92 protein-coding genes and 4 tRNA genes (2 of these 96 running past the window's edge) are annotated in these 115,343 nt (G+C 71.1%); 32 read left to right on the top strand and 64 right to left on the bottom strand.

All coding sequences use genetic code 11. The annotated features are described in order from the left end of the window. From H4O22_RS08955 to pgsA (H4O22_RS08940), 4 genes are all read right to left on the bottom strand, one after another. On the bottom strand, positions 1–65 hold the beginning of the coding sequence (locus H4O22_RS08955; RefSeq protein ID WP_182526644.1) for a signal peptidase I. Its footprint begins 562 nt before the window's first position; only the first 65 of its 627 coding nucleotides appear in the window; it begins with the start codon at positions 63–65; the stop codon falls past the left edge of the window. Positions 66–94: 29 nt separating this feature from the next. Next, positions 95–637, bottom strand: a complete 543-nt coding sequence (locus tag H4O22_RS08950) for an alternate-type signal peptide domain-containing protein (protein WP_182526643.1) — start codon at positions 635–637, stop codon at positions 95–97. A 201-nt stretch (positions 638–838) separates the two neighbouring features. Continuing rightward, the gene (gene pdxS / locus H4O22_RS08945) at positions 839–1,747 is read right to left on the bottom strand and encodes a pyridoxal 5'-phosphate synthase lyase subunit PdxS (RefSeq protein ID WP_182526642.1); all 909 of its coding nucleotides are present in this window, start codon (positions 1,745–1,747) and stop codon (positions 839–841) included. A gap of 63 nt (positions 1,748–1,810) precedes the next feature. Then, positions 1,811–2,434, bottom strand: coding sequence for a phosphatidylinositol phosphate synthase (gene pgsA, locus H4O22_RS08940; RefSeq protein WP_182526641.1), 624 nt, complete (start codon positions 2,432–2,434; stop codon positions 1,811–1,813). A gap of 118 nt (positions 2,435–2,552) precedes the next feature. On the opposite strand from pgsA (H4O22_RS08940), the gene H4O22_RS08935 reads away from it, so the two are divergent. Continuing rightward, the gene (locus H4O22_RS08935; protein ID WP_182526640.1) at positions 2,553–2,693 is read left to right on the top strand and encodes a hypothetical protein; all 141 of its coding nucleotides are present in this window, start codon (positions 2,553–2,555) and stop codon (positions 2,691–2,693) included. Here the strand turns inward: H4O22_RS08935 and H4O22_RS08930 are convergent. Then, the gene (locus H4O22_RS08930) at positions 2,690–3,244 is read right to left on the bottom strand and encodes an HIT family protein (RefSeq protein WP_182526639.1); all 555 of its coding nucleotides are present in this window, start codon (positions 3,242–3,244) and stop codon (positions 2,690–2,692) included. The two genes, H4O22_RS08935 and H4O22_RS08930, sit on opposite strands and share 4 nt — an antisense overlap. A 23-nt stretch (positions 3,245–3,267) precedes the next feature. On the opposite strand from H4O22_RS08930, the gene H4O22_RS08925 reads away from it, so the two are divergent. Next, a complete protein-coding gene (locus tag H4O22_RS08925; protein WP_182526638.1) occupies positions 3,268–3,750 on the top strand; it encodes a GNAT family N-acetyltransferase in 483 nt (160 codons plus the stop codon). Here the strand turns inward: H4O22_RS08925 and H4O22_RS08920 are convergent. The 6 genes from H4O22_RS08920 to lon form a co-directional block, all read right to left on the bottom strand. Beyond that, positions 3,747–4,847, bottom strand: coding sequence for a DNA glycosylase AlkZ-like family protein (locus H4O22_RS08920; RefSeq protein WP_182526637.1), 1,101 nt, complete (start codon positions 4,845–4,847; stop codon positions 3,747–3,749). The two genes, H4O22_RS08925 and H4O22_RS08920, sit on opposite strands and share 4 nt — an antisense overlap. A gap of 8 nt (positions 4,848–4,855) precedes the next feature. Continuing rightward, positions 4,856–5,320: a PPOX class F420-dependent oxidoreductase gene (locus H4O22_RS08915; RefSeq protein ID WP_182526636.1), complete on the bottom strand. Its 465-nt coding sequence runs from the start codon at positions 5,318–5,320 to the stop codon at positions 4,856–4,858. A 527-nt stretch (positions 5,321–5,847) separates the two neighbouring features. Next, complete coding sequence (locus H4O22_RS08910; protein ID WP_244963169.1) at positions 5,848–6,687, bottom strand: glycoside hydrolase family 25 domain-containing protein; 840 nt, start codon at positions 6,685–6,687, stop codon at positions 5,848–5,850. 128 nt (positions 6,688–6,815) lie between these two features. Continuing rightward, positions 6,816–8,810, bottom strand: a complete 1,995-nt coding sequence (thrS, locus tag H4O22_RS08905) for a threonine--tRNA ligase (RefSeq protein WP_182526635.1) — start codon at positions 8,808–8,810, stop codon at positions 6,816–6,818. Between the two features lie 232 nt (positions 8,811–9,042). Beyond that, the gene (locus tag H4O22_RS08900; protein ID WP_182526634.1) at positions 9,043–11,220 is read right to left on the bottom strand and encodes a glutamine synthetase III family protein; all 2,178 of its coding nucleotides are present in this window, start codon (positions 11,218–11,220) and stop codon (positions 9,043–9,045) included. A gap of 150 nt (positions 11,221–11,370) precedes the next feature. Beyond that, a complete protein-coding gene (gene lon, locus H4O22_RS08895) occupies positions 11,371–13,713 on the bottom strand; it encodes an endopeptidase La (protein WP_182526633.1) in 2,343 nt (780 codons plus the stop codon). Positions 13,714–13,871: 158 nt separating this feature from the next. Here lon and H4O22_RS08890 point away from each other — a divergent pair, with 158 nt between their 5' ends. Together H4O22_RS08890 and H4O22_RS08885 are read left to right on the top strand one after the other, a co-directional pair. Next, positions 13,872–14,582, top strand: a complete 711-nt coding sequence (locus H4O22_RS08890) for a thermonuclease family protein (RefSeq protein WP_182526632.1) — start codon at positions 13,872–13,874, stop codon at positions 14,580–14,582. A gap of 495 nt (positions 14,583–15,077) precedes the next feature. Further along, the gene (locus H4O22_RS08885; RefSeq protein ID WP_182526631.1) at positions 15,078–16,262 is read left to right on the top strand and encodes a tyrosine-type recombinase/integrase; all 1,185 of its coding nucleotides are present in this window, start codon (positions 15,078–15,080) and stop codon (positions 16,260–16,262) included. Positions 16,263–16,384: 122 nt separating this feature from the next. Here H4O22_RS08885 and H4O22_RS08880 read toward each other — a convergent pair whose 3' ends face one another. Both H4O22_RS08880 and H4O22_RS08875 read right to left on the bottom strand, forming a co-directional pair. Beyond that, positions 16,385–18,784: a hypothetical protein gene (locus H4O22_RS08880; RefSeq protein WP_182526630.1), complete on the bottom strand. Its 2,400-nt coding sequence runs from the start codon at positions 18,782–18,784 to the stop codon at positions 16,385–16,387. Positions 18,785–19,031: 247 nt separating this feature from the next. Continuing rightward, complete coding sequence (locus tag H4O22_RS08875) at positions 19,032–20,387, bottom strand: hypothetical protein (RefSeq protein WP_182526629.1); 1,356 nt, start codon at positions 20,385–20,387, stop codon at positions 19,032–19,034. Between the two features lie 197 nt (positions 20,388–20,584). Here H4O22_RS08875 and H4O22_RS08870 point away from each other — a divergent pair, with 197 nt between their 5' ends. Together H4O22_RS08870 and H4O22_RS20550 are read left to right on the top strand one after the other, a co-directional pair. Beyond that, complete coding sequence (locus H4O22_RS08870) at positions 20,585–21,175, top strand: nucleotidyltransferase domain-containing protein (RefSeq protein WP_182526628.1); 591 nt, start codon at positions 20,585–20,587, stop codon at positions 21,173–21,175. Positions 21,176–21,343: 168 nt separating this feature from the next. Further along, positions 21,344–21,586, top strand: a complete 243-nt coding sequence (locus H4O22_RS20550; protein ID WP_244963168.1) for a hypothetical protein — start codon at positions 21,344–21,346, stop codon at positions 21,584–21,586. Positions 21,587–21,713: 127 nt separating this feature from the next. Here the strand turns inward: H4O22_RS20550 and H4O22_RS08860 are convergent, their stop codons facing one another. The 3 genes from H4O22_RS08860 to mobF form a co-directional block, all read right to left on the bottom strand. Beyond that, a complete protein-coding gene (locus H4O22_RS08860) occupies positions 21,714–21,911 on the bottom strand; it encodes a helix-turn-helix transcriptional regulator (protein WP_228387443.1) in 198 nt (65 codons plus the stop codon). Continuing rightward, positions 21,904–22,158, bottom strand: a complete 255-nt coding sequence (locus H4O22_RS08855) for a PLC family EF-hand domain-containing protein (protein WP_182526627.1) — start codon at positions 22,156–22,158, stop codon at positions 21,904–21,906. The genes H4O22_RS08860 and H4O22_RS08855 overlap by 8 nt, the downstream gene beginning before the upstream one ends. A 223-nt stretch (positions 22,159–22,381) precedes the next feature. Further along, the gene (mobF, locus tag H4O22_RS08850; protein ID WP_244963167.1) at positions 22,382–25,135 is read right to left on the bottom strand and encodes a MobF family relaxase; all 2,754 of its coding nucleotides are present in this window, start codon (positions 25,133–25,135) and stop codon (positions 22,382–22,384) included. A 660-nt stretch (positions 25,136–25,795) separates the two neighbouring features. On the opposite strand from mobF, the gene H4O22_RS08845 reads away from it, so the two are divergent. Then, complete coding sequence (locus H4O22_RS08845) at positions 25,796–26,110, top strand: hypothetical protein (protein WP_182526626.1); 315 nt, start codon at positions 25,796–25,798, stop codon at positions 26,108–26,110. A 486-nt stretch (positions 26,111–26,596) separates the two neighbouring features. On the opposite strand, the gene H4O22_RS08840 is transcribed toward H4O22_RS08845, so the two are convergent. The 8 genes from H4O22_RS08840 to H4O22_RS08805 form a co-directional block, all read right to left on the bottom strand. Continuing rightward, on the bottom strand, positions 26,597–27,337 hold the full coding sequence (locus tag H4O22_RS08840) for a hypothetical protein (protein WP_182526625.1): 741 nt from the start codon (positions 27,335–27,337) through the stop codon (positions 26,597–26,599). Then, the gene (locus tag H4O22_RS08835) at positions 27,337–29,085 is read right to left on the bottom strand and encodes a PglZ domain-containing protein (protein ID WP_182526624.1); all 1,749 of its coding nucleotides are present in this window, start codon (positions 29,083–29,085) and stop codon (positions 27,337–27,339) included. The genes H4O22_RS08840 and H4O22_RS08835 overlap by 1 nt, the downstream gene beginning before the upstream one ends. Before the next feature lie 32 nt (positions 29,086–29,117). Continuing rightward, positions 29,118–31,445, bottom strand: a complete 2,328-nt coding sequence (locus H4O22_RS08830; RefSeq protein ID WP_182526623.1) for a DEAD/DEAH box helicase — start codon at positions 31,443–31,445, stop codon at positions 29,118–29,120. Between the two features lie 50 nt (positions 31,446–31,495). Next, on the bottom strand, positions 31,496–33,961 hold the full coding sequence (locus H4O22_RS08825; RefSeq protein WP_182526622.1) for a DNA methyltransferase: 2,466 nt from the start codon (positions 33,959–33,961) through the stop codon (positions 31,496–31,498). Between the two features lie 137 nt (positions 33,962–34,098). Beyond that, positions 34,099–37,788, bottom strand: a complete 3,690-nt coding sequence (locus H4O22_RS08820) for a DUF6079 family protein (protein ID WP_182526621.1) — start codon at positions 37,786–37,788, stop codon at positions 34,099–34,101. Beyond that, positions 37,785–38,258, bottom strand: a complete 474-nt coding sequence (locus H4O22_RS08815) for a hypothetical protein (RefSeq protein WP_182526620.1) — start codon at positions 38,256–38,258, stop codon at positions 37,785–37,787. The genes H4O22_RS08820 and H4O22_RS08815 overlap by 4 nt, the downstream gene beginning before the upstream one ends. A 587-nt stretch (positions 38,259–38,845) precedes the next feature. After that, a tRNA-Val gene (locus H4O22_RS08810) sits at positions 38,846–38,917 on the bottom strand. A gap of 68 nt (positions 38,918–38,985) precedes the next feature. Continuing rightward, entirely contained in the window at positions 38,986–39,807 is an 822-nt protein-coding gene (locus H4O22_RS08805; protein WP_182526619.1) for an aminotransferase class IV, read from the bottom strand. Positions 39,808–39,944: 137 nt separating this feature from the next. Here H4O22_RS08805 and H4O22_RS08800 point away from each other — a divergent pair. The 3 genes from H4O22_RS08800 (at position 39,945) to H4O22_RS08790 (ending at position 40,196) form a co-directional block, all read left to right on the top strand. Then, positions 39,945–40,017: transfer RNA gene (locus H4O22_RS08800), tRNA-Gly, on the top strand. Positions 40,018–40,049: 32 nt separating this feature from the next. Beyond that, positions 40,050–40,120 (top strand) — tRNA-Cys (locus tag H4O22_RS08795). A 1-nt stretch (position 40,121) separates the two neighbouring features. After that, positions 40,122–40,196, top strand: a tRNA-Val gene (locus H4O22_RS08790). A gap of 366 nt (positions 40,197–40,562) precedes the next feature. On the opposite strand, the gene H4O22_RS08785 is transcribed toward H4O22_RS08790, so the two are convergent. Both H4O22_RS08785 and H4O22_RS08780 read right to left on the bottom strand, forming a co-directional pair. Further along, positions 40,563–41,657 carry an acetate/propionate family kinase gene (locus tag H4O22_RS08785; protein ID WP_182526618.1) on the bottom strand — a complete coding sequence of 365 codons (1,095 nt, stop codon included), beginning with the start codon at positions 41,655–41,657 and terminating at the stop codon, positions 40,563–40,565. A gap of 4 nt (positions 41,658–41,661) precedes the next feature. Continuing rightward, positions 41,662–44,109 (bottom strand): phosphoketolase family protein, encoded by a 2,448-nt coding sequence (locus H4O22_RS08780; protein WP_182526617.1) that lies wholly within the window; start codon positions 44,107–44,109, stop codon positions 41,662–41,664. 69 nt (positions 44,110–44,178) lie between these two features. On the opposite strand from H4O22_RS08780, the gene H4O22_RS08775 reads away from it, so the two are divergent. The 5 genes from H4O22_RS08775 to H4O22_RS08755 all read left to right on the top strand — a co-directional run bounded on the left by H4O22_RS08775 (position 44,179) and on the right by H4O22_RS08755 (position 50,225). Then, positions 44,179–47,016 (top strand): cation-translocating P-type ATPase, encoded by a 2,838-nt coding sequence (locus H4O22_RS08775; protein WP_182526616.1) that lies wholly within the window; start codon positions 44,179–44,181, stop codon positions 47,014–47,016. Positions 47,017–47,089: 73 nt separating this feature from the next. Continuing rightward, complete coding sequence (locus H4O22_RS08770; protein ID WP_182526615.1) at positions 47,090–48,775, top strand: ribonuclease J; 1,686 nt, start codon at positions 47,090–47,092, stop codon at positions 48,773–48,775. A gap of 166 nt (positions 48,776–48,941) precedes the next feature. Next, on the top strand, positions 48,942–49,367 hold the full coding sequence (locus tag H4O22_RS08765; RefSeq protein WP_182526614.1) for a BLUF domain-containing protein: 426 nt from the start codon (positions 48,942–48,944) through the stop codon (positions 49,365–49,367). Positions 49,368–49,522: 155 nt separating this feature from the next. Next, positions 49,523–49,747, top strand: a complete 225-nt coding sequence (locus H4O22_RS08760) for a hypothetical protein (protein ID WP_182526613.1) — start codon at positions 49,523–49,525, stop codon at positions 49,745–49,747. 145 nt (positions 49,748–49,892) lie between these two features. Further along, positions 49,893–50,225 (top strand): STAS domain-containing protein, encoded by a 333-nt coding sequence (locus H4O22_RS08755; protein WP_182526612.1) that lies wholly within the window; start codon positions 49,893–49,895, stop codon positions 50,223–50,225. Between the two features lie 22 nt (positions 50,226–50,247). On the opposite strand, the gene H4O22_RS08750 is transcribed toward H4O22_RS08755, so the two are convergent. Both H4O22_RS08750 and H4O22_RS08745 read right to left on the bottom strand, forming a co-directional pair. Beyond that, entirely contained in the window at positions 50,248–51,345 is a 1,098-nt protein-coding gene (locus H4O22_RS08750; protein ID WP_182526611.1) for a potassium channel family protein, read from the bottom strand. 10 nt (positions 51,346–51,355) lie between these two features. Continuing rightward, the gene (locus H4O22_RS08745; RefSeq protein WP_182526610.1) at positions 51,356–52,318 is read right to left on the bottom strand and encodes a YihY/virulence factor BrkB family protein; all 963 of its coding nucleotides are present in this window, start codon (positions 52,316–52,318) and stop codon (positions 51,356–51,358) included. 17 nt (positions 52,319–52,335) lie between these two features. Between H4O22_RS08745 and H4O22_RS08740 the strand changes: the two genes are divergently transcribed. After that, positions 52,336–54,000: an acyl-CoA dehydrogenase family protein gene (locus H4O22_RS08740; protein WP_182526609.1), complete on the top strand. Its 1,665-nt coding sequence runs from the start codon at positions 52,336–52,338 to the stop codon at positions 53,998–54,000. 114 nt (positions 54,001–54,114) lie between these two features. After that, positions 54,115–55,722 (top strand): SLC13 family permease, encoded by a 1,608-nt coding sequence (locus tag H4O22_RS08735; RefSeq protein WP_182526608.1) that lies wholly within the window; start codon positions 54,115–54,117, stop codon positions 55,720–55,722. Positions 55,723–55,730: 8 nt separating this feature from the next. Here the strand turns inward: H4O22_RS08735 and H4O22_RS08730 are convergent, their stop codons facing one another. Next, positions 55,731–57,173, bottom strand: coding sequence for a glycine hydroxymethyltransferase (locus H4O22_RS08730; RefSeq protein WP_182526607.1), 1,443 nt, complete (start codon positions 57,171–57,173; stop codon positions 55,731–55,733). A 360-nt stretch (positions 57,174–57,533) separates the two neighbouring features. Here H4O22_RS08730 and H4O22_RS08725 point away from each other — a divergent pair, with 360 nt between their 5' ends. The 4 genes from H4O22_RS08725 to H4O22_RS08710 all read left to right on the top strand — a co-directional run bounded on the left by H4O22_RS08725 (position 57,534) and on the right by H4O22_RS08710 (position 61,009). Continuing rightward, positions 57,534–59,255, top strand: coding sequence for a nitrite/sulfite reductase (locus H4O22_RS08725; protein WP_182526606.1), 1,722 nt, complete (start codon positions 57,534–57,536; stop codon positions 59,253–59,255). After that, the gene (locus H4O22_RS08720) at positions 59,252–59,446 is read left to right on the top strand and encodes an eL43 family ribosomal protein (protein WP_182526605.1); all 195 of its coding nucleotides are present in this window, start codon (positions 59,252–59,254) and stop codon (positions 59,444–59,446) included. The genes H4O22_RS08725 and H4O22_RS08720 overlap by 4 nt, the downstream gene beginning before the upstream one ends. Further along, on the top strand, positions 59,443–60,189 hold the full coding sequence (locus tag H4O22_RS08715; protein WP_182526604.1) for a phosphoadenylyl-sulfate reductase: 747 nt from the start codon (positions 59,443–59,445) through the stop codon (positions 60,187–60,189). The genes H4O22_RS08720 and H4O22_RS08715 overlap by 4 nt, the downstream gene beginning before the upstream one ends. Before the next feature lie 76 nt (positions 60,190–60,265). After that, positions 60,266–61,009 carry a sirohydrochlorin chelatase gene (locus H4O22_RS08710; protein WP_182526603.1) on the top strand — a complete coding sequence of 248 codons (744 nt, stop codon included), beginning with the start codon at positions 60,266–60,268 and terminating at the stop codon, positions 61,007–61,009. A gap of 134 nt (positions 61,010–61,143) precedes the next feature. Here H4O22_RS08710 and H4O22_RS08705 read toward each other — a convergent pair whose 3' ends face one another. Next, the gene (locus H4O22_RS08705) at positions 61,144–61,524 is read right to left on the bottom strand and encodes a DUF3037 domain-containing protein (RefSeq protein ID WP_182526602.1); all 381 of its coding nucleotides are present in this window, start codon (positions 61,522–61,524) and stop codon (positions 61,144–61,146) included. Continuing rightward, positions 61,524–62,297 (bottom strand): HipA family kinase, encoded by a 774-nt coding sequence (locus tag H4O22_RS08700; RefSeq protein WP_182526601.1) that lies wholly within the window; start codon positions 62,295–62,297, stop codon positions 61,524–61,526. The genes H4O22_RS08705 and H4O22_RS08700 overlap by 1 nt, the downstream gene beginning before the upstream one ends. Positions 62,298–62,411: 114 nt before the next feature. On the opposite strand from H4O22_RS08700, the gene H4O22_RS08695 reads away from it, so the two are divergent. After that, positions 62,412–63,086, top strand: a complete 675-nt coding sequence (locus tag H4O22_RS08695; RefSeq protein ID WP_182526600.1) for a hypothetical protein — start codon at positions 62,412–62,414, stop codon at positions 63,084–63,086. A 34-nt stretch (positions 63,087–63,120) separates the two neighbouring features. On the opposite strand, the gene H4O22_RS08690 is transcribed toward H4O22_RS08695, so the two are convergent. The 9 genes from H4O22_RS08690 to H4O22_RS08650 all read right to left on the bottom strand — a co-directional run bounded on the left by H4O22_RS08690 (position 63,121) and on the right by H4O22_RS08650 (position 70,357). Further along, positions 63,121–63,987 (bottom strand): PPK2 family polyphosphate kinase, encoded by an 867-nt coding sequence (locus H4O22_RS08690; RefSeq protein ID WP_182526599.1) that lies wholly within the window; start codon positions 63,985–63,987, stop codon positions 63,121–63,123. Then, the gene (locus tag H4O22_RS08685) at positions 63,987–64,481 is read right to left on the bottom strand and encodes a phosphoribosyltransferase (RefSeq protein WP_182526598.1); all 495 of its coding nucleotides are present in this window, start codon (positions 64,479–64,481) and stop codon (positions 63,987–63,989) included. The genes H4O22_RS08690 and H4O22_RS08685 overlap by 1 nt, the downstream gene beginning before the upstream one ends. Positions 64,482–64,507: 26 nt before the next feature. Then, entirely contained in the window at positions 64,508–65,155 is a 648-nt protein-coding gene (locus tag H4O22_RS08680; protein ID WP_244963166.1) for a regulatory protein RecX, read from the bottom strand. Between the two features lie 10 nt (positions 65,156–65,165). Then, positions 65,166–66,218 (bottom strand): recombinase RecA, encoded by a 1,053-nt coding sequence (recA, locus tag H4O22_RS08675; RefSeq protein WP_182526596.1) that lies wholly within the window; start codon positions 66,216–66,218, stop codon positions 65,166–65,168. Positions 66,219–66,414: 196 nt separating this feature from the next. Then, a complete protein-coding gene (locus H4O22_RS08670) occupies positions 66,415–66,609 on the bottom strand; it encodes a DUF3046 domain-containing protein (RefSeq protein ID WP_182526595.1) in 195 nt (64 codons plus the stop codon). Positions 66,610–66,637: 28 nt separating this feature from the next. Continuing rightward, the gene (locus tag H4O22_RS08665; protein ID WP_182526594.1) at positions 66,638–67,717 is read right to left on the bottom strand and encodes a methyltransferase domain-containing protein; all 1,080 of its coding nucleotides are present in this window, start codon (positions 67,715–67,717) and stop codon (positions 66,638–66,640) included. A 95-nt stretch (positions 67,718–67,812) separates the two neighbouring features. Further along, entirely contained in the window at positions 67,813–68,601 is a 789-nt protein-coding gene (locus tag H4O22_RS08660) for an ABC transporter permease (RefSeq protein WP_244963165.1), read from the bottom strand. Further along, complete coding sequence (locus H4O22_RS08655) at positions 68,598–69,389, bottom strand: ABC transporter permease (RefSeq protein WP_182526593.1); 792 nt, start codon at positions 69,387–69,389, stop codon at positions 68,598–68,600. Before H4O22_RS08655 ends, H4O22_RS08660 begins: the two co-directional genes overlap by 4 nt. After that, a complete protein-coding gene (locus tag H4O22_RS08650) occupies positions 69,389–70,357 on the bottom strand; it encodes an ABC transporter ATP-binding protein (protein WP_342356060.1) in 969 nt (322 codons plus the stop codon). The genes H4O22_RS08655 and H4O22_RS08650 overlap by 1 nt, the downstream gene beginning before the upstream one ends. Before the next feature lie 89 nt (positions 70,358–70,446). On the opposite strand from H4O22_RS08650, the gene H4O22_RS08645 reads away from it, so the two are divergent. Next, positions 70,447–71,532, top strand: coding sequence for a hypothetical protein (locus tag H4O22_RS08645; protein WP_182526592.1), 1,086 nt, complete (start codon positions 70,447–70,449; stop codon positions 71,530–71,532). 7 nt (positions 71,533–71,539) lie between these two features. On the opposite strand, the gene H4O22_RS08640 is transcribed toward H4O22_RS08645, so the two are convergent. Next, the gene (locus H4O22_RS08640; RefSeq protein ID WP_182526591.1) at positions 71,540–72,115 is read right to left on the bottom strand and encodes an AAA family ATPase; all 576 of its coding nucleotides are present in this window, start codon (positions 72,113–72,115) and stop codon (positions 71,540–71,542) included. A gap of 71 nt (positions 72,116–72,186) precedes the next feature. Between H4O22_RS08640 and H4O22_RS08635 the strand changes: the two genes are divergently transcribed. Further along, positions 72,187–76,734 (top strand): ATP-dependent helicase, encoded by a 4,548-nt coding sequence (locus H4O22_RS08635; protein WP_182526590.1) that lies wholly within the window; start codon positions 72,187–72,189, stop codon positions 76,732–76,734. Positions 76,735–76,738: 4 nt separating this feature from the next. After that, positions 76,739–77,545, top strand: a complete 807-nt coding sequence (locus H4O22_RS08630; protein WP_182526589.1) for a DNA-formamidopyrimidine glycosylase family protein — start codon at positions 76,739–76,741, stop codon at positions 77,543–77,545. A 14-nt stretch (positions 77,546–77,559) separates the two neighbouring features. On the opposite strand, the gene H4O22_RS08625 is transcribed toward H4O22_RS08630, so the two are convergent. The 10 genes from H4O22_RS08625 to H4O22_RS08580 form a co-directional block, all read right to left on the bottom strand. Further along, a complete protein-coding gene (locus tag H4O22_RS08625; protein ID WP_182526588.1) occupies positions 77,560–77,868 on the bottom strand; it encodes a helix-turn-helix domain-containing protein in 309 nt (102 codons plus the stop codon). A gap of 34 nt (positions 77,869–77,902) precedes the next feature. After that, the gene (locus tag H4O22_RS08620; protein WP_182526587.1) at positions 77,903–78,406 is read right to left on the bottom strand and encodes a CinA family protein; all 504 of its coding nucleotides are present in this window, start codon (positions 78,404–78,406) and stop codon (positions 77,903–77,905) included. Positions 78,407–78,719: 313 nt separating this feature from the next. Continuing rightward, positions 78,720–81,590, bottom strand: a complete 2,871-nt coding sequence (locus H4O22_RS08615) for an ExeM/NucH family extracellular endonuclease (RefSeq protein WP_182526586.1) — start codon at positions 81,588–81,590, stop codon at positions 78,720–78,722. A gap of 94 nt (positions 81,591–81,684) precedes the next feature. Then, the gene (locus tag H4O22_RS08610; protein ID WP_182526585.1) at positions 81,685–84,309 is read right to left on the bottom strand and encodes a bifunctional metallophosphatase/5'-nucleotidase; all 2,625 of its coding nucleotides are present in this window, start codon (positions 84,307–84,309) and stop codon (positions 81,685–81,687) included. A 227-nt stretch (positions 84,310–84,536) separates the two neighbouring features. Further along, positions 84,537–85,142, bottom strand: a complete 606-nt coding sequence (gene pgsA / locus H4O22_RS08605) for a CDP-diacylglycerol--glycerol-3-phosphate 3-phosphatidyltransferase (protein ID WP_182526584.1) — start codon at positions 85,140–85,142, stop codon at positions 84,537–84,539. Next, on the bottom strand, positions 85,139–86,557 hold the full coding sequence (gene rimO / locus H4O22_RS08600) for a 30S ribosomal protein S12 methylthiotransferase RimO (protein ID WP_220451388.1): 1,419 nt from the start codon (positions 86,555–86,557) through the stop codon (positions 85,139–85,141). The genes pgsA (H4O22_RS08605) and rimO overlap by 4 nt, the downstream gene beginning before the upstream one ends. 110 nt (positions 86,558–86,667) lie before the next feature. Beyond that, positions 86,668–87,066, bottom strand: a complete 399-nt coding sequence (locus H4O22_RS08595) for a universal stress protein (RefSeq protein WP_182526582.1) — start codon at positions 87,064–87,066, stop codon at positions 86,668–86,670. Next, positions 87,066–88,577: a tripartite tricarboxylate transporter permease gene (locus H4O22_RS08590; protein ID WP_182526581.1), complete on the bottom strand. Its 1,512-nt coding sequence runs from the start codon at positions 88,575–88,577 to the stop codon at positions 87,066–87,068. Before H4O22_RS08590 ends, H4O22_RS08595 begins: the two co-directional genes overlap by 1 nt. After that, positions 88,577–89,107 carry a tripartite tricarboxylate transporter TctB family protein gene (locus H4O22_RS08585; RefSeq protein WP_182526580.1) on the bottom strand — a complete coding sequence of 177 codons (531 nt, stop codon included), beginning with the start codon at positions 89,105–89,107 and terminating at the stop codon, positions 88,577–88,579. The genes H4O22_RS08590 and H4O22_RS08585 overlap by 1 nt, the downstream gene beginning before the upstream one ends. Then, the gene (locus H4O22_RS08580) at positions 89,100–90,107 is read right to left on the bottom strand and encodes a Bug family tripartite tricarboxylate transporter substrate binding protein (protein WP_182526579.1); all 1,008 of its coding nucleotides are present in this window, start codon (positions 90,105–90,107) and stop codon (positions 89,100–89,102) included. Before H4O22_RS08580 ends, H4O22_RS08585 begins: the two co-directional genes overlap by 8 nt. Before the next feature lie 90 nt (positions 90,108–90,197). Between H4O22_RS08580 and H4O22_RS08575 the strand changes: the two genes are divergently transcribed. Continuing rightward, complete coding sequence (locus H4O22_RS08575) at positions 90,198–91,883, top strand: sensor histidine kinase (protein ID WP_220451325.1); 1,686 nt, start codon at positions 90,198–90,200, stop codon at positions 91,881–91,883. Between the two features lie 5 nt (positions 91,884–91,888). Then, positions 91,889–92,605 (top strand): response regulator, encoded by a 717-nt coding sequence (locus H4O22_RS08570; protein ID WP_182526577.1) that lies wholly within the window; start codon positions 91,889–91,891, stop codon positions 92,603–92,605. On the opposite strand, the gene H4O22_RS08565 is transcribed toward H4O22_RS08570, so the two are convergent. Together H4O22_RS08565 and H4O22_RS08560 are read right to left on the bottom strand one after the other, a co-directional pair. Next, positions 92,590–94,242 (bottom strand): helix-turn-helix domain-containing protein, encoded by a 1,653-nt coding sequence (locus H4O22_RS08565; protein ID WP_182526576.1) that lies wholly within the window; start codon positions 94,240–94,242, stop codon positions 92,590–92,592. The genes H4O22_RS08570 and H4O22_RS08565 overlap by 16 nt on opposite strands. A 20-nt stretch (positions 94,243–94,262) precedes the next feature. Further along, a complete protein-coding gene (locus H4O22_RS08560) occupies positions 94,263–96,938 on the bottom strand; it encodes an FtsK/SpoIIIE family DNA translocase (protein WP_182526575.1) in 2,676 nt (891 codons plus the stop codon). 350 nt (positions 96,939–97,288) lie between these two features. Between H4O22_RS08560 and H4O22_RS08555 the strand changes: the two genes are divergently transcribed. Next, positions 97,289–100,366 (top strand): M4 family metallopeptidase, encoded by a 3,078-nt coding sequence (locus H4O22_RS08555; RefSeq protein ID WP_182526574.1) that lies wholly within the window; start codon positions 97,289–97,291, stop codon positions 100,364–100,366. Positions 100,367–100,442: 76 nt separating this feature from the next. Here H4O22_RS08555 and H4O22_RS08550 read toward each other — a convergent pair whose 3' ends face one another. Next, a complete protein-coding gene (locus H4O22_RS08550) occupies positions 100,443–102,128 on the bottom strand; it encodes a ribonuclease J (protein WP_182526573.1) in 1,686 nt (561 codons plus the stop codon). Between the two features lie 9 nt (positions 102,129–102,137). Next, positions 102,138–103,034: a 4-hydroxy-tetrahydrodipicolinate synthase gene (gene dapA, locus H4O22_RS08545; protein ID WP_182526572.1), complete on the bottom strand. Its 897-nt coding sequence runs from the start codon at positions 103,032–103,034 to the stop codon at positions 102,138–102,140. A 305-nt stretch (positions 103,035–103,339) separates the two neighbouring features. On the opposite strand from dapA, the gene H4O22_RS08540 reads away from it, so the two are divergent. Then, positions 103,340–104,659, top strand: a complete 1,320-nt coding sequence (locus tag H4O22_RS08540) for an HNH endonuclease (protein WP_182526571.1) — start codon at positions 103,340–103,342, stop codon at positions 104,657–104,659. 203 nt (positions 104,660–104,862) lie between these two features. Here H4O22_RS08540 and H4O22_RS08535 read toward each other — a convergent pair whose 3' ends face one another. Genes H4O22_RS08535 through gcvT form a run of 8 tightly spaced genes read right to left on the bottom strand, consistent with a single transcriptional unit; the run spans position 104,863 to position 111,347 of the window. Then, positions 104,863–105,291 (bottom strand): GNAT family N-acetyltransferase, encoded by a 429-nt coding sequence (locus H4O22_RS08535; protein ID WP_182526570.1) that lies wholly within the window; start codon positions 105,289–105,291, stop codon positions 104,863–104,865. A 9-nt stretch (positions 105,292–105,300) separates the two neighbouring features. After that, the gene (locus H4O22_RS08530) at positions 105,301–106,233 is read right to left on the bottom strand and encodes an LLM class F420-dependent oxidoreductase (protein ID WP_182526569.1); all 933 of its coding nucleotides are present in this window, start codon (positions 106,231–106,233) and stop codon (positions 105,301–105,303) included. A 12-nt stretch (positions 106,234–106,245) separates the two neighbouring features. Beyond that, positions 106,246–106,740, bottom strand: a complete 495-nt coding sequence (locus H4O22_RS08525) for a dihydrofolate reductase (protein WP_182526568.1) — start codon at positions 106,738–106,740, stop codon at positions 106,246–106,248. Continuing rightward, on the bottom strand, positions 106,737–107,546 hold the full coding sequence (locus tag H4O22_RS08520) for a thymidylate synthase (protein WP_182526567.1): 810 nt from the start codon (positions 107,544–107,546) through the stop codon (positions 106,737–106,739). The genes H4O22_RS08525 and H4O22_RS08520 overlap by 4 nt, the downstream gene beginning before the upstream one ends. Before the next feature lie 28 nt (positions 107,547–107,574). Then, positions 107,575–108,420: a PhzF family phenazine biosynthesis protein gene (locus H4O22_RS08515; RefSeq protein ID WP_182526566.1), complete on the bottom strand. Its 846-nt coding sequence runs from the start codon at positions 108,418–108,420 to the stop codon at positions 107,575–107,577. 22 nt (positions 108,421–108,442) lie between these two features. Continuing rightward, a complete protein-coding gene (locus H4O22_RS08510; RefSeq protein ID WP_182526565.1) occupies positions 108,443–109,951 on the bottom strand; it encodes a sigma factor-like helix-turn-helix DNA-binding protein in 1,509 nt (502 codons plus the stop codon). Positions 109,952–109,961: 10 nt separating this feature from the next. Next, positions 109,962–110,219: a hypothetical protein gene (locus tag H4O22_RS08505; RefSeq protein ID WP_182526564.1), complete on the bottom strand. Its 258-nt coding sequence runs from the start codon at positions 110,217–110,219 to the stop codon at positions 109,962–109,964. 3 nt (positions 110,220–110,222) lie between these two features. Beyond that, entirely contained in the window at positions 110,223–111,347 is a 1,125-nt protein-coding gene (gcvT, locus tag H4O22_RS08500) for a glycine cleavage system aminomethyltransferase GcvT (protein WP_182526563.1), read from the bottom strand. 39 nt (positions 111,348–111,386) lie between these two features. Between gcvT and H4O22_RS08495 the strand changes: the two genes are divergently transcribed. Further along, positions 111,387–112,892, top strand: a complete 1,506-nt coding sequence (locus H4O22_RS08495; RefSeq protein ID WP_182526562.1) for a leucyl aminopeptidase — start codon at positions 111,387–111,389, stop codon at positions 112,890–112,892. Between the two features lie 90 nt (positions 112,893–112,982). On the opposite strand, the gene H4O22_RS08490 is transcribed toward H4O22_RS08495, so the two are convergent. Further along, positions 112,983–113,360 (bottom strand): hypothetical protein, encoded by a 378-nt coding sequence (locus H4O22_RS08490; RefSeq protein WP_244963164.1) that lies wholly within the window; start codon positions 113,358–113,360, stop codon positions 112,983–112,985. 134 nt (positions 113,361–113,494) lie between these two features. Between H4O22_RS08490 and lpdA the strand changes: the two genes are divergently transcribed. Both lpdA and sucB read left to right on the top strand, forming a co-directional pair. After that, positions 113,495–114,892 (top strand): dihydrolipoyl dehydrogenase, encoded by a 1,398-nt coding sequence (lpdA, locus tag H4O22_RS08485; RefSeq protein ID WP_244963163.1) that lies wholly within the window; start codon positions 113,495–113,497, stop codon positions 114,890–114,892. A 27-nt stretch (positions 114,893–114,919) separates the two neighbouring features. Beyond that, positions 114,920–115,343 carry the start of a 2-oxoglutarate dehydrogenase, E2 component, dihydrolipoamide succinyltransferase gene (gene sucB, locus H4O22_RS08480; RefSeq protein ID WP_182526560.1) on the top strand. It continues 1,442 nt past the right edge of the window, so 424 of the gene's 1,866 nt are visible here — the first part of the coding sequence; it begins with the start codon at positions 114,920–114,922; the stop codon falls past the right edge of the window.

Below are 115,343 nucleotides of genomic sequence, written 5' to 3'. Positions count from 1 at the left end.
ACGTCCTGCGCCTGCGGGCTCGGCGCGACGCGCAGCAGGGCGGCGTCCCAGGCGAGGCTGCTCATCGGAAACTACCTGTGCTCTCGGACCGGACTCAGCTGGCGGCCGCGAGCTTGTCGGTCTGGGTCAGGGTGACTGTGTAGTCGGTCAGGTTCAGCTTCTTGCCCTGCGAGGCGTTGTCGCCCTCGGCGCCCCAGGCGAAGTCGACCTCGATGCCGACCGCGAGGGTCTTGCCGTTGTCGGCGGCGGTGATCTGCTGCGAGGCGCCCAGGGGCGTCGTGCCGAGCGTGAAGGTCGGGGTGACCGTCACGGCGTCGGGCGCGAAGGTGCCCGACACAGCACCCTCGGTGATGTCGAGGTCGGCCTGGAGGTCCGTGCCGGTAGCGCCGATCGTGTAGGTGCCGGAGTAGAGGAACTCGTCGCCGGGGACCGCGACGACGTCCACCGGGTTCGTGACCGGGCGGCCGTTGTGGGTCCAGGTGCCGGTCGTGGCGGGCACGATCGAGAGCTTGCCGGAGGAGCCGGTCCCGGCGCCGCCCGTGACCGAGTCGGTCCAGTAGGCCAGCGAGCCGGCGCCACCCATCAGCAGGACGGCGGCGGTACCGGCGGCGAGTGCACCCTTGGCGGTCTTGTTCATGGTCGTGTCCTCCGAGTGAGTGGATCCTGGCCCCGTCGTGGGGCGATGTCCTCATTCCACTCGGTCAAGATCAAGGGACCCCCGAGCCAGCCACCGGCCTTCCTCAAGAAGAACTCAAGTCCCTTGAGGCCCGGACCCGCCCGATGTGACCCACCCCACGACGGCGCCTCGGAGCGCCCCCGGGGGTGCCCGAGATCGGACCTACCAGCCGCGCTCGGACAGCCGGTGCGGCTGCGCGAGCTCCTCGACGTTGATGCCGACCATCGCCTCGCCGAGGCCGCGCGAGACCTTGGCGACCACGTCGGCGTCGTCGTGGAACGTGGTGGCCTTGACGATCGCCTCGGCCCGCTGGGCGGGGTTGCCGGCCTTGAAGATGCCCGAGCCCACGAAGACGCCCTCGGCGCCGAGCTGCATCATCATCGCCGCGTCCGCCGGGGTCGCGATGCCGCCGGCGGTGAACAGGACGACCGGCAGCTTGCCGAGCTCCGCGACCTCCTTGACCAGGTCGTACGGCGCCTGCAGGTCCTTGGCGGCGACGTACAGCTCGTCGTCCTCGAGCGTGGTGAGCCGGCCGATCTCGCGGCGGATGGTGCGCATGTGCGTCACGGCGTTGGAGACGTCGCCGGTGCCGGCCTCGCCCTTGGAGCGGATCATCGCCGCGCCCTCGCTGATGCGGCGCAGCGCCTCGCCGAGGTTGGTCGCGCCGCAGACGAACGGCACCTGGAAGGACCACTTGTCGATGTGGTTGGCGTAGTCGGCCGGGGTCAGCACCTCGGACTCGTCGACGTAGTCGACACCCAGGCTCTGCAGCACCTGTGCCTCGGCGAAGTGGCCGATGCGCGCCTTGGCCATCACCGGGATCGAGACGGCCGCGATGATGCCGTCGATCATGTCGGGGTCGGACATGCGGGAGACGCCGCCCTGGGCCCGGATGTCGGCGGGCACCCGCTCGAGCGCCATCACCGCGACCGCGCCGGCGTCCTCGGCGATCTTCGCCTGCTCGGCGGTGACGACGTCCATGATCACGCCGCCCTTCAGCATCTCGGCCATGCCTCGCTTGACGCGCGTGGTGCCGGTGCCGGACGGGGTCGTGTCGGGGTGCTCAGCCATGTGACCGATCGTACGGCGGATCGCCAGCGCCCCCGATTCGGCGAAGGGCGGGTGAGGGGTCCCCTAGACCGGTCGGTCGGCGACCTCGGCGAGCGCCTGGCGGCGTACCACCCAGATCCGCTGGACCACCGTGATGGTGCTGGCAGCGGCAAGCGCCCAGAGCACCACGTGCAGCAGGATCGGCAGGTCGAAGATCGCGCTCAGCCCGGTCATCACCAAGATGGCGACCAGCCGGTCGGCGCGCTCGGCGATGCCGACCTTCGCGTGGAAGCCGAGGCCCTCGGCCTTGGCGCGGGCGTACGACGTGACCGCGCCCATCAACAGGCAGACCAGGCTCAGGACGAGGTAGACCTCGCTGTCGCCGGGGCCGGCGAAGTACAGCGCGAGGCCGATGAAGATCGCGCCGTCGCCGATCCGGTCCAGCGTGGAGTCGAGGAACGCGCCGAACTTGCTGCTCTTGCCCTGCGAGCGGGCCATGTAGCCGTCGAGGAGGTCGCTGAAGACGAACGCCGTCGCCACCAGGACGCCGGTGAGCAGCATCCCCTGCGGGAAGAAGATCAGCGCGCCGGCGCTGAGGCCGATGGTGCCGACGAGCGTGACGGCGTCGGCGCTGACGCCCATCCGGATCAGCAGGTGGGCGATCGGGGAGAGGACCTTGGTCCAGAAGGCGCGGAAACGTTCCATCATGGCGGGAGCCAGGCTAGCGGGCGTCTGCGGTGGCGCGGGCACGACGGGTCCGGGGCCGGTCCGGGGCGTAGTGTCACAGGACGGAGCCACCCAGGCCCCCCTCTCAGAGGATCCCCGCATGAGCGACAAGTCGCCGCGCCAAGGCATGACCAAGAAGACCGGGAAGTCCATCAAGGAGAAGCGGGGCGAGAAGCGCGACAAGGCGGCCCAGGACGCCGGCAGCTCCATGGAGGGGCTGAGCGGCGGCAAGAAGCGCTAGTCGGACGCGGGCCACGCCCGGGCGAACAGCGCCCGGGTGTCGCCGAGCAGCTCGGGCAGCGTCTTGGTGCGCCCGATGATCGGCATGAAGTTCTGGTCCCCGGGCCACCGCGGTACGACGTGCTGGTGCAGGTGCGCCGCGATCCCGGCGCCGGCGACGTGCCCCTGGTTCATGCCGATGTTGAAGCCGCCGGCCCCCGAGACGGTGCGGATGACGCGCATCGCCGTCCGGGTGAGGTCGGCGATCTCCGCCGCCTCCTCGTCGGTCGTCTCGGTGTAGTCGGCGATGTGGCGGTAGGGGCAGACCATCAGGTGCCCCGGAGCGTACGGGTAGAGGTTCAGCACCGCGTACGACAGTGCCCCCCGGTGCACGACCAGCCCCTCGTCGTCGGCCAGCGACGGGATCCGGCAGAACGGGCACTCCCCCGACGTCGCGTCGATCGGCTTGTTCTCGCCACGGATGTAGGCCATCCGGTGCGGCGTCCAGAGACGGTCGAGGTCGTCGGGCGCGCCGATGCCGTCCTGGCGCAGCGGCTCCTCGGGCTGGCTCATGGCACCCACCCTAGGGTGGCCGGGTGAGCGTCACGACCCTGCGTCCCGGCACCGCAGACGACGCCGCCGCGGTGGCCGATCTCTGGCACGCGGCCTGGCACGGCGGCCACGCCGGGCACGTCCCCGACGGGCTCACCGCAGCGCGCACCCTGGCCGGGTTCCGCGAGCGCACGCCCGCGCGCGTCGGTGACACCACGGTCGCGGAGGTCGACGGCGTGCTCGCCGGGTTCGTCATGGTCGTGGGCGACGAGGTCGAGCAGGTGTTCGTCGACGCTGCCCACCGCGGGTCCGGCGTCGCCACGGTGCTGCTCGCCGAGGCGGAGCGCCAGGTCGCGGCGCAGGGGTACGACGAGGCGTGGCTGGCCGTCGTGGTCGGCAACGCCCGCGCCCGCCGCTTCTACGAGCGGTGCGGCTGGCGCGACGGCGGCGACCTGCCGTACGAGGTGACGGTGGCCGGCACGACGTACGTCTCGCCGTGCCGGAGGTACGTCAAGCGGGTCCGTTAGCGGTCGTTGCGGACCAGCTCGAGGCGCAGCCAGCGGGCCAGGTCCTCGATCTCGGCGTCCACGGCCTCGCGGACGTCGGGCGCCAGCGGCTCGTCCTCGTGCACGGCGTCGACGTACAGCGCCCCGGCCCGGCGGTCGGCGGTGGCGTCGAGCTTGCCGACGAGCTGGTCGCCGTGCAGGACCGGCATCGCCCAGTAGCCCCAGCGCCGCTTCTCGGCGGGCTTGTACATCTCCAGCTGGTAGTCGAACCCGAAGAGCTCCGTCATCCGTCTGCGGTCGAAGACCAGCCGGTCGAGCGGCGAGAGCAGCGCCGTGCGGCCGGTGAACGGCCGGTCGAGCAGCGCCGGGTCGACCCGCCACTCCCCCTTCACGCCCTCGACGACCGCGGGCTCGCCCGCCTGCCCGACGTCGTCGGGCTCCGTCGGGCTGACCGGCGCCGTGGCGCGGGCGATCCCGAGCGCGGCGAGGCGTCGTACGCCGCGGGTCCGCCGGGCGGTGTCGGCGTCCGGCACCGGGACGTCGGGGTAGACCCGGCTCGCGAGGTCCCAGAGCACCTCGCGCCCCTCGCGCCCGGCGCGGGCCACCTCGCCCCGCTCGACCATCAGGCCGACGAGCATCTTGACGTTCTTGGCGTTGTTCCAGCCGCTCGAGCGCCACGGGACCACGCAGGTGTCCGGCAGCTCGCGCAGCGGGAGCGGGCCGTCCTGGCGCAGCAGCTCGAGGATGTCGCGGCGGCAGCCGTCGTTGGCCGCCACCCAGTCGGCGCACTGCTCCTGCCACCCCTTGAGCGGCGGCGGCCCGGGCCAGGCCGCCATCTCCGCACGGAAGAGCGCCAGGTCCTCGGCCGGCCGCGCGAGCTGGTGGTGCTCGACGAGCGCCTGGCGGTCGAGCAGGTCCTGCAGCTCGGCGGGGTCGTACGCCGAGCCGATCCGGCTCCACAGCACCACGTCGGCGCTCGGCGCGACCGCGGACGTCGGCTCGAGCTGGAGGAACGTCAGGTGCCGCACGACGTCCAGCACGTCGTCCGGCCGCGGCAGGTCGAGCAGCTGGGCCTGGACGGCGATCCGCCGGGCGTCCTCGCGCGCGAGCCGGAGCACGGTGGGGCTCAGTCAGCGAGCCGCGGCGGGAACCCGCCGGTGGCGATCGGCGACCAGTGCGTCGGGGTGACCCGGATCAGGGACTTGCCCTGGTCCCGCATCGCCTGGCGGTACTCGTCCCAGTCGGGGTGCTCCCCCGCGATGCAGCGGAAGTAGTCGACCAGCGGCTCCACCGAGTCCGGCGGGTCGATCACCTCCGCGGTGCCGTCGACCTGCACCCAGGCGTCGTCGAACTGATCGGAGAGCACCAGCACGCTGACCTCCGGACGGCGGCGGGCGTTGACCGCCTTCGCGCGGTCGGGGTACGTCGAGATCACGATCCGGCCCTCCTGGTCCACCCCGCCGGTCACCGGCGAGGCCTGCGGGCTGCCGTTCGCGCGGGTGGTGATCAGGACCAGGTGGTGGCGCGGCCGGACGAAGTCCAGCATCGCGTCGCGGTCGACGGGCGTGGTGGTGGCGATCCTGCGCGGCATGGACCCACCTCAGCACATAGGTGGGCGCGCCCGCAGCACCGCTCCGGTGGTCGAGCAGGGAAGGCGCGCAGCGCTGCCGGTGGTCGAGCAGGGAAGGCGCGCAGCGCCTGACCGTTGTCGAGACCCCGGAAACCCGACGTACGACGATGATCGAGGCCCCACGCACGCTGCGGGGGTCTCGACAACGCTCGTCGCTGGCGCTCCTCGCTGCTCGACCACCGGCGAAGTCGATACCCGGAACCCCCACGTACGACGGCGACCACCGCCACCTCCACGCTGCGGGGGTCTCGACACCGCTCGTCGCTGGCGCTCCTCGCTGCTCGACCACCGGGCCGCCCCCTTCGGTGGTCGAGCAGCGAAGGCGCCCCGGCGCTGCCGGTGGTCGAGCAGGGAAGGCGCGCAGCGCCTGACCGTTGTCGAGACCCCGGAAACCCGACGACGTACGGCGACCACCACCGCCACCTCCACCCTGCGGGGGTCTCGACAACGCTCGTCGCTGGCGCTCCTCGCTGCTCGACCTCCGGGCGTCAGTACTGGTGGAACCACCGGCCGAGGTCGGCCTCGACGCCGGGACAGGTGACGTTCTGGTCGCGCGAGGCCTCGAGCCACTGGCCGAGCACGCCGTCGCCGCCCTGGATCGACCAGCTCCGGGCGCAGCGGCTCAGCGCCTCGGCGCGCGAGGTCTCGCCGGCCGCGCGCCACTCGGGCAGGCCCAGGGCGAGGTCGCCGACGACCTCGGCCCACAGGGCGGGGGTGGAGTAGACGCCGGCGCGGTAGCCGGCGTCGGTGTAGCCGCGCACCGCACCTTCGACGACCGCGCCGTTCGCGTTCGGGTCGGGTCCCCAGTCGAAGTCCGGCACGGGCTCCACGTCGACCCAGACGATCGGGGTGTTGAGCCCGGCGCGCCGCATGGTGGCGACGTTTCGCAGCGCCTGCTGGTAGCCGGTGTTGGCCAGCGCGCCGAGGTCGGTCGCGCCGTCGTACGGCCCGTCCTGGCCGTGCGTCTTGATCGCCGCGGCGTCCGGCAGGCTCGCCACGGCGTACGCCGAAGCCATCAGGCCGCGGGAGCGCACCCGCTCGACCTGGTCGGCGAGGCAGGGGTTGTCGGTGAACCCGGGTCCGTTGGTCAGCCCGAGCACCACGTACTCCGCCTCGGGCAGCGGCATCGGCATGCCCAGCGTCGGGCGCTCCGGGATGCCGAGGCCGCGGGGGCACTGCGGCCAGGAGATGTCGGAGCCGAGCACCGGCTCGCCGCTGGGCCGCGGCTCGGGCGCACGCGGCTCCGGCCCCGTCGCCGCCTGCTGCTCGGCGAGGTCGGCCAGCGCACGCATCCGCGAGGACTCCTCGTCCTGCACGGGCTCGACCACCGAGGACGGCCGGGCCTTCCCGGGGCGGTCCGGCTCCGCAGCAGGCTCCGACGGCGAAGGCGAGGAGGAGCACGCAACGAGCAGTCCGGCGACGGCGAGGAGACCCGCCGTACGCCGGACCACTGCGCTCAGACCTGCTCGCGCGAGGCGACCGCGTCGACGACCCGCTGGATCGCCTCGTCGAGGGGTACGCCGTTGTCCTGGCGCCCGTCGCGGTACCGGAACGAGACCGCGCCGGCCTCCACGTCGTCGGCGCCGGCGATCATCATGAACGGCACCTTCTGCAGCTGGGCGTTGCGGATCTTCTTCTGCATCCGCTCGTCGGCGTCGTCGACCTCGACCCGGATCCCCTGGCTGCGCATCCGGCGGGCGACGTCGTGCAGGTAGTCGCTGAAGGTGTCGGCGACCGGGATCGCCTGCACCTGCACCGGCGCGAGCCACGGGGGGAACGCACCGGCGTAGTGCTCGACGAGCACGCCGAGGAACCGCTCGATCGAGCCGAACTTCGCCGAGTGGATCATCACCGGCTGCTGACGGGTGCCGTCGGCGGCGACGTACTCGAGGTTGAACCGGTCGGCCGACGGCTGGTTGAAGTCGTACTGGATCGTCGACATCTGCCAGGTGCGGCCGATCGCGTCGCGCGCCTGCACCGACACCTTGGGGCCGTAGTAGGCCGCCCCGCCCGGGTCCGGCACGAGCTCCAGGCCGGACTCCTCGCAGACCTGGCGCAGCACCTCGGTGGCCATCGCCCAGTCCTCGTCGGAGCCGATGAACTTGTCCGGCTTGGAGTCGTCGCGGGTCGAGAGCTCGAGGTAGAAGTCGTGGAGCCCGAAGTCGCGGAAGAGACCGAGGCAGAAGTCGAGGAGGTGCTTGATCTCCCCCGGCGCCTGCTCGGGGGTGACGTAGGAGTGGGAGTCGTCCTGGGCGAACCCGCGGACCCGGGTCAGGCCGTGCACGACGCCGGACTTCTCGTGCCGGTAGACCGAGCCGAACTCGAAGAGCCGCAGCGGCAGCTCACGGTAGGAGCGCTGGCGGGAGCGGTAGATGAGGTTGTGCATGGGGCAGTTCATCGCCTTCAGGCGGTACTTCATGCCGTCGACGTCGAGCGCCGGGAACATCCCCTCGCCGTAGTAGGGCAGGTGCCCGGAGGTGTAGAAGAGCCCCTCCTTGGCGATGTGCGGCGTGCCGACGTACTCGAAGCCCTCCTCGATGTGCCGGCGGCGGACGTAGTCCTCCATCTCGCGCTTGATCACCCCGCCCTTGGGGTGGAACACCGGAAGGCCGGACCCGATCTCGTCGGGGAAGCTGAACAGGTCGAGGTCGCGGCCGAGCTTGCGGTGGTCGCGGCGCTCGGCCTCCTCGATCCGGTGCAGGTGCGCCTCGAGGGCCTCCTTCGACTCCCAGGCGGTGCCGTAGATGCGCTGGAGCTGCTTGTTCTTCTCGTCGCCGCGCCAGTACGCCGCGGCGCTGCGCATCAGCTTGAAGGCCGGGATCCGCTTGGTGGTGGGCAGGTGCGGGCCGCGGCACAGGTCGCTCCACGCGACGTCGCCGTTGCGGCGGACGTTGTCGTAGATGGTCAGCTCGCCGGCGCCGACCTCGACGCTCGCGCCCTCGGCCGCGTCGTCGCTCTTGCCCGACCCCTTGAGGCCGATCAGCTCGAGCTTGTACGGCTCGTCCTGCAGCTCGTTGAGGGCGTCGGCGTCGGTGGTGACCCGGCGCTCGAACCGCTGGCCCTCCTTGATGATCTTCCGCATCGCGGTCTCGATCTTGGCGAGGTCCTCGGGCACGAACGGCGTCGGCACGTCGAAGTCGTAGTAGAAGCCGTTCTCCACCGGCGGGCCGATGCCGAGCTTGGCGTCCGGGAACAGCTGCTGCACCGCCTGCGCCATCACGTGGGCGGTCGAGTGCCGCAGGATGTCGTGGCCGTCCTTGCTGTCGATGGCCACGCCCTCGACCTGGTCGCCGTCGGCGAGCTCGTAGGACAGGTCCTTGAGCTCCCCGTTGACCCGGGAGGCGATCACCGTCGCGTCCTCGCTGAAGAGCTCCCAGGCCTTGGTGCCCGCCGTGGTCGTCCGGTCCTCACGCGCGTCGGCGGTGACGAGGACGACCTTGATGTCGGGCACTGTTGCTCCTGGTGTCAGGCGGGATGGGGCGAACCGTTCGATCGTATCGGCCGCCTCCCCCGGGCCGCCGCCCGGTTTCCGCCCAGCAGGGCCGCGTCGACGCGGCGGGCCTGCCCGGCCTCATCCGATGTACAGCCCGGCGTACGGCGGCAGGTCGCGCTGGATCCCCATCCCTCGGCGACGCGCCCGAGCGCACTGCCGATGTGGCCGCTGCCGGTCAGTCCGAGTGCCCTCAGAGGATGTAGAGCATCTCCTGGTACGTCGGCAGCGGCCACAGGTCGTCCGCCACCAGGGACTCCAGCGTGTCGGCCGCGGCGCGGACCGCGGCCATCGCCGGGATCACCGAGTCGCGCATGTAGGTCGCCGCTGCCAGCGGGTCGTCCGGGTGCTCGTGACCGATGGCTGCGGCCAGGTCGGCCAGCCCGGACCTCAGCGCCGCGATGGGGGTGCTGACCGACTCCAGGTCCGACAGGTCGGCCTCGACGCCGGCCGCCTTGAGGGCGGCCACGTTCTGGGCCAGCTCGGTCTGGTAGCGCGTCGCCGCCGGCAGGATCGTGGTGGTGCCGATCTCGAGGGTGAGGTTGGCCTCGACCGCGACGGCGAGGACGTACTGCTCCGCGCCGATCTCGAAACGGCTGTGCGCCTCGTGCTCGTTGAAGACCCCGTACTTCGAGAACAGCTCGATGGCCTCGGGCGAGATCAGCTCGGGCAGCGCGTCGACCGTCGTGCGGAGGTTCTTCAGCCCCCGCTGCTCGGCCTCGACCGGCCACTCGTCGGAGTAGCCGTTGCCGTTGAAGATGACCGCGCCGTGGTTGGCGATGATCTCGGCGAGCAGCGTCTGCACGGCCTCGTTGAAGTCGGTGCCGTCGGCGACGGCCGTCTCGAGCGAGGTCGCGCAGTAGTCGAGCGCCTCGGCCATGATCGTGTTGATCATGACCATCGGGCCGGCGACGGTCTGGTTGGAGCCAGGCGCGCGGAACTCGAACCGGTTGCCGGTGAAGGCGAACGGCGAGGTCCGGTTGCGGTCGCCCGCGTCCTTGGTCAGGTTCGGCAGGGTGTCGACGCCGATGGTGAGCGTGCCCTTCTCCTTCGAGCGGGTCGCACCACCCTTGGCGATCTGGTCGAAGACGTCGGCCAGCTGGTCGCCGAGGAAGATCGAGATGATCGCCGGCGGGGCCTCGTTGGCACCGAGCCGGTGGTCGTTGGACGCCGAGGCGACCGAGACCCGCAGCAGGCCGCCGTACTTGTGCACCGCGCGGATGACGGCGGCGCAGAAGACCAGGAACTGGGCGTTGTCGTGCGGGGTGTCACCGGGCACGAGCAGGCTGCCGAGCTCGGAGTTGCCGAGCGAGAAGTTGACGTGCTTGCCGGAGCCGTTGACGCCGTCGAACGGCTTCTCGTGGAACAGGCACTCCATGCCGTGCTTCTTGGCGACGGCCTTGAAGGTCGTCATCAGCAGCTGCTGGTGGTCGGAGGCCTCGTTGGCCCGCTCGAACATCGGCGCGACCTCGAACTGGCCCGGCGCGACCTCGTTGTGGCGGGTCTTGGCGGGGATGCCGAGCTTGAAGAGCTCCCGCTCGGTATCCATCATGAAGCCGAGCACCCGCGAGGGGATGGCGCCGAAGTAGTGGTCGTCGAACTCCTGGCCCTTGGGCGGCTTCGCGCCGAAGAGCGTGCGACCGGCATTGAGCAGGTCGGGGCGGGCCAGGAAGAAGTGGCTGTCGACGAGGAAGTACTCCTGCTCGGGCCCGCAGTAGGCCACCACGTTCTCCGGGTCGGTGTGACCGAAGAGGTTGAGCACGCGCTTGGCGTGGACCGCCATCGCCTGCTGCGAGCGCAGCACGGGGGTCTTGTGGTCGAGGGCCTCACCGGTCATCGAGATGAAGATGGTGGGGATGCACAGCGTGTTGCCGTTGGGGTTCTCCAGGATGTACGCCGGGCTCATCACGTCCCAGCCGGTGTAGCCGCGGGCCTCGAAGGTGTTGCGCAGGCCGCCGTTGGGGAACGACGACGCGTCGGGCTCGCCCTGGACCAGGGTCTTGCCGGAGAATGACGCGAGCGCCGTGCCGTCGCCGACCGGGTCGAGGAAGCTGTCGTGCTTCTCGGCGGTCAGCCCGGTCAGGGGGTAGAAGACGTGGGCGTAGTGCGTCGCACCCTTCTCCAGGGCCCAGTCCTTCATCGCCGAGGCGACGGCGTCCCCGACGTCGGGGTCGAGCGGCGTCGACTTCTCGATCGTGGAGACGACGGACTTGTAGACGCTCTTGGGCAGCCGCTTCTGCATCACGGTGAGGCTGAAGACGTTCTGGCCGAAGATCTCGCCGGGCTCCTCACCCGGGTCGAAGCTGACCGCCGGCGGCTGGTAGGCCTCGACGTCCTTGATGGCCTGCAGCCGTACGGCGTTTCCAGTCATGAGCACTTCCCTCGGGTGCGAGCCACATCGTCTCCGCGGCCGTGGAGCCGCGTACCTGCCGGAACCTAGCGAACCGATGAGTCGCCCGGGGTCGTCCGTGATTCCGGCAGGTAACGTCTCGCTCAGAAGTGCCTGCTCATCCGGCGGCGATCAGGCGGCGACCGCGGTGGCGCCTGACGGGGACAGCGCCCCGCGGACCACGTCGAGGACGTCGCCGACCACGTGCACGGTCAGCGTCTCCAGGACCTCGGCGGGCACGTCGTCCAGGTCGGGCTCGTTGCGGAGCGGGATGAACACCTCGGTCAGCCCGTTGCGCTGGGCAGCGAGCAGCTTCTGCTTGAGGCCGCCGATCGGGAGCACCCGGCCGTTGAGGGTGACCTCGCCCGTCATGCCGACCTCGGAGCGCACCGGGCGCCCCGTGGCGAGCGAGGCCAGGGCGGTCACCATCGTGATGCCGGCGGACGGCCCGTCCTTCGGGGTCGCCCCCGCCGGCACGTGCACGTGGATGGCCCGGTCGAAGAACGCCTGGTCGACACCCAGCTCGGCCGCGTGCGAGCGCACGAAGGTCAGGGCGATCTGCGCCGACTCCTTCATCACGTCGCCCAGCTGGCCGGTGAGGGTCAACCCGGCCGGGCCCTCGTGCGCGGACGCCTCGATGAAGAGCACGTCCCCGCCGAGCCCGGTCACGGCCAGCCCGGTCGAGACGCCGGGCACCGCCGTGCGCTCGTGGGCCTCCGGGGTGAACCGCGGCCGTCCGACGAGGTCCTTGAGGTCCGCCAGGTCGATGTCGACCCGTTCGGCCCCGGTCGCCAGCCGGGTCGCCGCCTTGCGCAGCGCCTTCGCGAGGAGGCGCTCCATCTGTCGTACGCCGGCCTCGCGGGTGTAGTTGGCCGCGATCTCGCGCAGCGCCGCGTCCGAGATCGTGACCTCGTCGTCGGTCAGCGCGGCGCGCTCGAGCTGCCGAGGCAGCAGGAAGTCGCGCGCGATCGCGACCTTGTCGTCCTCGGTGTAGCCGTCCAGGGTCACCAGCTCCATCCGGTCCAGCAGCGCGGACGGGATCTGCTCGACCACGTTGGCGGTGGCGATGAAGAGCACGTCGGACAGGTCCAGGTCGAGCTCGAGGTAGTGGTCGCGGAACGTGTGGTTCTGCGCCGGGTCGAGCACCTCGAGCAGGGCGGCGGCCGGGTCACCCCGGTGGTCCGCACCGACCTTGTCGACCTCGTCGAGCAGGACGACCGGGTTCATCGAACCGGCCTCCTTGATCGCCCGGACGACCCGGCCCGGGAGCGCACCGACGTACGTCCGCCGGTGTCCGCGGATCTCGGCCTCGTCCCTGACCCCGCCGAGGGCGACGCGGACGAACTTCCGCCCGAGCGCTCGCGCGACCGACTCACCGAGCGACGTCTTGCCGACTCCAGGAGGACCGGCGAGCAGGATCACCGCGCCGGAGCCGCGGCCGCCGACGACGTGCAGCCCGCGCTCGGCACGCCGGCTGCGGACGGCGAGGTACTCGACGATGCGCTCCTTGACCTCGTCGAGGCCGTGGTGGTCGGCGTCGAGCACGGCACGGGCCTCGACCACGTCGGTGGAGTCCTCGGTCGTGACGTTCCACGGCAGCTCGAGCACCGTGTCCAGCCAGGTCCGGATCCACCCGTTCTCGGGGCTCTGCTCGCTGGAGCGCTCCAGCTTGTCGACCTCCCGCAGCAGCGCCTCGCGCACGGCGTCCGGGACGTCGGCGGCCTCGACGCGACCGCGGTAGTCGTCGGCCCCCTCGGGCTCGCCCTCGCCGAGCTCCTTGCGGATCGCGGCGAGCTGCTGGCGCAGCAGGAACTCACGCTGGCTCTTCTCCATCCCCTCGCGGACGTCCTCACCGATCTTGTCGGTGAGCTCGGCCTCGGCGAGGTGGTCCCGCGTCCAGCCCATCAGGGCCTCGAGCCGGGACTCGACGTCCGGGTTCTCCAGCAGCTCCCACTTGCGGTCGACGGAGAGGTACGGCGCGTAGCCGGCAGCGTCGGCGATCGCGCTCGGGTCGCTCATCTGGTGGACCGAGTCGATGACCTGCCAGGCCTCGCGCCGCTGGAGCACGGCGACGACCAGCCTCTTGTACTCCTCGGCGAGCTCGCGGGCGCGGTCGCTGACGTGGTCGTCGACCGCCTCGACCTCGACCCACAGGGCCGCGCCGGGTCCGGTCACGCCGGTGCCGATCCGGCCGCGGCGCTCGGCCTTGAGGACGGCCGCGGGACCGCCCCCGCTGAACCGGCCCACCCGCTCTACGGACGCGATCACGCCGTACGACGCGTAGCGGTCCTCGAGCCGCGGGACGACGAGGAGCCGACCTTCGCTGCTGGCGCGGGCGGCGTCGATGGCGGCCAGGGAGGACTCGTCCAGCTCGAGCGGGACGACCATGCCCGGCAGGACCACGAGGTCGGAGACGAACAACACCGGAAGGCGGCTGGACGAGGCAGCGCCCTCCCCTTCGAAAACTTGAGTCATGCCGGCTCAACCCCCGGCAGCCTCACCGTGTTCCGGCCGCGGCCGCTGTTCGTCCAGGGCGAACACGGCCCTCCCGGGGGGCTCTTCGCGTTCGGCTGCGACGACCGTCACCACCGCCTACCCTCCCGAGACCAGCACACCTCGGAAGGGACACTCCCGTGCTTCGACGCATCACTCTTCTCACCCTCGCCCTCGCGGTGGCAGCCGCAGGCCTCATCGGGTTCACAGTCACCCCGGCTCAGGCCGCGGACAAGGACTGCGCCGACTTCGCCACCCAGCGCGCCGCGCAGATCTTCTTCCTCAACCACGGCGGCCCGCAGAACGACCCCCACGGTCTCGACTCCGAAGACGACGGCGTTGCCTGCGAGTCCAACCCCTGCCCCTGCTACTACGGCAAGACCCCTCCCGGCGGCGGCGGGGACTCCAACCCGCCCCCCTCGACCCCCGAGCCGCTCAAGCGGAACCAGGCCAAGGTCATCAGGGTCGTCGACGGCGACACCGTCAACGTCCGCATCCTGCCCCGCGGCCCGAAGGTCAGCGTGCGCCTCATCGGCATCGACACCCCCGAGGTCCACGGCAGCACCGAGTGTGGCGGCCCCGAGGCATCCCGATCGCTGAAGAAGCTCCTGAAGCCCAAGACCCGCGTCTCGCTGCTCTCCGACCGCAGCCAGAACCTGAAGGACCGCTACGGCCGCTGGCTGCGGTACGTCACGAAGACCAAGGGCAAGGTCGACGCCGGCCGCCGTCAGCTCGTGCGCGGTCACGCCGAGGTCTACGTCTTCAAGAAGCCGTTCGCCCGCGTGAAGTCGTACCGCAACGCCCAGACCGCGGCGAAGCGACAGGATCGCGGCATGTGGGGCAACTGCTGACCGCAGTGCACCGCACCACCAGAGAAGCGAACCGCCCCGCACTCCATCCGGAGTGCGGGGCGGTCTCATTGGGTCGTGGCGGTTCAGTCGTGGTCATGACCGCCTCCACCCGCCCCGGGCGCGCGATGGTGACACCCGACGACGAGCCCGCTCGCAGTGCCGAGGTGTCCCGGGTGGGACAGGTGTTCAGGACTGAACACGGTGCGGGGCCGAGCCGCTCAGTGGGTGCGCCTGATGGGCACCACTCCCCTCCGGTACGGCGGGAGGCCGTCCGGCGGAGAAAGACACGAGGCCGGCTCCCGGGTGGGAGTCGGCCTCGGCGTGCACGAGCTGCGGTGGCGATACTGGGTTCGAAGTTTTGAGAACCGCCCTCGCCCAACTCGCGCGACTGCGCCGCACTCCTGTATCTTCGCAGGTCAGAAGGCATATACGTCAACGACAGGTGCGGACACGTCCGGACAGATTCGGACCTCGTTGTTCCTCGTTGTTCCTCGTATGTTCCTCGAAATCGACTCGGAAGGGACCGGCGTGCCCAGGAAGAGTGCGAGCAGGAGGCGAGGGTTCGGCCGCGTCGAGCGGCTCGCATCCGGGCGGTACCGAGCTGCCTACACCGGGCCCGACGGCAGGCTCTATCGCGCACCGGAGACGTTCGCGGCGAAGGACGATGCCATCGCGTGGCTGACGGCGCGCCGCGCCGAGATCAACCTCGAGCTCTGGGCACCGGAAGCCGCCGCGCGCGCAGCCCGGCAGAGGGAGGTCCCAACCCTGCGTGTGTACGCCGACGAGTGGCTCGAGACGAGAAAGACGCAGGGGCGCGCGCTGCGGCCCACGACCAGGCAGCAGTACCGGATGCTCCTCGACACGTTCATCTACCCGTCGTTCGGCAACGAGCGCATGGACCGGATCTCGGCCGAGGACGTCAACGCCTGGTACGACACTCTCGCGCCCGGACGAGAGACCGCCCGAGCCCAGTCCTACAGCCTGCTCCGCACCATCTTCGCCAGCGCCGCTTCGGAGCGCCCCCATCCCCTGGTCCCCTACAACCCGGCTCAGATCCGCGGAGCCGGCAGCGCGAAGCGCGCCCACCACGTCCAGCCGGCCAGCCTCGAGGAGCTCAAGACGATCGTCGAGGAACTGCCCGAGCGCTACAAGCTCATGGCGCTCCTCGCCGCGTGGTGCGCCATGCGCTTCGGCGAGCTGACCGAGCTCCGGCGCGGCGACATCGACCTGCGCACCGGGCGGGTGAAGGTACGCCGTGGCGTCGTCCGGGTCGACGGCGAGTTCATCATTGGCCCACCCAAGACCGACGCGGGCGTCCGCGACGTTGCCATCCCACCCCACCTGCTGCCGCTGGTGAAGGACCACCTCTCCGACCACACCGCACCCGGCAGAGAGTCGCTGCTCTTCCCGGCCGCGGGCGACAGCAACCGCCACATGGCTCCGGCGACGCTCTACAAGGTCTACTACCCGGCCCGCGAGGCCGCCGGCCGTCCAGACCTCCGTTGGCACGACCTCCGGCACACCGGCGCTGTCCTGGCCGCGCAGACCGGTGCCACCCTGGCGGAACTCATGGGTCGCCTCGGCCACTCGACGCCAGGGGCAGCGATGCGCTACCAGCACGCGGCTGCCGACCGTGATGCCGAGATCGCTCGGCGCCTGTCGGAGCTAGCTGGCTCATAGGCCGGGCTATGACGATACGCGCTAGTCGCGCCGAGTGATTTGCCGTCAACACGCCACGTGGAGGTGGACTGGTTTGGTGGACCGCCGCGGGCTACGACGTCGGTAGATGCGAATAGAGCCAGCTATACGTCCTGCAAGGAGTGGGCGAGGTCTCGAAATCGCTCCAGAGAGTCAGTTGGGACTAGGCCCAAGTAAACGGACCACAGGGCGGCCGCTGATGCCTCTGCGAAGACATGGTCCAAGTCGGCGAGGCGCGACAGCTCGGCTAGGTGCCCGCTGTCATTAATGTATTCACCGCATTCTAGAGCGGCCGCGAAGACTCCACTCTCCAATGATGCTGCGCCCATTTGCATTACGACACGAGTTATCTCTGTCGAGTTGGTTGACTTAGAGGCCCAAGCCTCCACCCACCGCCAAGCGACGCCGAACAGGGTCGGCTCCAGTCGAGCGCAGGCTGATCCAAGCGCAGCCAAACTGCGAATCGCTTGAACTTCATGGTCCGCATCATTGGCAAGTGCTGCAATCTGCCGCACGATCATGTCGAAGACGTCCCGCTGACGCAGTTGGATGCTACGAATTCCCGCTGAACGAAGGCATGATGCCATGAACTCTGGCGCGAGCGATCCGTGATCGAGGTCAGTCAAGGCGGAAGCAACCATTACGGGAACATGGTCGGCAGGCCCCGAGGCCGCCAAACAGGCGTCAAGGACTACTTCCGCGGCCCGCGCGTCACCCGAACGCAATCCTCTTGCGCCATCCACCAGCACACGAACCGCATCCCGCAGCATGGGGTCTACCGGATAGACCTGCCTCTCGGATTCGGACCGACTGCCGTCAACGCTTGCCAGCCGCTCATGAGTCTTCCGTCGAGAGGACTGCACCCCAGCCATGTGCGCGCGGATGATTCGCGAGGCCTGTTCAGCCACCGACTCACCAATGCGGGACTCGCCGGAACCGACTGTATTCAGCGCCAAGGAAACCAGATTGACCGTCTGCGTAGATACGTCCTCGAGCGCCTTGGCTGACCGTGGGCGAAGCATGTCGGAAATTTGCCTCTGAAGCGCGACCGGCACGGACGCGCCGGCAGGCGGCCTCACCACCGCAACCGTTTCCCCCGCTCCTACGACGAGTCCGAAAGAGTGCACTATCTGGAGGTATCCACCTGTCGCAAATTGCTCGGCGGTGAGAGCCTTCCTCAGTGTTCTACGGTTGGGCAACGTAACGCCACGGCCTTCAGACTTGATTAGTACGACGTCGTGTCCGAGCATTTCCGCGCCGCTGAACTTGATGAACGGCAACGACTCGACTGATCGCTGTAGCTGTACAGCTCTGGCCTGGCTCTTGCCGAACCTCCTTCCCGTTCGCGCCCAGCGAGCGATGTTCTGATCGACGAAGGTTCGGCAAGCTTCGGCGGTGTCGGTCTTCCCGAAAATCCTCCCGAGGGCAACTGCCAGCCAACCGATCGAAAGTAGCGCGGCAGCAGATTGCATTGGCACCCAAAGCGCGGGGGGAGATGCCGGCGTGAACAGAATCGACATTAGGAGCGCGCCTGCTGCAATATAGGCACCCAGCAGGATCCGCGGCTGCGACGCTGCACGCGCGACCGTTCCCGGGAGGCGCTGCGTGGATAGCTGGACGGTGAACACGTTGACTGTTGCGATCAACGCGACGATTGCAACAGCGGCATCGACAGGAATCTGCACGACCGCGATATTCCCTAGCCATTTGGGCGAAGGTGGGTTCAAGATCAAGAGAGCGGCTATTAGGGCCGGCGCTGGCACAATGGCAAGCAGAAGCTCAAGAAGTTTACTCACGGCTAGCCGCCACTGTCGGATATCCAGATCGGACTTGATCGCGACACCTGATGGTGAAATTCTTTGTGCGGTTTCCGCGACCTGCGCAAATCGAGCGAGTTCGGCTGGTGTCATCGGCATCGTCGTGGCCACCTGGATGAATGCAGCCGGTGCCGCTTGGCCCCGGGCACGTACGCCCCTCGCAAGAAGGTCTACCGCTTCAGATCTTTGATATCCGGACAGGGATTTAGCGAGCGCGACCAACTCCGTCTCGACTTCCGGGCGTTGCGCCACCAATCGGACGAGCGCCGAGGCCGTGACGGGCTTTTTGGCGCCCGGGTCGTATGGATCGTGCAATGCGCTGGCGAATGGCCACAGCGTCTTAAACAGTTGGATGGCTTGAGCCTCGGTCAGGCGGCCCGCCACGCGAGGTACCTGAAGCAACATCAAGTCGAAAACATTGCTTCCGATTGCCGCGGGTCCATCAAGCACGATCGCCTGGTAAACCGTTTGTGGCAGTTCCTCCTCGAACCTTTCCTGGTTCCTAATCCAGAGTGCGGCCCTTGCTTGCAGAGGCGGCGACAGCATGCCAAGGCCGCCGATTGCGGTTCGGGCATCCGGGAGGGGCGTAGGGGTCCGGCAGGTGAGTACGGCTTCGGCGAGTCCGCCACTCTCGAGGTCGCGCCTCACATAGGCAACATCGCCAGCATCAATGATTTGAGCGCTCAAGGAAAATCGAATAAGGGCGGATTGCCGGACGCGCGCTAGTCGTGCCCAAGAGTCAAGTGGGCCAAGGCTTCCAGTCGCTCGCAAGAGGCGTAACGCCAGCTCTATCCAGCGCCCTTTGACGAACTGACGGATCAGTCGTTGAAAACGTCGGACCCGGACGAAAGGCACACGTCGCGCGAGAGACAAGGCGTCGTCGACGAGATGGAAGTGTTCATTGGATCCGCTCGAACGTCTCGCCATCAAGGATTCAGCTTCTCGTTCCGAGAGAAATTGAACTTGCGTCGGGGCTCATCAGGTCTCGGCCGGGTAGATAGATGGAAGACGTAGGCGACGGCAGTCGCAGAGATGCTGCGTTGAAGATTTTCTCCACCGTAGACTTGAGGCCCAAGAGCTGGGCTTCTGCATATGCGCTTGAGCGCTCCGGCCAATCGCCAATTTGTTTGCGATCGAGGGGTAGGTGCATCATTATTTTCGCGCTGAGCATGACGCGGACGTGCAGGTCGTAATGGGACGACGAGACAACAAGGGGTTCTAATAGACTTAAGCCGAGACTTGAATCGATTTGGCTTAGGCCAGTCATCGTCAAGACGGGCCGTATCGTCTCTATTCCCTGTGTAGTGGCAATGACCGCGGCCTCGCCCTCGAGGCTTTCGATTTGCTCCGGGCGTAGTATCCATGGGTTCTTGACAGGAACCGACGACAATGCGAGTGCCCCAACTCCACAAACAAGACCGTCTCTCACGGAATGTGCGGTGAGCGCCGGAATGCCACTGGTCTCGAACATGTCGCGGGTCGTTTGTAGAATCTCTTCGGGGATCGGTCCGGCCAGCGTCCAGCCCTGCGTGAGCACGTTAACAATCTGGTCGATCGCTGAGCGGGCCCCAGGGAAGCTGTTGTAGACGTGGCGACTCAAGGGCATTCGCGCGCTTGACTCACGCGCTGTGAACAGTGGACTTGCGTATGTAACGTGCAGTGAGAACCCCGCCGCTTGCGCGCGCGCTAGGACGGTCCGCGCGGCGTCGCGCCAGCCATGATTCCGAACTTGCTCCTCGACCAACTTGGTTGTCTCGGCGTCAACGCGAGCCGCTTTCTCCGGCAACGAGTCGACGGGGGCGCCGGCGAGATCGCCGGACAGTCCACGTCTTGCAATGAGCATCGCTAACGCGGTAAGGGTCGATTCAATCTGCGTCTCGACTGGTGAGCGAAGGGCAACGGCCCAGATCGAGGGACTCTCTTCAGTACTCGATCCAGGGTCTTGGATCGAAGCCCCGGGTTCTTCGAGCAGTCGGCGGACGTCTTCTGGCGCAGCCCATTCCGCCATCTGTTCTGACGCCCATTCCACCCCAAGGTTGTCGATCCCCGGCATCGGTGGCAGTTCGGCTGGCTCATTTAACGACGGAAGGATCCAGAATCCGAACAACTTCGGGTTGAGAAATCCGGGTTGATCGAAATGACCAATGCGGACGTGGAGCTGCTTCTCCTTCGGCAAGGCGGAGCTGGCATCTCGGCAGAGCTGGGACAGGACCTCGACGGACGTAGCTTTGTGTTCAATCGTGACCTCGACTTCGTCGGGGCGGTCGTTGGCGCTGGGTAGAGATGCCACGCGGCGATTGTGGCATTGGTCGCGCCACGTAGGTGCCTGTTCGCAGGCGACACTCGCGCGTGCTGAAGGCCAACGCCACTGCGGGTCGCGCGTCTCTGGGTGGATCGGCCTACACGGCGTCCCCGAGCCATGGCGAGCATATGATTGTACTGACAGTCATATGACTGCTTTCTCAGTCATGGCGTAGCCTGAGACGCATGTACTTCAACCAGCCCTTCGGTGGCGTGATGCCTGGTGCTCGTGGAGCAGTGCTCGCGGTCCTGCTGCGCACTGGTGAGCCGCTGACGGGCCGGCAGATTCATGGCATCGTCAGTGACGAGCACAGCCTGTGGTCAGTTCAGGAGGCGTTGAAGGCACTCACCGGCCTCGGGCTGGTCGCGTCCCGCACGGTGGGTAGGGCCGGCATTCACGAGATCAACGAGGCGCACGCGTCGGTCGCGCCATTGCGGGCCCTCCTTGATCCAATGGCGTCGCTACGTTCGGCCGTCTCCGATGCGGTTGGCTCGGACGTGGAGGCAGTGCTGCTCTTCGGTTCCATCGCCCGCGGGGAAGCCACGGAGGCGAGCGACGTCGACCTCGCGGTGATCGCCGCTGCCGGTTGGAGCGGGCGCGTCGAGCTCGAGGACATCGTGCGTGCGCGACTGGGCAATGAGTGCGACGTCCTGGTGTTCACGCCGGCCGAGTTCGCAGAGAGGGCTCAGGAGGGTGAGCCCGTGGTGGCCGACATCGTCCGCGATGGCGTTGCCGTGGTGGGTCGGAAGCCGGTCCTGAGCCGAGGCGCCGCCTGATGGCGACCGCTGAGCAGCGCAACCACGCCAGGAACTACCTGAGGAAGGCCGAGGAGTACGCCGCGTCCGCGGCGGCCAATCTCGCGGCCGGGCGGTACACGCCGGCTGCCGGCGACTCGACTCGACTCGATCCACGCTGGCATCTGCGCGAAGAATGCCATCGTCACGGTGCTGACCGCCTCCACTCGCAAGGGCACCGACCACGCCACAGCAGCCAAGGAGCTACGGCGAGCGCTGGGTGCCCGATCCGCCGCAGCGACTGCTGAGCGCGCTTTACGCGAGCTGCTCGCGGTCAAGGGTGACGTCGAGTACGGCACCAACCTCATCACCGGCGCGAAGGCCGAGCCGCTGGTACGGAGAGCCGACTCGTTGGTCGAGCTGGCGACCGAGATCGTCCAGCTAGGCGGATAGAAGAACCACGTCCTGGCAGGCTCGCGGACGATGAGTTCTCCGTTCATCCGGACTCTGGGGCAGCGCGAGTAGTTCTGGCTAGTCGGCGGGCCCCGCGTGCAGTCGCGGATTGCCGTCGTCCTCACGGTCACCGCCGAGCTGAGGGGATGCGGCGCAGTGCGGATTCGAGTTCGTCGAGTCGTAGCCGGATGGAGCGGCGCCCGCATTGGTAGGCGGGGATGGTGCCGTCGCTGATGCGGCGGCGGATGGTCCGGGTGGACAGGGACATGATCTCGGCGGCTTCGTCGAGGCTGACGTAGACGGGGAGTTCTCGCTTCCTAGTCACGGGGCGTCTCCTGGCTGGGCGTGTGGATCGGGCGGCTGCTCGTGGTGGCGGAGCTGAGGAATCGGCGGGTTTCGGCGACGGTGATGTAGAGGCGGCCGCAGCCGTTGAAGCGGGCCCAGCGGGGGCCGACGCCGCGTTGGCGCCAGTCGCGGACGGTGCGTTGGGGGGTGCGGATGAGGTCGCAGAACTCTTCGAAGGTGATGAGTCCTCGGTCGTCCCAGTCGTCGGGGATCTGGATGGGGTGCATGAGCGTCCTTCCGGGAGGAGGGGGTGTCGTCTGGACGAGTGGGGGCGGTGTGCGACGCGCTCGCTCAGGGGTGGACAGGAAGGTGCTCAGGGTGCCTCAAGGGCCTCACCACTTCCGTCCCCCCTGGCGTGGTGAGGGGCAGGGGGTACGCAGTGTTTGTGCAGGTCAGAGTGCGTCCCCCCGAAAGTTTGAGTCGGCCTGTTTTGCCCTTGTGCGGGGCTGCTCAGAAGCCGATCCCGGGCCCGCGCTCAGTTCGTTCGGGGTGGTGAGGGAAGTGGTGAGCAGGTTGCCGGCGCGGTGGCGTGCGGTCGTCGGGCTCGGCGTGGTGTCGGAGAGCGGCAGCCTGGATTGCTGCCTGGGTGATCTGTGGTCCAAAGCGGTCGATGTCGTCGGCGGCGCGGGTGGCCGCGTGGGCGGGTCCGAGGTCGGCGCGGTCGCGGTTGAAGACGTTGATCCATTGGGCGCGGGCGTCGGCGGCGGAGTCGGCGACGAGGTGGGCGGTGTTGTGGTGGCGGCCGCGGGTCATGCCGACGTATGCCGACGCCGCGCCGGTGGTCTCGCCGATGAGCAGGTGCGCGTGGTCGACGGTGTCGCCCTGGGCGCCGTGCACGGTGGTGGCGAAGGCGAGCTCGACGTGGCGTCGGGCGTACTCGGCGGGCAGCCTCCGCTCGCCGCACCGGCCTCGGACGAGGAGGGAGCCGTCGTCGGCCACGGCTGCGACGGTCCAGGTGTCGCGGTTGGCGACGCCCAGGTCGCGGTCGTTGCGGCGGGTGGCGACGCGGTCGCCTTCACTGAGTTGTTCGCCGGCGGACGTTGTCAGGGTCGCCGCGTCGGACGACTCGATCGCGCCCTCGTCGGCGAGCCGTAGGTCGCGGAGGGCGGCGTTGAGCAGACCCACCTGCTCGCGGGTGTCGGCGATGAGCAAGGGAGCCGAACGCCGGTCGTCGGCGGCTGCCTGTGTGACGGCCGCGAGGCGCTCGACCTCGGTCGGGTGGATGACGATCTCGCCGCGGTCGACGAGTGCGTCGAAGACGTCGGCGCTGTGTTCGCCGGTGCGCATCTGGAGGGTGAGGTCGGCGTAGGTGTCGTCGACGAAGCGGTGGACGGTGTCGAGCTCGACGCGTGCCTCGTCCGGCGCCCAGCGGATGGCGAGGTCGAAGGCGCCGCCGCGTCCGACGGCGGGCAGCTGGTGTCGGTCGCCGACGAGCGCGACGCGGGCACTGGCCTCGTCGGCGACGGTGAGCAGTGCGCGCATGACGTCCTGGTCGAGCATGCCGGCTTCGTCGACGAGCAGGACGTCACCTGGGAGGAGTCGCGCGAGTGCGTGCGGGCTCGGGTGGTCGTCGGGGTCGACGCGGTGCCAGCGTCCGTCGTCGTCCCACCGGAAGCCGTGCTGGTGCACGAGCCAGGCGGCCGAGAAGGCGTCGCACCCGACCTGCTCCCCCGCGACCTGCGCAGCCTTGAGGGTCGGGGTGACCACGACCAGTCGGTGCCCGTCGCTGTCGAGACCGTCCCTGGCCGCGGAGAGGGTGGTGGTCTTGCCGGTGCCCGCCGCGCCCTCGACAACGACCAGTCGGCCTGTGCCGAGGAGTGCGCCGACGACGTCTCGCTGGCCTTGGTCGAGCTGTCGTCGGGCGACGACGGAACCGACCTTGGCCGGCGTCCCGGGGGCCTCGGCTCGCGCTACCAGGCGGGCGACGATGTCGGACTCGACGGCGATGACCTCGCGCGAGGTGAGCGCGCGGACGTGCTCAGGTACGTCGTCGCGCTGCACGAGCGGGCGCGATGCGGCTACCGCGCGAGCCATGAGGTCCTCCCCCAGTTCACGTCGTACGACACCGTCGACGATCACCCCGACGTCGGCGATGATCCGCTCGCACTCGCCGCGGAGGTCGGCGGCGTTCCAGCTGGAGCGTCGAGCTCCGAGCCGCGCCAGCGCGAGCTCGGCTACGGCGTCGCGGTTGATGCGGGCGATGGGCGTCGCGGCCGGGATGGCCGCGACCGGGTCGGTGGGTGGCGTCGGAGGATCGAACCCGAGGCCGTGCAGCTCGTCGATCCACCGCTGTGCGAGGTCGGCGCCGGATGCCGGCACGACCTTGTCGGGACGCGCCTCCGCCCAGGCTCGGCGATCCCATGCCCGTCGCTGGCGCGGTCCGGGCTCCTGGTCGGGGTGGGCCACGCGCCAAGCCGCTTCGTACTTATCGACGTTGCGGTTGATCTGCGCGGCCCGGGCGCTGAACCTGCCGGCGTACGGCGCGAGCTCGGTGATCTCGCCCGTGCTGGCGTCGAGGGTGTAGCCGTGCGCGGCGAGCGAGCGCCGGAACTCGGGGTCACAGGCGACGGCGGCGTGGCCGATGCCGTTGATCGCCTCGATGCTGTCGACGACACCGACGGAGTGCAGTCCGCGCCACGCGCCGTGGGCGAACACGCGGGCGTTGATCTGGAGGTGGAGGTGGCGGTGCGGGTCGCCGGCGCGGGAGGTGTGGTGTCGGACGACGGCTGCCTCGATTCGCTCGACCGGCACCTGCACCTGTCGACCGCGCGGACCGACGCGAGTCGTGGCGTGGTCGGCGACCCAGCCGATGATCTCGGCGGCGGCGCGTTCCTGGGCGGCGTCGTACGCGTCGGCGATCGCGGGGTGAATCGCGGCCGCGAGCGACCACGTCTTCGGCCCGTTGACCACGACCTCGACGAACCGCAGTCCGTGCTCGTCGCCGCGGAGCCGACCCTTCGCAGCTCCGGTGGCGACGTCGTAGCCCGCGACCCATCGCTCGTAGCTGTCGCCGTCGAGCGTCCCTGCCACTTCGACACCAGCGTCGTCGCCAGCGGTCGGGGTCGCGACGTAGTGGGTGGCGAGTCCGGTGCCCTCGGCCAGGTAGTAGTCATCGACGCGTGACCGGTCGGCCTCGACGTAGGAGCGTGCGGCGGCAGCGGCGCCGCGGTAGAACTTCACCCCGCCGTGCACTCCCCCACTCACCGCCCGTCACTGCTCGTCACTTAGCCTCGAAATGGCGCTCGGCCCGCCCCAGGGGGACGGGCCGAGCTTGTTGATCTACGGACCTTCGTAGCATGCGTGCCGCTCTTTTCTGAGGTCTTCGAACCCTGGGGGCGTGGGGATCCGTGGACCCGTCACTGGCCGTCAGTGAACCGACGGCGAAGCCTTTTTCTAAGGTGGTAGGGATAAGAATGTGATGGCAACTTCGGTCCGTCGCGAGAGCGGGTCGCGTGGGGTGGCGGTTCGAGAACCGGCGAGGAGACGCCGTGGTCGTTGCTGTTGCTGTTGGTGCTCCCCGATGCGGTGATTGCTTCGTGGGGCTTGGGCATCGCTAGCCCGAGATCGGAGGGCGGTCGCGTGTCCTTGCGCCGACGCGTCGGATCCGCGACACCGCGCTGGGGGGCGGGCGCCGCCGGCTTGCCTTGGAGGAGTCCTGCTCACCGCCCGGGCACCCTGACGGGCGCGACCGCCGCGGGAGCGCCCGGCGGGCTCAGCAGCGTCGCCGTGCCCATGTTCGTCTGGGACGCCATCGCGATCGAGTACTTGGCATCGGGTTTCGGACTCCGGGCCGTAACCCGGGGATGCCTACGACTGATGAGGTGTCGCGTGCGGCAGCCCCAGCCCACTTCATACACTGGAGCTGTGTCCGACGAGTTCTCGCTGTTCGATGACGAGCCGGTCACGCAGCCGGAACCTGCTCGGGCGCCTTTGCTCATCCCCGATTGGCAGGTCGCGATGTTGCGCGAGGCGCTAGAACGTCGTGGTGTCACCTCAATCGCCGAGCGTCGGAAAATTATCGAATCTGCGGTGGGCCGTCCAGTTGAATCGCTGCGAGCGCTCACGCACGATGAGGGACTTCGCGTACTCTCCATTCTCGTTCGGACGCCGACGGGGATTGCCTCCGGCGGGTCGGCGTGGGACGACCGCGACGAGGACACGTGGATCGACCGACTGTAGCGAGCGGAGGTCCCGGTCCAGAGACCCCAGCCCGAGTCTTGGTTTGCGTACTTGCCAACCCTCCGACGACCTCAGGCGCGCGGACCCTCCGCCGCGTTCGTCAAGCTGCCGAGTTGCTTGACTGCCAGCAGTCCGAGGTAACGAACCTGTTTGAAGGCGCAACGCACAGCACTGGTGGGATATCTGAGATCGGCCGCGAGTCGGAAGTGTGGCTGCGCGCGCGTGACACCATCGAAGCGGCGCTTGATCGGGGAACCCACATTCTTCTCGGGTATGGGACCACGGAGCCGACCGGGCCGGCCCGGATGCACCACCGTGCGCAGGTCGCTTGGTTGCAGTGCGAGATAGGGAAGCGCGGGCTACCGATCTATCAGGTTGGGAACGGTCCACGGCACCCGTCTCGGTGGCAGCGGTGGACCTTTCGAACGTATCCGGGCGTGCCATTCGCAGAAGCGCTCAGCCGCAGCCTCGGTCTCCGACAAGACGTCAGCTGACGCCAGCCTCGAGCTCACGAACGCTTGAGGAAGATGGAGATAGCGCAAGAACCCTTCGCCCTAGCCCTTCCGCGTGCTGTGTTATCCCAGCCGCGCTGCGGGGAAGCCTCCGAGGAAGGGAGAGGCCAAAGAATTCAGGGGCATGAGGCAGGTCGGTTTCAGGGATCGACTCAGCCCCGCGGCCTTCGAGCAGACAGCGGACAAGCCAAGCGGCCAACTCGCTGTCATGGACATCTACCCGTCCCACCAAGCTGATGGAGTCGGCGGGCGCGCCGACGAGCAGACCTAGATCGCGCAGGGTCTTCACGCCTCTCTGAGTGGCGACATCTATTCCTCGCCGCGGGCCGTACCGGTCACGAAGTCGCTTCCGCACGGCAACGGTATTGACGTTCTCTGCGGCTCGAGATTCCCGGCCCACGGCCTCCAAGAGGCTACAGAAGAATGGTTCAGTTGCGAGCAGTGCTCCGATGTGGAACGGCCGCAGATCAAGGACATCAGGTCCCGCGGTGAGCACCCACGTGGTCCAGTCATCTCGCCGCTGCATAGGCAGTAGCCACACGCGGCTCAAGGCGGTCACCGTCTTGATAGCCGCTTCCCGACCGAGACCCTCCCCAACCAGGTCCTCGCGCAGAGTGCGCCGCGCGTCAGCGACCGGCACCTGGTCGACCGCTAGGCTCAGCGCCTTGGTCAGCCAAGTCACTTTCAACTCGCGATCGAGAAGAGCTCCGGTCATCAGACAACCCTAACCAGCGGCACGATGACTTCATCGATGCTGAGGCCTCCGTGGGCAACGGTGTGGGAGGCGGCCGTAAACGCCGTCCGGTCGGGGGCAAAGTAGGGATGTCCCAGAGTCTCTACAGCCGCTCCGAGACCTGGCGGTGTCCAGGCCAGGCCTGGCTGGGAGCTCTGGTCCCGGAAGGTCTCGCGGGAGTGGAAGGCGACGCGGTGCCCTACGCGCTGAGTGGTGAGGTTCTTCGCCAGGAACGTCGTGGCATTGGTGGGCAGATTGCCATGGTCAGACGTGATCCAGAGTTCAGCACCTTCGGTCTGGCACCAGGTCTGAGCTGCGGTGACGTAGCCGGCTTGGGCCCACTGGACGATGCCCGCGCTGAGCTGGCGGTCACCGAGTACCTCGGCGCCATGCAGGAGCTTGTCTGGGGCGCCCACGGCATAGCCCGCGACGCGGGAACCGCTAGCCGGAGGTTCCCACTCGGCAGAGGTTCCTCCGAGGGTCTTGGCATAGTGGATCTGATCTGGACGCAGCCCCTGCGCTTGCCAGAACTCAGTCCAGTGCTTGCCTTCGTGGGTGGTCGTCTTGGCCGTCGCTGCGAAGTCCTTGGGTGTCTTGCCTGCGAAGATCGCTTGGCGACTGATGGATGTCAGTGTCGGAAGGCCGGCCAGCAGCCGTCGCTCCTCAATCACGGAGAGGTGAAGCTCCTGCTGCAGGAGTTGCCACTGGGGTATTCCAAGGCCGTCGAGGACGAGCAGGACGATCCTTTGGCCCGAAGTGCCACGTCGGCGCGCTAGGAACAGAGCGACCTGATGGACGGAGACCGGCTGGGCTGGGCTGCGGCCGAGCTGGCGGCCGTACTCCTTCTGCAACCAGGGGTTCCAGCTTTCATCGACCTGCTTCCAGCGGAACCAAGCGCGGTCGGTCCACTCGGCGACGATCGTCTCGGGAAGCTGGCTCAGCAGCCGTCGGATTGTTGCCCAGTCGTTGGCCACGCCGATCCAGCCCTCCAGGGAAGAAGCCGTGGTGTTGAGGGTCTCCACCAGCATGGTCAGCGACGTCTCGCCTTGACGCCGGGCGACTGCTTGGCGCAGAGATGCAGGGATCGAGCGTGCCACGGGCGTCTGAGGAGGAGTTATGTCACCGGCCCGTACGAGCTCCTCCAGTTCCGGTGTGGCTATGCGAAGGGCGTGGTCGAGCTGATCGTGGGAGCCGTGCTCCCACCAGGTCCGTGCTTCCTGGGCGACGACGGCCACCGGATCCGGCGCCAGCAGAGTCTGATGGAGCCAGCCAGCCGGCAAGGTGTCGGCCACCGTAAGGCGTAGGGCCGGTCCAAGCGCGGCAAGGCGGAGGGCGGCCGTCACCTCGTAGCCCCTCTCGGCGGGCCATGCCAGGTCCGTGAGCAGGTGTGCGGCCCGCGTGGTCCGCTCACGCAGGGAACCACGGTCGAGGAGTGCCTTAAGGACGGGGCGAGGCAGCTTGGTCGCCTCCTGGCGAACGGCAGCAGATGTGCGGATATCGATGGTGTGCCGCGGCAGCGAACGGGCGTCAAAGGGCAGATCCGAGACCGTCCGGAGATCGGCGATCTGAAGATGCAGGAGCAGAGTGGCCGCCTCAACTGCCCGCACCGGCACTTCCAGCTCGAGCAGCCGTCGGAGCTGCCAGCGGTCGGTGACGACTACTGCGCCCGGTTGCTCGTCGAGCTTGTCAGGGTCCAGCAGCAGGTGTACGCCGCCGGCTGGCACCGTCACCGGGCCGACCAGGGTGTCCCAGGTTCGGCGACTCATACGCAACGGAGTCCGAGAGCGAGCCGAAGATGCGGTCTCGGCGGCAGCGCGCCGCCGCCGAGGTCCTGCAGGGCGGTGTACCCGTAATCGAGGAGGACCTTCTGCAGGAACGCGTGACGCTCCAGTGGGAGGACAGCCGTCGACAGTGGGTCGCCGATAGGTCCGGAGGTCAGGGTGGACAGAAGCTCCCGCCCACGCCGCGGATCAGGCCGCCCTGAGTCATGGACGAAGACCGCGAACGCGGTGGAGGACCCACTGGTCCCGGACGTCGCCCGCCCGAGCGCCAGCCAGCCCGGGGCTGAGGCGACCTTGAGCTTGGGGACCGGCTCTCCCGGAACGACAACCGCTCCGGAACGCAGGGCTTCGCTACTCTTGGTACCGGTCAGCGCCTCGAGGCGACGTACGAGCTCCGGGATCGGAGAGGCCGTTGGTGGCGGCGGCGCCACCGCGATCGAGGTCAGGATCTCCTGGGCTTCAGCGGCCTCGACGAGATGCTTCTGCACGGCTGACACGAAGTCCTCCCCGGCCGACCGGAGTCGTTCGGGTTCGACGATCGCAGTAACGTAAAGCGAGTCGGTGAGGTCATCGACGGTCGCAAGTACGTCGTTGCGCTTGTCTACGCCGAGCTCGGCGAGGATCACCGCGAGCTTCTGCTCAAGCACCTCGAGCACCCGCTGGTCGACGCTGTCGTCGAGAACGAAGTTGTACGCGTGCACCGGCGTGGACTGGCCGATCCGATCCACCCGCCCGATCCGCTGCTCCAACAGAGTCGGCGTCCACGGCAGGTCCCAGTTGACGACCACGTGAGCGAACTGCAGGTTAACTCCCTCGCCACCCGCATCGGTCGAGACCAGCACCTGAGCGTCGCCGCGGAACGCAGCCTGAGCACCAGCGCGCTCGGCGAGTCCCATCGACCCGTTCACGCTCGCCGTTGAAATGCCTTGGCTCTCCAGGACCTTCACCAAGGCTCGCTGGGTCGCGCGGAACTGGGTGAAGATAAGCACCTTCACCGCCGGGTCACGCTCCGCTCGTTGAAGCGTAGCGAGCAGCCGCAGGAAGTGAAGGGTCTTCGGGTCGGTCTCCTCCGAGACGGTACGGCGGGCCAGGTTGACCAGGGCGCGAAGCGCCGCGGCGTCCGGGGCCTCCGGCAGTAGGAGAGCGTTGACCTCGGCTTCCTCGAGCTCGTCCCAACCGAGTTGGGACTCATCGGCCGTACCCACCAAGGAGGCGAGACGACGGTCCAGCGCCGACAGAATCGCCGCCGACGAGCTGGCGACCAGACGCTGCAGCAGCAGCATCAGGAAGCCCCGGGCTGTGTTGCCCGAGGCCTGTGCCTTGAGGAAGCCCTCCCGGACGTACTCCGTAACATTCTCGTAGAGCTCCCGGTGCAGCGGATGGCGGTCCCACGAGACCAGCTCCAGGTGCGTAGTACGAGGATGGAACAGGGCACGCCCGGAATTGTCGACCGCTCCCCGCTTGTCGGTGCGGGCGATGACGGCTCCGACCGTGGCCTTGGTGATCTCCCGGTCCGACTGGAATGAAGGATCCAGGAGCCCCAGGAAGCGGCGAAAGCTCTCCGACTTGCCCGAGTGCGGGGTCGCGGTCAGCAGCAAGTAGTTTTCGGCGGAGCCGGCCAGTTCTCGGGCAAGCTGGTAGCGGGCGACGTCCTCACTGGAGCCGGCGACGTGGTGGGCTTCGTCGATGATCACCAGGTCCCAGCCGGCGTTGATGACCCCTTGCATCCGGGCAGCGTTGTAGTCGTCGAGCTGCTGCTGGCTCCAGCCAGCGCGGCGACGAAGCGGCTTGATGGCGTCGAGACTGGTCACCGCCAGATCGACTGAGCTCCAGACCGACGCGGCCGCGTCGATCGGCACGCCTTCGGGACCGATCCGGGTGAACTCCTGAGCGAACTTGTCACGCATCTCTGCCACCCACTGCAGCTGCATCCCCTTTGGAGCCACGACCAGGACGCGGCGAGCACGGCCTCGAGCGAGCAACTCCGTAGCGATGGCGCCGGCCGTCGTCGTCTTGCCCAGACCGACCTCGCAACACACCGCGAGCCGCACCGGGCTGAGCCGCAGTGCCCGCTGCAAGATCGCCAGCTGGTGAGGCAGCAGGTCAACATGGGCACTCGCCGCGATCGGGTTGCCGGTGCCGGCCTCGGCCAACACCCGGAGGGCGAGCAGCCGCTCCTCAAGCTCGGCCGCGGTCCAGTCCCGCTCTGCTAGGGGAGTCAACTCATCTAGGCCCAGCGCCAGCAGTTCACCGGTGGCCGGCGCGTAGGCGTCGACGGTGACATGGTCGAAAACGTCCTGGCGCTCCAACTCTCGAACCACCAGGCGTCCCCCCGGCCACCAGGACCAGACGGCTCCGCTCACCTGATCACCCGGGCGGTCGCGTTACGTACGTAGTGCATGACCGCGGTGTTCTCCACTAGATAATCGGTCGGAAGGCGCTTCCCTAGCGCGGCAATGGTGGCGTAATCCTTCTTCGCCCATCGGTCCTTGAGCCCGGCCTGCAGCGCCTCACCGCGGAACCGCTGCAGCTGGCCCGTCCCGGATAGGTAGCTCTCGAAGGCCCGCAGGAGCGACCGCTCCCGCATTTTCTGGAGGTGCTCCAGCTTGGCCGGATCCGGCACTAACCAAGCGCCAACCTCATCGCGGATGAAGTTGTCCTCCAGCATCTCCAGCAGATCCGGCATCTGGTCCGGGCGATCCCCCGCGACCTGCAGCTCCTGCAGGAACGCCGGCTGGATCTCCGCCATCGACTGCGGCTTCTCCTTCAGGTGCTGACGCAGCCAGGCGACCGCGCTGCGCTCGTCGGTGACGAAGAGGGCCTCCGCTGGAGCCGAGAGCTGAAGACGCTTCCGCTCATACTCCTCGACCTGCTCGGGGCGGAAGTAAAGAGCGTCACGCTCGTTGAAGTGCTCGTCGAGACCGGCATAGAACTCGGCGGCGGTCAGCGGCACCTCCAACCCCAGGCTGACGTAGTAGGCAACGGCTCGGTGGTAGATCCGATCCGCCTTGCGCTCGCGAACCGCGGCGCCGCTCTGCTCGTAGACTGGGAGGTGCTTGAGATGCTCGCCCACGAACTCCCAGACAGAGCTCGCCGCGCCGCCGGAGGCCAGCACGACCGAGGACGTTCTCGTGCCAGGTTTGTAGCAGGAGATCATCAGGTCCTGATCGACGGCGTTGACGGCGGTCGCCTGCCGGTAGCTCGCGCTCTGCTTGTCGAGGAGCCTGGTGTCGGCGACGACGAAGCCAGCGCTGGCCAGCGCGTTCTGCAGAGCGGCCCAGACCTCGTTCGACGAGTTCGAAAACTCGACCGTCATCCAACGGCTTGGCTTTAATACTCGGCTGAACTCCTTGAAGCATGCAGCCAGAAGATCGGCGTAGTCGTCGACGCTCTTCGGCGCCCTGCGGCTACGGTCGACGATCGCCTCAAACTCGATCTCGGTGTGAACGCCGTGCCAGCCCTCGAGCACCTGCGCCAGATCGGCGTAGGGGATGTTCGCGCCGAACGGCGGATCCACGAAGATGTAGTCGACTGACTCGTCGTCCAGGGGGAGGCGGGTTGCGTCCCCAGTGGTAATCCGGACGTCGGCCTCCGCTGGGACCGTCTTCCAGAGCTTGGTGAGGGTGGACCGCTTGCCCCTGTTGGGCTGGGAACCTTCGAGGTTGTAGCGCGGCGAGCACTCTGAAATCAGAGAAGCTATGTAGAAGACGCCGCTCTGGTTTCGGTTGACCTGCGAATGGTCAGTCGGCTTGTAGCGGTTCATCCAGGAGAGACCCCAGAACGTCTGCTCAACCCAGAACTTCAGGGCTCGGCGAAGGTTGAGATCAGGCTCGGCGTTGACCCACTGCCAAAGGGTGGAGAGTGCCGCCAGGGCACGGTCGGGGTAAAGGGAGGCAAGCGACGTGAAGCCTTGTTTGACCAGTGAGCTCCGCTCGTGGGTCATGTGCCGGTAAGGGAAGACATAGGTCGGCGCCCCGGCCACGGAGAGGGCTGCGACACGGCTCAGAACGGCGAGGTCATCCGTATCTGGTGCCTTGTTCCCGATGACCTGGTTCCGGTAGTGAATTCGGACCGGCTTGAGCGCGATTCGCTCAATGACCTCACCGGTCAGCAGACGGACGGTTTCGCGGCGACGCTCGAGATTCGCCTTGCCGCCGCCCGATTTCATGACGGTGGCGCCGCAGGCGGAGCAGGGGAAGTCGTCGCGCAGAGCGCCGGTGGTGGGAATGAACGCGCCGTCGTAGAACACCACCGCCGCGCCACAGTGTGGGCAACTGAACACCTCGGACCACACGGTGTAGTCAATGGTGGCTTCGTCGCCGGTGGTCGTCGTCGTGCGGTACATCCAGCCCAGTTCGCCATTGAACCGATCCAACAGGGCGCTCGCTGCCCGCTCGAAGGTGGCGGCATCGACTGGGAGGTTGACGCCGCTTCCGTGGAAGGTGGCGTTCGGGGCCAAGTCGTTGAGCACAGCCCGTCGAGCACCCCACCTGGGCGTCTGCCCACGCATGCGAAGTTCGGCGTCGAGTTTCGGGTCGGGCTTGGCGCATGAAGTCGCTGCCACACCAGTCATTCCTGAGCCGGCGAAACCGTCTAGAACGACATCACCAGGCTCGGTGTAGTGAAGGAGCAGCCGCTGGATGATCTCCGGTGGCACCTTCGTGGGATAGGAGTGAACCTTGAACCACATCGACGCCTTCGAGCCCGTGACGTCGGCCAGGTAGGGACCGGGATCAACTCGGTCAGACTCGCTGCGGTGAGCACCTTCGACCCAGGATCGCACGAAGGGGTTCTCGGTCGCCGTGTGCCAGGGCGGGCTGGACATCGCTAGGATCTGATCTACCGTCGACCCGGAGGGTATCCGTACCTCTCCTGTCTCCAGCGCTGACCGGTAGACAGCCAGGGCCCTCTCCGCGACCTCGCTGCGCGACGACCTGGCTGAAAGTTCGAAAAGGCCGTCGTTCACTTCTGCTGGGTTCCCTCGAGCTTGAGTCGAATGGTGCGGGCGTTGCCGCCGTTCTCCCTGGTGACCTTCTCTAACCAGGTTTGGAAGGCCGACGCGGCCTGGGCCGGGGTGGTGGCACGCCCGCCCGGGAAGAGAGCCTCCGCGAGGTCTTCGGCGCGGAGGGGCACCACCTGTAGATCGTCGAGAACCTGCTGCACGGCCGAGACCAGAGCTGGCGTCACCTCTCCCGGGGTGAGCGTGCCGTGGATGAGCGGGGCAAGGGCCGTTCGCTCGCCGGTGCTGAGAAAGTCAAACTTGTCCTGGATCTCCGAGTCCGTGAGGGAATCCGTGAGGTGCGTGGTCCAGGTCGCCCAGAGGTTGTGGGCTTCCTCGATCGTCTTGGTGAGCTGCACCTTCGCGGCGGGGTCGTGTGACGGGGATGGCCGGTAGGAGCAGTAGGGGCAGGTGTACTCAGAGTCGTAGGCCTTCGGCTCGTACTGCTTGCAGGCATAGAGGCCGACGAGCCTCTCCTGAAGTTTGCCGAACTGGCCGTCGGGGATGATCTCGATCCCCTGCAGCACACTAAGATCGCGCCAGTACGGCCCCTTAGTGGCGGCTTCCTTGGTCTGCTCGTCCGATGATGAGAGTCGAACAGCCTGGTGACGCTCGTCCGCGAACTGGCGGTACTTGGTCCGCAACCGCTGGGCGTCTTGACGTACTTCGGTGGCAAGGCGCTTGTTCGAGGGCTCCGTCCGCAGCAGGCGGCGAAGCTTCTCCTTCAGCGCCTGAGCTTCGGCCTGGAAGGGATCGTGTTGGCCGAGGACGTCACCGGCCTGCTTGACGTACTCGATCTCCGGGCCGAGCTGGTCGGCGACCTTGCGCAGCTCGGTGAGCCGCTTCGCCTCGGATTGGCCGGCCTCGGCGCGGTCCAGAACGTCGCCCTTGAAGGAGAGCCGCTTGAGCTTGCCGACGTTGTCACGTGCCCGGACATCACTCAGCAAGCCGAGTGCGTCCCTGAGCTTGTTCAGCCGCGTGTCGGGATCGTCGATGACCTCCTCGCCCCAGAGTCGGGGTTGGCTCTGCACGTACGTCTGGATTGAGACGACCTCGTCGTGAATCGTCTGGGAGCGCTCGAGGAAGTGAGTTGCCGATTCCGGGCTGAGCTCGCTCTGCCCGAGCGCCGGGGGGAGGCCGAGTAGCGTGGCGAGCCGGACGAACCCGGCCGTGTCGGTGGTCGCCGGCGGCTGGAGAAAGGCCAGCCCCTCCAGGTCGGTCAGCGGCATCCGCGCGAGTTCGTCGAGGTTGAGGGCGGTGATCTTGGTGCCGTTGCGGAAGGTCAGGTCCGCACGGCCCAACGCGGTCAGGACGGCCCCGATGACCGTGAGCCAGGCGGGCTCCAAGTGCCACGGAGCCCAGGTCTCCACGCCGGGGTCGCGCTCGGCAAGGAGCTTCTCCCGGTTAACGGCCTGCGGCGCGCTCGTTTTGAGGACCTCGAGCAGTGCCTTGGCGTACTGCCCGTCGAGGGTCAGCGCTTCCGAGTAGTCGCGCAGCCCCAGCGAGGTCAGGACCGACTTGCCGAGGTTGGTCGGCTTGCTGGCCACGGTGCCGAGCGCGTTCTGGACCGCGTTGGGCAGGTTGGCCGCGGTGAGCTGCTCGGCGAAGACGGGGTATCCGGGGTAGCGGGCGTCGAAATGTGGGCTCAGGGCCGCAGCTGCAATCGCCTCGAGCTGCTCCTTGAGAGTTCGGCGACCGCCGGGGACGCCGGCCAGCCACTCGGCAAGGGGCTTGCGCTCGCCCTGGTAGGTGACCTTCACGTGGCTGCTGAGGTTGTCACGCAGCCACCTGACGGCCTCCTGCCCGAACTTCTGGGCGCGGGCGAGGAAGCCTTGTTTGGTCTCTCCGGAGGTCTCAGAGGCTTTGGCGTTGGCCGCGGCGTACCGGCCGAGGGCGGTGGTAAAAACCTCGGCGGGGTCTTCGAGCTGGAAGAAGATCTCGTCGCTCTTCTCCTCGTCAGTGAAAGCTACGGGGTCGAACGGGTGAAGGAAGTAGAGGTAGAAGTCGCGGGCCGGCTGGGCCGTCGAACGCTGGTTAGGTGCGCCGAAGAACAGGTAGCCGGTGCGCTCGACCTTCTTGGCTGCCCACGGGAGCTGGTAGGACCAGATCTTGTAGCCGGACACGTAGGGGGCGTCGGCGACCTCCAGCACCTGGGCGAGAAGGTCGTAGTAGGCGCGGTCGAGGGCTCCGTCGTCGATGCTCTCGACGCGCTGGTCGATCTGCTCGTCGTACGCCACGTTCTTCTTCAGGTCCAGATAGACCTGCCCGTTGCTGTCGTTGACCGAGATGAACTGGCCGGTGGCGGCCTTGCGGATCTCGTCGACCAACGTCTCGACCGACATCTCCAGGAAGTCGGCCTCCAACTCCGGCACCCCCGGCGGGACAAGGCAGAGATCGTCGCGCAGGTCGGCGTACGTCAGGCCGATCGGAGCGTCCAGGTCGTAGGTGGTCAAGCGGTGGATCGTGAGGGCGTCGAGAATCCGCAGTGCCGGCTCGCGGTCGGCCCCGGCCTCGAGGTTGCGCATGACCAGGTCACGCACGACGCGGCTCGGCTCCAGCACCGAGCGGACCTCGGGATTCGTCCGGTTGGTCGGGTCCTCGTCGAGCTCAGCCCGGTAGGCGTCGAAGCAGACCAGTCCGGGCTCGTCAGCGGGCACCTCCACGTCGAGGCGTTGGCGAAGCTGCTGCGTGAGGCTGCTCAGGATGCGACGCTTCTCGACGAGGGTCAGGTCCTCGAAGACCTTCAGGTAGGCCGGATGCACCGGGAAGAGGTCGACGAAGGTCTCCAGTTCCTTGCCGAGCGACTCGAACGCCGCCGAGAACTTGGTCAGGTGCTCGCGGATCCGGATCTTCTGCTCGGGAGTCTTCGCGAGGAGACGCTTCTGGACGACGTACGCGATGTCGTCGCGGTGGATCCGGAAGGTCTGGTAGCGCTCGCTGACGCGCTGCAGTTCGCTCTTGGCTGCATCGAAGCGAGGGTTGTCGAAGAGGCTCTCCTGAACACCCGCGAGGATCCGGAAGCGGGAGTTGCGGGTGAACTCACCAAGCTCTCGGAGGAAGCCGAGGTCGAGGATGATCTCGGCGTCCTTGCGGCCACGAAGGTAGTCGAGCATCTCGTCGATGGCCAGCAGCAGGCCATGGTCAGGGTAGGCCGCTTCGAAGGCGGCCATCAGGTCCTCGAGTGCCGTCTTATTGTTGGTGATCCCGTCGGCAGAGGGGAAGGTGTAATCGACGCCGAGGTCTGCCAGACCGCGGGTCAGTTCGTTGGTGAGGATCGTGCGGAGGTTGGTGGTGACCGCGCCGATCTCGACCCGCAGCACCTTGAAGCGGCCGGCGATCGGGCTCGCAGCCTCCTGGGTTGCGGCGTCGGTCAGGTGGGGGAGCAGCTCGGCGCGCTCGGCGACACTGGCGACCGTGCTCATCAGGTGGGTTTTACCGGTGCCGTAGGTCGCGATGAGCAGCAGGCCCTTGTGGTCGTGGTCCGGATTGTCGAAGCGCAGGTTGGGCAGCACCAGGTTCGCCAGTTGGTCGCGCATCGTCTCTGAGATGACGTAGGTCTGGACGTCCTCCAGCGCCTGGTCGGCAGAAACAGCGTCGCGGAGCTGCTTGACACTCTGGACGGGGGTGAACTCGACGAGTTCGCCGTACTTCATCGGCGGAGCCTTTCAAGGGTGAACGGGACTTCATCGTCAAAGACCGTGGTCCGTGCCGTGAGGAGCAGCGAGCTCTCCAACGCCGGGGAGACAGGACGGGAACCATCGTCCCCCGGCCAGCGGAAAGGCGACGATGTCGTCGCCACAGGCCACTCAATCACGCGACCCGGCTCTTGTCTGGCAAGGGCCTGGAACAGCCTCGCAGCGTCGAGCCCGAGCACCGGGTCAAACAGGATGGCGGTGCCAACCAAGACGGGTGCGTCGCGCAGGATCGATCGAATCTGCCGTTCAGTTGGCACGGTGAGGGAGCCGCTAAGGACTCGGCCCACATGCAACGGGGTGGTGTGGCGGAGTTCCGCAAATCTGAGGGCAAGAGTGGATTCAGGGTCGTCGACGAGCAGCGCAACACGGCCCGGGACAGCAGACAACTCCGACCAAACCTCTTCGCCCGCTGCCGGCCAGGTCTTCACGTTCCCTCGTGTTCTGTAGGCAGGCGTCGCGTGACACTGCTCGCTGCGCGTTGAAGAGGATGCTAGCCGCCAGCTCACCTACCTCGGCATCGGATGCCACTCGATAAGCAAGACTGCGAAACTCCGTGGGCGATACTCAAGGGAGCCTTCACCCTCGCGCGTCAGAGGCTTCGGCCCTCGCGTGTCGTACCGACGCCGTGCTCCCTTCCAGGCGCCGCGGGGGCGGGTCGCACTCCTCGCGCAGTTGCCAAGCGGTCCATGAGCACAACAGAGCGGTCTAAACCACACCGGGCGCGGCGACAGGCGGGCGAGTTCGCTTTCCCCCGCCAGTCCACCAAGGACTCAACGCAAAATGCGCGAAGGCATTCCAGGAAGAACAAACCCCAGGCTGACCTGGGGTTCTGCTGGTGGAGCCTGCGGGACTCGAACCCGGAACCCCCCTGCTTGCAAAGGGCCCGGGCTCGTCGGCCTACGTTCGACTCCGAGCCGTGACAGGAGTGGTTCGGAACAGGACGTTCCTTGTTCCTCGCATGTTCCTCGTCAGCGTCGAAAGCGGAAAAACATGCCTCTGACCTGCGGAAACGGGGTGGGCGATACTGGGTTCGAACCAGTGACCTCTTCGGTGTGAACGAAGCGCGCTACCACTGCGCCAATCGCCCCTGTGGTGCGGCGGGAACACTATCCCATGGGCGGCCGTCATCTCGAACCGGCGCCCGCCCGCGGCGTCTCAGGCGCCGAGCAGCTCCGGCTCGCGGCGCCGCCAGGTCTCGGCGACCTCGCGGGTGACCGGCCCGGGCGCGGGGAGCTCACGGTCGTCCCAGCGGCGCACGCCCTGGATGTCGCGCGTGGTGCTGACCACGAACACCTCGCTGGCCCGGTCCACGGTCTCGATCGGCTCGTCGACCTCGCGCCCGCCGTGCCACTCCAGGACGAGGGCGCGGGTGACGCCGGCCAGGCAGCCGCTGGCGAGCGTGGGGGTGCGGAGCTCGCCGTCGACGACGTAGAAGACGTTGGTGCCGGTGCCCTCGCAGAGGTTGCCCGCGAGGTTGGCGAACACCGCCTCGCTCGCGCCCCGCTCGTGGGCGTGCGCGAGCGCGACGACGTTCTCGGCGTACGACGTGGTCTTGAGGCCGGCGAGCGCGCCCCGCTCGTTGCGCGGCCACGGCACGGTCACGACCGCGGTCGTCTCCGGCCAGGTGTCCATCGCGTCGGCGACCACGATCAGCGTCGGGGCGGCGTCCCCGCGACCGGAGCCGAGCGGCGCCTGTCCCCCGGTGTAGGTGATCCGGAGCCGGCCGAGCGGCAGCGGCGTCCCCTCGAGGACCGCGCCGACCCCCCGGCGTACGGCCTGGTCGTCGACGTCCGGCAGCCCGAGCCCGGCCGCCGACCGCGCGAGCCGCTCCAGGTGCCGCGTGAGCGCGAACGGCTGGCCGTCGACGACCTTGATCGCCTCGAAGACCCCGTCGCCCACGGTCAGCCCGTGGTCCGTGACGCGCACCGCCGGGGCGGTCGCGTCGCGAAGCAGTTGACCGTCGATCCAGGCACGCATGTCGCCACTCTAGGAGCCGCATGCCGAAGTTTCCCGGCGCCGCGGGCCCTCGGCGACGCACCGGGGGGTCGGATTTGTGGTGCCCCTGGGGGTGGGCTACTGTTCCTCACGCACTCAGGGCCTCGGCTCGGAGTCAGGCGGACATAGCTCAGTTGGTAGAGCGCAACCTTGCCAAGGTTGAGGTCGCGAGTTCGAGTCTCGTTGTCCGCTCGGAGAGGTCTCTCTCTTGGTTAGACCTCCTTGGTGGAGTGGCCGAGAGGCGAGGCAACGGACTGCAAATCCGTGTACACGGGTTCAAATCCCGTCTCCACCTCGGGCGATTGGCGCAGTGGTAGCGCGCTTCCTTGACACGGAAGAGGTCACTGGTTCAAACCCAGTATCGCCCACCAGCATTCACCGGCTCCTGACCTGCGGAAACGCAGATCAGGAGCTTTTTTGCGTCCGGCCCCGTGTCCACCAGGTGAGCACGAGTGGACTAGTGCTCCGGTGCGACCGGGGGCGCGGATGGCTACGGTCCTCGCATGGTCTGGGGGGACAGCGCCTCAGATCATGCCGACCGTGAGGTGTGCGAGCTCTGCGGTCGAAGCGATGTCCGGATGCGGGCGGCGCACTCACGAGGAGGCTCCCTCCGGAGGGTGTGCGTCGACGAGTACGCCTGCTTCCGGGAGATGGCGAGCCGAGCCGGTACGCACAGCTCCGGCGACAGTCACCGCTGAGCCACCGGGGCCGGGAGAGGAAACCGCGTCCGGGCCATCTCACCGGGTGACCAGCCGCACCGTCTCCCGGGCGATCTCCCCCTCCTCGTCGGCCGCCACGACCACCGTGCGCACATCCGCCGCGGGCGCGCTGATGTCCGCCTCGCCGTGCACGGACTCGTTCGCAGACAGATCTATCCCGACGCCGAGGTAGGCCAGGCCCGCCGCCATGTCGCGGCGTACGTCGGCCGAGTGCTCGCCGATCCCGCCGGTGACCACCAGCAGGTCCAGGCCCTGCGCGCTGGCGGTCATGGCGCCGATCTCGCGGCACAGGTGGTGGACGAAGACGTCGTAGGCCAGGGCCGCATCCGGGTCGCCCGCCGCCCGCGCGGCGAGGACGTCGCGGAGGTCGCCGCTGGTCCCGGAGAGGCCCTTCATCCCCGAGTGGTGCTCGAGGACGTCGCGCAGCCGCTCGGCGGTCAGGTCGCCGTGCTGGAGGAGCCAGAGCACCATCCCCGGGTCCACCGAGCCGGACCGCGTGGCCATCACCAGGCCGGCCAGCGGGGTGAAGCCCATGGTGGTGTCGACCGACCGGCCGTGCCGGACCGCGGCGAGCGACGCGCCGGCGCCCAGGTGGCAGGAGACGACGCGCAGCTCCTCGAGGTTGCGGCCGACCAGCTGCGCGGCCCGGCGTACGGCGTGGGCGTGGCTGAGGCCGTGGAACCCGTAGCGCCGCAGCTGCCAGCGCTCGTTCCACTCCTTGGGCAGCGCGTAGGTGCTCGCGGACGCCGGGAGCGTGGCGTGGAACGTCGTGTCGAAGCAGACGACGGCCGGCGTGCCGGGCAGCAGCTTGCCGGTCTCCCGGATCGCGGCCGTCGCGCGCGGGTTGTGCAGGGGCGCGAGGTTCGCGATCGAGTCGAGGTAGTCGAGCACGCCGTCGTCCACCAGCGCCGGCTCGGCGAACCGCGGGCCGCCGTGCACGACGCGGTGCCCGACCGCGTCGGGGGCCGGGCCCTGCGCGACGAACTCCTTGATCGGGGCGTCGTGCCCGTCGCCCTCCCAGCGCTCCACCGTCGTGGCCGCGACCTCGTCGTCCCCGTCGCGCACGGAGAGCTTCAGGCTGCTCGACCCGGCGTTGACGACCAGGACCCGCACCGGCTCAGCCCTCCGGGGCGTTCTGGGCGGCGTCCGGGGTGAGGACCGTGGGTCCGTCCCCCGGCTGCCACTGCCAGTGCCGGATCTCCGGCAGGTCCTCGCCGTGGGTCCGGATGTAGATCCGGTGCTCGATCAGCTTGTTCTTCAGCAGGTCGCGCACCGGTCCCCCGACGGTCCGCAGCCGCGGCACCCGGTCGATCACGTCCATCGCCAGGTTGAACCGGTCGACCTGGTTGAGCACCGTCATGTCGAACGGCGTGGTCGTGGTGCCCTCCTCCTTGTAGCCGCGCACGTGGAAGTTGGCGTGGTTGCGCCGCCGGTAGGTCAGCCGGTGGATCAGCGTCGGGTAGCCGTGGTAGGCGAAGATCACCGGCTTGTCCCGGGTGAACAGCGAGTCGAAGTCGTGCTCGGAGAGCCCGTGCGGGTGCTCGCGCTCGTCCTGGAGGCGCATCAGGTCCACCACGTTGACGAACCTGATCGCCAGGTCGGGGAAGTAGCCCCGCAGCAGCTCGGCGGCCGCCAACGCCTCCATCGTCGGTACGTCGCCCGCGCACCCGAGCACGACGTCCGGCTCCTCGTCGGGGCGGGTGCCGGCCCAGTCCCAGATGCCGATGCCCTTGGTGCAGTGCACGATCGCCTCGTCCATCGTGAGGTACTGCAGCGCCGGCTGCTTGCCCGCGACGATCACGTTGACGTACTGCCGGCTGCGCAGGCAGTGGTCGGCCACCGAGAGCAGCGTGTTGGCGTCCGGCGGGAAGTAGACGCGGATGACGTCCGCGGTCTTGTTGACCACGTGGTCCACGAACCCGGGGTCCTGGTGGGAGAAGCCGTTGTGGTCCTGGCGCCACACGTGCGAGGTGAGCAGGTAGTTCAGCGACGCGATCGGGCGGCGCCACCCGATGTCGTTGGTGACCTTGAGCCACTTCGCGTGCTGGTTGAACATCGAGTCCACGACGTGGATGAACGCCTCGTAGCAGGAGAAGAGCCCGTGCCTGCCGGTCAGCAGGTAGCCCTCGAGCCAGCCCTCGCAGGTGTGCTCGGAGAGGATCTCCATCACCCGGCCGTCGACGGCCAGGTGGTCGTCGTCCGGCCGGGTCTCGGCGTTCCAGGTGCGCGGGGTCACCTGCAGGACGTCCTGGAGCCGGTTGGAGTTGTTCTCGTCCGGCGAGAACAGCCGGAAGGTGTCCATGTTGGCCGCCATCACGTCCCGCAGGAACCCGCCCAGCACCCGGGTGGCCTCGACCGCGCCGGTGCCGGGCAAGGCCACCTCGACCGCGTGCTCGCGGAAGTCGGGCATCCGCAGGTCGCGCAGCAGCACGCCCCCGTTCGCGTGCGGCGTGGCGCTCATCCGCCGCTCCCCCGCCGGGTGCAGGCCGGCGATCTCCGGGACGGGGGCGCCGTCGTCGGTGAACAGCTCCTGGGGCCGGTAGCTGCGCATCCAGCCCTCCAGCACGGCGCGGTGCGCGTCGTCCTCGCGCGCCCGGGCGAACGGCACCTGGTGCGAGCGCCAGGACCCCTCCACCCGGTGCCCGTCGACCTCCGCGGGCCCGGTCCACCCCTTCGGGGACCGCAGCACGATCATCGGCCACGGCCGCCGTGCGACCGGCTGCCGCCGGGCGGTGCGCGCCTCGTGCTGGATGTCGCGGATCTCGTCGAGGCAGTGGTCGAGCGTGGCCGCGAAGGCCTGGTGCATCTCGCGCGGGTCGGAGCCCTCGACCAGGTACGGCGCGTGCCCGTATCCGCGCAGCAGCGAGGTGAGCTCGTCGGGGCTGATCCGCGCCAGGACGGTCGGGTTGGCGATCTTGTAGCCGTTGAGGTGCAGGATCGGGAGGACGGCGCCGTCGCGGCGCGGGTCCACGAACTTCGTGGAGTGCCAGCTCGTCGCCAGCGGCCCGGTCTCGGCCTCGCCGTCACCGACGACGGCCGCGACCACGAGCTCGGGGTTGTCGAACGCCGCGCCGTACGCGTGGGACAGCGAATACCCCAGCTCTCCGCCCTCGTGGATCGAGCCCGGCGTCTCCGGGGCCACGTGGCTCGGGATCCCGCCCGGGAACGAGAACTGCTGGAAGAGCCGGCGCATCCCGGCGACGTCCTGGCCGACGGCCGGGTAGACCTCGCTGTAGGTCCCCTCCAGCCAGGCCGAGGCGACCAGCCCGGGACCGCCGTGCCCGGGCCCGATGATGTACATCATCTCCAGGTCGCGGGCGCAGATCGCGCGGTTGAGGTGCGCGTAGACGAAGTTCAGGCCCGGGGTGGTCCCCCAGTGCCCGAGCAGCCGCGGCTTGACGTGCTCGGGGAGCAGCGGCTCCCGGAGCAGCGGGTTGTCCATCAGGTAGATCTGCCCGACGGAGAGGTAGTTCGCAGCCCGCCACCACGCGTCGATCCGGCGGAGCTCCGCGCGGCCGAGGGGTCGTCCGGTGATGGTGCTGGTCGTGACGTGACGTCGTCCCATGCACCTCGACGCTAGCGTTGAGGAGACGACTGCGTCGAGTGGTGCGGCCGTCGCCTGGAGGTCTGACCCATGGATCACGCCGACTCACAGACACTGCACCACCCCGCCGATCCGAGCCTGCTGGACGTCGACACCGTCGCGCGCGAGCTGGGCGTCGACCCGCTCACCGGGCTCTCCGAGGACGAGGCGGCCCGCCGGCTCGCCACGGACGGACCCAACGAGCTGCGGGGCAGGAAGCCGGTGCCGCTCTGGCGCAAGATCCTCGCCCAGTTCCAGGACCCCCTGATCTACCTGCTGCTCGCGGCGGTGGCGATCTCGCTCGTCTCCTGGGTGATCGAGGGCGCCCACGGCACCCCCGTGGACGCGCTGGTCATCGCCGCGATCATCGTGCTCAACGCGGTGCTCGGCTACACCCAGGAGGCGCGGGCCGAGGACGCGGTGGCGGCCCTCGACAGCATGACGGCCGCCGCCTCCACGGTGCTCCGGGGCGGGCAGCTCCGGACGATCGCGTCGACGGACCTGGTCCGCGGGGACGTGCTGGTCCTGGACGAGGGCGCGGCGGTCGGAGCGGACGCCCGGCTGCTGAGCGCGAGCTCGCTGCGGGTCCAGGAGGCCTCCCTCACCGGCGAGAGCGAGGCCGTCGTCAAGGACCCGACGACCCTCGCGGAGCCGGTGCCGCTCGGCGACCGGCTGGACATGGTCTTCAAGGGGACCTCGGTGACCCAAGGCACCGGCCGGGCCGTGGTCACGGGCACTGGCATGGCCACCGAGGTCGGGGCCATCGCCGAGATGATGGACGCCACCGTCGAGGAGCCCACTCCCCTCCAGAACGAGGTGACGAGCATCGGCAAGACGCTCGGCGCGGGCGTCGTCGTCATCGCGATCGTCGTGATGCTCACGATCATCCTGGTCGACGGCGTCCGTGAGCCGAGCGACCTGGTGGTCGTGCTGCTCCTCGGTGTCTCGCTCGCCGTGGCCGCGGTGCCCGAGGGCCTGCCCACCATCTTGTCGGTCGTGCTCGCCATCGGCGTGCAGCGGATGGCGAAGCGCAACGCGGTGGTCAAGAAGCTCAGCTCGGTGGAGGCGCTCGGGTCCGCGTCGGTCATCTGCACCGACAAGACCGGGACCCTGACCCGGAACGAGATGACGATCCAGCGGATCGTCACGGCCTCCGGCACCGCCGAGGTGAGCGGCGTCGGGTACCGCCCCCAGGGCGAGGTACGCAGCGACGGGCTCCCGCTGCACGGCGCCCAGCTGCAGGAGGCCCGGCTGGTGCTCGGCGCCGGCTCCCTCGCCAACGACGCCCAGCTGGCCGAGCGGGCCGGCGCGTGGGAGATCGTCGGCGACCCGACCGAGGCGGCGTTCCTGGTCGCGGCCCGCAAGCTGGAGGGCACCACGGAGGAGATGCGTCGTCTCGAGCGACGCGCGGAGATCCCGTTCACCTCCGACCGCAAGATGATGTCGACCCTCCACGAGAACCCGGGCGACGGCACCCGGCTCGTGCTGAGCAAGGGCGCGCCCGACGTGCTCCTGGCCCGCTGCACCCAGCAGCAGGTGGGGAACCAGACGGTGCCCCTGACCGACGAGACCCGGTCCGCGCGGCTCGCCGAGATCGAGACCCTCTCCGCGGGCGCGTACCGCACCCTCGGCGTCGCCTACCGCCGCGTGACCGACGAGCCCGCCGGGTCCGACCCCGCTGCCACTGGCGGGATGGACGAGTCCTGGGAGCGCGACCTGGTCTACGTGGGGGTCGTCGGCATCATCGACCCGGCGCGCTCCGAGGTGTCCGGCGCGATCGACGAGGCGCACCGGGCCGGCATCCGGGTCATCATGATCACCGGGGACCACCCCACCACCGCCCGACGGATCGCCGAGGACCTCGGCATCATCGAGGCCGGGGGCCGCGCCGCCACCGGGGCGGAGCTGGACACCCTCGACGACGACGCGCTGCGCGACCTCACGCGGGAGGTCTCGGTGTACGCCCGGGTGGCGCCCGAGCACAAGCTCCGGCTCGTCGACGCGCTGCAGTCCGACGGCCAGATCGTGTCCATGACCGGCGACGGCGTCAACGACGCGCCCGCGCTCAAGTCGGCGGACATCGGCGTGGCGATGGGCATCACCGGCACCGAGGTCACCAAGGAGGCCGCCCGGATGATCCTGGCGGACGACAACTTCGCCACGATCGTCGCGGCGGTGCGCCAGGGGCGCGTGATCTTCGAGAACATCAAGAAGTTCCTGCGCTACCTCCTCTCCTCGAACATGGGCGAGGTCCTGACCGTGTTCCTCGGCGTGGTCCTCGCCGGGGTCATCGGCCTCAACGAGGCGAGCGACGGCTCCGACCTCGTGCTGCCCCTGCTCGCGACCCAGATCCTGTGGATCAACCTGATCACCGACTCCACCCCCGCGCTCGCCATGGGCATCGACCCCGAGATCGACGACGTGATGGCCCGGGGTCCGCGCAAGCTGACCGACCGGGCGATCGATGCGCGGATGTGGCGCGGGATCGTGTCCATCGGGCTGGTGATGGCCCTGGCCACCCTGTTCGCGATCGACCTGTTCCTGCCCGGCGGCCTGGTCGACAGCGACGACAACCTCGAGGTCGCCCGCACCGCGGGGTTCACCACGCTGGTGTTCGCGCAGCTGTTCAACTCCCTCAACGCCCGGTCGGAGACGACCAGTGCGTTCCACGGCCTCTTCGCCAACACCTGGCTGTGGGGCGCCATCGCGCTCGGCGTGGTGCTCCAGGTCGCCGTCGTCGAGATCCCGTTCCTCCAGACCGCCTTCGGCACCGAGGCCCTGGACCTCACGCACTGGGCCGTGTGCGTCGCCCTCGGCTCCGTCGTGCTCTGGTACGACGAGCTCCGCAAGCTGGTCCTGCGCCTCGCCGAGAGGCGGCGGACCGGCTGAGTGATCCCCCCGTTCGGCGCCCGACGGGGATGCGGGCACGCGGGCGCGGGGGCTACTCCGTTAGCGTGACGCCGTGAGCCACCCGCATCCTGAACTCCAGCGTCCCCCGAAACTCCCCGCCGACGGCCTGCGCATCGTCGGGCTCGGAGGGCTCGGTGAGATCGGTCGCAACATGACCGTCTTCGAGCACCGCGGCAAGCTGCTCATCGTCGACTGCGGTGTGCTGTTCCCCGAGGAGCACCAGCCGGGGATCGATCTCATCCTCCCCGACTTCACCTGGATCCGGGACCGGCTCGAGGACATCGTCGCCGTCGTCCTGACGCACGGGCACGAGGACCACATCGGCGCCGTCCCGTACCTGCTGCGCGAGCGGCGCGACATCCCCGTCGTCGGCTCCCGGCTGACGCTGGCGCTGATCGAGGCCAAGCTCAAGGAGCACCAGATCCGGCCAGCGCTGAACCAGGTCAAGGAGGGCGACCGGGTCACGTTCGGCCCCTTCGACCTCGAGTTCCTCGCGGTCAACCACTCGATCCCCGACGGGCTCGCCGTGGCGATCCGCACCAGCGCCGGCATGGTCCTGCACACCGGCGACTTCAAGATGGACCAGTTCCCCCTCGACGACCGGATCACCGACCTCCGCGGCTTCGCCCGCCTCGGCGAGGAGGGGGTCGACCTGTTCCTGACCGACTCCACCAACGCCGAGGTCCCCGGGTTCACGATGTCCGAGCGCGAGCTCACCCCGGCGATCGAGACCGTCTTCCGCACGGCGCCCCGCCGCGTCATCGTGTCCAGCTTCGCCAGCCACGTGCACCGCATCCAGCAGGTCCTCGACACCGCCGAGGCGCACGGCCGCAAGGTCGCCTTCGTCGGCCGGTCGATGGTGCGCAACATGGGCGTGGCCCGCGACCTGGGCTACTTGAAGTACCCGGAGAGCCTCGTCGTCCCGTTCGAGCAGCTGGAGCGGATGTCGCCGAAGAAGGTGGCGATCGTCTGCACCGGATCCCAGGGCGAGCCGATGGCGGCGCTCTCCCGGATGGCCAACCGCGAGCACAAGATCCGCGTCGGCGAGGGCGACACCGTGCTGATGGCCAGCTCGGTCATCCCCGGCAACGAGAACGCGATCTCCTCGGTGATCAACGGGCTCACCCGCTGGGGCGCGAAGGTGGTGCACAAGGGCAACGCCAAGGTGCACGTCTCGGGCCACGCCAGCGCCGGCGAGCTCGTCTACTGCTACAACATCGTCCGCCCGAAGAACGTGATGCCGGTGCACGGCGAGTGGCGCCACCTCCAGGCCAACGCCGACCTGGCGATCCGGACCGGCATCGACCCCGAGCGGGTCGTCATCGCCGAGGACGGCGTGGTCGTCGACCTGGTCAAGGGCCAGGCGAAGATCACCGGCAAGGTCCCCGCGGGCAACGTCTACGTCGACGCCCAGACCGTCGGCGGCGCCACCGAGACCTCGCTCAAGGACCGGCGCACCCTCGGCCAGGAGGGCGTCGTCACCGTGCTCGCCCTCGTCGAGGCCGACACCGGCAAGCTGGCCGAGGAGCCCGACTTCATGGTCCGGGGCTTCGTCCACGAGCCCGACGCGTTCCAGGCCGCGATCGCGGTCGTGGAGAAGACCTGCGCCCGGGCGGCCGCCGAGGGCATCGGGGAGGCGCACCAGCTCGAGCAGATGATCACCCGCGAGGTGGGCCGGTGGGCGTACAAGAAGTTCCGCCGCAGCCCGCTCGTCATCACGATCGTCGTGGACGCGTGAGCGTGTCCGCGAGGACGTGGTCGGCCGGCGTGCCCCCTCGTCTCGAACGCCCTGCGCGAGAGTCGCCCTTGCTCGTCGGGGGCCGCCGGCAGGCAGAGAGTGACCGCGGGGGCCACGGCTCAAACCTCGGCGTCGGGGTGACCGCGACGGTGACTGGAGGCGCCCCGTGCTGTCGCTGACCTACCTGAGCACCGCGACCCAGGAGCTGGACGCCGAGACGCTGCGCCGGCTGCTGCTGGAGTTCCGTGCGCGCAACGAGGAGCTCGGTCTCACCGGGATGCTGCTCTACAGCGGCGGCAACATCATCCAGACGCTGGAGGGACCCGACGAGACCGTCGAGTCGACGTTCGGGGCCATCGCCCGGGACCTCCGGCACCGCAACGTGATGGTGACGCTGCGCGAGCCGATCGAGGAGCGCGCGTTCCCCGACTGGTCGATGGGGTTCCGCGAGGTCGACGACCAGGACGTGCGCGACCTGCCCGGGTTCCACGAGTTCCTGCAGGACCCCCGGCTCTCCGCGGGGTACGGCGACCGCGCGGAGCCGGCGTACACGATGCTGCGGGTCTTCCGGGAGAACACCGCCCGCGGATGACGAACGTCCCGCGCCGGATCCTGGTCCGGCGGCGGGACGCTCGACGTGGGCCTCCGAGTCTGACGGCGGAGGCCCATCCTCCGGGACCGATCATACCCCCCTCGGCATGCCGCCGCCTGCGTTCAGGTTCGAACACATGTTCTATCGTTCGCAGCATGCGGGACCGGGTGACAGGGACGAGGGGGCACACCTCGCCCCGGCACGTCTGGGTCTGCGTGACCGGGCGGTGGCACGAGCAGTCCCCCGGCGTGCTGCTGGAGTGGCGGCGCGGCACGACGTCCTGGGAGGCCCTGGTGATCTGGGCCGGCGGTGGCGGCGTCCGCACCTGGGAGGTCAAGCACGGCTGGGTCCCGGCCGCGCACGTCCGACCGCGGGAGTGAGGTCCATACCCCCCTCGGGGTGTACAGGGCGGAGCTTCGCAGCGCGTAGCCTTGACCGTGCTCGGAGTAGGTCGTGACCGCCGCCCAAGACGAGTCCGTTCCCGGTAGATCCAGCACACCGTTCCCCCGCGGTGAGAGGCCCCCCATGATCACGATCCACCAGCAGCCCGAGGCCTCGACCGCGCACTTCACCGTGAGCGGGGACCTCGACGTCTTCGGGGCGCTCACCCTCCGCCGCGGCCTGAACTCCGCCAGCGAGACCTGCGCCGACCTGCGGGTCGACCTCGCGGACGTCGAGTTCGTTGACGTCTCCGCGCTCGGCGTCATGGCCCGCACCTGGGGCGACCTGACCGCCCGGCCCGGCACCTCGGTCCGCCTGGTCGGCACCAGCCGTCAGGTCCGCGCGCTCCGCAAGGCCGCCGGCCTGGTCCGCCTGCTCCCCGACGCCGTCGACGACGCACTCCCCCGCGGCGCCTGAGCGCTGAGCCTCACGCTGGGCATCACTCCTGGTCGCCGGCGAGCTCCTCGCCGTGCGTCCCGGGACGCGGCGCCCACGGCTGCTCCTTGGCGGGGCGGACGACAACCAGCCGGTCGCCGCGGGCCAGCAGCGTGACCACCGGGTCGAAGTACCGGTAGACCTTCTCGTCGCGCACGACCGCGATCACCTGGTCGGGCAGCGTCTGCGGCTGCTTGCCGACCTCGGAGACCAGCAGGTCGCGCTCGGCGACCTCCAGGCCCGCGCCGTACGAGAGCAGGTCTTCCATCACCGACCCCAGCGACGGGGACAGCGAGGACAGGCCGAGCAGGCGGCCGACGGCGTCGGAGGAGGTGATCACCGAGTTCGCCCCCGACTGCTTCATCAGCGGCGCGTTCTCCTGCTCCCGGACCGAGGAGACGATGTAGGCGTCGGGGTTCAGCTGGCGCACCGTCAGCGTCGCCAGCACGTTGGCGGCGTCGCTGTCGGTGGTGATGATGACCTGCTCGGCGGTCTCGACGCCGGCGCGCCGGAGCACGTCGCGGCGGGTGGCGTCGCCGGTGACGACGGCCAGCCCGTCCGCGTGCGCCTCCTGCATCGCGGACCCCTTCGGGTCGACGACGACCACGTTCTCCAGGTCCAGGCCGTTGGTGACCAGCGTCTTCACGGCGCTGCTCCCCTTCGTGCCGTAACCGACGACGACGACGTGCTGTCCCATTTTTCTCCTCCAGCGGGCGACGCGGAACATCTCCCGCCCCTGGGAGGCGAGAACCTCCAGGGTGGTCCCGATCAGCAGGACCAGGAAGGCGATGCGGGCAGGGGTGATGACGAAGGCGTTGACGAGCCGTGCGCCGTCGGTGACGGGCGCGATGTCGCCGTACCCGGTCGTGCTCAGCGTGACGGTCGTGTAGTAGATCGCGTCGATCAGGCTGATGGTGTTCGTGGGGTCGTTGCCGTCGCGGTAGCCGCCCCGGTCGAAGTAGACCAGCATCACCGTGCCGACCAGGATCGCCAGCGCCGCGAGGATCCGGCGACCGAGCGCCCACCACGGGGAGATCGGGCGGTCCGGGAGCGAGACGATGCCGAGCGGTCCGCGGGCGGCGTCGGCGGAGGGGTCGGGCACGGCGCTGAACCTACCGGTCCCGCGAGGCGAGGTGACGCAGGCGCTGCACCAGCTCGAGACGCGCCCTCGTGGTGGTGGCCTGCGGGAAGACCGTGTCGAACGCCGCGTTGACCGCGGCGCCGATGAGGACGACCAGCGCCAGGACGTAGAGCCACAGCAGCACCGCGATCGGTGCGGCCAGCGGACCGTAGATCGAGCGCGAGTCGGCGGCCGTCGCCTGGAGGAACCAGCGCAGCACGAAGGACCCGGCGACCCAGGCGAAGAGCGAGAACGTCGCGCCCGGGAGGTTGAAGGTCCAGTTCGTCCGCACCGGCACCGAGACGTGGTAGAGCGTCGCGAGGAAGCAGATGCACACCACGGTCACGACCGGCCAGTAGAAGGCCAGCAGGAAGTCGGCGTCCTGGGGCAGCCACTCGGCGGCGAGCGAGGGCCCGATCACCATCAGCGGGATCGCGACCATGCCGGTGACGAGCGCCAGCACGTAGAGCACGAAGGACAGCGCGCGGGTCTTGACGATCCCGCGGTGCCCGCCGAGGCCGTGCATGATCGTGATCGTGTCGACGAAGACGTTGAGCGCCCGCGAGCCCGACCACAGCGCGAGCACGAAGCCGACCGAGATGACGTCGAACCGGCCGCCCTCGAGGACGTCGTCGATCGTCGGCCGGATCACCCGGTCGACCGCGGTCTCGGTCAGCAGCCGCGAGGACAGGTCCAGCACGGCCCGCTGGACCTCCTCGACCTCGCCGGCGGAGAACTGCCCGGTGACGTAGCCGACCGCCCCCGCCAGCGCGAAGATCAGCGGCGGCACGGACAGCACCGCGAAGAACGCGCCCTCGGCCGCGAGCCCGGTCACCCGGTAGCGCAGGCAGGACCCGATGGCGGTCACGACCAGCCGCCACAGCGTGTGCCCGACGCGGTGCGCGAGGGTCTCGGTGGGGGGTGCCCCGGCGCTCTGCTGGGACTCCGAGACCATGCGCCTACGGTATCTGCATGGGTACGTCGAACCCCGGCGCTCGCGCCGCGATCCGCACGGTCACCAACCAGGCGCCGCCGCTCGTCGGCCACAACGTCGTGACCGCGGACCGGGCGCTCACCGAGGCCGTCGTACGCCACGGCTCCCCCGCCGTCGTCGACGACCTGTTCGACCTCGGCGCGGAGGCCGGCTCGGCCGACGCGCGCGAGCACGGGCGGCTCGCCAACGAGCACCACCCGCGGCTGGTGCCGTACGACCGCTGGGGCCACCGGGTCGACGAGGTCGAGTTCCACCCGTCGTGGCACTGGCTGATGGAGCGCGCGGTCGGCCACGGCCTGGCCGCCGCCCCGTGGGAGGACGACTCCCCCCACGCCCACGTGCGCCGCGCCGCCGGGTTCATGGCCTGGTCGCACACCGAGCCCGGCCACGGCTGCCCCGTCTCGATGACGTACGCCGCGGTCCCGGCGCTGCGGGCCGACGACGCGCTCGCGAAGGAGTGGACGCCGCTGCTCGCGTCCCGCTCTTACGACCCCGGCGTCCGGCCGGCCCGCGAGAAGCGCGGCGCGCTCGCCGGCATGGGGATGACCGAGAAGCAGGGCGGCTCCGACGTCCGCGCCAACGTCACCGAGGCCCGCCCGACCTCCGTCGACGGCGAGTACACGCTGCACGGGCACAAGTGGTTCACCTCCGCGCCGATGAACGACGTCTTCCTGGTGCTCGCCCAGGCGGCCGGCGGCGTGACCTGCTTCGTGGTGCCGCGGGTGCTGCCCGACGGCACCCGCAACCAGCTCGACGTCGTCCGCCTCAAGGACAAGCTCGGCAACCGCTCCAACGCCTCCTCCGAGCTCGAGCTGGACGGCACCGTCGCCGTCCGGCTCGGCGACGAGGGGCGCGGCGTGCGCACGATCATCGACATGGTCGCCGCGACCCGGCTCGACTGCGTGCTCGGCTCGGCGTCGCTGATGCGGCGGGCGGTCTCCGAGGCGTCCTGGCACGCCGCGCACCGCTCGGCGTTCGGCTCGCTGCTCTCGGAGAAGCCGCTGATGCAGAACGTGCTCGCCGACCTCGCCGTGGAGTCCGAGGCCGCGACGGTCCTCGGGATGCGGCTCGCCGCCGCCGTGGACCGCCGGGACGAGCCGCACGAGGCGGCGCTGCGGCGGATCGCGCTGCCGCTCGCGAAGTTCTGGGTGTGCAAGCGCACCCCGGCGATGGTGGGCGAGGCGCTGGAGTGCCTCGGCGGCAACGGGTACGTCGAGGAGTCGATGATGCCGATGCTCTACCGCGAGGCGCCGCTGAACTCGGTCTGGGAGGGCTCGGGCAACGTCAACGCGCTCGACGTGCTGCGCGCCCTCGGCCGCGAGCCGGAGGCGCTCGACGCGTGGATCACCGAGGTCGGGCTCGCCCGCGGCGGCGACGTACGCCTGGACCGCGCGGTGGACGACGTGCTGGCGCTGCTCGGCACGCTGCTCGGCGACCCGACCCAGCTCGAGGTGCAGGCCCGCCGGCTCGCGGGCCGGATGGCGGCGGTGCTGCAGGGCTCGCTGCTCGTGCGGTTCGCGCCCCCCGAGGTGGCCGACGTCTTCTGCGCCTCCCGCCTCGGCACGTCGTACGACGGCACGTACGGCGCGCTCCAGGGCGGCGACCTGCGGGCGATCGTGGCGCGGACCACCCCCGCGGCCTGATCCCCCTCGCCGGGGCGGCCACCGCGGGTTATCCGGGCGGGGCGGTGGGTATGCGCGATGTGAGCCCGGTCACAGCACCCCGCTGCTCCGGGCGGTCCCGGAGGTGGCGACCCGATGACGACCACGAACAACGAGCCGCGGCGTACCGACGTCGACAAGGCGTTCCTCGACAACGCGACCTACCGCAGCCTCGGGGAGCAGCAGCTCTCCGAGCGGGAGGAGCGGTTCGAGAAGACCCGGCGCACCACCGGGCTGGTGCTCGCTCCCCTGGTGACGGCCGTCTTCTACTTCCTGCCCCTCGGGCTGGACGCGCAGCAGCAGACCCTGGCCGCCGTCCTGCTCGGCGTCATCGTCCTGTGGGTCACCGAGCCGGTGCCGATCCCGATCGGCGGCTTCATCGGGGTCGGCGCCATCGTCCTGCTCGGGGTGGCCAGCGCCGACGACGCGCTCGCGCCGTTCGGCTCCTCGACGGTCTTCACCTTCATCGGCGCCTTCATCCTGGCCCAGGCGATGCTCAAGCACGGCGTGGCGAAGCGGTTCGCGATGTTCATCCTGGACCTCCCCGGCGTCGGGACCTCCACCGCGCGTGTGGTGATCGCCTTCGGCGCGATCACCGCGCTGCTCTCGGGGTTCGTCTCCAACACCGCGACCGTGGCGATGCTGCTGCCGACCGCGATCGGCCTGCTCACGGTGATCGCCAAGCTGCTGCAGTCCCGCGACCTGGTCGCCCCCGACTTCGACCCGCTCCGGCTGCGCGTGGGCGTCGCGCTGATGCTGATGCTGGCGTACGGCGCGAGCGTCGGCGGCCTGCTGACCCCGGTCGGGTCGCCGCCCAACCTGATCGGCCGCGGCCTGATCGAGGAGGCGACCGGCGAGACCGTCACCTTCCTCGACTGGATGCTGCTGGCCTTCCCGGTCTGCACACTCATGTTCGTCGCCCTCGCGCTGGTCCTGCTGCTGCTCAACAAGCCGGAGCTGAAGCGGCTCGACGGCGTCGAGGAGTGGGTGGACGCCGAGCGCGCCCAGCTGGGCGCGATGAGCCGGGCGGAGAAGAACACCCTGGTCGCCTTCGTGGTCACCGTGACGCTGTGGATCACCCCCGGCGTCGTCGCGCTCGTCGCCGGCGCCGACTCCTCGGCGTACGCAACGGTGAGCGGGCGGCTCGACGAGGGGATCGTCGCGGTCCTGGGCGCGTCGCTGCTCTTCCTGCTGCCGACCGACTGGGGCAGCCGCGAGTTCACGCTGCGCTGGAGCGACGCGGCCCGGATCGACTGGGGCACGGTGGTGCTCTTCGGCACCGGCATCATCTTCGGCTCGCTGCTGGAGAGCACCGGCCTGGCCGAGACCATCGGCCAGGGCTCGTACGACGCGCTCGGCCTCGGCAGCACGCTGGCGATCACGGTCTTCGCCGTGATCCTGGCGATCCTGGTGTCGGAGACGACGAGCAACACCGCGTCCGCGGCCGTCGTCGTGCCGATCATCATCCCGATCGCGGTCGCCGCGGGCATCAACCCGTTCGTGCCGGCCCTGGCCGCGACGTTCGCGGCGTCGTTCGGCTTCATGCTGCCGGTCTCGACCCCGCAGAACGCGATCGTCTACGGCTCCGGCGTCGTGCCGATCACCAAGATGATCCGGTCCGGGGCGTCCTTCGACGTGCTCGGCGCGATCCTCATCGTGCTGCTGCTGCCCTCGATGGTCGCCCTCCTCGGCCTGGGCGGCTGAGGCTCGGCTCAGGCCAGGTCGAGACCCGGGTAGAGCGGGTGCCGCTCGAGCATCTCGGCGGAGGCGTCCTTGACCTTGGCCGCGACCCCGTCGCCCAGCACGTAGGACGCCTTCGACGGGCCGCCCGCCTTGGTCGTGCCCGGCTGGGCGTTCTGCAGGACGTGCACGATCAGCTCGGCGACCCGGTCGAACTCGTCGTGGCCGAAGCCGCGGGTGGTCAGCGCGGGGGTGCCCAGGCGGATGCCGGAGGTGTACCAGGCGCCGTTCGGGTCGGCCGGCACCGAGTTGCGGTTGGTGACGATGCCGGCGTCGAGCAGCGCGGTCTCGGCCTGCCGGCCGGTGAGGCCGTAGGAGGAGACGTCGAGCAGCACCAGGTGGTTGTCGGTGCCGCCGGTGACCAGGTCCGCGCCGCGGGTCAGGAAGCCCTCGGCGAGCGACTTGGCGTTGTCGGCGACCTGCTGGGCGTAGGTCCGGAACCCCGGCTGGCGGGCCTCGGCCAGCGCGACGGCCTTGGCGGCCATCACGTGCGAGAGCGGGCCGCCGAGCACCATCGGGCAGCCGCGGTCGACGCTGGGGGCGTACTCCTCGGTCGCCAGCACCATGCCGCCGCGGGGGCCGCGGAGCGACTTGTGCGTGGTCGTGGTGACGACGTGGGCGTGCGGCACCGGGTCCTCGTCGCCGGTGAACACCTTGCCGGCGACCAGCCCGGCGAAGTGCGCCATGTCGACCATCAGCGTCGCGCCGACCTCGTCGGCGATCTCGCGCATCGTCGCGAAGTTCACCCGGCGGGGGTACGCCGAGTAGCCCGCGACCAGGATCAGCGGCTTGAACTCGCGCGCCTTGGCCGCGAGCAGGTCGTAGTCGAGCAGCCCGGTCTCGGGGTCGGTGCCGTACTGCTGCTGGTGGAACATCTTGCCGCTGATGTTCGGGCGGAACCCGTGGGTCAGGTGGCCCCCGGCGTCCAGGCTCATGCCGAGCAGCCGCTGGTTGCCGAGCTCCTTGCGCAGCGCCTCCCAGTCCTCCTCGGTCAGCTCGTTGACGTTCTTGCGCCCGGCCTTCTCCAGCCAGGGCCCCTCGATCCGGTGCGCCAGGATCGACCAGAAGGCGACCAGGTTGGCGTCGATGCCGGAGTGCGGCTGCGCGTAGGCGTACTCGGCACCGAACAGCTCGCGGGCGTGCTCGGCGGCGAGGGACTCCACGGTGTCGACGTTCTGGCAGCCGGCGTAGAAGCGGTGGCCGACGGTGCCCTCGGCGTACTTGTCGCTGAACCAGGTGCCCATGGTGAGCAGGACGGCCGGCGAGGCGTAGTTCTCGCTCGCGATCAGCTTGAGCGAGCCGCGCTGGTCGGCGAGCTCCTGACGGGTCGCCTCCGCGACCCGGGGCTCCACCGAGGCGATGACCTCGAGTGCTTGGGAGTAGGCGCTGCTGGTGAGGGCGTCGAGGTCGCTCATGCCCCTCAGCCTACGGCGCTCCGACCGCTGCCAGCCCCGCCGGCGTCCGCCTACCCGACCGGCGCCGAGTGTGACGTGGACCGCACCGGACCCGGATCCCAGGCGTGTCCCGGGCCACTCGTCTCAACCCATGGACATGTGTCTCATAATTCGGATGGGACCCTTGTAGGCGGGCGGTCCAGGCAATGAGACTCCTTGACATGGTCTCCGCTGTCACGCACGCGCACCTCGTGGTCCGCCGCCACGTGGACCTCGGGCGCACCGGCAGCATGATGTGTTGGTCCCGCTGAGCTAGGCCCTCTGCCCCGCCCCGCCCGCGCACCTCTCGCGCGGCACCCTCAGCGAAGGACGCACTCCCTCATGCCCGACCTCCGGTTCAAGCCCCAGCCCGCCACCAGCGCGGAGATCCCCCGCCCCAAGAAGGGCGAGGGCCAGTGGGGCCTCGGCTACACCGAGCCGCTGAACAAGAACGAGCAGGCCAAGAAGGACGACGACCCGCTCAACGTGCAGGCCCGGATCCGGAACATCTACTCCCGGCGCGGCTTCGACTCCATCGACCCCGCCGACCTGCGCGGCCGGTTCCGCTGGATGGGTCTCTACACCCAGCGCGCCCCCGGCTTCGACGGCGGCAAGACCGCCACGGTCGCGGAGGAGGAGCTCGACGACCGCTACTTCATGATGCGGGTCCGCTCCGACGGCAAGCTGCTCGACGCCACCACGCTGCGCGCGCTCGGCACCGTCGGCCGTGACTTCGCCCGCGACACCGCCGACGTCACCGACCGGCAGAACATCCAGTACCACTGGATCCGCATCGAGGACGTCCCCGCAATCTGGGACGTCCTGGAGTCCGCCGGCCTGAGCACCCTCGAGGCGTGCGGCGACTCCCCGCGGCCGTTCCTCGGCTCCCCCGTCGCCGGCGTCGCCAAGGACGAGATCATCGACGGCACTCCTGCGCTCGACGAGATCTTCCGCCGCTTCATCGGCAACCCGGAGTTCTCCAACCTGCCGCGCAAGTTCAAGACCGCGGTCACCGGCCACCCCAGCCACGACGTCTCCCCCGAGACCAACGACATCGCCTTCGTCGGCACCGTCCACCCCGAGCACGGCCCCGGCTTCGACCTGTGGGTCGGCGGCGGCCTCTCCACCAACCCGATGCTCGCCAAGCCGATGGGCGTGTGGATCCCGCTCGACGAGGTGGCCGACGCCTGGGCCGGCGTCGCCGGCATCTTCCGCGACTACGGCTACCGCCGCCTGCGCTCGCGCGCCCGGCTGAAGTACCTCGTCGCGGACTGGGGCATCGAGAAGTTCCGCGAGGTGCTCGAGAAGGAGTACCTCGGCCGCGAGCTCGTCTCCTGCCCGTCCCCGCCGGTCCCCGTCGCCCACCGCGACCACATCGGCGTCCACGAGCAGAAGGACGGGAAGTTCTACCTCGGCATCGCGCCGACCGCGGGACGCATCTCCGGCACCCTGCTGCTCCAGCTCGCCGACCTGGTCGAGGAGTACGGCGCGGCCGGCGCGCGGTTCACGGCGTACCAGAAGATCGTGGTGCTCGGCGTGGACGCCGACCGGGTCGAGGAGCTCGTCGCCCGGCTGGACGCGATCGGGCTCTCCGCCCGCCCCTCGAACTGGCGGCGCAACACGATGGCCTGCACCGGCATCGAGTTCTGCAAGCTCGCGATCGTCGACACCAAGGAGCGCGCCCGCGCCCTGGTCTCCGAGCTCGAGCGCCGCTTCCCCGACCTCGACGTCCCGATCTCGGTCAACGTCAACGGCTGCCCCAACGCCTGCGCCCGCACCCAGGTGGGCGACATCGGGCTCAAGGGCCAGCTGGTGATGGCCGACGGCGAGCAGGTCGAGGGCTTCCAGGTGCACCTGGGCGGCGCCACCGGCCTGGGCGCGAACTTCGGCCGCAAGCTGCGCGCGCACAAGGTGACCAGCGCGGGCCTCGACGACTACGTCACCGCGGTGGTCACGGCGTTCCTCGCCGACCGCACCGAGGGCGAGTCGTTCGTGGAGTGGGTCCAGCGCGCCGACGAGGACCTGCTGCGCGGCGAGCGCCAGCTGGCGGCCGTGGTCTCATGAGCGAGCGCGCCGTGCCGTACCACTGCCCGTTCTGCGGGGAGGAGGACCTGCGCCCGCACGAGGTCGTCTCGGAGACCGGCGAGGTCAGCTCCCCCCACGGGACCTGGGAGTGCCGCGGCTGCCTGCGCGCCTTCTCCCTCCGGATGCTCGGCCTGACCCGGCCGGACGCGAGCAGGAGGAGCACGCCGTGAGCGCCGCGACCACGACGGTGGCCCGCAACAACCGCGGCGCCCGCACCGAGGGCCGCACGCCCGAGGAGCTGCGCGAGATCGTCTCCCACTGGGGCGCCGAGCTGGAGCTGGCGCCCGCCGAGGTGATCGTGGAGTGGGCCGCGGCGACCTTCGGGGAGCGGTTCTGCGTGACCTCCTCGATGGGCGACGCCGCGCTCGCGCACCTCGCGTCGAAGGTCGTGCCCGGCATCGACGTGGTCTTCCTCGACACCGGCTACCACTTCGTCGAGACCATCGGCACCCGCGACGCGGTGCAGGCCACGATGGACGTCACCCTGCTCACGATCACGCCCGTGCAGAGCGTCGCCGAGCAGGACGCGACGTACGGCCCGGACCTGTTCCGCACCGACCCCGACCTGTGCTGCCAGCTGCGCAAGGTGCAGCCGCTGGCCACGTCGCTCGACGGCTACGACGCCTGGGCGACCGGGCTGCGCCGCGCCGAGACCCACAACCGGGTCATCGCCCCGGTCATCGGCTGGGACGCCAAGAAGCGCAAGGTCAAGGTCTCGCCCCTCGCGCGCTGGTCCGACGAGCAGATGGAGCGCTACATCGTCGAGAACGGCGTGCTGGTCAACCCGCTCGCCTACGACGGCTACCCCTCGATCGGCTGCGCGCCCTGCACCCGCCGCGTCGCGCCCGGCGAGGACGCACGCTCGGGTCGCTGGGCCGGCACCGGCAAGACCGAGTGCGGGATCCACTCATGACCGCCCGCCGTACCCCCGTTCCTGCGGACAGCGCCGTCCGCCGTACCCCTGCACGAAGTCTGAGGAGGCTGTCCTGATGGCTGCTCCCGCCCTGGTTGCCCTGGCGCACGGAAGCCGCGACCCGCGGTCTGCCCGCACGATCACCGCGCTCGTCGACGAGGTCCGCGCGATGCGCCCGGACCTGCGGATCGAGCCCGCGTTCCTCGAGCTGTCGAAGCCGGCGTTCCAGACGGTCGTCGACCGGCTGGTGCGCGCCGGCCACGACGAGATCGTGGTCGTGCCGCTGCTGCTCTCCGAGGCCTACCACGCCAAGGTCGACGTGCCCTCCGCCGTGGCCGCCGCGGCCGCGAAGCACCCGGGCGTGCAGGTGCGCGCGACCGCGGTGCTCGGGCTCGAGCCGTGCTTCCTCGAGGTGCTCGACGTCCGGCTGCGCGAGGCGCTGCGGGAGTCCCGGGTGCGCGAGCTCGACGCGCTCGTGCTCGCCGCCGCCGGCTCCAGCGACCCGCTCGCCAACCAGGCGGTCGCCCGGTTGGCCCGGGTCTGGGGCGCACGCCACAAGCTGCCCGTGACCGCGGCGTTCGCCTCGAGCTCGCCGCCCGCCACCGGCGAGGCGGTGCGCGCCTTCCGCGCCGAGGGCCGCCGCCACATCGCGGTCGCGTCGCTCTTCCTCGCGCCCGGGTTCCTCCCGGACCGCGCCGCCGAGCTCGCCCTGGAGGCCGGCGCCGTCGCCGTCTCCGAGCCGCTCGGCGCGCACCCCGAGGTCGCCCGCACCATCCTGGCCCGGTACGCCGTCGGCGCAGTCGAGCTCGTCCCCGTCTGACCCGCTTTCCTCGCCGAGTCGGCGCTTGTGTTCGGGTTTCCCACAGGTTGGTCTGTGGAGAGAGCGGACACAAGCGCCGAGTCGGCGCACATGTGCGCCGACTCGGCGGGGTTCTGCGCAGTACCGGGGGGCGGTCAGCCGACGAGGTGGGCGCGGAGGCGGGTGAGCTCGGTGGCGGGGTCGGCGGTGAGGCCGCCGTGGACGGGGCCGGGCTGCAGGACGGTGCTCTTGGGCGCCTTGAGGAAGCCGAAGCGCTGACCGATCGGGTGGCCGGCGGCGGCGCCGCCGCGCGGGTCGGCCGCGCACACGCCCTCGACGAAGCGCAGCGCGTCGCAGACCTGGTCGAGGTCGAGCCCCGGGTCCAGCGCGCGGAGGCGGTCCCGGTCGACGTCCCAGGAGACACCGAGGAAGTCGGTGGCCTGGCAGTAGAGCACCACGCCGACGTTGAGGAACTCCTCGCGGTCCACGCGCGGCACGCAGCGGAGCACGACGTACTGGTAGGCGAGGGTGCTCATCACGCCGCCCCCGGGAGCCACTGGCGGGTCGCCAGCCGCGCGGTGAGGAAGTCGACGTACGCCGCCCGCACGGCGTCCGGCGTCTCGGCGCCGGGGACCGGTCCCAGCCACGCGTCCGGGACCAGGGACAGCACCTCGGGGAGGTCGTCCGCGGAGAGCCGCTCCCGCACGTCGGCGTCGGCGGCGGCCAGGCCCCCGGCGTACCGCTCGAGGACGTGGTCGCCCAGGTCCCACGGCTGCGCCGCGAACCGCTCGGCCGCGCCGTCCTTGGCCAGCGAGCCGCCGGGCCAGCCGTGGTGGAAGTACAGCGACGCCCCGTGGTCGATCACCCACAGCTCGCCGTGCCAGACCAGCAGGTTGGGGTTGCGCCAGGAGCGGTCGACGTTCGCGCAGAACGCGTCGAGCCACAGCACCCGCGCGGCTTCCTCGGGGCCGGTCGGCACGTCGCCGTCGTACCCGAAGGACCCGGGGAGGAAGTCGACGCCGAGGTTGAGCCCGACGCTCGCCACCAGCAGGTCCTGCACCTCCTCATCGGCCTCGTAGCGGGCGATCTCGGGGCCGAGGTCGAGCGCGACGAGCCGCGGGGTGCGCAGCCCGATCCGGCGCGCCAGGTCCGCCACGATCGTCTCCGCGACGAGCACCCGGACGCCCTGGCCGGCGCCGCGGAACTTGCACACGTAGGTGCCCAGGTCCGCGGCCTCGACAATGCCCGGGAGGCTGCCGCCCTCGCGCAGCGGGGTGACGTAGCGCGTCACGGGCACGGTCGGGATCACGCGATGACCCTAACCGGATGAGGATCGGCGTTTAACCGATACCCGGCGGGGTAGTTCTCCGCCTGCGGCTCGGGACGCCGTCCACTCCCACCCTCGAGAACAGGAACCATCGCCGTGCGCGTACGACGCCTTCTGGCCGCCGTCATCTCCACCGCCCTGGTCGCCCCCATGGCGTCCCTCGTGGCGACCTCCGCCTCGCCCGCCTCGGCGGCCACCGCCACCCGCATCGTGTCGGCCTACGCGGAGCGGCCGTTCATCTACTCCGTCAGCTCCCCGCTGGAGTTCGGTGACTCCCTGTCCGCCGGGATCAACGTGGTCGACCCCGCGGGCAACCAGGTCTTCGACGGGTCGCTCACCCTCCAGCGCCAGCTCGCCGGCCAGTCCTCCTGGACGACGGTCGCCACCTCCAGCACCGCCTACATGTACGAGTCCGTCAAGGCCGCGGGCAACGCCACCTACCGCGTCCTCTACAGCGGCGACGCGACCTACGCCGCCTCGTCCGCCGCCATCGCCGTCAAGGTGCAGCGCAAGATCGAGATCGGCGGCCTCACCGGCCGCAAGGCCGGCTTCAAGGGCAAGGTGAAGCCGAAGGACAAGACCAAGATCACCGTGCTCAAGAAGCAGGGCAAGAAGTACAAGAAGTTCAAGGCGCTCAAGTCCAACAAGAAGGGCCGCTTCAGCATGGTGCTGCCGGCGCCCCGGAACGGCCGGTTCCACTGGAAGATCGTGTTCAAGGGCTCGCGCAAGTTCGCGAGCTCCACGATCAAGGGCTCGACCTACCGGCTCTGAGCCGCCGACCTCGACCGACCGCTGACCGGACGGGTCAGGCCGCGGGCTTTTCGCCCGTGAGCCTGGCCCGTTCGTGCGTCACGCCGTAGTCGACCTCGGGCCACTGGGGGTCGAGCCCGCGAAGCGTCTCGAGCAGCAGCCGGCCGATCGCCAGGTTGCGGTACCACTTGCGGTCGCTCGGGACGACGTGCCAGGGCGCCTCCTCGGTGTGGGTGCGCTCCAACGCCACCTCGTACGCCGTCTGGTAGTCGCTCCAGCGGGCCCGCTCGTCGACGTCGCCGGGGTTGTACTTCCACTGCTTGGTGGGGTCGTCGAGCCGGGCCAGGAGCCGCTCCTTCTGCTTCTCCGGCGAGATGTGCAGCATGCACTTGACCACCGTCGTGCCCTGCTCCACGAGCCGGCGCTCGAAGTCGACGATCGCGCCGTAGCGGCGCTCGATCTCCTCGGGCGGCGCCAGCGACCGGACCCGGGCGATCAGCACGTCCTCGTAGTGGGACCGGTCGAAGACACCGAGGTAGCCGGCGTCGGGGAGGGCGCGCTCGATGCGCCAGAGGAAGTCCTGGGCGGCCTCCTCCTCGGTCGGCGCCTTGAAGGAGGTGATCCGCACGCCCTGGGGATCGACGAGGCCCACGGCGTGCCGCAGCACCCCGCCCTTGCCGGCGGTGTCCATGCCCTGCAGGACCAGCAGGACCCGCCGCTTCGCGCCGGTCCGGCCCTCGGCCCAGAGCCGCTCCTGGAGGTCGGCGAGCTCGCCGCCGAGCGCGGCGAGCGCCGCCTTGCCGGCCTTCTTGCCGTGCGAGAACCCCGGTGTCGCGTCGGTGGCCAGCGCCGCGAGGTCGACCGGCCCCCCGGGAAGCCGCAGGGCGCCGCCCGTGCTGGTGTCCGTGCTGGTCGCGGTCATCAGTGGGCCTGCCCGCCGCGTCGGTCGACCAGGGGCGGCTGCACGGACCAGGGGAACTCGATCCAGAGGTCGGTGCGGCGCCAGACGTAGTCGGCGTGCACGACCGTCCGGGGCTTCTCGTAGATGACCGCGGAGCGTGCCTCGGCCACGTGGTCGGCGCAGAAGTCCTGGACGATCTCGAGCGTCCGGCCGGAGTCGGCGACGTCGTCGGCGATCAGGACCCGCAACCCGGCGAGGTCCACCGCCGACGGGGTCGGCGGCAGCATGATCGGGACCTCGAGCCGCTCGTCGACGCCGGTGTAGAACTCGACGTTGATCGCCGAGAGGTTCTTGACGTCCAGGGCGTAGCCGAGCCCCATGCCGAGCCCCAGGCCACCGCGGGCGATCGAGAGCACCATGTCCGGCTCGTACCCGGAGTCCACCACCTGCTGGGCCAGGTCGCGCACGGCGACCCCGAACTGCTCGTACGTCAGCGTCTCGCGCTCGTCGGTCACCCCTGCATGGTGACCCACGACGACGCTCAGTACTCCTCGACCCCGTCGCGGCCGGCCTGTGCCAGCTCGTCCCTGACGACCGCGAACGCCAGCCCGGAGCCGTAGCCCTTGCGGGCGAGCATGCCGACCAGCCGGCGGGTGGCGACCACGTCGTCGACGCGGCTCAGGGAGCGCAGCTTCTTGCGGACCAGGGCGCGGGCCGCCTCCTCCTCCTCGGCCGGGTCGATCTCGTCGAGGGCCTCGCGGGCGACCTCGTCGTCGACGCCCTTGCGCCGCAGCTCCTGGGCGAGCGCGCGCCGGGCGAGCCGCTTGGAGCTGCCCGGCCCCGAGCCGCGGCCGGCCACCCACGCCCGCGCGAACGCCTCGTCGTCGACCAGGCCGACCTCCTCGAACCGGTCGAGGAGGCGGGTCGCCAGCTCCGGCGGGACGTTCTTGGACGCGAGCTTGTCGCTCAGCTCGCGCCGGCTCCGCGCCCGGCCGGTGAGCTGGTCGAGCAGGATCGTGCGGGCCACCGACTCGGGGTCGGCGTCCGGCCCCTGCGCGGCCCGGTCGGGCGGTGGCGGAGCGTCCGGGGCGGGCGCCGCCGGGGCGGGCCCGGACGCACGTCGCGTCCAGGCATCCACCCCGGCGGTGACGTCGCCGGCCCAGGACGGGGCGGGACGGTCCTCGCGCACGGGGTCCGGCTCAGAAGTCGTCGACACCGATCGGGTCGCCCGGCAGCTCCGCCGCGACCTCCTTGTCGACCTGCGGGCCCACGCCGAGCTTCTCGAGGATCTTCTTCTCGAGCTCGTCGGCGAGGTCGGGGTTGTCGCGGAGGAACTTGCGGGAGTTCTCCTTGCCCTGGCCGAGCTGGTCGCCGTCGTAGGTGTACCAGGCGCCGGCCTTGCGGACGATGCCCGCCTCGACGCCGACGTCGATGAGCCCGCCCTCGCGGCTGATGCCCTGGCCGTACATGATGTCGAACTCGGCCTGCTTGAACGGCGGCGCGACCTTGTTCTTGACGACCTTGACGCGGGTGCGGTTGCCGACCATGTCGGTGCCGTCCTTGAGCGTCTCGATGCGGCGCACGTCGAGGCGGACCGAGGAGTAGAACTTCAGCGCCCGGCCACCGGTCGTGGTCTCCGGCGAGCCGAACATCACGCCGATCTTCTCGCGCAGCTGGTTGATGAAGATCGCGGTGGTCTGGGAGTTGTTCAGCGCACCGGTCATCTTGCGCAGCGCCTGGCTCATCAGCCGGGCCTGCAGGCCGACGTGGCTGTCGCCCATCTCGCCCTCGATCTCGGCGCGGGGCACGAGCGCCGCCACGGAGTCGATGACGATGAGCGCCAGCGCACCCGAGCGGACCAGCATGTCGGCGATCTCGAGCGCCTGCTCACCGGAGTCGGGCTGGGAGACCAGCAGGGCGTCGGTGTCGACGCCGAGGGCCGCCGCGTAGTCGGGGTCGAGCGCGTGCTCGGCGTCGATGAACGCGACGATGCCACCGGCCCGCTGGGCGTTGGCCACCGCGTGCAGGGCGACGGTCGTCTTTCCGGAGGACTCCGGGCCGTAGACCTCGACCACTCGGCCGCGCGGCAGGCCGCCCAGGCCGAGGGCGACGTCGAGGGCGATCGAGCCCGTGGGGATCACCTCGAGCGGGGCCCGGGTCTCGTCACCGAGCCGCATGACCGACCCCTTGCCGAACTGCTTCTCGATGTTGAGCAGCGCTGCGTCGAGCGCCTTGTCGCGGTCTCCAGCCATGGCCGGGCCTTCTCTCTGTCGTCGGGTGTCAGGTACCTCGGCGACGTTAGGGCGACCCACCGACAGCGCCTGCTCAGCGCTGCCGAGAGCTGTGGATGAAGCCGCCCCGCGTCGTACCTGTGGACCCAGCCTAGCCCGAACACGTGTTCGATGGCGGACCCGACGCGTGGGCGTGTCGCGCCCCCTCGGGAGGGGCTCAGCGGTCCTGCGGCGGGAGCTCGAGGACCGCCCAGACCACGGCCCACACCTCCTTGGGAGGTACGCCGGCGTCCAGCGCCTCCTGCGCGGTCCGCCCGCCCAGCTCGCTCATCACCAGCCGCTCCGCCCAGGTCCGGGAGTACGCCGGCCCGAGCGCCGCGTCCAGCCGCGACCAGAACTCCGTGTGCCTCACGCCGCCGAGGGTACGTCCCGTGGTCGCGTCAGCGACGCCGGGCCAGCACCTGGTGCCAGGTCTCGCCGCGCTGCCCCTCGCGCTCCTCCTGCGCAGCGACCTCCCAGCCCGCGCCGGCGACCACGGCCGCCAGGGCGTCCGCGCGCCAGGAGGTGAACCGGCGCGGCGCGGGCACCGACCCGTGGGTCGACCAGCCCTCGCCGTCGCCCTGCTTGACCGAGAGGTGCAGCGCTCCCCCGGGCCGGGTCGCCGCGGCGAGCCGGGCGAGGACGACGGGCAGGTCGGCGCGCGCGACGTGCAGCAGCGAGGCGCTCGCCCGCACCCCGTCGTACGGCGTGCCGGGGCGCCGCGGGTCGTCCAGGTCGTCGACCAGCGGGTCGAGCACGTCGGCGTCGTGGCCGTCGGCGCACAGCAGCTCGACGAGGCCCGGCGCGACGTCGGTACGGCGCACCGCGAGCCCGAGCGCCTCCAGCGCGGCCGCGTCCCGGCCGGCCCCGCTGCCGATCTCGAGCACCCGGCCGCCCGCCCCCACCATCGCCGCGAAACGCTCCCGCAGCGGACCGAGCACGTCGTCCACCGCGGCCGCCGCGGCCCGCACGTCGTGGGCGTGGTGGACGACGTCGTGCAGGTGGTAGCGGCCGAGGGTCTCGACCGTGAAGACGCTGCCGTCGCTGCGCCTCCCCCGCCGCCCCCAGGCGTCGCCCGGCACCGCGTCGTACGCCGCGGCCACGGTGTCGGCGGCCGTCATCAGCTCGCGGGCGACCGTCGCGGGGTGCTGGAGCTGGTAGCGCCCGTCGAGCGCCGCCTCGTCCTGGTCCCAGCTCCCGAACACCGGGTCGTCCTGCGCCAGCATCAGCGCGACCCGCTCCCCGAAGACCCCGTGCACGTCGCGGACGTGGCAGCCGTACTCCAGCACCGACCACACCCCCGGCGCAGGCCGCACCGCCGCGTCGGGCGCGGCGAGCAGCGCCGGCCAGCCCGCGGCGTCGCGCCGCAGCCGGGCGCCGAGCGTGGTCCGGTCGAGCGTGCCGGCGTCGTACCCGCACGCGGGGCACGGGCGCTCCAGGACCCAGGTCCAGTCCTTGGTGTCGGGCTCGATCGCGCTCATGAGGCGATCCTGGCCGAGCCCGGCGGTGCCGGCCACGCGGCCGGCTGCCAACCTCCCCCGACATCGCGCCAGCGGTGCCGGCGACCCGGGAGCGCTCAGGTCAGCAGCAGCGCGTCCAGGCGCCGGCGCACGACGTACAGCCCGGCCAGGCCCATCAGCACCAGGTAGACGACCGACACGGCCGAGGACCACGACAGCGCCCCGGTGGTGAGCTCGCGGCACAGCACCACGCCGCGGTAGAGCGGGGTGCACTCCACCACCCACCGCAGCCACCCGTCGAAGGCGGTGATCGGGAAGAAGGTCGCGGAGAACAGGAACAGCGGCACCTGCACCAGGGTGACCTTGTCGAAGTCCTGCCAGGACGTCATGTACGTCGTGAGCGCCATGCACACGGCGCTGAAGGCGAACCCGATGAGCAGCGCCGCGGGCAGCGCGAGCACCGCCCACCACGAGTCGATCAGCCCCAGCGCCAGCATCACCAGCAGGAACGCCGCGGAGTACGACCCGCCACGCAGCTGGCCCCAGACGATCTCCGCGCGCGCGACGTCGCCGGTCGTGAGCGGGGTCGCCAGGATCTGGTCGTAGAGCTTGATGAACTTCAGCTTGAAGAAGACGTTGAACGTCGAGTCGAGCAGCGCCCCGTTGAACGCGGACGCCGCGAGCATCGCCGGCGCGACGAACTCGGCGTACGGGATCGTCTCGCCGTTGAACTCGAAGGTCTCGATGAGCTGGCCGACGCCGAGGCCGATCGAGAACAGGTAGAGCACCGGCTCGAGGAAGCCGGTCAGGAAGAGCTTCCAGGAGTCGCGGTAGACGAGGTAGTTGCGCAGCACGAGCAGGCGCAGGGCCTGCGTCGAGGTCAGCGGCGAGTGCGCGGTGCTCACCAGACCAGCCGTTTCCGCAGGCCGGTGAGCGCCCAGGCCCAGCCGACGACGAGCAGCACGACCAGCACCAGCACGTTGACGCCGGCGACCCACCAGGTGACGTGGTCCAGGCAGAACATCCGGGACAGGTTGACGCCGTGCCAGAGCGGGGTGATCCGGGCCGCCCAGGCGCCGACCTCCCCGAGGTTGTCGACCGGGAAGAACGCCCCCGAGAAGAGGAACAGCGGGAACACCCCGAGCCGGAACAGCACGCCGAACGCCTCCTCGTTGTGGAGGCGGGCGGTGAACCCGTAGACCCAGACCGCGAAGACCATGCCGGTGAGCACCTGCGCCCCGAACGCCAGGAACGGCCCCCACCAGGACTCGAAGACGCCGAACGGCGCGAGCACCAGCATGTAGACCCCGCACGTGGTGATCAGCCGGAAGGCCACGAACCCCAGCGTCGAGGCGACCAGGTGCTGGACCTGCAGCGGCGTGGCCAGCATCGAGTCGTAGACCCGCTGCCACTTGATCAGCCCCATCACCGGGTACGTCGTCTCCCCCACCGCGGTCTGCATGGCGTGGGCGGCGACCAGCCCGGGCACCACGAACGCGAGGTACGACGGGGCGCCCTCGAGCGTGTCGGGGTCGGCGTCGACGAAGCCGCCGAGCAGCACGCCCATCGCCACGACGTACAGCAGCGGGGAGAGGAACGAGGAGACGACCGAGGAGCGCCAGGTGCGGCGGTAGACCGTCCACCAGTAGTCGACCTGGCGGCTGAGCCCGTCGCGGAGCGCGAGGTCGGCCATCAGTCGACCAGGGTGCGGCCGGTGAGCCGCAGGAAGACGTCCTCGAGGGAGGAGCGGCGGACCAGGACCGCGATCGGGGTCAGGCCGCGCTCGTGGACCTTGGCGACGACCTCCTCGCCGTCCTCGCTGTAGACCAGCAGCCGGTCGGGCAGCACCTCCACCCGCTCGCCGAGGTCGGCGACCTTCTCCGCGATCGTGTCGTGGCTCGCGCCCTCCTCGGCGAGGCCGAACCGGAGCTCGGCGACCTCCCGGGTCGAGTGCGCCCGGATCAGCTCCAGCGGGGAGCCCTCCGCGACGATCAGCCCCTTGTCCATGACCACGAGCCGGTCGCAGAGCTGCTCGGCCTCGTCCATGTAGTGCGTGGTGAGCACCAGGGTCACCCCGGCCTGCTTGAGCCGGAACAGCCGGTCCCAGAGCACGTGCCGGGCCTGGGGGTCCAGGCCGGTGGTCGGCTCGTCGAGCAGCAGCAGCTCGGGACGGTTGACCAGGCTGCGCGCGATCGTCAGGCGGCGCTTCATGCCGCCGGAGAGGTCGTCGACCTTGGCGCGCGCCTTCTCGGTGAGCTGGACGAACTCCAGCAGCTCGTCGACCCGGTCGTTGACCTCCGCCTTCGGGATCCCGAAGTAGCGGCCGTAGATGTAGAGGTTGTCGCGGACGTTCAGCTCGACGTCGAGGGTGTCCTCCTGCGGGCAGACGCCCAGCCGGCCGCGGATCGCGGGCCCCTCGGTGGCGGGGTCCATCCCGAGGATCCGCAGCTCGCCGTCGCTGACCGGCGAGACCGCCGCGATCATCCGCATCGTCGAGGACTTGCCGGCGCCGTTGGGCCCGAGGAACCCGAACGCCTCGCCCCGGCGTACGTCGAGGTCGATGCCCCGCACCGCCTCGAACGTCTCGCCGGCCTTGCCGAAGGACTTGCGGAGGCCGCGAGCCCGGATCATGGAGTCCGGGTCGACCGAGGTGTCGGGCACGGAAGCACCCTATGCGCGCACCCGCCGGAATCGCCGCGCATGCGCGCCGAGGGGTTTGGATCCGGTACCGGAGCGACACGATGGCCCTCATGCGCCGTACCGCGATCGCCGCCCTCGTCCTGTCCACCGCCTGTCCGGTCACCGGGTGCAGCCTGCTCTCCGACTCCTCCTCCGACTCCTCCCCCTCCTCGCCCTCCGCGGACCTGGAGGAGGCGCTGGACGTCGTCCCGGACACCGCCACCTCGGTCACGTACGTCGGCCGGGCCGCCGCCGCCGAGCGGCTGGAGATCGACGACGTCGAGACCGGCGCCGACGAGGAGGACGTCGACCGCTACCTGGAGGGGCTCCGGGAGTCGATGGCCGCCACGACCACGTTGACCGACTACCTCCCCCAGATGCAGGAGGCGGCGTTCAGCGATCTCGACCTCGAGTGGGAGGTCAGCGCCCAGGGCGACGACGGGATGTGGGTCGTCTGGAGGATCGACGACGACGTCGACCTCGACGAGGTCGCCGACGACATGGTGGCGGCCGGCTACGAGGAGACCGAGGAGGACGGCGGTCGGCACCTGCGCAGCAGCCTCGGCGCGGCGAGCTCGGACGGGCGGCGCTACCCGGTCGAGGTCATGATGAGCCCGGTGCTGGTGCCCGACGAGCACCTGATCATCGTCAGCCCGGACCCCGAGGCCGTGCTGGAGGTGATCACCGACGACGGGGACTCCGTCCTGGACGCCGAGGACCTCGACGAGGTGGTGGACGCGGCCGACGACGCGGAGTTCGCGCACCTGCGGCGCGACATCGACTGCGGCGCCGTCTACGAGGACGGGCCGCTGAGCCCCGAGGAGACCGAGCAGCTGAACGCGGCCTCCGGGCTCGAGGACCTGGGCCGGCCGGACGCCACCGGGTTCTTCGTCCACGGTGACGACGCGGGGACCACCACGACGGTGCTCGCCTTCGCCGACGACGACGCTGCGAAGGCCGACGCGACGGCGCGCGAGGCCTGGTTGGAGGGCGAGCCCCTGCTCGCGAGCGGCGGTCCGTTCACCCAGGACGCGACGTGGGACGTGGAGACCGACGGGCCGCTGGTGCGCATCGACCACGACTACGGGACCGGCGACGCCTCCACCGCCTCCAGCCTCGCCTTCGACGGCGACGGCTTCGCCCTCTGTGCCCCGTGACCGCCGGTCAGGAGCGGGGCAGGTCGAGGCGGCGGATCACCTCCTCGGCGGTGTCCGCGGCGGAGCCATGCGTGGTGTCGAGCCGGAGGTGGGGGTGCTCGAGCGGGAACGGCACGTCCGGCCCGGTCGAGAGGCGGTAGCGCTGCCCCCACTCGACGAGGTGGTCGCGCGCCCAGGCCACGTCGCGCTTCGACGGCTTCGCGGCCAGGCGCACCGGGGTGCCCTCGCGGGCCAGCCGCGTGGCCTCGTCGGCGTAAAGCTCGACGAAGTCGACGCGACCGCCCGCGGCCAGGACCGGCTCGACGAACCCCTCGAGGTACGCCGTGTCCTCGGCGACGTCGAGCGCCCAGGCGTAGGTGAACACCAGGCCCGGCAGGCCGGCCGCGAGCGCCTCCTCGACCACCCGGCGCCGGAACTCCTCGTTCAGCGTCCGGAAGGGCGGTGCGCCGTACTCGAAGACCTCGAGCAGGGGCTCGATCGTCGCGTGGTTGTGCAGGAGCCGGTACGGCGTGCGGGCGGCGAGCTCACGGCCGACGGCGAGCTTGCCGACGGCCTGCGGGCCGAAGAGGAGGACGAGGTGCACCGGGACAGGGTCCCAGCGACGGCGGCGGTCGGGCCAACCGGATTGTCGGTGCCGTAGGCAAGACTGGCGGCATGCCCGACCCGCTCGCCCGGTTCAGCGCGCCGACCCGCACCTGGTTCGCCGCTGCCTTCGCGGCCCCCACGCCGGCGCAGGCGGGGGCCTGGGAGGCGATCGGCGCGGGCCGGCACGCGCTGGTGGTCGCGCCGACCGGCTCCGGCAAGACGCTCAGTGCGTTCCTGTGGAGCCTCGACCGGCTGCTCACCGAGCCGGTGCCCGAGGACCGCACGAAGCGCTGCCGGGTCCTCTACGTCTCTCCGCTGAAGGCGCTCGCGGTCGACGTCGAGCGCAACCTCCGCGCCCCGCTCACCGGCATCCGGCACACCGCCGACCGGCTCGGCGACCCGGTGCCCGAGGTGCGCGTCGGCGTCCGCTCGGGAGACACCCCGGCCGCCGACCGGCGCAAGCTGGTGACCTCCCCACCCGACATCATGATCACGACGCCGGAGTCGCTGTTCCTGATGCTCACCTCGCAGGCGCGCGAGTCGCTGCGCGGGGTCGAGACGGTGATCGTCGACGAGGTGCACGCCGTGGCCGGCGGCAAGCGCGGCGCCCACCTCGCGCTCACCCTCGAGCGCCTCGACGCGCTGCTGGAGCGGCCGGTCCAGCGGATCGGGCTGTCCGCGACGGTGCGCCCGTTGGAAGAGGTCGCGCGGTTCCTCGGCGGCTCCGCCCCCGTCGACATCGTCGCGCCGCCCTCGGAGAAGCGGTGGGACCTCGAGGTCGTCGTCCCCGTCGAGGACATGACCGCGCCGGAGGAGTACGACGACGACGCGGAGGGCGACGGCGACCCCACCCGGTCCCAGTCGATCTGGCCGCACGTCGAGGAGCGGGTCGTCGACCTGATCGAGCAGCACCGCTCCACGATCGTGTTCGCCAACTCCCGCCGGCTCGCCGAGCGGCTCACGGCGCGGCTCAACGAGATCGCCACCCAGCGCGCGGGCGGCGAGCTCGAGAAGGGCGCCGTGCCCGCCGAGGTGATGGCGCAGTCCGGGCAGTCCGAGGGCGCCGAGCAGGTGATCGCCAAGGCCCACCACGGCTCGGTCTCCAAGGAGCAGCGCGCGCTGATCGAGGACGACCTCAAGCGCGGCCGGCTGCCCGCGGTGGTCGCCACCAGCAGCCTCGAGCTCGGCATCGACATGGGCGCGGTCGACCTCGTGGTGCAAATCGAGTCACCGCCGAGCGTCGCCAGCGCCCTCCAGCGCGTCGGGCGCGCCGGCCACCAGGTGGGCGAGGTCTCGCGCGGGGTGCTGTTCCCCAAGCACCGCGGCGACCTGGCCCAGACCGCGGTCGCGGTCGAGCGCATGCGCTCCGGCGACATCGAGTCGCTCCGGGTGCCCACCAACCCCCTCGACGTGCTCGCCCAGCAGGTCGTGGCCGCGACGGCGCTCGACGCGTGGCAGGTCGACGAGCTGTACGAGCTCGTGAAGCGGTCCGCGCCGTTCACCCAGCTGCCGCGCTCGGCGTACGACGCGACGCTCGACCTGCTCAGCGGCCGCTACCCCTCCGACGAGTTCGCCGAGCTGCGGCCGCGGATCGTCTGGGACCGCGTCACCGGCGTGCTCACCGGCCGTCCGGGCGCCCAGCGGCTGGCGGTGACCTCCGGCGGCACCATCCCCGACCGCGGGCTGTTCGGCGTCTTCCTGGTCGGCGAGGGCACCGGCCGGCGGGTCGGCGAGCTCGACGAGGAGATGGTCTACGAGTCCCGGGTCGGCGACATCTTCGCGCTCGGCGCCACCAGCTGGCGGATCGAGGACATCACCCACGACCGGGTCCTGGTCACCCCGGCGCCGGGCATCCCGGGCCGGCTGCCGTTCTGGAAGGGCGACTCGCTCGGCAGGCCCGCCGAGCTGGGCGCCGCGATCGGCGCCTTCACCCGCGAGCTGTCCGCGATGCCGCGGGCGAAGGCCGAGGCGCGCGCCCGGGAGGGCGGCCTCGACGCGTACGCCGCGGGCAACCTGCTCGCCTACCTGCACGAGCAGCTCGAGGCCACCAACGTGCTGCCCACCGACACCACAGTGCTGGTCGAGCGGTTCCGCGACGAGCTGGGCGACTGGCGCCTGGTGGTGCACTCCCCCTACGGCACGCCGGTGCACGCGCCCTGGGCGCTGGCGATCAACGCGCGGCTGCGCGAGCGGTACGGCGTCGACGGTCAGGCGATGGCCTCCGACGACGGCATCGTCATCCGGATCCCCGACAGCGACGCGGAGGCCCCCGGCGGCGAGGTCCTGGTCTTCGAGCCCGAGGAGATCGAGCACCTGGTCACCCAGGAGGTCGGCGGCTCGGCGCTGTTCGCCGCGCGGTTCCGCGAGTGCGCGGCCCGGGCCCTGCTGCTCCCCCGGCGCGACCCCGGCCGGCGCTCGCCGCTGTGGCAGCAGCGGCAGCGGTCCGCGGCGCTGCTCGAGGTGGCGTCGCGCTACCCGTCGTTCCCGATCGTGCTCGAGGCGGTCCGCGAGTGCCTCCAGGACGTCTACGACCTGCCGTCCCTGGTCGGCCTGATGCGCCGGGTGGACCGCCGCGAGGTGCAGGTCGTCGACGTCTCGACCCACGCGCCCTCGCCGTTCGCGCGGACCCTGCTCTTCGGCTACGTCGCGCAGTTCATGTACGAGGGCGACTCCCCCATCGCCGAGCGGCGCGCGGCCGCGCTGTCGCTCGACCAGGGCCTCCTGGCCGAGCTGCTGGGGCGGGCGGAGCTGCGCGAGCTGCTCGACCCCGACGTGCTCGCCGAGGTCGAGGCCGAGCTCCAGCGGCTCGCGCCGGACCGGCGGGCCCGCGACGTCGAGGGGCTCGTCGACACGCTGCGGCTGCTCGGCCCGCTCACCGCCGAGGAGGCGGCGCTCCGCTGCGTCGAGGGCGCCCCCGCCGGCGCGTGGCTCCGCACCCTCGCCGAGTCCCGTCGCGCCGTCGAGGTGCGGATGGGCGGCGAGGAGCGCTGGGCGGTCATCGAGGACGTCGGCCGGCTGCGCGACGGGCTGGGCGTCCCCGTCCCGCCCGGCACGCCCGACGCGTTCACCGACCCCGTCGAGGACCCGCTCGGCGACCTGGTCGCCCGGTTCGCCCGCACCCACGGCCCGTTCACCACCGAGCAGGTGGCGACCCGGCTCGGTCTCGGCGCCGCGGTCGTGCGCCACACCCTGCAGCGGCTCGCGGCCCAGGGTCGGGTGCTCGACGGCGAGTTCCGTCCCTCCGGCTCGGGCTCGGAGTGGTGCGACGCCGAGGTGCTGCGCAAGCTCCGCCGCCGCTCGCTGGCCCGGCTGCGCAAGGAGGTCGAGCCCGTCGAGCCGGAGGCGCTCGGCCGGTTCCTGGCCGCGTGGCAGCACGTCTCCGTCTCCTCGGGGCCCACCAGCGGCCGGGGTCCGCGCGGCGTCGACGGGGTGCTCACCGTGGTCGACCAGCTCGCCGGGTGCCCGGTGCCGGCCTCGGCGCTGGAGCCGCTGGTGCTGGCCGCGCGCGTCCGCGACTACGAGTCGTCGTACCTCGACGAGCTCACCGCCTCCGGCGAGGTCGTCTGGGCCGGGCACGCCGCCCTGCCCGGCTCCGACGGCTGGGTCAGCCTGCACCTGGCCGACCAGGCGCCGCTGACCCTCCCCGAGCCCCAGCCCTTCGAGCACGCCGAGCTCGCCCAGCAGGTGCTCGACGCCCTCGCCCCCGGCGGCGCCTGGTTCTTCCGCCAGCTCGCCGACTCCGTGGGCAGCAGCGACGACCAGGCGCTGTCCGCCGCGCTGTGGTCGCTCGTCTGGGCGGGCCGGGTCAGCAACGACACGCTCACCCCGCTCCGCGCGCTCACCCGGTCCGGCGGCGCGAGCCACCGCACCCGCCGCCAGCCGGCGCGGCCGCGGATGTCCTCCACGACCGGTCGCGGCCGGATGCCGGCGCGCTCCGGTCCCCCCCAGACCGCCGGTCGCTGGGCGCTGCTCCCCGAGATCGACGCCGACCCCACCCGCCGGGCGCACGCCACCGCCGAGCACCTCCTCGACCGCCATGGCGTGGTGATCCGCGGCGCGGTGATGAGCGAGCGGGTGCCGGGCGGCTTCGCCGCGGCGTACAAGGTGCTGTCGGCGTTCGAGGACTCCGGACGCTGCCGCCGGGGGTACTTCGTCAGCGGGCTGGGCGCCGCCCAGTTCGGCACCGCCGGCGCGATCGACCGGCTGCGCACCTTCTCCGAGGTCGCCACCGACGCCAAGCCGTCCGCGGTCGCGCTGGCCGCCACCGACCCCGCCAACCCCTACGGCGCCGCGCTGCCCTGGCCCGAGGCGGGCGAGGGCGGGCACCGGCCCGGGCGCAAGGCCGGCGCCCTGGTGGTGCTGGTCGACGGCCGGCTGACCCTGTACGTCGAGCGCGGCGGCCGCACCCTCCTCACCTGGTCCGAGGAGCCCGACGACCTCGACCCCGCCGCCGCGGCCCTCGCCGAGTCGGCGCGACGCGGGGCGCTCGGCCGGCTCACGGTCGAGAAGGCCGACGGCACCCAGCTGCTCGGGTCCGGCGGGACGCCGCTGCGCCAGGCGCTCCAGGCGGCGGGATTCATCGTGACGCCCAAGGGCCTGCAGCTGGGGCGGAGCTGACCGCGTGCCCGAGGGCGACACCGTCTACCGCGCCGGCCGGCTGCTCGACCGCGCCCTGTCCGGGAAGGTGCTGACCGGCTCGGACTTCCGGGTGCCCCAGCACGCGACCGCCGACCTCTCCGGCGCCACCGTGGTCGGCACGGTGAGCCGCGGCAAGCACCTGCTGACCCGGGTCGCCGGTCCCGGCGACGGCGAGCGCTGGACGCTGCACACCCACCTGAAGATGGAGGGCGCGTGGCGGGTGCACGCCCCCCACGAGCGGTGGCGGCGGCCGGCGCACCAGGCACGCGTCGTGCTGCGCACCGACGACGCGGTCGCGGTCGGCTTCTCCCTCGGCATCGTCGAGCTGATCCCCACCGACGCCGAGGGCGAGGTGGTCGGCCACCTCGGCCCCGACCTGCTTGGTCCCGACTGGGACGAGTCGGAGGCGCTGCGCCGGCTGGCCGAGGCCCCCGAGCGGCCGATCGGCGAGGCGCTGCTCGACCAGACGCGGCTGGCCGGCGTGGGCAACATGTACATGGCCGAGCTCTGCTTCGTCGCCGGCGTCCACCCCGCGACGCCGGTCGCCGGCGTACCCGACCTGACCCGGCTGGTCCGCCGCGCCAAGCAGATGCTCGAGGTCAACAAGCAGCGTGCCGCGCAGAGCACCACCGGCGACCTGCGCGAGCGGGAGCGGATGTGGGTCTTCCGCCGCGACCGCTCACCGTGCCGGCGCTGCCGCACCCCGATCGCCGTCGACATGATCGGCCCGGCGGACCGCCGGCGCGCGGCGTACTGGTGCCCGTCGTGCCAGCCGGCACCCGCGGGCTGAGCGCGCCGCCGAGATCAGGCGGCGGAGGCGACGACGTCGCCGGGCGCCGGACGCGAGCCGGCGGTGATGGGGGTCGGCGCGAGCGCGGCCTCCTCGAGGGCGACCGCGTCGGAGACCTCGCGCAGGACGTCGGAGAGCGCCACGTCGAGCGCCGCGCAGAGCGAGGCGAGCAGCTCGGAGGACGCTTCCTTCTGGCCGCGCTCGACCTCCGAGATGTAGCCCAGGCTGACCCGGGCCTCGGCGGAGACCTCGCGCAGGGTCAGGCCGCGGCGCATCCGCTGAGCGCGGAGCGCGTCGCCGAGCTGACGGCGGAACAGCACCATGCGGGGTCTCCTTCCCGGTCCGTGTGGATCAACGCTACCCGAGGTCTGCTTCTTCCCTCCCGAGGATGCCATTGAGCGCCGACAGTGCCTCCTCGCAGGTGCGGGCGGTGATCGTGCCGCGGTCGCCGGAGAGCTCCAGCGCGACGGTCTCGAGGAGGCCCGGTCCGGCGATCCCGATGAACACCGTGCCGACCGGCTTGCCCTCCTGCTCGCTGGGGCCGGCGACGCCCGTCGTGGACACGCCGTACGACGCCCCGGTGAAGGCCTTGATGCCCGAGGCCATCGCCCGCGCGCACTCGGCGGAGACGACGCCGTGCTCGTCGATGATCGCCTGGTCGACCTCGAGGATCGACTTCTTCAGCTCGGTCGCGTAGGTGACCACCCCGCCGAGGTAGGTCTCCGAGGCGCCGGGGGTCTCGGTGAAGGCGACCGCCAGCTTGCCGCCGGTCAGGGACTCCGCCGTGGCGACGGTCTGCCCGCCGGCTCGGAGCAGCAGGTGGGCCTTCGTGGCGGGGTCGAGGTCATCGCGGTGAGGCATGTCGGCACGGTATCCGCGGGTCCGGACGCACAATCGCCCGGGTCGTGTGACCTGCCGCGCCACTCGGTGTCCCCCAAGCGCCGAGTCGGCGCTTGTGTTCGCGGCGCCCCGGGAGAGGTGCTCCAGGGGGCTGGCGCTGCTCGGGGCGACTTCTCAGGGAGAACCTGATGTTCGGGGGCATCGCGATGGCCCCGAACATCAGGTTTCCCCGGTGATCCGGGGAAACCGACAACCCCCGGAGTACGCCGACAGGGGCCGGCCCCGAAGGACCGACCCCCGCGGGGTCGTGCTGTTCGAGCGAACGCCGGGGGCGCTAGTTCTTCTTCTTCACGACCTTGATCCGATAGGTGACCGACTCACCCTTCACCCGGTCGTCGCCCCGGTAGACGACAGTCAGCTTCTTGGTGCCCGGCGTGGCGAACTTCGGCAGCTTCACCGTGGCCTTGCCGTTCTTCAGGGTGACCTTCAGGGTCTTGCCGCCCTTGATCTTGACCGTGACCTTGCCGGTGGGCTTGGCGCCCTTGGCCGAGACCTTGATCTTCAGGGTGGCGCGGGTCTTGCCGGCCACCACCTTCGACGGGCTGTGCTTGACGCTGATCGTGGCCTTGACCGGGGTGGGCTCCGGCTCCGGCTCCGGCTCCGGCTCGGTCGGGGTGATGGTGTCGAGGCCCATGATCACCGGGTCGTGGTCGGAGGACCGGTACGGCGTCGCCTCGTGGAAGTCGGTCGCGTGGTAGTCGTGCCGGCTGTACTCCATCGCCAGCGACTCACCGCTGTTGATGTTCCACGTGTCGGTGCCGGTGTAGAGCTCCATCGCGGCCGGGTTCGCCAGGACGTGGTCCAGCGAGCCGGACAGACCTGAGAACGAGTACGAGAAGTCGCCACTGCCCGAGTGCTTCTCCACGTTGACGTAGTCCTCCGCATAGAGGACCTGGAGCGGGTCCTCCATGGCGTAGGAGTTGAAGTCACCCATGAGCAGCGTCGGCTCGACCCCGATGGCCGTCTGGACGGTCGGGACCCAGGCAGCCAGTGCCCGCGCCTGGGCGACCCGGTCCGGGTTGGCGTTGCCCTGGCCGGTGCCGTCGTCGGTGCCCGAGCCCTTGGACTTGAAGTGGTTGACCACGACGAGGAAGGACTCGCCGCCGGCCACAGGGGTGAACGCCTGGGCCAGCGGCTCACGGGCGTTGTCGAACGCCTCGCCGGCACCGGACAGCTCCCCCAGCGCGCGGGACGCGCCGAGCCGCTTCACCGCGCCGGGCTTGTAGATGATCGCGTTGGTGATGACGTCCATCTCCGCGACCGGCGGCAGGTCGGACGACGACGGGTTGGCCGCCCAGGTGCCCGCGCCGGCGTCGGCGTTCAGGGCGGCGACGAGGGCACCGGTCGCCTCGTCCGGGGTCTCCCCCAGCTTGGCGGAGTTCTCGATCTCCATCAGGCCCACGACGTCGGCGTCGAGAGCGTTGATCGCCGCGACGATCTTCTCCTGCTGACGCGCGAAGTCCTGGGGGTCCCAGGCGCCGCGCTGGTCGCACCCTTCGCGGACGTTGGTGCCGTCGCCCAGACGGTCCTGGTAGGACAGGCAGCCTCCGTCGCCGACGTTGTCGTCGTTCGCGTCACCCAGCGTGGTGAAGTAGTTCAGCACGTTGAACGAGGCGACCTTGACGTCGGCGGTGCCCGTCGGGTCGATCGCCGCCGAGTCGGGCGCCGCCGTGCGGGTGTTCTCGAACGTCGCGGGGGACGCAGCGTTGTCCGGGCCGACGACGCGCTCGCGCGGCTGGAACCGGTACGTCGGCGCGGTCGACGATCCGCCCTGGGTGAGGATGACCGGCTCGTCGATGGTCGCCCTTGCCCCGACCCGGACCGGCTCCTCGTTCGAGACGTACGCCGGGGTCAGGGTGTTGCCGGGAGCCGCGGTGAAGTTGGTCGAGGCCGCGTCGTCGAGCGTGATCGCACGCGCGGCGTTGTCGGCCACGACCGCCGCGATGGCGGCCGCGTCCTGGGCGTCCGCGACCTCGGTCGGCTGGACCAGCGGCTTGTCGCCGACAGCCAGCCCGACCTCGCCGAACTGGTTGGTGGAGAAGGTGTTCGTCACCGTGAAGTCGACCGAGGGCTGGTAGAGCATGCCCTCGAGCGCTTCCTTCTCGGCGTCGGTGTCAGGCCACTCGAGCGTCGTGGTCGGCAGCACGGGGGCGGCCGTCTCGCCGAGGACGGTGACGTCGGTCGGGAGAACACTCAGCTGGGTCTGACCCGCGAACTCGGCCACCGTGCCGGTGACCTCGACGTAGGAGCCCCGCGTCACGGTGACGGCGCCGGAGGGCTGCCGGACGAAGATCCCGTCGGAGGCACCCGGGGTGGAGTCGACGGCTCCTCCCGAACCCGGGGTCTGCAGGTAGTAGCCGAACAGGCCGCCCTCGGGATACACCGCGGTCACGACGCCCCTGGTCTCGACCGGGTCGCCGACAAGGGGGCTCACTGAGCCGGTCCCCTGAATCTCTGGAATCGTCACCGTCACGGGCTCGGGCTCGGGCTCGGGCTCCTGCCCCCCGCCGCTGCCGGTCGGGGTGGGGGCACCGCTGGTGAAGTCGGCGGAGTTGTTGTCCGTGTCGGTCCCGTTGGCGGCGCGGGCCAGCGACGTCGAGTTCGACGCGGCAACAGTCTTCGCCGTCTCGAAAGTGTTGCTGTTGACGCCGACCAGGTCGATGACGCCCGGGGTCCCCACGGCGCTGTTGATCCCCGGGTTCAGGGCCGTGGTGCCGTTGGCGAGCCACGCGGTGAACGCCGTGCCGCTCATGGCGATCTCTCCGGTCGCGTCGACCGCCGGGAGGTCGGCGGTCCCGCCGGTGCCGGCGGCCTGCTTGACGAGGTAGTGGCCCCTCGCAGGCACCGAACCCGACAGCTCCGTGACGCCGGTGGCCGCGCTGCTCGATCCGCTACTGCGGTACTGGACCGACATGCCGGCGACGGAGATCGCCGCGTTCGTGGGGTTGTAGAGCTCGATGAAGTCGTTCTTGAGCGTGGCACCGGCGTTGCCGCCGCCGCCGTAGACCTCGCTGATGACGAGGGCCGTGCCTGCGGGGTTGGCAGTGGCGGGGCTGGTGGCGAAGACCGACAGCCCGGTGACGGCGACCGCCAGTCCGGCGGAAGCGGCGAGTGCCCGACGGGCACCGCGGGGTGTTGAGGGCATGGATGACCTTCCAGAGGAGGGGTGGAGAGGACCGCTCCGGGGAGCGGGGAGGCTGAGGGGCCCGCCGGATCACCGACGGGCCCCTCAGGTGGTGCTACTTCTTCTTGGCCTTCTTGACCTTGAGGGTGAGCTTGTCGCTCGCCTTCGTGGTCACGTCGTTGCCGAGGTACCTCACGGTGACCAGCTTCTTGCCGGTCGAGCCGAACGGCTTGAGCGTGACGGTCGCGACGCCGGACTTCAGCCTCGCGGTGTAGGTCTTCCCGCCGGCCCGGACGGTGACCTTGCCCTTCGCGGCCTCGCCGATCGTCCCGACCTTGACCTTGATGGTCGCCTTGGTCTTGTCGACCACGATCCTCGCGGGCTTGCTCGTGGCCTTGACCTTCGCCGCGGCCTTGCTGACCTTGGCGGCCACGGTCGTCGAGGCGTCCTCGGCCTGCGGCCCGGTGAAGGTGACCGCGAGCGAGGTGGTGCCCGGCTTGAGCGTCTTGCCTGCGATGGTCACCGTCCCGGTGCCGTCGGTGACGGTCCCGGTGCCGACGACCTTGCCGCCGGCGGTGATCTCGACCGTGCCGTTCGCGGGAGCCTCGGACTCGACGACGACGTCGACCTCGACCGGCTCGCCGTACGACGTCCGCTCGGTGCTCGCCGTGACCGACGAGGCCGCCTTGGCCACGGGGATCGAGACCGTGGTCCCGCTGGGCTGGGCGACGATCTCGATGGTCGAGCCGTAGGCGTCGGCCGGGACGGTGACCGTGATGCTGGCCGCCCCGGTGGAGACGTCGGCCGAGCCGAGCGGCGTCGAGGTGCCGCCGAGCACGGCGCTCGCCTCGAGCACGGTGTTCGCGGGTGCACCGAGGGAGGTGAGGTTCAGCTTCGAGAAGCTCAGCGCGATCTGGTCACCGGGGGCCACCTCGCCCACCGGCATGCCGGTGGCGAAGACCTGGCGACGCGCGAAGCTCGGGGACTTCGCCTGCCCGTTGCCGAGGTAGCCGTCGATCCACAGGTCGCGGTCGACCTTGCCGGTGTCCCGGTTCGTCCCGAGCTTGAACGCGCGGAAGTTGTCGCCGCCCGTGGCCAGGAAGGAGAAGGTGGACACGACGTACTCGCGGTCGTCGACCACGGGGCGACCGTCGACCGTGACGCTCAGGATGTTGCCGCCCACCGGCGAGGTCGCCGAGGTGTCGGGCTTCGCCACGACCTTGACGTTCTTCGAGAGGCCGAGGTGCAGGAACGGACGCGAGGGGCGGGTCACGCCGTCGGCGGCCGTCTGCCACTGCTGCTCGAGGACCTGCTTGAACTCCGCGCCGGTCAGCGTGACGTAGGAGATGTTGTTCGCGAACGGGAGCACCGCGTTGGCCTCCTCGAAGGTGACCACGCCGTTGGCGTCCTGGGGGCTGCTGCTGCCGCCCTTGTTGGGGTCGTAGTAGAGCTCGTTGCGCAGCCCGCCGGGGTTGACGACGCCGATGTCGGCCTTCGGGAGACCCGCGATGTCGGTGATCGGGGTCTCGCGGAGGGCGTCTGCCACCAGGTTGCCCAGCGCGGACTCGGACGCCCGGTCGTCGCGCGTCGTGGTGCCCGTGTACCCGTCCGGACCGTAGGTTCCGCCGGTGAAGGCGCTCGTGATGTCGTCGGTGACGCTCCCCTCCGGGACGTCGCCGACCACGTTCGCCGCGGCGACGGCCTCGGTGGTGATGGTGTTGACCTCCGCCACCACGGGGTCGGTCAGGTTCTCGGCCGTACCGACGGTGACGAGCTGTGCGCCCGACACCGCGACGGCGTCGGTGGCCTCGTCGTAGGTGAGGTCGACCTGGCCGAGCTTGGCGCCGTAGGAGCCGGTCTGCACGATCGGCCGAGTGCCTCCGCCGGGCTTGGCGGCGGTCCAGGTGTACTCCTTGTGGGTGTGCCCGGTGAGGATGACGTCGACGGGTGCGGCGGTCGCGGTGACGATGTTCGCGAAGACCCCGCCCGCGGCGACCTCCTGCTCCAGCGTCGCACCGTCGGGCGTGCCGGCGCCGGCACCCTCGTGGTAGCTGGCGACCGTGACGTCGCAGGTTCCTGCGGCGTCGAGCCGGTTGGCGACGCGGTTCACGGCCGCGACCGGGTCACCGAACTCGAGCGAGGCGATCCCTGCCGGGCTCACGAGGGTCGGGGTCTCCTGCGTGATCGCGCCGATCACGCACACGGACGTGCCGGCCACCTCGTGGACCGAGTACTCCTCGAGGGCGGGCGTCGTCGTCCCCTTGAGGTAGACGTTCGCGCCGAGGATCGGGAACTCGGCGGCGGTGTAGTCGTCGCTGCCGTCGATGACGTTGTCCTGCAGCCAGTCGTAGCCCTTGTCGAACTCGTGGTTGCCCGCGGTCGAGGAGGCGAGGTCCAGCGCGTTCAGCACCTCGACGGTCGGCCGGTCCTCGGTGTAGGCCGAGTTGAACAGCGACGCGCCGATGTTGTCGCCGGCCGAGAGGAACAGGACGCTCCCGGCCCCCTGGGCGCTGCGGATGCTCTGGACGGTGGTCGCCAGCTCCACGGTGCTGTACGTCGTGGCGTCGCCGGAGCCGGAGCCGCCGTCGCTCGTGATCCGACCGTGGTAGTCGTTGATGTTCAGCAGCGTGATCGCGACCGGGGCCGCGTGAGCGGCGGGCGCCTGGATCAGCGAGAGCGTGGTGGCCGCGAGACCGAGACCGAGAACGGCAGAGAGGCTCTGCCGGGTGCGTGATGACACGTGGGGACCTTTCGAAGGCGAGCTAACCGGGCGACCCTAACCCGGTGTTGCCGCGCTTCGTGGGGCGTTACGTGAACGAGACCTGACGGTTTCCCGGCCGTCCCGCGGCGGGCCGACGATCCCTCCCGGCACGACCGATCGGGTGCCGGAACTTTGTCAGGATCAGCCGTAGCGGACCCTCTTGACGGGCGATCGGACGCTCCGTTCACCCGGAGGGGTGAATCGCGTCAGCGCAGCTGCGCGCGCTGCTTCCACACGTCGCGGTAGAACTCCAGCCCGGAGTACAGGGTCAGCGCCACCGCGACCCCGAGGCAGACCTGCGAGACGTAGAAGAGCACCTCGCCCGGCACCTCGAGCGCGCTGGGCAGGTCGGCGTCGCGCAGCGGCAGGATCAGCCCGCCGAGGGCGATGGCCTGGAAGGTCGTCTTGAGCTTGCCGAGGTCCTTGGCGGCGATCACCACGCGCTTGAGGACCGAGAGGCGCAGCAGGGTCACGCTCCACTCGCGCAGCAGCACCAGGATCGTCACCCACCACCACACGTCGCCGACGATGGAGAGCCCGATCAGGGCCATCCCGGTGATCGCCTTGTCGGCGATCGGGTCGGCGATCTTGCCGAAGTCGGTCACCAGGTTGCGCGACCGGGCGAGGTCGCCGTCGATCTTGTCGGTGATCATCGCGACCACGAAGATCGCCCAGGCGATGCAGCGCCAGAGCACGGACTCGCCGTTGTCGATCAGCAGCGCCCAGCCGAAGAACGGCACGAGCACGATGCGCAGCGTCGTCAGCGCGTTGGGCAGGTTCCAGTTGCTGACCTGCCGGCCGGTGTCGCTCACCCGAGCTCCTTCGCGATCAGGTCGACGCCGTCGGTGGCGACCACCTCGGCCCGCACCAGGTCCCCGACCTGTGCGGCGCTGCCGACGAGGTACGTCGTCCCGTCGACCTCCGGCCCCTGGTGGGCCGCGCGTCCCGCGACCTCGCCGTCCTCGAGCGACTCGACCAGCACCTCGACGAGCTCGCCGATCCGCTCCTCGGCCCGCTGGGCGTTGAGCTCCTCGACGAGGGTGGTGACGTGCTCGGTGCGGGCGCGGACCTCGTCCTCGTCCAGCTTGCCGCCGAGCGTCGCGGCCTCGGTGCCGTCCTCGTCGGAGTAGCCGAAGACTCCGGTGACGTCCATCCGTGCGGCGATCAGGAAGTCGCAGAGCGTCTGCAGCTCGTCCTCGGTCTCCCCGGGGAAGCCGACGATGACGTTGGACCGGACGCCGGCCAGCGGCGCGAGCGCACGCACCTGGTCGAGCAGGCCCAGGAAGCTCTCGGGGTCGCCGAACCGGCGCATCCGGCGCAGCACCGTGGCGCTGGCGTGCTGGAAGGACAGGTCGAAGTACGGCGTGACGCCCGGCGTGGTCGCGATCGCCTCGACCAGGCCCGGGCGGGTCTCCGCGGGCTGGAGGTAGGAGACCCGCACCCGGTCGACGCCGTCGATCGCGGCGAGCTCGGGGAGCATCGTCTCCAGCAGCCGCAGGTCGCCGAGGTCCTTGCCGTACGACGTGGAGTTCTCCGAGACCAGGAACAGCTCGCGGACCCCCTGGGTCGCCAGCCACTGCGCCTCGGCGAGCACGTCGGAGGGGCGGCGGCTGACGAACGAGCCGCGGAAGCTCGGGATCGCGCAGAAGCTGCAGCGGCGGTCGCAGCCGCTCGCGAGCTTCAGCGGCGCCATCGGCCCGCCGTCGAGGCGGCGGCGCAGCCCGCGCGGTCCGGTCTCCGGCCCGCCGAGACCCACCTCGCCGCTGGTCGCGACCGCGTGGCCGGGCACGCTGAGCGCCGAGGCGTCGCGGGCGGTCGGGGAGATCGGCAGCAGCCGGCGGCGGTCCTGCGGGGTGTGCGCCTGGTGGCTCTCCCCCGCGACGATCGCGCGCAGCCGCGCCGCGATGTCGGGGTAGTCGTCGAAGCCGAGCACGGCGTCGGCCTCGGGCAGCGACTCGGCGAGGTCCTTGCCGTAGCGCTCGGCCAGGCAGCCCACCGCCACGACGGCCCGCGGACGGCCCTCCTCCTTGAGGTCGGCGGCCTCGAGCAGGGTGTCGACGGAGTCCTTCTTGGCGGCCTCGACGAAGCCGCAGGTGTTGACCACGACGGTGTCGGCGTCGGCGGGGTCGTCGACCAGGAGGAAGCCGTCGGCCTCGAGCCGGCCGGCCAGCTCCTCGGAGTCGACCTCGTTGCGGGCGCAGCCCAGGGTCACCAGGGCCACCGACAGCAGGTCGGTGCGGGCGGGCGCGGGGGCGGGGGGCGTGTGAGCGATCTGGGTCATGGTCGTCACCGAGTATGACGGCCCGACCCGCCCCCCGGCGAACCACGGTGGACCGCTCAGGCGGGTTCCGTGTCCGGCTTCACCGTCAGCACCGGGCAGACGGCGCCCAGGATGACCCGCTGCGCGACGCTGCCCATCAGCAGCTTGCCCACCGGCGTACGCCGGCGCATGCCCAGCACGATGAGCTGGGCACCGGTCTCCTCGGCCACCCGCAGCAGCTCGTCGGCGACGTCCGGGACCGTCACCTGACGGACCTCGTGGGGCAGGCCCTCGAGGCCCTCCTCGAGCCGCAGCAGCTCCTCGGGGGCGGCGTACCGGCGGTCGACGTACGACTCGCCGCGGGAGCCGTTGACTACCACGAGGCCGTACCCGCGCAGCCTCGCCTCGGCCACGCCGTGCCGCAGCGCGGCCCGGCCGAACTCGTCGGGCGTGTAGCCCACCAGGACCGTCCTCATCACGACACCAGCTCCTCGTCCCGGGCCGCGGGCTCGTCCACGACCCTCCGCCGGACCAGCCGCGGCACCACGAGCAGCAGCGCGATCAGGCCGTAGACCACGACCGCGAGCGGCTCGTCGACCAGGCCGCTCAGGTCGCCGCCGGAGATGGTCAGCGCCTCCCGCAGCTCGCCCTCCATCAGCGGCCCGAGGATGACGCCGAGGATCAGCGGCAGCACCGGCAGGCCGAAGCGGCGCATCGCGAGCCCGAGCAGCCCGAAGGCCAGCAGCAGGCCGATGTCGAAGGGGTCCTGGTTGGTGGCGTAGGCGCCGAGGCAGGCGAAGAACAGGATGCCCGCGTAGAGCTGGGGCCGCGGGATCCGCAGCAACCTGGCCCACAGCGGGGCCAGCGGCAAGTTCAGCACCAGCAGCAGGGTGTTGCCGATCAGCAGGCTGGCCAGCAGCGTCCACACCAGGTCCGACTGCTCGTCCAGCAGCTGCGGGCCGGGCTGGATGCCGTAGTTCGTCAGCGCCGCCAGCATCACCGACGCCGTGGCCGTCACCGGGATGCCGAGCGCCAGCAGGGGCACGAACATGCCGGCCGCCGAGGCGTTGTTGGCCGCCTCCGGCCCCGCGACGCCCTCGATCGCGCCCTCGCCGAACTCGCGGCCCTTGGCCAGCTTCCGCTCGGTCACGTAGGAGAGGAACGTCGGGATCTCCGCCCCGCCCGCGGGGATCGCACCGAACGGGAAGCCGAGCGCCGTGCCGCGCAGCCACGGCCCCCAGGACCGCCGCAGGTCGTCGCGCCCCATCCACGGCCGCCCCACGGGGATGATCTGCAGCGGCGTCCGCCGCAGGTGGGCCGCGACCCAGAGCGCCTCCCCGAGCGCGAAGATCCCGACCGCGACGACGACGATGTTGAGCCGGTCCGCGAGGTGGGTCGAGCCGAAGCTGAGCCGGGGCTGCCCGGTGTTGAGGTCCAGACCCACCAGCCCGATCGTCAGCCCGGTGAACAGCGCCGCGAGGCCGCGGACCACCGACGCACCGAGCACCGCGGCGGTCATCACCAGCGCCAGCACCATGATCGCGAAGTACGACGGGGCGCCGATCCCGACCGCCACGTCCGCCAACGGCGGCGCGAAGAACACCACCAGCAGCGTGCCGATCGTCCCGGCGACGAAGGACCCGATGGCCGCGGTGGCCAGCGCCTGGGCGGCCCGGCCCGACTTGGCCATCTTGTTGCCCTCGATCGCCGTCATCACCGAGGCGGACTCCCCCGGCGTGTTCAGCAGGATCGAGGTGGTCGAGCCGCCGTACATGCCGCCGTAGTAGATGCCGGCGAACATGATGAACGCCTGCGTCGGCTCCAGCGCGTACGTCGCGGGCAGCAGCAGCGCCACCGCCATCGCCGGGCCGATGCCCGGCAGCACGCCGACGAAGGTGCCGAGCAGCACGCCTAGCGCGGCGTACATCAGGTTCTCGGGGGTGGCGGCGGCCGCGAGGCCGTCGAGCAGCAGTCCGGCGCTGTCCATCAGAGGATCCCGTCCAGGATGCCCGGGGTGAGCGGGATGCCCAGCCCGACGAAGAAGCCGTACCAGCTCGCGACCGCCAGCACGACGCCGACGATCACGTCACGGATCAGGGTCTGGCTGCCGAGCGCCCAGCAGGCGCCCGCGAACAGGATGCCGCCGGTGACCGCCCACCCGAGCAGGTCGACGGTGGCGATCGTGACCAGCAGGACCGCCACCAGCTTGGCGACGGTCACCCAGTCGGCGCCCTGGGTCAGGTCGACGTCCTCGCCGCCCTCTCCCTCCGGCACGTCGCCGCGCAGGGTGATCACCGCGAGCAGCACCGCCACGACCACCAGCCCGCCTCCGACGACGTACGGGAAGACCCGCGGGCCGACGGGGTCGGCGAAGCCCACCCCCAGCTGCGAGGCGTCGTACACCGTCACCAGCCCGACGACCGCCAGCGCGGCGGCGAGGCCGAGCTGCGCCAGGTCGCGGCGGGGCGGCTCCGGGGCCGTCTCCTCGGTCCGGGCGGCATCTGTGCGATCAGTCAAGGAGACCGACCTCCTCCAGCGTCGACGCGACGCGCGCGTCCTGCTCGTCCAGGAACCGCTCGAAGTCGTCGCCGGTGACGAACGCGTCGCCCCAGCCGTTGTCCTCGAGCGCCTGCTGCCAGCCTGGCGACTCGTGCATCACGGTGAGGTAGTCGACGAGCTCCGCGCGCCGCTCCTCGGAGATGCCCGGCGGGGCCAGGACCCCCCGCCAGTTCGTGAAGACCAGGTCGATGCCCGACTCCTGCAGGGTGGGCACGTCGTCGACCGACGCCCCCTGGACCCGCTCCTCGCCGGACACGGCCAGCACCCGCAGCTCGCCGGCCTCGATCTGGCCCTCGAACTCGCCGAGCCCCGAGAAGCCGACGTCGATCTTGTTGCCCAGCAGCGCGCTGGTCAGCGGCCCGCCGCCGTCGTAGGAGACGTAGCGCTCCTGCACCTCGCGCGGGTCGATGCCGACCGCCTCCGCGAGCTGCATCGGGAAGAGGTGGTCGGGCCCGCCCGGGCTCGAGCCGCCGCCGACGACGATCGCCGACGGGTCGGCCGACCAGTCCTCCACGAGGTCGTCGATGGTGCGGTACGGGCTGTCGGCCGGGACCAGCACGCCCTCCTGGTCCTCGATGAGCTGGGCGATGGGCGTGGCGTCGGTGAGCCGGTACTCCTGGTCGAAGGAGTACGCCGACCCGACGACGCCCAGGCCGACCGTCATCAGGATGTTCTCGTCGCCCTCGGCACTCATCAGCCGTGACAGCGCGACCGAGCCGCCGGCGCCGAGGATGTTCGTGACCTCGAAGTCGCCGCCGGTCACGTCGCCCTGCTCCATCACGCTGACCGCGGCGCGCCCGGTCTGGTCGTACCCCCCGCCGGGGCTGTTCGGGATCCACATCGCGAGGTCGCGCTCCTGGTCGCCGACCGTGACCCCGCAGCCGCCGAGCACGAGGACCAGGACGCCGACCAGGACGCCGACCAGGGCCGAGGAGGTGCGGTGTGTTGCCGTGCGCATGGCTCTCCTGTCAGGTTCGTGGTGCAGTGACGAGCATCGCTCCGGATGTGGCGGTCGTCACGCTTCGGGAAGCAAAGGAGGTTGCGGAACTTGTGGTCACGCCGGCGGCGGGCGCACCTCAGCCTTGCCGCGCAGTTCCTGGTCCTGCAGCTCGCCGTGCTGCTGGTCGTCCTGTCCGTGGGCGCCGTCGTGTCGGTGCGCCAGGCCGACGCCGCCTTCCGGGACACCCGCGGCAGCCGGCTGCGCGCCGCGGCCGAGAACCTCGCCTCCACCGCCGTCGTCCAGGACGCGATGGAGCAGGTCGCCGCCGACCGGTCCGACCAGGAGCCGGACGGCGAGCGCCGCGCCCTCACGGCGTACGCCCAGGAGCGCGCTGACCTGGTGGGCGCCTCCGCGGTCTACCTCACCGACCCCGACGGGGTCGTCGTCATCAGCACCGACCCCACCCGCCCGGGGACCCGCGTCGACCTCGGTGACCGCAGCGTGCTGGACGGGCGGGACTGGAGCGGGGACGTCACCGACCGCGGCGACCGGGCCATCGCCGCCGAGGTGCCGGTGCTCGCGAACGGCGACACCGACGTCGCCGTCGCGGACGGCCTCCCACTGGCGGGCACGCTGGTCGGGGTGGTGGTCGTCGTCGAGGACTACCCGCCGCTCACCGACCGGCTCGGGGAGGCCACCGACGACCTGATCGGCTTCCTCGCGCTCGGCCTGGCCCTGGGCGGTGGGGGGTCGTGGCTGCTCTCCCGCCTGGTCCGGCGGCGTACCCGTGGCCTGGAGCCGGCGGAGATCGCCGCCCTCGCCGACCAGCGCGAGGCGCTGCTGACCTCGATCCGCGAGGGCCTGGTCGCGATCAGCGGCGACGGGGTCGTCATCGTGCTCAGCGAGAGCGCCCGCGAGCTGCTCAACCTGCCGGGCGACGCCCAGGGCCGCCCGCTCGCCGACCTCGACCTCGAGCCCCGGGTGCGCGACCTCCTCTCCGGGACCGACGAGGTGCACGACGCCGTGCTGCTGGTCGACGGCCGCCTGGTCGTCGTCAACCGCAACCCGGTGCGGGCCCGCGGCCGCGGCGCCGGGACGGTCGTCACGCTGCGCGACCGCACCGAGCTGCTGGCGATGCAGAGCGAGCTGACCGCGCGCCAGGGGGTCACCGAGACGCTGCGTGCCCAGACCCACGAGTTCAGCAACCAGCTGCACACGATCTCCGGGCTCCTCCAGCTCCAGGAGTACGACGAGGCGGGCCGGCTGATCGGGACGCTGACCCGGCGCCGCGCCGCGATCAGCGACGCGGTCACCGAGCGGGTGGACGATCCGGCGGTGGCCGCGCTGCTGATCGCGAAGACCAGCCTCGCCGCCGAGCGCCGCGTCGACCTGGCGCTGTCGACCGACAGCGCGCTGCCCCGGCTCGACCCCGAGCTCTCGGCCGACGTCGGCACCGTCCTGGGCAACCTCGTCGACAACGCCGTGGACGCGGTCGCCGCGACCGGCCGGCCGGGACGGGTCGTCGTCCGGCTGGTCGTCGACGACGGCCAGGTCCTCGTCCAGGTCGCCGACACCGGTCCCGGCGTACCCCCGGAGGAGGTGGCGTCGATCTTCCGCCGCGGGTTCACCACGAAGTCCGGCGACCCCGACGACCCCGCGCAGGCGGGGGGTCGCGGCGTCGGGCTCGCCCTGGTCCGGCTGGTGTGCGAGCGTCGGGGCGGCACGGTCTCGGTGCACAACGAGGCCGGCGCCGTCTTCACCGCCTGCCTGCCCGACGAGGACCTCCATGACTGACCGGCATGACTGACCCCGTGTCCGACCCCGTCCCGGACCTGCGGGTGCTGGTGGTCGACGACGACTTCATGGTCGCCTCGATCCACACCCGGTTCGTCGAGCGGACGCCGGGGTTCACCGTCGTCGGCCAGGCCGCGACCGGGGCCGCCGCCCTCACCGAGGTCGAGCGCCTCCGGCCCGACCTGGTGCTCCTCGACGTGCACCTGCCCGACCTGGGCGGGATCGAGGTGCTCCGCCGGCTCCGTGCCCGGGGCGACGACGTCGGCGTGGTGGTCGTGACCGCGGCCCGGGAGGCCGACACCGTGCGGGCGGCCGCGGCCGGCGGCGCCGCGCACTACCTGGTCAAGCCGTTCGAGTACGACGACCTCGTCGCCCGGCTGGTCGCGTTCCGCGCGGCGCACCGGGCGCTCGCCGGGGACCACCCCGCCGACCAGGCCGAGATCGACACGGCCTTCGCGCCGGTGGGCCGGGCCGCGCGGGTCCCGCTGCCCAAGGGGCTGAGCCCGGAGACGGCGGCGCTGGTCGCCGCCGCCCTGGACGACGCGGGCGAGGTCTCGGCCACCGAGTGCGCGGCGGCGGTCGGGATCTCCCGGGTCAGCGCCCGTCGCTACCTCGAGCACCTCGTCACCGCGAGCCGGGCGACGGTCCGCCTGCAGTACGGCGGGGCCGGCCGGCCGGAGCGGCGCTACACCGCCCGGCCGACCGGTCAGCGCACGACGTAGGTCTTGCGGGCGCGCTCGCCGGACTCGCCGACGGCGTCGGACTCGCTGTCGCCGACGGAGACCTCCAGCGACCCGTCGGAGCTGGTCACCTCGATCGGCGTGACCACCCGGGTGAGCTCCTTGACCTGGCCGAACGCCAGGTCGCCGGTGAAGACGACCTTGCCGCGCCCGTCCACGACCTCGACCGCCGCACCGCCGCCGGCGGCGGCGAGCCGCACGGAGGTGGCCGAGCCGGCGGTCTGGCTGCTGGTCAGGCCGGCGGAGCCGTTCAGGCGGGGCTCGTCGTCGACGACCGTGCCGCCTCCGGTGAGCAGCCGGGCCACCGACCACGCGAGCACGAGCACCATCACGGCCGCGACCAGCACCGACCAGTTCGGGCCGCCGCGGGTGCCGCGGATGCCGCCGTGCGCACCGGTGGCGAGCTCGGCCTCGAAGACCCGGCGGGCGTCGACCGGCGCGTCGGCGTACCGCTCGTCGTAGACGGCGAGCAGCGGGCCCACGTCGATCCCGACCACGCGGGCCAGGGTGCGGAGGTGGCCGCGGGCGTAGAAGTCGCCCCCGCACGGGGCGAAGTCGTCGACCTCGATCGACTCGATGACGTGCGGACGGATCCGGGTGCGCTCGGCGAGCTGGTCCACGCCGAGGCCGAGCCGGGCGCGGGCCGCGGCCAGCTGCGGTCCGATGACCGGATCGGGAGCCGGCTCGGCGGCGGGCTCCTCGACGACCAGCGGCTCGACCACGGAGTGCGGCTGGGCCAGGGCGGTGCGGTCGCTCCACAGCACGGTGTCCTCGACCAGGTCGACGCTGCCCGGCCGCACCAGCGGACGTGCGGCGGACTCGGCCGGCTCGTCGACCGGCAGCACCGCGTCGCTGCGTACCTCCACGCGCGCCGCGGTGAGCGGGTCGCGCACCGGGGACGGCGTGGGCGTCGAGACCGGCTCCGGGCCGACCTCCTCGGCGGGGGCGCGTCGCAGGCGGGCCAGGACGTCGGCCACCCGGGCCGCGCGGGACCGACGATCCGGAGCAGGCTCGTCGGGCTCCTCGAGCGCCACGGCCGGCTCGGGCTCGATGTCGGGCTCGGGCTCGGGCTCGATCTCGGCCTCGGCCTCGGCCTCGGGCAGGACCTCCGGCTCGGGCTCCGGTTCCGGGGAGACGTCGTCGAAGACCTCGACCACCTCGGCGGCGTCGGCCGCCAGCGCCTCGAGCGCCGCGGTCAGGTCACCGCCGTCGCCGGTGACCCGCGTGGAGAGCGAGAGGGGTACGGCGACCGGCTCGCCCTCGCGCGGGAAGACCTCGATCCGCCCGTCGCGCAGCCACCCGGGGCGCGGCAGGTGCTCGACCGCGTCGACCGCCTCCCAGGGCATGCCGAGCCAGGACCGCCCCTGCCGCACGCGCAGCCCCTGCGCGTCGGCGACGAGCAGCGGAGTGCGGGCGTCGATGAAGGCGTGCAGCCAGGCGGCCGCCACCGCCCCCATCGCCACGCAGAGCGTCCAGTCCAGCCAGGCACCGGTGTCGCTCGCGCGGGAGAGGTAGAGGATCGCGACCACGGCGGCCAGCGCGCCGATCGCGCCGGCCAGCGGCGCGTTGCGGCGTACCGTCACGTCCTCGGCCGTGTCGTGGGTCGGGCCGTCGGACACGGGGTCCAGCGTCAGGTCGTTCACATCTCCCCCTGCAGGGTCGCGATCACGCCGTCGATCTCGTCGGGCTTGACCAGCACGTCGCGGGCCTTGGAGCCCTCGCTGGGTCCGACCACGCCACGGCTCTCCATGATGTCCATCAACCGGCCGGCCTTGGCGAAGCCGACGCGCAGCTTGCGCTGCAGCATCGAGGTCGAGCCGAACTGGGTCGACACGACCAGCTCGACCGCCTGGATCACCAGGTCCAGGTCGTCGCCGATGTCGTCGTCGAGGTCGCGCTTGGACGCGGCCGGGGCCGTGACGTCCTCGCGGTACGTCGGCTCCAGCTGGCCCTTGCAGTGCTTGACGACCTGGGCGATCTCCGCCTCGGTCACCCACGCACCCTGCACGCGGATCGGCTTGGAGGCACCCATCGGCAGGAACAGCCCGTCGCCCTGCCCGACCAGCTTCTCCGCGCCCGGCTGGTCCAGGATGACCCGACTGTCGGTGACGGAGGAGGTGGCGAAGGCCAGCCGCGAGGGCACGTTGGCCTTGATCAGGCCGGTGACGACGTCGACCGAGGGCCGCTGGGTCGCCAGCACCAGGTGGATGCCGGCCGCCCGCGCCAGCTGGGTGATCCGCACGATCGCGTCCTCGACGTCGCGCGGGGCGACCATCATCAGGTCCGCGAGCTCGTCGACGATCACCAGCAGGTACGGGTACGGCGACAGCACGCGCTCGGAGTGGGCCGGCAGCTCGACGGTGCCGGCCCGGACCGCCTTGTTGAAGTCGTCGATGTGCCGGAAGCCGAAGTTGGCCAGGTCGTCGTAGCGCAGGTCCATCTCGCGCACGACCCAGGCCAGCGCCTCGGCGGCCTTCTTGGGGTTGGTGATGATCGGGGTGATCAGGTGCGGGACGCCCTCGTAGGCGTTCAGCTCGACCCGCTTGGGGTCGACCATGATCATCCGGACCTCGTCGGGCGTGGAGCGCATCAGCACCGAGGTGATCATCGAGTTGATGAACGACGACTTTCCGGAGCCGGTGGCGCCGGCGACCAGCAGGTGCGGCATCTTCGCGAGGTTCGCGACCACGAAGCCGCCCTCGACGTCCTTGCCGAGCCCGGCGACCATCGGGTGGTGGGCCGACCGGGCCGCGTTGGAGCGCAGCACGTCGCCCAGCGAGACGATCTCCTTGTCGACGTTGGGGATCTCCACGCCGACCGCGGACTTGCCCGGGATCGGCGAGAGGATCCGCACGTCCGCGGAGGCCACCGCGTAGGCGATGTTCTTCTGGATGTTCATGATTTTCTCGACCTTCACGCCGGGGCCGAGCTCGACCTCGTAGCGCGTGACCGTCGGGCCGCGGGTGTAGCCGGTGACCTGGGCGTCGATGGTGAACTCGTCCATCACCTGCATCAGCCGGTCGACGACGGCGTCGCTGGCCTTCGACCTCGCCTTGTGCACCGAGCCGGGCTTGAGCACCTCGTCGGTCGGGAGCGAGTAGACGATGTCGCCGGAGAGCGCGAGCTGCTCGACGCGGGCGGGCAGCGGCGTGTGCGGCGGCGGCTCGAGGTCGGCCTTCTCCTCGACCTCGTCCGCCTCGGCGAGCTCGGCGAGCGCGGCGACGTCGATCGGGGCCTGCGGCGCGGGCGTCCGGGTGGAGTCGGGGGCGAACAGCTCGACCCCGACGTCGCGGGCGGTGGGCACCTCGCCCTCCTCGAGCGCCACGTCGACGGCGTCCTTGCGGCGGCGGCGCTTGACCTCGCGGTCCTCCAGCACCGGGGTGTCGTACGCCGGGTCGCCGAGCTCGGGGTCGATCTCGTCGTCGGCGTGCGCGCGGCCGCGGCCGCGGCGCGGCTCCTCGACGTCCTCGTAGTCCCGGCCGAGCAGCCGGTCGCTCAGGTCCGCGAGCCGGGCCGGGACCTGGTAGAGCGGGGTGGCGGTGATGACCAGGATGCCGAAGAACCCGACCAGCGCCAGCAGCGGCACCACGACGTACGGCGTGCGCAGCAGGTCGATCAGCAGCGAGGAGACCACGAAGCCGATCGCGCCGCCGGCGTCCTGCAGGCTGCTCGCGTCGCCGTTGACCGGCTCCGGGCTGCCGTTGGCGATGTGCACGATGCCGAGCACGCCGAAGCCGAGCGCCGACCAGCCGATGACCTGCCGGCCGACCGGCCCGCCGAGGTCGGGGTCACGGAGGGTCCGCCAGCCCGTCCACACCAGGACGAGCGGCACGAACCAGCCGACCTTGCCCACGGTGCCGGCCACGGCGGTGCGGGTGACCTCCATGACGTCGCCACCGAGCTGGAACCACACGGCGGCGGCGACGACGAGGGCGAGGCCGAAGAGGAGCAGGCCGGCGCCGTCGCGACGGTGGGCGGGGTCGAGGTCACGGGCGGTGCGCCCGATCCCCCGGGCCGCGGCGCCGACGGCGTGCGCGACCGCCAGCCAGACCGCGGCGACCCCGCGGAACAGCGCGCTGAAGAGCAGGAAGACCGGCCCCGGCCCGCTGCGGACCGCGCGCGGCGCGGGTCGGCTGGTGCTGCCGCGACCCTTCGCCGGGGCGCGCTTGACGGGTCGCTTGCTGGATGCAGCCGGGCGCTTGGCCGGCGTACTCCGGGTTCGGGTGCTCGAACCGCTTCGTCCCGAGGTTCGTGACCCGGAAGTGGACGTGCTCTTGCTCCGCGAACCCGGCGGGGAAGACGTACGGGTCGCCATGCTGATGACACTAGGCGATCGCCACTCCAGTCACAGGGACCACAGGAGTGACGCCGTACGCGTGTCGCGGCAGGCCGCCGGCCGCGCCGGAGGATCTCCGCCTGCCCAAGAAGATCGCCTCAAACCTTGCGGTGGCTCTGGACGGCTGTCGGCGGTTGTCCCTAGGGTTCCCCGCGACCGCCTCCTCCCGGGCGGCTCCCCATGGCACCCGAAGGGGCAACAATCTCGTGAATCTCCTCAAGCAGGGCCTCAGCCTTGCGCTTCTCGGGGCCGGCCTCGCAGCCGTCCCAGCGGTCCCCGCGAGCGCCGCCCCCGCGGCCCCCGCCGCAGACCGATCCCTCGTCCAGCGGATGAAGAGCGAGGCGGACGGCGCGGTCCGGCTCTCCACCGAGAGCGCCACCGGACGGGTCGGCTTCGTCCGCACCGCCTCCGGTGACCTGCTCCCCTCGGTCGACGCCGGCTCGGCGAAGGGGGCGGCGGCGAAGGCCGACGCCTACCTCGACGAGTACGCCGGGGCGTTCGGCGCCCGGCCGGCCGAGCTGGAGCAGTCGGCCGTGCGCAAGACGCTCGGCGGCTGGACCGTCGAGTACACCCAGAGCCACCGCGGCGTCCCGGTGTTCGCCGCCGAGCTGCGCGCGCACGTCGACGCCCAGGGCGACCTCACGGCCGTCAACGGGTTCGCGGCCCCCGACCTCGACGTCGACGTCACCCCCCGGCTGACCGAGGCGGACGCCGCAACGAAGGCTCGGCGCATCGTCGAGGCGGCCCCGTCCGGGGCGGCGCGCGGCGACGTGGACGTCACCGGCGTGAAGGCCGCGAGCACCGAGCTGATGGTCTACCGGATGGGCTCGACGCGCGGCGTCGAGGGCGAGGCCGTCCTCGCCTGGGTCGTCGAGGTCACCAACGAGGACGACGTCCGCGAGTCGGTGATCCTCGACGCGCTCACCGGCAAGCCGGTCAACCGCTGGTCGATGATCAACCACGCGCTCGACCGCGAGCTCTACGAGGCCGACGACAACGGCACCCCCGCCAACCTCGACGACGACACCCGCACCCTGGCGTGGTCCGAGGGCGACCCGTTCCCCGCCGGGCTCGACGCCGACCAGTCCAGCGAGGTGCGCGGCGCGGGCGAGACCTACTGGATGTTCCAGAACACCTTCGGCTACGACAGCTACGACGGTGACGGCGCGACGATGGTGACGGTCAACAACGACCCGAGCATCAACTGCCCGAACGCCAGCTGGAACGGCACGTCCACCAACTACTGCTCCGGCGTCAGCAGCGACGACACCGTCGCCCACGAGTGGGGCCACGCCTACACCGAGTACACCTCGGGGCTGGTCTACCAGTGGCAGTCCGGCGCGATGAACGAGGCCTACTCCGACATCTGGGGCGAGACGGTCGACATGCTCAACGACCGCCAGAACACGCCCTCAGAGCAGGTGCGGCGCGTCGAGGGCGACTGCTCGGCGGAGACCCCCGCGCGGATCTCGGTGCAGATCACGGCGCCGGCCAGCGTCGCCGGCCCGTGCCGGGCCGTCCCCGCGGCCGGCGGGCCGGCGTTCACGACGCAGGTGCTCACGCCCCAGGTCGTCGTCGGCACCGACAGCGCCCTCAGCGGCAGCACCACCGACGGCTGCTCGGCGTTCACCAACGCCACGGCCATCGCCGGCAACTGGGTCTACGTCGACGAGAACTTCGGCGCGACGGGCTGCTCCTACACCAGCCAGGGCCAGCGCGCCGAGGACGCCGGCGCCGCCGGAATCATCGTCGGCTCCGACCCGCGGTACGCGCCGTACGACATGGGCAGCGCGACCTTCGACATCCCCGCGCTGCAGGTCGACGGCGAGTCCGGCGGACGGTTCAAGACCGCCGGCACCAGCACGGCGCGGATCACCGCGTCCACGACCCCCGACGACCCGTCCGCACGCTGGCTCTCCGGCGAGGACGACCCGGCCTTCGGCGGCGCGATCCGCGACATGTGGAACCCCACCTGCTACGGCGACCCGGGCAAGGTCTCGGACGCGGAGTACCACTGCGACACCTCCGACGGCGGCGGAGTGCACACCAACTCCGGCGTCGTGAACCACGCGTTCGCGCTCATGGTCGACGGCAGCACCTACAACGGCGTCCAGGTCCCGGCGATCGGGCTCGACAAGGCCGCGCACCTCTTCTGGCGCGCGCAGTCGGAGTACCTCACCCCGACGTCGGGCTTCCCCGAGCTTGATGACGCGCTCGCGGCCTCCTGCACCGACCTGGTCGGCCAGCAGGTCAACCGGGTCACGCTGGGCCAGAGCGCGACCGGCGGCAGTGCGGCCACGCCCGCCAAGACCGACGCCTTCACGACGGCCGACTGCGCCGCTGCGGACAGCGCCACCCAGGCGGTCGAGCTGGCCAAGGAGCCGGTCCAGTGCAACTTCGGCCCGCTGCTGGCCAAGGGCGCGCCGTCGCTGTGCGGCAAGGGCTTCGTGTCCGACGCCACCTGGAGCGAGGACTTCTCCGACGGCCTCGCCGGGTGGACCCAGGACGAGGAGGTCGTCTACCTCGGCGCCTCCAGCATTCCGTGGGAGGCCAGCACGTCGGCTCCCGGCGGCCACCGGGGCGGTGTCGCCTTCGCGCCCGACCCGCGGACCGGCAGCTGCAACCGTGACGCGGCCGACGTCTCCAGCCGCAACGGCCTGATCAGCCCGGCGGTCACCTACCCGGCCGGCACGGGGGCCAAGCTCTCGTTCGACCACTACGTGGCCACCGAGGTCGGCTACGACGGCGCCAACGTCAAGGTGAGCGTCGACGGCGGCGCCTTCGAGATCGTCCCGACGGCGGCGTACCTCTTCAACGCCCCGGGCGCCGAGCTCGAGTCCGCGGCGGCCGACAACACCAACCCGATGGCCGGCGAGCGCGCCTACACGGGCACCGACGGCAACGAGCCGGGCGGCTCGTGGGGCACCTCGATCGTCGACCTCGGCGCGATCCCGGGTGCGGACCCGGGCGACGAGCTGCGGTTCCGGTTCGACATGGGTCGTGACGGGTGTGGCGGCCTCGACGGTTGGTACGTCGACAACGTGTCGGTCACCGTGTGCGAGAAGGTGGCTGCCTCTCGGACCCGCGCCCACGCCGTCCCGCGGACGATCGTCAAGGGCGGCGTCTTCCGCGCCGCCGTGAAGGTCACCACCCCGGGCGACAAGCGGGCGACGGCACGGGCCGCTGCCGCCGGCGGCAAGGTGCAGATCATCTTCCGCGGCAAGGTGCTCGCGACCGGCAAGCTCAACCGCGCGGGCCGGGTGCTGATCAAGGTCACCCGCACCGACCGGCTGAAGCCCGGCACCCGCACGCTCACGGCGTCCTACCTGGGGTCGCGCACCGTCGCGCCCAGCAAGGACACCTTCCGGCTGAAGGTGATCAAGAAGAGGGGCGCGCAGCAGTACTGACGCCCCTCCCCCACCAGTAGCAGCGCCGCGCCGGAGCTCCTCCGGCGCGGCGCTGTTGCGTGGTGGGCCGCGCTGCTCAGGCGTCGATGACGACCGGGATGATCATCGGGCGGCGGCGGTGGGTGGTGTTCACCCAGCGGCCGACGACCCGGCGCATCGTCTGCTGGAGCTGGTAGGAGTCGGTGTTGCCCTCCGCGATCGCCAGGTCGAGGGCGTCGACGATCGGCTGCTTGATCTCCTCGAAGCTGGCGTCGTCGAGCGCGTTGCCACGGGCGTGGATCTCGGGCCCGGAGGCGACCTTGCCGCTGACGGAGTCGATGACCACGATGATCGAGACGAAGCCCTCCTCGCCCAGGATCCGGCGGTCCTTGAGGTCGGACTCGGTGACGTCGCCGACCGAGGAGCCGTCGACGAACACGTTGCCGCACTCGACCTTGCCGACGATCCGCGCCACCCCGTCGACCAGGTCGACGACCACGCCGTCCTCGGCGACCACGACGTTCTCGACGCCGGTGGCCCGGGCGAGCTCGGCGTTGGCCAGCATGTGCCGGATCTCGCCGTGCACCGGCAGCACGTTGCGCGGCTTGACGATGTTGTAGCAGTAGAGGAGCTCGCCGGCGCTGGCGTGGCCGCTGACGTGGACCAGGGCGTTGCCCTTGTGCACCACGCGGGCGCCCCAGCGGGAGAGGCCGTTGATGACGCGGTAGACGGCGTTCTCGTTGCCCGGGATCAGGCTCGAGGCGAGCAGGACGGTGTCGCCCTCCTCGATGTGCACGAAGTGGTGGTTGCGCTGGGCGATCCGGCTCAGCGCGCTCATCGGCTCGCCCTGCGACCCCGTCGAGATCAGCACCTGGCGCTCGGGCGGCAGGTCGGCGAGCTCCTTGGCCTCGACGAGCACGCCCTCGGGGACCCGGAGGTAGCCCAGGTCGCGGGCGATGCCCATGTTGCGCACCATCGAGCGGCCGACGTACGCGACCTTGCGGCGGTGCGCGACCGCGGCGTCGAGGACCTGCTGGACCCGGTGCACGTGGGAGGCGAAGCAGGCCACGATGATCCGCTGCCGGGACTCACGGAAGACCTGGTCGATGACCGGGGTGATCGACTTCTCGGCCGGCGTGAAGCCCGGCGTCTCGGCGTTGGTGGAGTCGGTGAGGAAGAGGTCGACCCCCTCGTCGCCGAGGCGGGCGAAGGCATTCAGGTCGGTGATCCGGCCGTCCAGCGGCAGCTGGTCCATCTTGAAGTCGCCGGTGTGCAGGACCAGGCCCGCAGGGGTCCGGATGGCCACGGCCAGCGCGTCGGGGATGGAGTGGTTGACCGCGACGAACTCGAGGTCGAAGGGCCCCAGCCGCAGCCGGTCGCCCTCCTTGACCGTGTGGTGGACGGTCTCCCGGAGCCGGTGCTCGCGCAGCTTGCTGTCGAGCAGGGCCAGGGTGAGCTTCGAGCCGACGAGCGGGATGTCGCGGCGCTCCCGCAGGAGGTACGGCGTGGCGCCGATGTGGTCCTCGTGGCCGTGGGTGAGGACGAGGGCCTCGACGTCGTCGAGCCGGTCCCGGATCGAGCTCCAGTCGGGCAGGATCAGGTCGACGCCGGGCTGGTGGTCCTCGGGGAACAGCACGCCGCAGTCGACGATCAGCAACCGGCCGTCGTACTCGAAGGCGGTCATGTTGCGCCCGACCTCGCCGAGCCCGCCGAACGGCGTGACCCGGAGCCCTCCCGTCGGCAGTGCAGCAGGCGCGGAGAGCTCAGGATGGGGATGACTCATGGATGTCCTCTACAGCAGGTCGGCGGCCACCAGCCCTGCGCGCAGTGCCTCGAGCTCCGTCTCGTCCAGCGGCACCAGGGGCGCCCGGACGTTGCGGTTGTCGAGCACCCCGAGGAGCTGGAGACCGCCCTTGGCGGTGGTGGCTCCGTAGTTGTCGACGCCCATCACGGCGTCGATCGCGGGGAGCAGCCGCGTGAAGATCTCGAGGGCGCCGGCGTGGTCGCCCGACTCGAACGTGTCGGCCAGGGCACGGAGCTGGTCGCCGGCCACGTGCCCGACGACGCTCACGAACCCGGCGGCGCCGTGCGCCAGCCAGCCGAGGTTGGCGGCGTCGTCGCCGGAGTAGACGGCGTAGCCGAGCTGCTGGAGGCGGATGCCGCGGGCGAAGTCGCCGACGGCGTCCTTGACGGCCACGACGGTGTCCCACTCGGCCGCGCGCTCGTAGGTCTCGAGCGCGATCGTGGTCGCGGTGCGGCCGGGCACGTCGTACAACATCACCGGCAGGTCGCTGGCCTCCACGACCGTGCGGAAGTGGTGCAGGACGCCGGCCTGGCCGGGCTTGTTGTAGTACGGCGTCACGAGGAGCGCGCCGTCGGCGCCGTGCTTCTCGGCCTGGCGCATCAGCTCGACCGAGTGCGCCGTGGAGTTGGTGCCGACGCCGGCGATGACGACCGCCCGGTCGCCGACCGCGTCGATCACCGCGGCGAGCAGCTCGCCGTCCTCGGCCACCGAGGTCGTCGGCGACTCCCCCGTGGTCCCGGACACCACGACGCCGTCGTGCCCGTGCTCGACGAGGTGGGCCGCGATCCGCGCCGTCCCGTCGGGGTCGACACTGCCGTCGTCGTGGAACGCGGTGGCCATCGCCGTGAGCACACGACCGAAGGGTGCAGCGGGCGCGGACGTCATGGGCTCAGGTTATCCCGCACGCCCCCCACTCCCCCGCACACCCGCCGCGAAGCCCGCCGAGTCGGCGCTTGTGTCCGGCGTGGGTACGCCGAGTCGGCGCTTGTGTCCGGCGTGGGTACGCCGAGTCGGCGCTTGTGTCCGGCGTGGGTACGTCGGCCCCCGGTGGTCGAGCAGCGAAGGCGCTCCGCGCCTGAGCGTTGTCGAGACCCGGTGACCCGAGAACCCACCACTACCACTGCAAATCTCCTACCACAGACCCGACTTCAAGCCTTCCGCTCGAACACACGTTCGAATAGAATGAGGGCATGACCACCACCCCCGCCCTCGACGCCGCAGCCGACGTGCTGTCCCGGGTGCGCGAACGTCGGCGCGACGAGCACCAGGCCGCCGCCGACCTGCTCGCCGCCGCGGTGGCCTGGGCGGGGATCCACTCCGTCGACGAGCGCGACCACCACCTCGCAGCGATGCTCCCCGGCGCCGAAGGTCATCTGATGGTCGCCGGCGAAGGCGCCCCACTGGTCGCGGAGTTCAGCGTGTGCGAGTTCGCGGCCGCGATGGGCATCACTTCGGACGCCGGCGCCGCGTACCTGGGTGAGGCCGTCGAGCTGGCCCACCGCCTGCGCCGCGTCTACGCACGGGTGCAAGCGGATGAGCTGCCGGCCTGGAAGGCCCGCCGGATCGCCCAGCAGACCATCTCCCTGCCGATCGACGGTGCGGAGTACGTCGACCGGCACGTCGCCCCGGTCGCGCACAAGATCGGCATCGCCGCCCTGGACCGGCTCATTGAGGAAGCCCTGGTCCGGTTCGACCCCGACGAAGCGAAGGCCCGCCGGCTGGCTGCCGCGGACGTACGACGGTTCGACATCGACACCCATCAGGTCTCCTACGACGGCACCATCAGCGTCGAGGGCGTCCTGGACCTAGCCGACGCGATCGACCTCGACGAAGCCGTCAAGCGCGGCGCCGCCCACCTTGCCGACCTCGGGTCGGACCTCTCCCTGGACGTGCGCCGCTCGATCGCCGCCGGCGACCTCGCCCGCCGCCAACTCGCGCTCGAGCTGAACGCTGAAGGCACTGAGGAGACGAGCAAGAAGCGGTCCAAGCGGACCATGCCACGCCAGGTGGTGCTGCACGCCCACCTCGCCGCCGCCGCGATCACCGGCACTGGCACCGGCGAAACAGATGAGCTGTTCCTGGCGCGGATCGAGAACACCCGCTCCTTCATCGACGCCGAGCAGGTCAAGGCCTGGTGTGCCAACCCCGACACCCAGGTGGTCGTCAAGCCGGTCATCGACCTCACCGGCCACATCGCCACCGACGCCTACGAGGTCCCCGACCGGCTCCGGGAACGCCAGGTCCTGCTCCACCACACCTGTGTCTTCCCCTGGTGCACCCGACCCGGCAGGAAAGCCGACTGCGACCACGTCACCGCCGCATCCAAAGGCGGCACCACCTGCTCCTGCAACACCGCCCCACTCTGCCGACGACATCACCGGGTCAAGACCCACGGCCGCTGGACCTACGTCGCCCTCGACGAGACCACCTTCCGATGGCGCAGCCCCCACGGACTGATCTTCATCCGCGACCACACCGGCACCCAGCCCGCAGATCACACCGACCCCTGACCACCGAGCCCCGGACCCCGTCGTACGCATCACCACGGCGGGGACCTCGGCACGTCCCGGACCTGTCCGATACGCCCGGGTTGCGGTCGCTTGTCGGGTCACCGGGTTCCGACAACACTCAGGCGCAGAGCGCCTTCGCTCCTCAACCACCGGCGCTCAACCACCGGCGAGGTGACGGTCACTCCCAGGGACCGCGCTCGAGGTCACGGCCTGACGAAGATGCCCTGACGAGCCGCTGGCTGGAAGCCGTGCCTGGCGTAGAAGGCGGCTGCAGGGCCGTCCCGCATGGTCGTCAGGTACCAGTGCCGGAGGTCGGCGAGGTCCGCAGTGAGCGCCTCGAGCAGGGCCGAGCCGTGGCCCTGCCCCTGCTGGTCCGGACGGACGCACATCTCCTGGAGCAGGAAGTGGTCCTCGTCTTGGTAGCGCTCCCTCCGTCCGAGCGCGAAGCCCAGGAGGACGCCGTCCGGCCCGGCCAGGCAGAGCCCCCTCGACCGCGGCGCGCCGAGGAAGTCCGACAAGCGCTGTCGGGCGTCCTCGAGCCGCCACGTCTCGTCCCACGGCGGCGCACGGAAGACCTCGACGTACAGCTCCGCGCACGCATCGAGGCGGTCGGGCGTCATCACGCTGATCACGGCAACCTCTCAGACGTGCGGGAGCACCTCGGCGGCGATCAGCCGCAGGTGGTCGAGGTCGGCGAGGTCGAGGACCTGGAGGTAGACGCGCTCGGCGCCGAGGGCGGCGTACCGGCCGATCTTGTCGACGACCTCCTGGGGCGTGCCGGCGAGGCCGTTCTCGCGCAGCTCGTCCTTCTCCCGGCCGATGGCCGCGGCCCGGCGGGTGATCTCGTCCTCGTCGGCACCGACGCACACGACCAGCGCGTTGGACCAGGTCATCGTGGCCGGGTCGCGGTCGGCGGCCTCGCAGGCCGCGCGCACCCGGGCGAACTGCGCCTCGGTGGTGGCCTCGTCGACGAACGGCAGGTTGAACTCGTCCGCGTACGCCGCGGCGAGGGCGGGGGTGCGCTTCTTGCCGAGCCCGCCGATCAACAACGGCGGGCCGCCGCGCCGGCCGTCGGTCTGCACCGGCTTGGGCAGGCCGGGGCTGTCGACGACGCGGTAGTGCTCGCCCTCGTGGGTGAACCCGCCCCGGGTCGACCACAGCCCGGTGATCACCGCGAGCTGCTCCTCGAAGCGGTCGAAGCGCTCGCCGGTGGACGGGAACGGGATGCCGTACTTGGTGTGCTCGTCCTCGAACCAGCCCGCGCCGATGCCGAGCTCGACCCGGCCGCCACTCATCTGGTCGACGTTCGCGACGCTGATCGCGAGCGGGCCCGGGTATCGGAACGTCGCGCTGGTCATCATCGTGCCGAGCCGGATGGTGCTGGTGTCGCGCGCCAACCCGGCGAGCGTCACCCAGGCGTCGCTCGGGCCGGGGAGGCCCTCGGTGCCCATGCCCAGGTAGTGGTCGGAGCGGAAGAACGCCCCGAAGCCGAGTCGTTCGGCCTCCCGAGCCACCGCGAGGAGGTCGTCGTACGTCGCGCCCTGCTGAGGCTCGGTGAAGATGCGCAGCTCCATGGCCCCAGCCTCTCAGACGGGCCCGGACCGCGCGCGGAACACCCGGTCGTACCCCTCGTGGTGCTCCCGCGCGGTCTCGGGCCACGCCGCCTCGTCGTACGCCGGGAAGAACGCGTCGCCCGCGGGCTCCAGGTCGACCTCGCTGAGCACCAGCTCGTCGGCGTGCGGCAGCAGGGCGGCGTAGACCTCTCCCCCGCCGGCGACCATCACGTCGCCGTCGAGCCCGTCGGCCAGCGCGAGCGCCGCGTCGACGTCGTGGGCCACCAGCACCCCGTCGGCGGACCAGCTCGGGTCGCGGGTCAGCACGACCGTCGTACGGCCCGGGAGCGGCCGCCCGATCGAGTCGTACGTCGTGCGCCCCATCAGCAGCACGTGACCCCAGGTGAGCTCCTTGAACCGCCGCTGCTCGCCCGGCAGCGACCACGGGATGTCGGGGCCGGCGCCGATCACGCCGTTGCGCGCGACCGCGGCGACCAGCACCACCCGCTTGCCGGCGGGGGTGCTCATACGGCGATCGGGGCCTTGATGCCCGGGTGCGGGTCGTAGCCCTCCAGCGAGATGTGCTCGAGGTCGAAGGCGTCGAGCTCGGTGACCGAGGGGTCCAGGCGCAGCGTGGGCAGCGGGCGCGGCTCGCGGGTCAGCTGCAGCCGGGCCTGGTCGAGGTGGTTGAGGTAGAGGTGGGCGTCGCCGAAGGTGTGCACGAAGTCGCCGACCTCGAGCCCGGTCACCTGGGCGACCATGTGCGTCAGCAGCGCGTAGGAGGCGATGTTGAACGGCACACCGAGGAAGACGTCGGCCGAGCGCTGGTAGAGCTGGCAGCTGAGCCGCCCGGGCCCGGACTCCTGCGGCGCGACGTAGAACTGGAAGAGCGCGTGGCACGGCGCGAGCGCCATGTCGGGGATGTCGGCGACGTTCCAGGCGCTGACGATGTGGCGGCGCGAGTCGGGGTCGGTGCGCAGCTGCTGGACGACCTGCGCGACCTGGTCGACGTGCCGGCCGTCGGGCGTGGGCCACGACCGCCACTGGGCGCCGTACACCGGACCGAGGTCGCCGTGCTCGTCTGCCCACTCGTCCCAGATGGTCACGCCGCGGTCCTGGAGCCACTTCACGTTGGTGTCGCCGCGCAGGAACCACAGCAGCTCGGCGAAGACCGACCGCGTGTGCACCTTCTTGGTGGTGACCAGCGGGAAGCCCTCGGCCAGGTCGAAGCGGAGCTGGTGGCCGAAGACCGAGCGGGTGCCGGTGCCGGTGCGGTCCTGCTTCTCGACGCCCTCGTCGAGGACGCGCCGGACGAGGTCGAGGTAGGCCTGCACGCGTCGAGGGTATCCCCGGGCGCCCCCGTCAGAGGTCGAGCGTGCCGCTGATCGTCGTACGCGTGTCGCCGCCCACCCAGATGGTCCCGTCGTCGGCGGTCGTCACGTGCACCCGGCCGCGCCGGCGCATCGCGGTGCCCTGCGCCGCGACGTACGACGAGGGCAGGCGCGAGCCGGCCAGCCACTGCGCCACGCCGGCGTTGAGCGATCCGGTGACCGGGTCCTCGCCGATCCCCATCTCCGGCACGAACGCCCGCACCTCCACGTCCGCGTCGGACTCCCCCGGCTCCCACAGGCCGACGACACCGATGTCGAGGCCGTCGAACGCCGCGTCGTCGGGTCGTACGGCGAGCACGGCGGCCGCGTCGCGCAGCAGCACCGCGACCCAGCCCGGTCCGTTGTCGACCCAGGCCGCGTCGACGACGTCGCCCCGGTCGATCCGCAGGGCCCGGCAGATCCGGGTGAGGTCGGCGTCGTCGACCGGCCCGGACCGCACCAGCGGCGGGGCCGCGAACGCGAGCCGTCCGCCCTCACCGCGGCGGACCCGCACCAGCCCGGCGCCGCACTCCTGCACCACGCCCTCGTCCGCCGGGTCCCCGGCTGCGACGCCACCGGCCTCCAGCCACGCGTGCGCGCTGCCGAGCGTCGGGTGGCCGGCGAACGGCAGCTCGCCGGTCGGCGTCCAGATCCGCAGCCGGTAGTCGGCGCCCGGGTCGGTCGGCGTCAGGAGGAACGTCGTCTCGGAGAGGTTGGTCCAGCGGGCGAACGCCGCCATCTCCTCGTCGTCGAGGCCGTCGGCGTCGTGGACGACGGCGACCGGGTTGCCGAGCAGCGGCTCGGCGGAGAACACGTCGACCTGGCGGAAGCTGCGCATGACCCGACCGTAGGCGAACGCCTCAGTGCGACACCACCGGGAGGGCCGCGGCGCCGGAGAGCCGGGCGACGTCCTCGCAGGCGCCGGCGTACGGCGTGCAGGTGCGCAGCGAGAGCGCGACGCTGAGCGAGAGCCGCGAGAACCCGTCCTCCCCCACCGGCTGCACCGCCGGGCCCACGACGTACGTGAGGGTGCCGCGCCGTCCCAGCCCCGCCGAGACCGGCACCTCCCCCGGCTCCAGCCCGGAGGGCAGCACCGTGCCGGACCCCACGTCGTAGAGCCGGAGCGCGCCGCCGCCACCGCGGTCGCTGGTGAGCAGCAGCCCGCCGTCGTCGCTGAGCCGGGCCCCCCGGCCGGGACGCACCAGACCCGGCGGAGCCTGCGAGCGCACCACCAGCAGCGAGGTCGGCCCGCGCTGGAAGACCTTGGTGCCCCCGGCGACGTCGAGCAGCGGGTAGCCCGACACCCGGGCGCTCTCCTCGAAGGGGCGGGCCCGCCACGAGGTGTCCCCCTCGTTGTAGTAGAGCCAGCCGCCGTCGATCGCGACCGGTTCGAGGTCCGTGCCGCCCACCCGGTCGATCTCCTCGACCATGTCCAGGTCGACGAGCACCAGGTCGCCGCTGGGGTCGCGCCACGCCGCCCAGCCCCCGGACCCGACCAGGGAGGAGCCGTCGGCGGCGCGACCGAGCTCGGTGCGGTCCCCGTCGTGCTCCACCAGCGCGATGCCGCCTCGTCCGTCGTCGATCACGGCGCCGGGTCCGACGCCCACCAGCGAGCGCACCGCCGGCACCGGCACCCGCGACGTCGGCAGGTGGAGCACGCCGTCGGCCCACCACGCCACCTCGACGGGGTTCTCCGCCCGCACCACCTCGGCCCGCGCCGGGGCGGTGTCGGGGTCGTCCGGCGGGGCCGGATCGTCGTCGCCCGACGTCCAGGTCCAGGCCGCGAGCCCCGCCACCACGAGGGCGCCCGCGCCGACGGCGGCAGCGGTACGACGCCGCCGCCCCCGGCCCTGCGTCCCGGCCCGCGCCGCGACCGCCGCGTCGTCCGGCGCGGCCAGCACCGGCACCGCCTCGGCGGCGCGCCGCAGGTCCTCGCTCCCCGTCCACCCGTCGAGGACGTCGCGCACCGCCGCCACCGGAACCTCCAGCACCTCGGCGACCCGGTCGGCGCCGAGCCCCGCCACGTCGTGGAGCACCACCGCCTCCCGTGCCGGACCGGGCAGCCGGTCGAGCGCGGCCTCGGCCGGCTCCCGGTCGGGGTCCGGCTCGGGGTCCGGCTCGGGAGCGGGCAGCCCAACCCACCACTCCGTACGCCGCCGCGCGGCCCACGCCGCGAGCACGGCGCCGAGCACGAGCGTGTCGGGGTCCGCGCCGCGGGCGACGTCGGCCCAGGACCGGCGGCTGCGGGCCAGCGCGTCGAGGGCGACGTCGGGGGCGAGCGGGTCGGGACAGCCGACGAGGACCAGGGTGCGCACCAGCACCGGCCAGCGGGCGCCGGCGTACGCCGTGAGGTCGTCGTCGGCGCGCACCGTGCGGTCCCTAGGGGTGCAGCGACATCGGTCCGTAGACCTGCCGGTCGAGCTCGAAGAGGGTCACCGCGTCGACCCCGGCGGCGGCGAGCTCGGAGAAGGTCTCGCCGACCCAGGACTCTGCGTCGGCCTGGCTGGCGAAGCGCTGGCCGGCGAGGTCGCCCTCGATCTCGACCTCGGTGCCGGCCCCGTCCTCCAGGCGCCAGTGCCACGGGCGCTCGGTCGGGGACGGGTGCCGGAAGCTGGTGGGCGGCTCGGGGAGGGTCATGCCTCAGTCCTCTCGCACGGACGGGTCGACGAAGGGCGGCCTGGTCAGCCGGAAGATCTCGCGCCGGCCGCGGACGTCGACGCCGACCTCGGCGTCCGGCGCGACGGAGGTGGAGACCAGCGCGAGGCCCACGCCCTGGCGCAGGGTGGGCGAGAAGGTGCCGGAGGTGACCACGCCGACCAGCACGTCGGGGGTCAGCGAGACCGACATCCCCGGGCGCGGGATGGCCCGGCCGGTCGCCACGATCCCGCGCAGCACCCGGCGCGGTCCGGCGGCCTTCTCGGCGAGGATCGCGTCGCGGCCCCAGAAGGCGTCCTTGTCCCAGCCGACCGCCCAGCCGACCCGGCCCTGGTTGGGGGTGGTGTCGAGGGAGATGTCCTGGCCGTGCAGCGGGTAGCCCATCTCGGTGCGCAGCGTGTCGCGGGCGCCGAGCCCGCAGGGCAGCATCCCGTGCGGCTCCCCCGCGCTCACGAGAGCGTCCCAGAGGGCCTCGGCCACCGCCACCGGGGCGACCAGCTCGTAGCCGCGCTCGCCGGTGTAGCCGGTGCGGCACACGACGACGTCGGTGCCCGCGAACGGCGCCTCGGCGAACGACATGTACTCGTGGCCCACGGGCAGCCCCACCGCGGACAGCACCTGGTCGCTCAGCGGTCCCTGCACGGCGAGCACCACGTGGTCGCGGTGCTCGTCGGTGACCACGACGCCCTCGGGCGCCCCGGCCGCGAGCCGGCGCACGACCTCGGCGGTGTTGGCGGCGTTCGGCACCAGCAGCACCCGCTCGTCGTCGTACCAGTAGGCGATCAGGTCGTCGACGATCCCGCCGGTCTCCTCGTCGCAGCACAGCGTGTACTGCGCCTTGCCGGGCCGGATCTTGGCGAGGTCGTTGGTCAGCGTGGCGTTGACGTACGCCGCGGCGCCCGGGCCGGTGACCGAGGCCTTGCCGAGGTGGCTGACGTCGAAGATGCCGACCGCCTCGCGGACCGCGGTGTGCTCCTTGACCACGCCGGTGGGGTACTCCAGCGGCATCGCCCAGCCGCCGAACTCGGCGAGCTTGGCCCCCAGGGCGACGTGCCGCTCGTGCAGCGGGGAGCGGAGCAGCGAGGGGTCCTCGGCGGGCAGGGCGGGCATGGTCCGGAACCTACCCCAGCAGGCGACTATCCTGCGGCGGTGACCTCCTACACCCTGCGCAACGCCAGCCCCGCCAAGACCCGAGCGGACGCGGTGGTCGTCGGGGTCCTCCAGGGAGCGGACGGCGCGACGCTCGCCGACGGCGGCGACGACGTGGCCAAGGCCTACGGCCGCAAGCTCCGGCCGCTGCTCGCCACGCTCGGCGTCACCGGCAAGGCCGGCGAGGTGGTCAAGGTGCCGACCGGGGACACGCTGTCCACGCCGCTGCTGGTGCTGGTCGGGCTCGGCAAGGAGGCCACCCCGAACGCCGTACGCCGCGCCGCCGGCGCCGCGGCCCGCGCGGTCACCAACGCCGCCTCGGTCGCGGTCGCGCTGCCCGCGGGGTCGGCCGAGCTGATCCGCGCGGTGACCGAGGGCTGGCTGCTCGGCGGGTACGCGTTCACGACGTACAAGAAGGACGCGGGACGCGAGGCGCCCGGGGACGTCGTCCTCCTCAGCGCGCTGGCGCGCCGCAAGGAGGCCACGAAGGCGTTCGAGGACGCGCAGGTCGTCGCCGCCGCGGTCGCCACCACCCGCGACTGGGTGAACACCCCGCCCGGAGACCTGACCCCGCCGGCGTTCGCGGACGCCGTCGCCGCGGCCGCCAAGGACCTCGGCAAGGGCCGCGGCGCACCGAAGGTCAAGGTCACCGTGCTCGACGAGCAGCAGCTCGCCGAGCTCGGCTGCGGGGGCATCCTCGGCGTCGGCGCCGGGTCGAGCGCCCCGCCGCGCCTGGTCGAGCTGACCTACACGCCCAAGAAGGCCGTCACACACCTCGCGCTGGTCGGCAAGGGCATCACCTTCGACTCCGGCGGGCTCACCATCAAGCCGGCCGCGAGCATGGGCGAGATGAAGTCCGACATGGCCGGCGCCGCCGCGGCCGTGCAGGCGACGTTCGCCATCGCGGCGCTCGGCCTCCCCGTCCGGGTCAGCACCTTCGTGCCGATGGCGGAGAACATGGTCTCGGGCAACGCGACCCGGCCCGGCGACGTCCTGACGATGTACGGCGGCACCACCGTGGAGGTGCTCAACACCGACGCGGAGGGCCGCCTGGTCCTCGGCGACGCGCTCGGGCGCGCGATCGAGGTGCAGCCGGACCTGATCGTCGACATCGCGACCCTCACCGGTCACATGGTCGTCGCCCTCGGCGACAAGGTCGCCGGTGTGATGGGCGACGAGGACGTCGTCGCGCGGGTCCTCGCGGCGGGCAAGGTCGCCGGCGAGGAGCTGTGGCCGATGCCGATCCCCGAGCACATGGAGGAGCGGATCCGCAGCAGCAAGGTCGCCGACCTCGCCCAGCACGACTGGATCCGCTGGGGCGGCGGCCTGTTCGCCGCGGCGTTCCTGCGCCAGTTCACCGGCGGCCTGCCCTGGGCCCACCTCGACATCGCCGGCCCGGGCTTCACCTCGAGCGGCCCCTCGGGGCACGTCACCGCCGGCGGCACCGGCTTCGGGGTCGCCACCCTGGTCGACCTCGCCCGCGCCCTCGCCGACCAGGACGCCTGACCCCCCCGAACCCCGACCTGTGCAGAACCCCGCCGAGTCGGCGCACATGTGCGCCGACTCGGCGGGGTCATCCACAGCAGAGGTACGGCGTCAGAGGCCCTGCTCCTTGCGGAGCTGCTTCTGGCGGCGGTTCCAGTCGCGCATCCGCTGCGGGATGCCGACGACGGCCGCGTCGTACGACGGGACCTGGTAGGTGTTGCAGAACTTGTGCGCCCACTCGACCGACGGGACCCGGCGCCGGGTCCACTCGCCGTCGTGGGCGACGAGCAGCAGCGTCACGTCGCTGACCGCGGTGCGCGGCTCGACGAACCCCTCGACACCGCGGCGCGCGGTGACCCACTCGTGCAGGTGCGTCTCGTCGACCTTGTCGGCCGCGCGCACCTGCGTCGACCCGGTGCGGTAGCCGTCGCTTGCTGGCTTCCGCATGCGCGGGCTCATGCCGCGGCGGAACCGGTCTGTCCAACCCATGCGCCCAGTCTGCCCGGTCACCCGGCACCGCGCAGGCGGGACCGCCGAAGTGCCCCTTCGGGGCAGGTGTGGACCCGAGCCAGGAAAGTGCAAGGATGGACGGCATTCCCCGCCCGACCCACGGAAGGACCACGGTGGCCGATCCCCACGACGCCGGTGACGCCGACTTCGACGTCCTCGTCCTCGGTGCCGGATCGGGGGGGTACGCCTGTGCCCTGCGGGCCGCGCAGCTCGGTCTGCGCGTGGGTCTGGTCGAGAAGGGCAACCTCGGCGGCACCTGCCTGCACGAGGGCTGCATCCCGACCAAGGCGCTGCTGCACGCCGCCGAGGTCGCCGACTCCGCCCGCACCGCCGAGCAGTTCGGCGTCCGCGCCACGCTCGAGGGCATCGACATGCCGGCCGTGCGGTCCTACCAGGAGGGCGTCGTCGGCCGGCTCTTCAAGGGCCTCGCCGGCCTGATCAAGTCCCGCGGGATCACCGTCGTCGAGGGCGAGGGCCGGATGACCGGGCCGCGCGAGGTGACCGTCGGCGGCACGACGTACACCGGTCGCCACCTGGTGCTGGCCACCGGCTCCTACGCCCGCTCGCTGCCCGGCCTCGAGGTCGACGGCGAGCGCGTGCTCACCTCCGACCACGCCCTGCGCCTGGACCGCGTCCCCGCCTCGGTCGTCGTGCTCGGCGGCGGCGTCATCGGCTGCGAGTTCGCGAGCGTCTGGCGCAGCTTCGGCGCCGAGGTCACCATCGTCGAGGCGCTCCCCCGGCTGGTCGCGGCCGAGGACGAGGCGTCCTCGAAGGCGCTGGAGCGCGCGTTCCGCAAGCGCGGCATCGCCTTCCGCACCGGCACCCCGTTCCAGAGCGTCAAGACCACCGACGACGGCGTCGCCGTCACCGTCGAGGGCGGGGACGTGATCGAGGCCGAGCTGCTGCTCGTCGCCGTCGGCCGCGGCCCGGTCACCGACGGCCTCGGGTACGACGAGCAGGGCGTCGCCATGGAGCGCGGCTTCGTGCTCGCCGACGAGCGCTGCCGCACCAACGTCGAGGGCGTGCGCGCCGTCGGCGACATCGTGCCGGGCCTGCAGCTGGCGCACCGCGGCTTCGCGCAGGGCATCTTCGTCGCCGAGGACATCGCCGGGCTCGAGCCGGCGCCGCTGGACGAGTCCGCGATCCCGCGGGTCACCTACTCCCACCCCGAGGTCGCCTCGGTCGGGCTCACCGAGGCGGCGGCCGTCGAGCGCCACGGCGCCGACGCGGTCGAGACGCTCACCTACGACCTCGGGGGCAACGGCAAGAGCCAGATCCTCAAGACCCAGGGGTTCGTCAAGCTGGTCCGCCGCACCGACGGTCCCGTGATCGGGATCCACCTGGTCGGCGACCGGGTCGGCGAGCTCGTCGGGGAGGCCCAGCTGATCTACGGCTGGGAGGGGTACCCCGAGGACGTGGCTCCGCTGGTGCACGCCCACCCCACCCAGAACGAGGCTCTCGGCGAGGCGCACCTCGCGCTCGCCGGCAAGCCGCTGCACGCACACGCCTGAACCCACCGAGCAGACGAAGGAACTCCATTGGCCACCGAAGTCAACCTCCCAGCCCTCGGGGAGTCCGTCACCGAAGGCACCGTCACCCGCTGGCTCAAGCAGGTCGGCGACTCGGTCGCGGTCGACGAGCCGTTGCTGGAGGTCTCCACCGACAAGGTCGACACGGAGATCCCCTCCCCCGTCGCCGGCACGCTGCTGGAGATCAAGGCCGACGAGGACGACACCGTCGAGGTGGGCGCGGTGCTCGCGGTCATCGGTGACGAGGGCGAGTCCGCCGGCTCCGACGAGGGCTCCGACGCCGAGCCCGAGGAGGCCACGCCCGAGGCGCAGCCCCAGGACGAGGAGAACGCCGAGCAGAAGGCGGAGCAGGAGCAGGAGATCGCCGACGAGAAGGGCGAGCTGCCCCCGGGCGACGAGACCCCCGAGTCGGAGAAGTCCGACGAGCCGGCCG

The organism is Nocardioides dongkuii, assembly GCF_014127485.1.
In the GTDB taxonomy this organism is placed as follows: domain Bacteria; phylum Actinomycetota; class Actinomycetes; order Propionibacteriales; family Nocardioidaceae; genus Nocardioides; species Nocardioides dongkuii.
Note: the sequence above shows the minus strand (reverse complement) of the source record. Positions and strands in the feature narration are given on the sequence as shown.

Bases quoted from the DNA above. Each gene is read 5' to 3' on its own strand.
- H4O22_RS08950 (WP_182526643.1), bottom strand. From the start codon at position 637: ATGAACAAGACCGCCAAGGGTGCACTCGCCGCCGGTACCGCCGCCGTC.
- pdxS (WP_182526642.1), bottom strand. From the start codon at position 1,747: ATGGCTGAGCACCCCGACACGACCCCGTCCGGCACCGGCACCACGCGC.
- pgsA (WP_182526641.1), bottom strand. From the start codon at position 2,434: ATGATGGAACGTTTCCGCGCCTTCTGGACCAAGGTCCTCTCCCCGATC.
- H4O22_RS08935 (WP_182526640.1), top strand. From the start codon at position 2,553: ATGAGCGACAAGTCGCCGCGCCAAGGCATGACCAAGAAGACCGGGAAG.
- H4O22_RS08930 (WP_182526639.1), bottom strand. From the start codon at position 3,244: ATGAGCCAGCCCGAGGAGCCGCTGCGCCAGGACGGCATCGGCGCGCCC.
- H4O22_RS08915 (WP_182526636.1), bottom strand. From the start codon at position 5,320: ATGCCGCGCAGGATCGCCACCACCACGCCCGTCGACCGCGACGCGATG.
- H4O22_RS08900 (WP_182526634.1), bottom strand. From the start codon at position 11,220: ATGACTGGAAACGCCGTACGGCTGCAGGCCATCAAGGACGTCGAGGCC.
- lon (WP_182526633.1), bottom strand. From the start codon at position 13,713: ATGACTCAAGTTTTCGAAGGGGAGGGCGCTGCCTCGTCCAGCCGCCTT.
- H4O22_RS08885 (WP_182526631.1), top strand. From the start codon at position 15,078: ATGTTCCTCGAAATCGACTCGGAAGGGACCGGCGTGCCCAGGAAGAGT.
- H4O22_RS08870 (WP_182526628.1), top strand. From the start codon at position 20,585: ATGTACTTCAACCAGCCCTTCGGTGGCGTGATGCCTGGTGCTCGTGGA.
- H4O22_RS08855 (WP_182526627.1), bottom strand. From the start codon at position 22,158: ATGCACCCCATCCAGATCCCCGACGACTGGGACGACCGAGGACTCATC.
- H4O22_RS08840 (WP_182526625.1), bottom strand. From the start codon at position 27,337: ATGACCGGAGCTCTTCTCGATCGCGAGTTGAAAGTGACTTGGCTGACC.
- H4O22_RS08825 (WP_182526622.1), bottom strand. From the start codon at position 33,961: ATGTCCAGCCCGCCCTGGCACACGGCGACCGAGAACCCCTTCGTGCGA.
- H4O22_RS08820 (WP_182526621.1), bottom strand. From the start codon at position 37,788: ATGAAGTACGGCGAACTCGTCGAGTTCACCCCCGTCCAGAGTGTCAAG.
- H4O22_RS08805 (WP_182526619.1), bottom strand. From the start codon at position 39,807: ATGCGTGCCTGGATCGACGGTCAACTGCTTCGCGACGCGACCGCCCCG.
- H4O22_RS08780 (WP_182526617.1), bottom strand. From the start codon at position 44,109: ATGGGACGACGTCACGTCACGACCAGCACCATCACCGGACGACCCCTC.
- H4O22_RS08775 (WP_182526616.1), top strand. From the start codon at position 44,179: ATGGATCACGCCGACTCACAGACACTGCACCACCCCGCCGATCCGAGC.
- H4O22_RS08760 (WP_182526613.1), top strand. From the start codon at position 49,523: ATGCGGGACCGGGTGACAGGGACGAGGGGGCACACCTCGCCCCGGCAC.
- H4O22_RS08755 (WP_182526612.1), top strand. From the start codon at position 49,893: ATGATCACGATCCACCAGCAGCCCGAGGCCTCGACCGCGCACTTCACC.
- H4O22_RS08745 (WP_182526610.1), bottom strand. From the start codon at position 52,318: ATGGTCTCGGAGTCCCAGCAGAGCGCCGGGGCACCCCCCACCGAGACC.
- H4O22_RS08740 (WP_182526609.1), top strand. From the start codon at position 52,336: ATGGGTACGTCGAACCCCGGCGCTCGCGCCGCGATCCGCACGGTCACC.
- H4O22_RS08735 (WP_182526608.1), top strand. From the start codon at position 54,115: ATGACGACCACGAACAACGAGCCGCGGCGTACCGACGTCGACAAGGCG.
- H4O22_RS08730 (WP_182526607.1), bottom strand. From the start codon at position 57,173: ATGAGCGACCTCGACGCCCTCACCAGCAGCGCCTACTCCCAAGCACTC.
- H4O22_RS08725 (WP_182526606.1), top strand. From the start codon at position 57,534: ATGCCCGACCTCCGGTTCAAGCCCCAGCCCGCCACCAGCGCGGAGATC.
- H4O22_RS08720 (WP_182526605.1), top strand. From the start codon at position 59,252: ATGAGCGAGCGCGCCGTGCCGTACCACTGCCCGTTCTGCGGGGAGGAG.
- H4O22_RS08710 (WP_182526603.1), top strand. From the start codon at position 60,266: ATGGCTGCTCCCGCCCTGGTTGCCCTGGCGCACGGAAGCCGCGACCCG.
- H4O22_RS08705 (WP_182526602.1), bottom strand. From the start codon at position 61,524: ATGAGCACCCTCGCCTACCAGTACGTCGTGCTCCGCTGCGTGCCGCGC.
- H4O22_RS08690 (WP_182526599.1), bottom strand. From the start codon at position 63,987: ATGACCGCGACCAGCACGGACACCAGCACGGGCGGCGCCCTGCGGCTT.
- recA (WP_182526596.1), bottom strand. From the start codon at position 66,218: ATGGCTGGAGACCGCGACAAGGCGCTCGACGCAGCGCTGCTCAACATC.
- H4O22_RS08665 (WP_182526594.1), bottom strand. From the start codon at position 67,717: ATGAGCGCGATCGAGCCCGACACCAAGGACTGGACCTGGGTCCTGGAG.
- H4O22_RS08655 (WP_182526593.1), bottom strand. From the start codon at position 69,389: ATGGCCGACCTCGCGCTCCGCGACGGGCTCAGCCGCCAGGTCGACTAC.
- H4O22_RS08645 (WP_182526592.1), top strand. From the start codon at position 70,447: ATGCGCCGTACCGCGATCGCCGCCCTCGTCCTGTCCACCGCCTGTCCG.
- H4O22_RS08635 (WP_182526590.1), top strand. From the start codon at position 72,187: ATGCCCGACCCGCTCGCCCGGTTCAGCGCGCCGACCCGCACCTGGTTC.
- H4O22_RS08625 (WP_182526588.1), bottom strand. From the start codon at position 77,868: ATGGTGCTGTTCCGCCGTCAGCTCGGCGACGCGCTCCGCGCTCAGCGG.
- H4O22_RS08620 (WP_182526587.1), bottom strand. From the start codon at position 78,406: ATGCCTCACCGCGATGACCTCGACCCCGCCACGAAGGCCCACCTGCTG.
- H4O22_RS08615 (WP_182526586.1), bottom strand. From the start codon at position 81,590: ATGCCCTCAACACCCCGCGGTGCCCGTCGGGCACTCGCCGCTTCCGCC.
- H4O22_RS08595 (WP_182526582.1), bottom strand. From the start codon at position 87,066: ATGAGGACGGTCCTGGTGGGCTACACGCCCGACGAGTTCGGCCGGGCC.
- H4O22_RS08590 (WP_182526581.1), bottom strand. From the start codon at position 88,577: ATGGACAGCGCCGGACTGCTGCTCGACGGCCTCGCGGCCGCCGCCACC.
- H4O22_RS08580 (WP_182526579.1), bottom strand. From the start codon at position 90,107: ATGCGCACGGCAACACACCGCACCTCCTCGGCCCTGGTCGGCGTCCTG.
- H4O22_RS08570 (WP_182526577.1), top strand. From the start codon at position 91,889: ATGACTGACCCCGTGTCCGACCCCGTCCCGGACCTGCGGGTGCTGGTG.
- H4O22_RS08560 (WP_182526575.1), bottom strand. From the start codon at position 96,938: ATGGCGACCCGTACGTCTTCCCCGCCGGGTTCGCGGAGCAAGAGCACG.
- H4O22_RS08555 (WP_182526574.1), top strand. From the start codon at position 97,289: ATGAAGAGCGAGGCGGACGGCGCGGTCCGGCTCTCCACCGAGAGCGCC.
- H4O22_RS08550 (WP_182526573.1), bottom strand. From the start codon at position 102,128: ATGAGTCATCCCCATCCTGAGCTCTCCGCGCCTGCTGCACTGCCGACG.
- dapA (WP_182526572.1), bottom strand. From the start codon at position 103,034: ATGACGTCCGCGCCCGCTGCACCCTTCGGTCGTGTGCTCACGGCGATG.
- H4O22_RS08540 (WP_182526571.1), top strand. From the start codon at position 103,340: ATGACCACCACCCCCGCCCTCGACGCCGCAGCCGACGTGCTGTCCCGG.
- H4O22_RS08530 (WP_182526569.1), bottom strand. From the start codon at position 106,233: ATGGAGCTGCGCATCTTCACCGAGCCTCAGCAGGGCGCGACGTACGAC.
- H4O22_RS08525 (WP_182526568.1), bottom strand. From the start codon at position 106,740: ATGAGCACCCCCGCCGGCAAGCGGGTGGTGCTGGTCGCCGCGGTCGCG.
- H4O22_RS08515 (WP_182526566.1), bottom strand. From the start codon at position 108,420: ATGCGCAGCTTCCGCCAGGTCGACGTGTTCTCCGCCGAGCCGCTGCTC.
- H4O22_RS08505 (WP_182526564.1), bottom strand. From the start codon at position 110,219: ATGACCCTCCCCGAGCCGCCCACCAGCTTCCGGCACCCGTCCCCGACC.
- gcvT (WP_182526563.1), bottom strand. From the start codon at position 111,347: ATGCCCGCCCTGCCCGCCGAGGACCCCTCGCTGCTCCGCTCCCCGCTG.
- H4O22_RS08490 (WP_244963164.1), bottom strand. From the start codon at position 113,360: ATGGGTTGGACAGACCGGTTCCGCCGCGGCATGAGCCCGCGCATGCGG.